The sequence below is a fragment of the Eggerthella guodeyinii genome, from assembly GCF_009834925.2.
Classification (GTDB): Bacteria; Actinomycetota; Coriobacteriia; order Coriobacteriales; family Eggerthellaceae; genus Eggerthella; species Eggerthella guodeyinii.
In genome coordinates this window covers 2691984-2807326 of the sequence record NZ_CP063310.1, presented here as the reverse complement: position 1 = coordinate 2807326, position 115343 = coordinate 2691984, and the positions used below count along the sequence as shown (strand labels likewise).

At 63.7% G+C, this 115343-nt stretch carries 97 protein-coding genes, 2 tRNA genes, 3 rRNA genes, 1 other RNA gene and 1 riboswitch (2 of these 104 cut by a window edge); of the genes, 79 read left to right on the top strand and 24 right to left on the bottom strand.

The features are described from left to right. The 22 genes from GS424_RS11890 to GS424_RS11785 form a co-directional block, all read left to right on the top strand. Positions 1-679 carry the final stretch of a UDP-N-acetylmuramoyl-L-alanyl-D-glutamate--2,6-diaminopimelate ligase gene (locus tag GS424_RS11890; protein WP_160942804.1) on the top strand. The gene continues 818 nt to the left of window position 1, outside the view, so 679 of the gene's 1497 nt are visible here — the last part of the coding sequence; its start codon lies off the left edge, out of view; the stop codon is at positions 677-679. A 9-nt stretch (positions 680-688) separates the two neighbouring features. Then, complete coding sequence (locus GS424_RS11885) at positions 689-2167, top strand: UDP-N-acetylmuramoyl-tripeptide--D-alanyl-D-alanine ligase (RefSeq protein ID WP_160942805.1); 1479 nt, start codon at positions 689-691, stop codon at positions 2165-2167. A gap of 2 nt (positions 2168-2169) precedes the next feature. Further along, positions 2170-3216, top strand: a complete 1047-nt coding sequence (mraY, locus tag GS424_RS11880) for a phospho-N-acetylmuramoyl-pentapeptide-transferase (RefSeq protein ID WP_154333860.1) — start codon at positions 2170-2172, stop codon at positions 3214-3216. A 3-nt stretch (positions 3217-3219) separates the two neighbouring features. Beyond that, positions 3220-4737, top strand: a complete 1518-nt coding sequence (gene murD, locus GS424_RS11875; protein ID WP_160942806.1) for a UDP-N-acetylmuramoyl-L-alanine--D-glutamate ligase — start codon at positions 3220-3222, stop codon at positions 4735-4737. A gap of 9 nt (positions 4738-4746) precedes the next feature. Further along, positions 4747-6012 (top strand): FtsW/RodA/SpoVE family cell cycle protein, encoded by a 1266-nt coding sequence (locus GS424_RS11870; RefSeq protein ID WP_160942807.1) that lies wholly within the window; start codon positions 4747-4749, stop codon positions 6010-6012. Positions 6013-6016: 4 nt separating this feature from the next. Continuing rightward, positions 6017-7120 carry an undecaprenyldiphospho-muramoylpentapeptide beta-N-acetylglucosaminyltransferase gene (gene murG / locus GS424_RS11865; protein ID WP_160942808.1) on the top strand — a complete coding sequence of 368 codons (1104 nt, stop codon included), beginning with the start codon at positions 6017-6019 and terminating at the stop codon, positions 7118-7120. A 61-nt stretch (positions 7121-7181) separates the two neighbouring features. Continuing rightward, positions 7182-8630 carry a UDP-N-acetylmuramate--L-alanine ligase gene (gene murC, locus GS424_RS11860; RefSeq protein WP_160942809.1) on the top strand — a complete coding sequence of 483 codons (1449 nt, stop codon included), beginning with the start codon at positions 7182-7184 and terminating at the stop codon, positions 8628-8630. A 7-nt stretch (positions 8631-8637) separates the two neighbouring features. Next, positions 8638-9564, top strand: a complete 927-nt coding sequence (murB, locus tag GS424_RS11855) for a UDP-N-acetylmuramate dehydrogenase (RefSeq protein ID WP_160942810.1) — start codon at positions 8638-8640, stop codon at positions 9562-9564. Next, entirely contained in the window at positions 9518-10591 is a 1074-nt protein-coding gene (locus GS424_RS11850; RefSeq protein ID WP_160942811.1) for a cell division protein FtsQ/DivIB, read from the top strand. The genes murB and GS424_RS11850 overlap by 47 nt, the downstream gene beginning before the upstream one ends. Positions 10592-10722: 131 nt before the next feature. After that, positions 10723-12006 (top strand): AAA family ATPase, encoded by a 1284-nt coding sequence (locus tag GS424_RS11845; RefSeq protein ID WP_160942812.1) that lies wholly within the window; start codon positions 10723-10725, stop codon positions 12004-12006. 5 nt (positions 12007-12011) lie between these two features. Then, complete coding sequence (locus GS424_RS11840) at positions 12012-12668, top strand: DUF4276 family protein (RefSeq protein ID WP_160942813.1); 657 nt, start codon at positions 12012-12014, stop codon at positions 12666-12668. A gap of 152 nt (positions 12669-12820) precedes the next feature. Continuing rightward, on the top strand, positions 12821-13942 hold the full coding sequence (ftsZ, locus tag GS424_RS11835) for a cell division protein FtsZ (protein ID WP_160942814.1): 1122 nt from the start codon (positions 12821-12823) through the stop codon (positions 13940-13942). 14 nt (positions 13943-13956) lie between these two features. Continuing rightward, positions 13957-14805, top strand: a complete 849-nt coding sequence (locus GS424_RS11830; RefSeq protein WP_160942851.1) for a purine nucleoside phosphorylase YfiH/LACC1 family protein — start codon at positions 13957-13959, stop codon at positions 14803-14805. 5 nt (positions 14806-14810) lie between these two features. After that, on the top strand, positions 14811-15515 hold the full coding sequence (locus GS424_RS11825) for a YggS family pyridoxal phosphate-dependent enzyme (protein WP_160942815.1): 705 nt from the start codon (positions 14811-14813) through the stop codon (positions 15513-15515). 74 nt (positions 15516-15589) lie between these two features. Then, complete coding sequence (locus GS424_RS11820; protein WP_160942816.1) at positions 15590-16534, top strand: cell division protein SepF; 945 nt, start codon at positions 15590-15592, stop codon at positions 16532-16534. 61 nt (positions 16535-16595) lie between these two features. Then, complete coding sequence (locus tag GS424_RS11815) at positions 16596-16856, top strand: YggT family protein (protein WP_154333874.1); 261 nt, start codon at positions 16596-16598, stop codon at positions 16854-16856. Positions 16857-16901: 45 nt separating this feature from the next. Further along, complete coding sequence (locus GS424_RS11810) at positions 16902-17708, top strand: DivIVA domain-containing protein (protein ID WP_160942817.1); 807 nt, start codon at positions 16902-16904, stop codon at positions 17706-17708. 277 nt (positions 17709-17985) lie between these two features. After that, positions 17986-18756 carry a MerR family transcriptional regulator gene (locus GS424_RS11805; RefSeq protein ID WP_160942818.1) on the top strand — a complete coding sequence of 257 codons (771 nt, stop codon included), beginning with the start codon at positions 17986-17988 and terminating at the stop codon, positions 18754-18756. Between the two features lie 152 nt (positions 18757-18908). Next, a complete protein-coding gene (nirJ2, locus tag GS424_RS11800; RefSeq protein WP_160942819.1) occupies positions 18909-19907 on the top strand; it encodes a putative heme d1 biosynthesis radical SAM protein NirJ2 in 999 nt (332 codons plus the stop codon). Between the two features lie 36 nt (positions 19908-19943). After that, positions 19944-20951 (top strand): ABC transporter substrate-binding protein, encoded by a 1008-nt coding sequence (locus tag GS424_RS11795; protein ID WP_160942820.1) that lies wholly within the window; start codon positions 19944-19946, stop codon positions 20949-20951. A 15-nt stretch (positions 20952-20966) separates the two neighbouring features. Next, entirely contained in the window at positions 20967-21974 is a 1008-nt protein-coding gene (locus tag GS424_RS11790) for a FecCD family ABC transporter permease (protein WP_160942821.1), read from the top strand. Next, entirely contained in the window at positions 21967-22836 is an 870-nt protein-coding gene (locus tag GS424_RS11785) for an ABC transporter ATP-binding protein (RefSeq protein WP_244977532.1), read from the top strand. The genes GS424_RS11790 and GS424_RS11785 overlap by 8 nt, the downstream gene beginning before the upstream one ends. Positions 22837-22955: 119 nt before the next feature. Here GS424_RS11785 and GS424_RS11780 read toward each other — a convergent pair whose 3' ends face one another. The 3 genes from GS424_RS11780 to rnpB all read right to left on the bottom strand — a co-directional run bounded on the left by GS424_RS11780 (position 22956) and on the right by rnpB (position 24951). Next, entirely contained in the window at positions 22956-23642 is a 687-nt protein-coding gene (locus tag GS424_RS11780) for a DUF2461 domain-containing protein (RefSeq protein ID WP_244977531.1), read from the bottom strand. Next, positions 23635-24507 carry an RNA polymerase sigma factor gene (locus tag GS424_RS11775; RefSeq protein WP_160942822.1) on the bottom strand — a complete coding sequence of 291 codons (873 nt, stop codon included), beginning with the start codon at positions 24505-24507 and terminating at the stop codon, positions 23635-23637. The genes GS424_RS11780 and GS424_RS11775 overlap by 8 nt, the downstream gene beginning before the upstream one ends. A gap of 98 nt (positions 24508-24605) precedes the next feature. Beyond that, positions 24606-24951, bottom strand: an RNA gene (gene rnpB, locus GS424_RS11770) — RNase P RNA component class A. Positions 24952-25007: 56 nt separating this feature from the next. On the opposite strand from rnpB, the gene GS424_RS11765 reads away from it, so the two are divergent. The 9 genes from GS424_RS11765 (at position 25008) to GS424_RS11725 (ending at position 34633) form a co-directional block, all read left to right on the top strand. Continuing rightward, positions 25008-25502 (top strand): GNAT family N-acetyltransferase, encoded by a 495-nt coding sequence (locus GS424_RS11765; RefSeq protein WP_160942823.1) that lies wholly within the window; start codon positions 25008-25010, stop codon positions 25500-25502. Further along, positions 25499-26128: a thiamine diphosphokinase gene (locus GS424_RS11760; protein ID WP_160942824.1), complete on the top strand. Its 630-nt coding sequence runs from the start codon at positions 25499-25501 to the stop codon at positions 26126-26128. Before GS424_RS11765 ends, GS424_RS11760 begins: the two co-directional genes overlap by 4 nt. A gap of 381 nt (positions 26129-26509) precedes the next feature. After that, positions 26510-26636, top strand: a riboswitch (TPP riboswitch). Then, positions 26625-27923: a phosphomethylpyrimidine synthase ThiC gene (thiC, locus tag GS424_RS11755; protein WP_244977530.1), complete on the top strand. Its 1299-nt coding sequence runs from the start codon at positions 26625-26627 to the stop codon at positions 27921-27923. (Overlaps the previous riboswitch by 12 nt.) Before the next feature lie 3 nt (positions 27924-27926). After that, on the top strand, positions 27927-28763 hold the full coding sequence (thiM, locus tag GS424_RS11750; RefSeq protein ID WP_160942826.1) for a hydroxyethylthiazole kinase: 837 nt from the start codon (positions 27927-27929) through the stop codon (positions 28761-28763). 24 nt (positions 28764-28787) lie between these two features. Further along, the gene (gene thiE / locus GS424_RS11745; protein ID WP_160942827.1) at positions 28788-29438 is read left to right on the top strand and encodes a thiamine phosphate synthase; all 651 of its coding nucleotides are present in this window, start codon (positions 28788-28790) and stop codon (positions 29436-29438) included. A gap of 31 nt (positions 29439-29469) precedes the next feature. Continuing rightward, on the top strand, positions 29470-30261 hold the full coding sequence (gene thiD, locus GS424_RS11740; RefSeq protein WP_160942828.1) for a bifunctional hydroxymethylpyrimidine kinase/phosphomethylpyrimidine kinase: 792 nt from the start codon (positions 29470-29472) through the stop codon (positions 30259-30261). A gap of 46 nt (positions 30262-30307) precedes the next feature. Further along, the gene (locus GS424_RS11735; protein ID WP_160942829.1) at positions 30308-32104 is read left to right on the top strand and encodes a sensor histidine kinase; all 1797 of its coding nucleotides are present in this window, start codon (positions 30308-30310) and stop codon (positions 32102-32104) included. Continuing rightward, entirely contained in the window at positions 32101-32892 is a 792-nt protein-coding gene (locus GS424_RS11730) for a response regulator (protein WP_160942830.1), read from the top strand. The genes GS424_RS11735 and GS424_RS11730 overlap by 4 nt, the downstream gene beginning before the upstream one ends. Positions 32893-32938: 46 nt before the next feature. Then, on the top strand, positions 32939-34633 hold the full coding sequence (locus GS424_RS11725) for a sensor domain-containing diguanylate cyclase (protein WP_160942831.1): 1695 nt from the start codon (positions 32939-32941) through the stop codon (positions 34631-34633). A gap of 27 nt (positions 34634-34660) precedes the next feature. On the opposite strand, the gene GS424_RS11720 is transcribed toward GS424_RS11725, so the two are convergent. The 6 genes from GS424_RS11720 to GS424_RS11695 all read right to left on the bottom strand — a co-directional run bounded on the left by GS424_RS11720 (position 34661) and on the right by GS424_RS11695 (position 40121). Then, positions 34661-36304, bottom strand: a complete 1644-nt coding sequence (locus tag GS424_RS11720) for an amidohydrolase (protein ID WP_160942832.1) — start codon at positions 36302-36304, stop codon at positions 34661-34663. Positions 36305-36332: 28 nt separating this feature from the next. Then, entirely contained in the window at positions 36333-37385 is a 1053-nt protein-coding gene (locus GS424_RS11715; RefSeq protein WP_160942833.1) for an MBL fold metallo-hydrolase, read from the bottom strand. A gap of 131 nt (positions 37386-37516) precedes the next feature. After that, a tRNA-Glu gene (locus GS424_RS11710) sits at positions 37517-37593 on the bottom strand. A gap of 31 nt (positions 37594-37624) precedes the next feature. Continuing rightward, positions 37625-37698, bottom strand: a tRNA-Gln gene (locus GS424_RS11705). Positions 37699-37860: 162 nt separating this feature from the next. Further along, a complete protein-coding gene (locus GS424_RS11700; protein ID WP_154333889.1) occupies positions 37861-38613 on the bottom strand; it encodes a CDGSH iron-sulfur domain-containing protein in 753 nt (250 codons plus the stop codon). Positions 38614-38723: 110 nt separating this feature from the next. Then, entirely contained in the window at positions 38724-40121 is a 1398-nt protein-coding gene (locus GS424_RS11695) for a CCA tRNA nucleotidyltransferase (RefSeq protein WP_160942834.1), read from the bottom strand. Positions 40122-40527: 406 nt separating this feature from the next. Here GS424_RS11695 and GS424_RS11690 point away from each other — a divergent pair. The 6 genes from GS424_RS11690 to GS424_RS11665 all read left to right on the top strand — a co-directional run bounded on the left by GS424_RS11690 (position 40528) and on the right by GS424_RS11665 (position 49159). Next, positions 40528-42036 (top strand): 16S ribosomal RNA (locus GS424_RS11690). A gap of 305 nt (positions 42037-42341) precedes the next feature. Continuing rightward, positions 42342-45311: ribosomal RNA gene (locus tag GS424_RS11685) — 23S ribosomal RNA — on the top strand. Between the two features lie 120 nt (positions 45312-45431). After that, positions 45432-45546 (top strand): 5S ribosomal RNA (gene rrf, locus GS424_RS11680). The 16S, 23S and 5S rRNA genes sit together here, the layout of an rRNA operon. Before the next feature lie 386 nt (positions 45547-45932). Next, entirely contained in the window at positions 45933-46127 is a 195-nt protein-coding gene (locus tag GS424_RS11675; RefSeq protein ID WP_160943683.1) for a hypothetical protein, read from the top strand. A gap of 210 nt (positions 46128-46337) precedes the next feature. Beyond that, positions 46338-47378, top strand: a complete 1041-nt coding sequence (locus tag GS424_RS11670) for a glycosyltransferase family 2 protein (RefSeq protein ID WP_160943684.1) — start codon at positions 46338-46340, stop codon at positions 47376-47378. A gap of 71 nt (positions 47379-47449) precedes the next feature. Further along, a complete protein-coding gene (locus GS424_RS11665) occupies positions 47450-49159 on the top strand; it encodes a DUF6020 family protein (RefSeq protein WP_160943685.1) in 1710 nt (569 codons plus the stop codon). Positions 49160-49178: 19 nt separating this feature from the next. On the opposite strand, the gene GS424_RS11660 is transcribed toward GS424_RS11665, so the two are convergent. The 5 genes from GS424_RS11660 to GS424_RS11640 form a co-directional block, all read right to left on the bottom strand. Continuing rightward, positions 49179-49919 carry an ABC transporter ATP-binding protein gene (locus GS424_RS11660; RefSeq protein WP_160943686.1) on the bottom strand — a complete coding sequence of 247 codons (741 nt, stop codon included), beginning with the start codon at positions 49917-49919 and terminating at the stop codon, positions 49179-49181. A gap of 11 nt (positions 49920-49930) precedes the next feature. Beyond that, positions 49931-50716 (bottom strand): ABC transporter permease, encoded by a 786-nt coding sequence (locus GS424_RS11655; protein ID WP_160943687.1) that lies wholly within the window; start codon positions 50714-50716, stop codon positions 49931-49933. A gap of 12 nt (positions 50717-50728) precedes the next feature. Continuing rightward, positions 50729-53344 carry a glycosyltransferase gene (locus GS424_RS11650; protein ID WP_160943688.1) on the bottom strand — a complete coding sequence of 872 codons (2616 nt, stop codon included), beginning with the start codon at positions 53342-53344 and terminating at the stop codon, positions 50729-50731. 39 nt (positions 53345-53383) lie between these two features. After that, entirely contained in the window at positions 53384-54484 is a 1101-nt protein-coding gene (gene glf / locus GS424_RS11645) for a UDP-galactopyranose mutase (RefSeq protein ID WP_160943689.1), read from the bottom strand. Between the two features lie 113 nt (positions 54485-54597). Further along, the gene (locus GS424_RS11640) at positions 54598-55836 is read right to left on the bottom strand and encodes a glycosyltransferase family 2 protein (protein ID WP_160943690.1); all 1239 of its coding nucleotides are present in this window, start codon (positions 55834-55836) and stop codon (positions 54598-54600) included. A gap of 217 nt (positions 55837-56053) precedes the next feature. Here GS424_RS11640 and GS424_RS11635 point away from each other — a divergent pair, with 217 nt between their 5' ends. The 5 genes from GS424_RS11635 to GS424_RS11615 all read left to right on the top strand — a co-directional run bounded on the left by GS424_RS11635 (position 56054) and on the right by GS424_RS11615 (position 65451). Further along, complete coding sequence (locus GS424_RS11635; protein ID WP_193666519.1) at positions 56054-57784, top strand: cell wall-binding repeat-containing protein; 1731 nt, start codon at positions 56054-56056, stop codon at positions 57782-57784. Positions 57785-57834: 50 nt separating this feature from the next. Next, positions 57835-59982: a cell wall-binding repeat-containing protein gene (locus GS424_RS11630; RefSeq protein ID WP_160943297.1), complete on the top strand. Its 2148-nt coding sequence runs from the start codon at positions 57835-57837 to the stop codon at positions 59980-59982. Between the two features lie 179 nt (positions 59983-60161). Continuing rightward, entirely contained in the window at positions 60162-61262 is a 1101-nt protein-coding gene (locus tag GS424_RS11625; protein ID WP_160943298.1) for a glycosyltransferase family 2 protein, read from the top strand. Between the two features lie 159 nt (positions 61263-61421). Further along, positions 61422-63338, top strand: coding sequence for a membrane protein insertase YidC (gene yidC, locus GS424_RS11620; RefSeq protein WP_160943299.1), 1917 nt, complete (start codon positions 61422-61424; stop codon positions 63336-63338). Continuing rightward, positions 63331-65451 (top strand): alkaline phosphatase family protein, encoded by a 2121-nt coding sequence (locus tag GS424_RS11615; RefSeq protein WP_160943300.1) that lies wholly within the window; start codon positions 63331-63333, stop codon positions 65449-65451. The genes yidC and GS424_RS11615 overlap by 8 nt, the downstream gene beginning before the upstream one ends. Here the strand turns inward: GS424_RS11615 and GS424_RS11610 are convergent. Next, positions 65423-65812, bottom strand: a complete 390-nt coding sequence (locus GS424_RS11610) for a hypothetical protein (RefSeq protein WP_160943301.1) — start codon at positions 65810-65812, stop codon at positions 65423-65425. The two genes, GS424_RS11615 and GS424_RS11610, sit on opposite strands and share 29 nt — an antisense overlap. Positions 65813-65925: 113 nt before the next feature. Here GS424_RS11610 and GS424_RS18125 point away from each other — a divergent pair, with 113 nt between their 5' ends. The 4 genes from GS424_RS18125 to GS424_RS11590 all read left to right on the top strand — a co-directional run bounded on the left by GS424_RS18125 (position 65926) and on the right by GS424_RS11590 (position 68529). Beyond that, positions 65926-66168, top strand: coding sequence for a hypothetical protein (locus GS424_RS18125; RefSeq protein ID WP_342354568.1), 243 nt, complete (start codon positions 65926-65928; stop codon positions 66166-66168). Continuing rightward, the gene (locus GS424_RS11600; RefSeq protein ID WP_244977529.1) at positions 66117-66587 is read left to right on the top strand and encodes an LCP family protein; all 471 of its coding nucleotides are present in this window, start codon (positions 66117-66119) and stop codon (positions 66585-66587) included. The genes GS424_RS18125 and GS424_RS11600 overlap by 52 nt, the downstream gene beginning before the upstream one ends. Next, the gene (locus GS424_RS11595) at positions 66541-66822 is read left to right on the top strand and encodes a GDP-mannose 4,6-dehydratase (RefSeq protein ID WP_244977528.1); all 282 of its coding nucleotides are present in this window, start codon (positions 66541-66543) and stop codon (positions 66820-66822) included. Before GS424_RS11600 ends, GS424_RS11595 begins: the two co-directional genes overlap by 47 nt. 687 nt (positions 66823-67509) lie before the next feature. After that, positions 67510-68529: a glycosyltransferase family 2 protein gene (locus GS424_RS11590; RefSeq protein WP_160943302.1), complete on the top strand. Its 1020-nt coding sequence runs from the start codon at positions 67510-67512 to the stop codon at positions 68527-68529. Positions 68530-68925: 396 nt separating this feature from the next. Here the strand turns inward: GS424_RS11590 and GS424_RS11585 are convergent, their stop codons facing one another. After that, positions 68926-70035, bottom strand: a complete 1110-nt coding sequence (locus GS424_RS11585) for a glycosyltransferase family 2 protein (protein ID WP_160943303.1) — start codon at positions 70033-70035, stop codon at positions 68926-68928. Between the two features lie 132 nt (positions 70036-70167). On the opposite strand from GS424_RS11585, the gene GS424_RS11580 reads away from it, so the two are divergent. After that, positions 70168-72261 carry a DUF6541 family protein gene (locus GS424_RS11580; protein WP_160943304.1) on the top strand — a complete coding sequence of 698 codons (2094 nt, stop codon included), beginning with the start codon at positions 70168-70170 and terminating at the stop codon, positions 72259-72261. Positions 72262-72267: 6 nt separating this feature from the next. Here the strand turns inward: GS424_RS11580 and GS424_RS11575 are convergent, their stop codons facing one another. Continuing rightward, on the bottom strand, positions 72268-73371 hold the full coding sequence (locus GS424_RS11575; RefSeq protein WP_160943305.1) for a glycosyltransferase family 4 protein: 1104 nt from the start codon (positions 73369-73371) through the stop codon (positions 72268-72270). 215 nt (positions 73372-73586) lie between these two features. On the opposite strand from GS424_RS11575, the gene GS424_RS11570 reads away from it, so the two are divergent. From GS424_RS11570 to GS424_RS11510, 13 genes are all read left to right on the top strand, one after another. Continuing rightward, positions 73587-74288, top strand: coding sequence for a glycosyltransferase family 2 protein (locus tag GS424_RS11570; RefSeq protein WP_160943306.1), 702 nt, complete (start codon positions 73587-73589; stop codon positions 74286-74288). Further along, on the top strand, positions 74285-74665 hold the full coding sequence (locus GS424_RS11565; protein WP_160943307.1) for a DUF2304 domain-containing protein: 381 nt from the start codon (positions 74285-74287) through the stop codon (positions 74663-74665). The genes GS424_RS11570 and GS424_RS11565 overlap by 4 nt, the downstream gene beginning before the upstream one ends. Further along, positions 74643-75434 carry a LicD family protein gene (locus tag GS424_RS11560; RefSeq protein ID WP_160943308.1) on the top strand — a complete coding sequence of 264 codons (792 nt, stop codon included), beginning with the start codon at positions 74643-74645 and terminating at the stop codon, positions 75432-75434. The genes GS424_RS11565 and GS424_RS11560 overlap by 23 nt, the downstream gene beginning before the upstream one ends. 110 nt (positions 75435-75544) lie before the next feature. Beyond that, positions 75545-76723: an oligosaccharide flippase family protein gene (locus GS424_RS11555; RefSeq protein WP_244977527.1), complete on the top strand. Its 1179-nt coding sequence runs from the start codon at positions 75545-75547 to the stop codon at positions 76721-76723. After that, the gene (locus GS424_RS11550) at positions 76720-77850 is read left to right on the top strand and encodes a glycosyltransferase (protein WP_160943310.1); all 1131 of its coding nucleotides are present in this window, start codon (positions 76720-76722) and stop codon (positions 77848-77850) included. The genes GS424_RS11555 and GS424_RS11550 overlap by 4 nt, the downstream gene beginning before the upstream one ends. A gap of 4 nt (positions 77851-77854) precedes the next feature. Then, on the top strand, positions 77855-78703 hold the full coding sequence (locus tag GS424_RS11545) for a LicD family protein (protein WP_160943311.1): 849 nt from the start codon (positions 77855-77857) through the stop codon (positions 78701-78703). 102 nt (positions 78704-78805) lie between these two features. Then, the gene (locus GS424_RS11540) at positions 78806-79801 is read left to right on the top strand and encodes an extracellular solute-binding protein (RefSeq protein ID WP_015760903.1); all 996 of its coding nucleotides are present in this window, start codon (positions 78806-78808) and stop codon (positions 79799-79801) included. Next, positions 79801-80619, top strand: coding sequence for an ABC transporter ATP-binding protein (locus tag GS424_RS11535; RefSeq protein WP_244977526.1), 819 nt, complete (start codon positions 79801-79803; stop codon positions 80617-80619). Before GS424_RS11540 ends, GS424_RS11535 begins: the two co-directional genes overlap by 1 nt. 7 nt (positions 80620-80626) lie before the next feature. Then, the gene (locus tag GS424_RS11530) at positions 80627-82228 is read left to right on the top strand and encodes an ABC transporter permease subunit (RefSeq protein ID WP_015760901.1); all 1602 of its coding nucleotides are present in this window, start codon (positions 80627-80629) and stop codon (positions 82226-82228) included. Positions 82229-82265: 37 nt separating this feature from the next. Next, entirely contained in the window at positions 82266-83168 is a 903-nt protein-coding gene (locus GS424_RS11525; protein WP_160943312.1) for a sugar phosphate nucleotidyltransferase, read from the top strand. Positions 83169-83344: 176 nt separating this feature from the next. Then, positions 83345-85114, top strand: a complete 1770-nt coding sequence (locus GS424_RS11520) for a phosphotransferase (protein WP_160943313.1) — start codon at positions 83345-83347, stop codon at positions 85112-85114. 5 nt (positions 85115-85119) lie between these two features. After that, complete coding sequence (gene eutH, locus GS424_RS11515; RefSeq protein ID WP_160943314.1) at positions 85120-86331, top strand: ethanolamine utilization protein EutH; 1212 nt, start codon at positions 85120-85122, stop codon at positions 86329-86331. Between the two features lie 312 nt (positions 86332-86643). Beyond that, positions 86644-87609 carry an extracellular solute-binding protein gene (locus GS424_RS11510; protein ID WP_244977525.1) on the top strand — a complete coding sequence of 322 codons (966 nt, stop codon included), beginning with the start codon at positions 86644-86646 and terminating at the stop codon, positions 87607-87609. A 27-nt stretch (positions 87610-87636) separates the two neighbouring features. On the opposite strand, the gene GS424_RS11505 is transcribed toward GS424_RS11510, so the two are convergent. The 5 genes from GS424_RS11505 to GS424_RS11485 all read right to left on the bottom strand — a co-directional run bounded on the left by GS424_RS11505 (position 87637) and on the right by GS424_RS11485 (position 91940). Next, positions 87637-88098 (bottom strand): Hpt domain-containing protein, encoded by a 462-nt coding sequence (locus tag GS424_RS11505; RefSeq protein ID WP_244977524.1) that lies wholly within the window; start codon positions 88096-88098, stop codon positions 87637-87639. 12 nt (positions 88099-88110) lie between these two features. Next, positions 88111-88716, bottom strand: coding sequence for a sugar transferase (locus tag GS424_RS11500; RefSeq protein ID WP_160943316.1), 606 nt, complete (start codon positions 88714-88716; stop codon positions 88111-88113). Then, positions 88716-89942, bottom strand: coding sequence for a DegT/DnrJ/EryC1/StrS family aminotransferase (locus GS424_RS11495; protein WP_160943317.1), 1227 nt, complete (start codon positions 89940-89942; stop codon positions 88716-88718). The genes GS424_RS11500 and GS424_RS11495 overlap by 1 nt, the downstream gene beginning before the upstream one ends. Positions 89943-90059: 117 nt before the next feature. Beyond that, entirely contained in the window at positions 90060-91349 is a 1290-nt protein-coding gene (locus GS424_RS11490; protein ID WP_160943318.1) for a glycosyltransferase, read from the bottom strand. A gap of 93 nt (positions 91350-91442) precedes the next feature. After that, positions 91443-91940 (bottom strand): universal stress protein, encoded by a 498-nt coding sequence (locus GS424_RS11485; RefSeq protein WP_160943319.1) that lies wholly within the window; start codon positions 91938-91940, stop codon positions 91443-91445. Between the two features lie 211 nt (positions 91941-92151). On the opposite strand from GS424_RS11485, the gene GS424_RS11480 reads away from it, so the two are divergent. From GS424_RS11480 to GS424_RS11410, 15 genes are all read left to right on the top strand, one after another. Beyond that, positions 92152-93783 carry a cell wall-binding repeat-containing protein gene (locus GS424_RS11480; RefSeq protein WP_342354559.1) on the top strand — a complete coding sequence of 544 codons (1632 nt, stop codon included), beginning with the start codon at positions 92152-92154 and terminating at the stop codon, positions 93781-93783. A gap of 22 nt (positions 93784-93805) precedes the next feature. Then, positions 93806-95377, top strand: coding sequence for a cell wall-binding repeat-containing protein (locus GS424_RS11475; RefSeq protein ID WP_160943321.1), 1572 nt, complete (start codon positions 93806-93808; stop codon positions 95375-95377). 5 nt (positions 95378-95382) lie between these two features. Continuing rightward, positions 95383-96927: a cell wall-binding repeat-containing protein gene (locus GS424_RS11470; protein ID WP_160943322.1), complete on the top strand. Its 1545-nt coding sequence runs from the start codon at positions 95383-95385 to the stop codon at positions 96925-96927. 82 nt (positions 96928-97009) lie between these two features. Then, the gene (locus GS424_RS11465) at positions 97010-98353 is read left to right on the top strand and encodes a glutamine synthetase family protein (RefSeq protein WP_015760888.1); all 1344 of its coding nucleotides are present in this window, start codon (positions 97010-97012) and stop codon (positions 98351-98353) included. An 18-nt stretch (positions 98354-98371) separates the two neighbouring features. Then, complete coding sequence (locus tag GS424_RS11460) at positions 98372-99046, top strand: winged helix-turn-helix transcriptional regulator (protein WP_015760887.1); 675 nt, start codon at positions 98372-98374, stop codon at positions 99044-99046. A gap of 128 nt (positions 99047-99174) precedes the next feature. Further along, positions 99175-101802 carry a DNA polymerase I gene (gene polA, locus GS424_RS11455; protein WP_160943323.1) on the top strand — a complete coding sequence of 876 codons (2628 nt, stop codon included), beginning with the start codon at positions 99175-99177 and terminating at the stop codon, positions 101800-101802. Positions 101803-102071: 269 nt separating this feature from the next. Continuing rightward, complete coding sequence (gene rplU, locus GS424_RS11450; protein WP_154334440.1) at positions 102072-102488, top strand: 50S ribosomal protein L21; 417 nt, start codon at positions 102072-102074, stop codon at positions 102486-102488. A 19-nt stretch (positions 102489-102507) separates the two neighbouring features. Next, entirely contained in the window at positions 102508-102759 is a 252-nt protein-coding gene (gene rpmA / locus GS424_RS11445; RefSeq protein ID WP_154334439.1) for a 50S ribosomal protein L27, read from the top strand. A gap of 151 nt (positions 102760-102910) precedes the next feature. After that, on the top strand, positions 102911-104305 hold the full coding sequence (obgE, locus tag GS424_RS11440; protein ID WP_160943324.1) for a GTPase ObgE: 1395 nt from the start codon (positions 102911-102913) through the stop codon (positions 104303-104305). Further along, the gene (gene proB / locus GS424_RS11435; RefSeq protein ID WP_154334438.1) at positions 104305-105459 is read left to right on the top strand and encodes a glutamate 5-kinase; all 1155 of its coding nucleotides are present in this window, start codon (positions 104305-104307) and stop codon (positions 105457-105459) included. The genes obgE and proB overlap by 1 nt, the downstream gene beginning before the upstream one ends. Positions 105460-105468: 9 nt before the next feature. Continuing rightward, positions 105469-106746, top strand: a complete 1278-nt coding sequence (locus GS424_RS11430; protein ID WP_160943325.1) for a glutamate-5-semialdehyde dehydrogenase — start codon at positions 105469-105471, stop codon at positions 106744-106746. Beyond that, the gene (gene nadD / locus GS424_RS11425; protein WP_160943326.1) at positions 106746-107426 is read left to right on the top strand and encodes a nicotinate-nucleotide adenylyltransferase; all 681 of its coding nucleotides are present in this window, start codon (positions 106746-106748) and stop codon (positions 107424-107426) included. The genes GS424_RS11430 and nadD overlap by 1 nt, the downstream gene beginning before the upstream one ends. Next, a complete protein-coding gene (yqeK, locus tag GS424_RS11420; RefSeq protein WP_160943327.1) occupies positions 107423-108046 on the top strand; it encodes a bis(5'-nucleosyl)-tetraphosphatase (symmetrical) YqeK in 624 nt (207 codons plus the stop codon). Before nadD ends, yqeK begins: the two co-directional genes overlap by 4 nt. Beyond that, positions 108043-108471, top strand: a complete 429-nt coding sequence (rsfS, locus tag GS424_RS11415; RefSeq protein WP_160943328.1) for a ribosome silencing factor — start codon at positions 108043-108045, stop codon at positions 108469-108471. Before yqeK ends, rsfS begins: the two co-directional genes overlap by 4 nt. Before the next feature lie 404 nt (positions 108472-108875). Next, positions 108876-109181: an addiction module antidote protein gene (locus tag GS424_RS11410; protein ID WP_160943329.1), complete on the top strand. Its 306-nt coding sequence runs from the start codon at positions 108876-108878 to the stop codon at positions 109179-109181. Here GS424_RS11410 and GS424_RS11405 read toward each other — a convergent pair. Then, complete coding sequence (locus GS424_RS11405; RefSeq protein ID WP_160943330.1) at positions 109165-110433, bottom strand: chloride channel protein; 1269 nt, start codon at positions 110431-110433, stop codon at positions 109165-109167. The genes GS424_RS11410 and GS424_RS11405 overlap by 17 nt on opposite strands. A 9-nt stretch (positions 110434-110442) precedes the next feature. Beyond that, a complete protein-coding gene (locus GS424_RS11400; protein WP_160943331.1) occupies positions 110443-111450 on the bottom strand; it encodes a P1 family peptidase in 1008 nt (335 codons plus the stop codon). Between the two features lie 161 nt (positions 111451-111611). Here GS424_RS11400 and GS424_RS11395 point away from each other — a divergent pair, with 161 nt between their 5' ends. The 4 genes from GS424_RS11395 to secA all read left to right on the top strand — a co-directional run. Next, positions 111612-114215 (top strand): AfsR/SARP family transcriptional regulator, encoded by a 2604-nt coding sequence (locus GS424_RS11395; RefSeq protein WP_160943332.1) that lies wholly within the window; start codon positions 111612-111614, stop codon positions 114213-114215. Positions 114216-114305: 90 nt separating this feature from the next. Then, the gene (locus GS424_RS11390; RefSeq protein ID WP_244977523.1) at positions 114306-114578 is read left to right on the top strand and encodes a BrnT family toxin; all 273 of its coding nucleotides are present in this window, start codon (positions 114306-114308) and stop codon (positions 114576-114578) included. Further along, a complete protein-coding gene (gene brnA, locus GS424_RS11385) occupies positions 114553-114810 on the top strand; it encodes a type II toxin-antitoxin system BrnA family antitoxin (protein WP_160943334.1) in 258 nt (85 codons plus the stop codon). Before GS424_RS11390 ends, brnA begins: the two co-directional genes overlap by 26 nt. Positions 114811-114996: 186 nt before the next feature. After that, positions 114997-115343 carry the 5' portion of a preprotein translocase subunit SecA gene (secA, locus tag GS424_RS11380; protein WP_160943335.1) on the top strand. Its footprint extends 2467 nt past the window's final position, so the window shows 347 of its 2814 coding nt (coding positions 1-347); it begins with the start codon at positions 114997-114999; its stop codon lies beyond the right edge, outside the window.

The window sequence follows — 115343 nt, the reverse complement described above, 5'->3', positions numbered from 1 at the left end:
GCAGTACGCGCCCACGCACACCACCGTCACGCTCGACGTGCGCGGAAGCCTCCACACGTTCGACTACCCGCTCGTGGGCAGGTTCAACGTCGAGAACATCATGTGCGCGTTCGGCATCGGCCTGCAGCTGGGCTTCCCGGCCGGCGTCATCGTCGAGGCGCTCGAGGAAGCGCCGCAGATCCCCGGCCGCCTGGAGCGCGTGAGCGCACCGAACACGGGCGGCGTGTCGGTGTTCGTGGACTACGCCCACACCCCCGACGCGCTGGAGAAGGCGCTCGCGTCCATCATGGCGCTCACCCCCGGCCGCACCATCTGCGTGTTCGGCTGCGGCGGCGATCGCGACGCCAGCAAGCGCCCCATCATGGGCCGCGCCGCGCTGGCGGCCGACCATGCCGTGGTGACGTCGGACAACCCGCGCACCGAGGACCCGCAGGCCATCATCGAGGACATCGTGAGCGGCATGGGCTCGGGCGCCGACCGCTTCGAGGTGGAGGCCGACCGCCGCGCCGCCATCGCGCGGGCCATCGCGCAGGCGAAGGCGGGCGACTCGATCCTCATCGCGGGCAAGGGCCACGAGGACTACCAGCTGGTGGGCGATCAGGTGCTCAGCTTCGACGACCGCATCGTGGCCGCCGAGGAACTCGAGCGCTCGTTCGGCTCCGAGCCGGCCGCAGAGTAAGGACGGCCCATGCGTTTGAACGCGAAGCAGATAGCCGCATGCACGGGGGGCTCGTTCGTGGTCGAGCCGCTCGATGCGCGGGCGCTCGTCACCGGCCTCACCTGGGATTCGCGCGACGCGCGCGCGGGCGACGTGTACGTCGCGCTGCCGGGCGAGCGCGTGGACGGCCACGACTTCATCGGCGCGGCCCTGCGCGGCGGTGCCGTCTGCGCGCTCGTCATGCAGCCGCTCGACGAGGCTGTGCGCGTGCTGGCGACCGAGCTGGGCGCGTGCATCATCGAGGTGCCCGACACGGCCCATGCCGTGGCCGATATCGCGGCCGAGTGGCGCGGGCACCTGCACGGGCGCGTGATCGCGCTGACGGGCTCGACGGGCAAGACCACCACGAAGAACCTCGTGCGCGACGTGCTGGCCAGCACGCTAACGGTTGTGGCCACGGCCGGCAACCAGAACAACGAGCTGGGTGTTCCCAAGACGCTGCTCGCCGCCGAGCAGGACACGCAGGCGGTGGTGGTGGAGATGGGCATGCGCGGCGCGGGGCAGCTGGCCGACCTGTGCGACTACGTGCGCCCCGACTGGGGCCTCGTGGTGAACGTGGGCGAGAGCCACATCGAGCTGCTGGGCAGCCGCGAGAACATCGCGCACGCCAAGGCCGAGCTTCTGTGCGCGCTGCCGGAGGGCACGGGACGGGCGTTCGTGAACGCCGACGACGACTACGCCGATTTCGTGCGCGAGCACGCGCGCCTCGACGCGCGCCGCGTGGAAACCGTGCTGTTCGACGGTTCCGCCGCCGCGGCCGAGCGCCGCGCGGGCGCCGACGCGGCGCGCCCCGCCGTGTGGGCCGAGCAGGTGGAGCTCGACGAGCAGGGCCGTCCGCGCTTCGAGCTGCACGCCGTCGGTTTCGACGGCGCCGACGGCGCGGAGGAGGGGGCTCCGTGCGCGCTCACGCTGCGCGGCCTGCACAACGTGTCGAACGCATGCGCCGCGGCCGCCGTCGGGCGCGCCTGCGGCATCCCGCTCGCCGTCTGCGCCGACGCGCTCGCGCACGCCGAGCCCGAGGCCGGCCGCCAGGAAGTGGTGCGCGCGCGCGGCGGGTTCACCGTGGTGAACGACGCCTACAACGCGAACCCCGACTCGATGCGCGCGTCGCTTGCGACGTTCTGCGCGCTCGACGTGCCGGGCAAGCACGTGGCCGTGCTCGGCGACATGGGGGAGCTGGGCAGCTACGCGCCGGCCTGCCATGCGGGCATCGGCACGTTCGCCGCCACGCTGCCGCTCGATCGGCTCGTGTGCGTGGGCGAGCTGTCCCTGCACATCGCCGACGCGGCAGAGCGCGCCGGCATGGAGCCCGACCGCATCGTGCGCGCGGGCTCGCTTTCTGAAGTGTTCGGCGATTTGGACACCTGCGTCGAGCCCGGCGATGCCGTGCTGGTGAAGGCATCGCATTTCATGGGTCTCGAACGCGTGGTCGAAGGACTGGTCAATTAACTATGTTTACGGTATTCAACCAATATCCGACGTTTCTCGTATTCCTCGCCATCGTGTTCGCCATGGTGGTGACCATGGTGCTCACGCCGCTGTGGATCAAGTTCCTCAAGTCGAGCCACATCGGCCAGCAGGTGCGCGCCGACGGCCCCGAGAGCCACCTCGTGAAGCAGGGCACGCCCACCATGGGCGGCGTCATCATGCTGATCGCGGTCATCGCGGCGGCGCTGTTCATCGGCATGCCCACGCCCGAGACGTTCGTGCTGCTGGCGGCCACCGTGCTCACGGGCCTGCTCGGCCTCATCGACGACGCGTCGAAGGTGGTGAAGGAGCGCTCGCTCGGCCTCACCCCGAAGGCGAAGATCGTGGGGCAGGTGGCCATCGCCACCGCGTTCGTGCTCGTGGCCGTGAACTGGCTGGGCATCGAGCCCACCGTGGAGATCCCCTTCGTCGTCACGCTCGACTTCGGCATCCTGACGACGGTGGTTCCCCTCGGCGACGGCATCGCCATCCCCTGGCTGTATCTGCTGTTCATGAACATCCTGCTCGTCGGCATGTGCAACGCCGTGAACCTCACCGACGGCCTCGACGGCCTGGCGGCGGGCACGGTGATGATCGTCATGATCGTCATGGCGGCCATCGCGTACCGCTCCGATTTGCTGGAGCCCGCCATCTTCGCCGCGGCGCTCGCGGGCGCGTGCATCGGCTTTCTGTGGTTCAACTCGTTCCCGGCCGACATCTTCATGGGCGACACCGGGTCGCTCGCGCTCGGCATGGCGCTGGGCTGCCTGGCCGTGCTCACGAAGACCGAGTTCGTGTCGCTCATCATCGGCGGCCTGTTCGTGGCCGAGGCCCTGTCCGTCATGATCCAGGTGTTCTACTACAAGAAGACGAAGAAGCGCATCTTCCTCATGGCGCCTCTGCACCACCACTTCGAGAAGAAGGGCTGGAGCGAGACGAAGGTGGTCGTGCGCTTCTGGATCATCTCCGGCGTGCTGGCCGCGACGGGCTTCTCGCTGTACTTCGCCGAGACCCTCATGGCGGTGGCGTAAGCCATGGCGTCGCGGGAGCTCATAGCGAATCGCAAGCACGCGCCGCACCATCTGGGGCGCGTGCTCGTTTTGGGTCTGGGCAAGAGCGGGCGCGCCGCGACGGCGTACCTGCTGCCGCTCGTGGGCGATCGCGTGGACGCGCTGGCCATCGCGGCCGGCGCGCACACCGCGGCCTCCGAGGGGTTCGTGGCCGAGGCGCGCGCGGCCGGCGCGCTCGTGGCGTTCGAGGACGACGCCGTGGGCGTTCTGGCGGACGCGGCGGGCGGGTCGTTCGACCTGTGCATCGCGAGCCCCGGCATCTCGCAGTTCTCGGCGTTCTACGAGGCGGCCGCGGCCGTGTCGGCCGAGGTGATCAGCGAGGTGGAGTTCGCCTGGCGCGAGAGCGCCGCGGACAGCCGCTGGGTGGCCGTGACGGGCACGAACGGCAAGACGACGGCCTGCGCGCTCGCCGCGCACGTGCTGGCGGGGGCGGGGCTCGCCGCCGCTGCCGTGGGCAACATCGGCGACCCGTGCATCGAGGCCGTGGCCGCGGGGCGCACGGACGTCTACGTGGCCGAGGTGTCGTCCTACCAGCTGGCCTCCACGGCGCGCTTCGCGCCGAACGTGGCCGTGCTGCTGAACATCACGCCCGACCACCTGCATTGGCATCGCAGCTTCGAGGCGTACCGCGACGCGAAGCTCAAGCTGCTGGCGAACCTGGACGGCGTGCCGGGAGCCGTGGCGGTGCTCGACGCGACGAACGACGTCGTGCGCGCCGAGGTGCGCCGCCTGCGCGCCCTGGACGCCGACGAGCGCGGCTTCGCGTACGTGCCGATGGGCACGGCGGCGGGCCTCGGCGGCGACATGCGCGCCGCGTGCGGCAGCGACAACGCCGCGTTTCTCGACGCCGACGGCACGCTGCGCGTGGCGCTGGGCGGGACGGAATATACCGCGGGGCGCGCCGCCGAATTGCAGATCAAGGGCGAGCACAACGCCTCGAACGCGCTGGCCGTGGCGGCCGCCGCGCTCGCGCTGGGCGTGGACGCCCGCGACGTGGCCGCGCACCTGCGCTCGTTCAAGCCGCTCGAGCACCGCATCGAGCCCTGCGGCACCGTCGGCGGCGTCCGCTGCTACAATGATTCCAAGGCCACGAACGTCGATGCGACGCTCAAGGCCCTCGCCGCGTTTCCCGAGACGCGCCCCGTCGTGCTGCTGGGCGGCGACGACAAGGGCACCGACCTCGCGCCGCTCGTCGCGGCCGCGCACGCGCATGCGCGCGCCGTCGTGTGCTTCGGCGCGGCGGGCCCGCGCTTCGCCGCGGCGTTCGAAGCGGCGCGCGAGCAGGCTCCGGCGGGGTTCGCCGTGGCCCGCGCGGAGCATCTCGCCGACGCGCTCGACGCGGGCCTCGCGCAGGCCTCGGCGGGCGACGTCGTGCTGCTGTCCCCGGCCTGCGCCTCCTTCGACGAGTTCGGCTCGTTCGAGGAGCGCGGCAGCGCCTTCAAGACGCTCGTGGCCGACGCGGCCGCCGCGCTCGGCGCGTAGCGGGCTGCCATGGCTACCCAACGCGACAGGCAGGGCGCACCCGCCCACATCATGGGACCGCGGATCATCCTTCTGCTGTCGGTGCTCGCCCTCATGCTCATCGGCTTCGTGATGATCTACTCCACCTCGGCGGTCATCACCCTGGCGAAGGCCGGCAGCGAGGCGGTCGATCCGATGGGCGAAACCCTCAACCAGATCAAGTTCGCCGTGGCGGGCGTCGTCATCGCGGCGATCATCTGGAAGCTCGTGCCGGTGTCGCTGTGGCGCAGCAACGCGGTGTGGGCCATCTGGGCCGTGGCGTTCGCGCTGCTCGTGGTCACGGCCGTGGCGGGCGTGGGCGACGAGGAATGGGGCGCGCGCCGCTGGCTCATGATCGGCTCGGCCAGCCTCCAGGCCTCGGAGTTCGCGAAGATCGCGCTCGTGCTGGTGGCGGCGCGGCTGTTCTCGGACTTCCGCGAGGGGCAGTACTCCGTGTGGGTGTTCTTCGCGCTCGTGGGCCTGCTCGTGCTGGCCCCGGTACTCATCATCTTGGGTCCGCAGTCCGACCTGGGCACGGCCATGATCTGCGTCGTGGGCATCCTCGCGGTCATGTGGCTGGGCGAGGTGCCGCTGCGCACGATGCTCATCGTGATCGCCGTGGTGGTGGCGCTCGGCCTCGTGGGCATCTTCGGCTCGTCGTACCGCCGCGACCGCCTCATGGTGTTCATGAACCCGTGGAACGACGGCGAGGGCGGCTTCGGCACGGGCTACCAGCTCATCCACTCGCTGTACGCGCTGTCCGGCGGCGGCCTGTTCGGGGTCGGCCTCGGCAACTCGCACGAGAAGTACCTGTACCTCACCCAGGCGGACACCGACTTCATCTTCGCCATCATCGGCGAGGAGCTGGGGCTCGTGGGCGCCGCGGTGGTCATCGCGCTGTTCCTGCTGTTCCTGTACGCGGGCACCCGCATCGCGCAGTCGTCGCCCGACAACTTCGGCACCATGGTGGCGGGCGGCTGCACCATCATGATCGCGTTCCAAGCGTTCCTCAACATCGCCATGGTCATCGGCTGGTTCCCCGTGGTGGGCAAGCCGCTGCCGTTCATCTCGTCGGGCGGCTCGTCGCTCGTGGCCATGCTCATCATGGTGGGCATCATCCTGTCGGTATCGCGCGGCGCCGAGGCGCCGAGCATCTACGATCGCCGACGCGCCGACCTGCGCGTCGTGCGCGCGACGAACGACGCCCCGCCGCCGAGGCGCGGCGAGCGCTCGTCGTCGAGCAGGGGTAGGAGGTAGCACTATGCTGGTCGTTCTTTCCGGCGGCGGGACCGCCGGCCACATCAACCCGGCGCTCGCCTTGGCGGACGTGCTCGAGGAGCGCGGCTGCGAGGTGCGCTTCGCCGGCACGCCCACGGGCGTGGAGGCGCGGCTCGTGGGCGAGGCGGGCATCCCGTTCACGCCGTTCGAGGCCCAGGGCTTCAACCGCAACCATCCGCTGACGCTGCCGAAGGCCGTGCTCACCATCCAGAAGAGCACGGGCCTCGCGCGCCGATGGTTCGACGAGATCGAGCCCGACGTGGTGGTGGGCTTCGGCGGCTACGTGTGCATTCCCGTGGCGCGCGCCGCCGAGCAGCGCGGCATCCCCGTGGTGGTGCACGAGCAGAACTCGGTCATGGGCATGGCGAACAAGTACCTCGCGAAGCGGGCCGCCGCCGTGTGCCTCACCTACGAGCACGCCGCCGAGGCGCTGCCCGACAAGAGCCGCGTCCGGGTGACCGGCAACCCCGTGCGCGCGAGCGTGTTCTCCGCCACGCGCGAGCAGGGCCGCGCGCGCTTCGGCGTGCCCGCGGACGCGCGCATGCTGCTGGTGACGGGCGGCAGCCTGGGCGCGCGGCACCTCAACCGGGCCGTCGCGGCGCTCAAGGACGAGCTTCTGGCCTACGACGACCTGCACATCGTGCAGGTGACGGGCCCCAAGGAGCTCGACGCCGTGCGCGCGCAGCTGGCGCTCGCGCCCGAGCAGGAGGCGCGCTGGCAGCTGCTGGGCTACACCGACCACATGGGCGACGCCATGGCCGCGGCCGACGTCGTCGTGTCGCGCGCCGGCGCCACGTCGCTCGCCGAGATATCGGCCCGCGCGTTGCCCGCGCTGCTCGTGCCGTTCCCCTTCGCCACGGAGGACCACCAGACCACGAACGCGCAGGCGTGCGTGGAGGCGGGGGCTGCCTACCTCGTGGCCGACGCCGACGTGGAGGGGCCCGCGTTCGCGCAGAAGCTGCGCGAGCTCATCGAGGACGAAGGCCTCCGCGCGCGCATGGCCGCCGCGGCGCGCGCGCAGAAGACGCGCGATGCGGCGGGGCTTCTGGCCGACGCGGTCATGGAAGCGGCCCGCGCGCAGCGCTGAGCGCGGGCGCGATAGGGTACAATAGCGGTTCGCAGTACAGGAGAGAGACCGAGGACGCACTATGGACACCATGCACATCGATCAGGTACATTTCATCGGCGTCGGCGGCGTCGGCATGAGCGGCATCGCGCGCGTCGCGTTCGACCAGGGCATGCGCGTGAGCGGCACCGACCTCAAGGAGAGCCGCTACACCAAGCAGCTGCGCGAGGCGGGCATCGACGTGCACATCGGCCACGACCCGGCGAACATCCCCGCCGGCGACCCCGTGATCGTCGTGTCCACCGCCATCCTCGACAACAACCCCGAGCTCGCCGCCGCCAAGGCGCGCGGCCTGACCATCTGGCATCGCGCGCAGATGCTCGCGCATTTGGGCGTGGGCCTCGAGACGCTCGCGGTGGCCGGCACGCACGGCAAGACCACCACGTCGTCCATGCTGGCCAGCGTGCTCGACGGCATGGGGGAGGACCCGACGTTCCTCATCGGCGGCATCGTGCGGGCCTACGGCACGAACGCGCACTCGGGCACGGGCGCGCACTACGTGGTGGAGGCCGACGAGAGCGACAAGTCGTTCATGCACCTGGCGCCGCGCGCCGTGCTCGTGACGAACATCGAGGCGGACCACCTCGACCACTACCGCGACCTCGACGAGATCTACGAGAAGTTCGCCTCGTTCATCGGCTCGGTTCCCGACGACGGGGGCGTCGTCGTGGCCTGCGGCGAGGACGAGGAGCTCGTGCGCGTGGCCCGCGCCTCGGGCAAGCGCCTGTTCACCTACGGCTTCAACGACGCGTGCGACCTGCGCATCAGCGCGTACGCGCCGAACGGCGTGGGCAGCGACTTCGCGCTCGCGCTGCCCGACGGGAGCGTCGTGCAGGCGCGCATCAAGCAGAACCCGGGCCGCCACAACGTGCTGAACGCCGCCGGCGTCATCGGCCTTCTGTGGGCGCTCGGCTACGACCCGGCCCAGGCCGCGGCCGCGCTGGCCGACTTCGCCGGCGTGAAGCGCCGCTTCGACCTCGTGGGCGAGGCCGCCGGCGTCACCGTGGTCGACGACTACGCGCACCATCCCACCGAGATCGCCGCCACCATCGAGGCCGCGTCGCATCTGGGCTTCGCGCACGTGCACGTGCTGTTCCAGCCGCATCGCTACTCCCGTGCGCCGCTGTTCACCGAGGTGCTCAAGGACGACTTCGGCCGGGCGTTCGACGCGGCCGACGCGGTCACGTTCATGGACGTGTACCCGGCGGGCGAGGCGCCCGTTCCCGGCGTGTCGGGCAAGACGTTCCTCAACGTGGTGCTCGACCATGCGGGCCATCCCGAGGCGGCCTACGTGCCGCGCCGCATCGAGGTGGTGCCGTACCTCGCCGGCAAGCTGGGCGAAGGCGACCTGCTGATCACCATGGGAGCCGGCGACGTGACCGCCATCGGACCGCAGCTCATCGACGCGCTTTCGCAGACGGGCGCCGCCGTGCCCGCCGCCGCATCGGCTGCGACGCGACAGCAGGCGTGATGCGGCGATGACCGCGCGCCATACCTCGCCGCTCGAGGCGCTGCTCGTCGACGACGCGTTCGAGGGCGACGTGTACCCGTCCGAGCCCATGGCCCGGCACACCATGTACCGCATCGGCGGGCCCGCGCGCTTCTACGTGCAGGTGGCCTCCGTCGGCGCGCTCAAACGGCTCGTCACGGTGTGCGAGACGGGCGGCGTGCCGTGGGTGGCCATCGGCCGGGGCAGCAACCTGCTCGTCGCCGACGAGGGATTCCCCGGCGTCGTCATCACGCTCGGGCGCGATTTCCGCACGTGCCGCTACGACGAGGACACGCACAGCTTCTGCGTGGGAGCGGGCGTGCCGTTGTCGTCGGTGGTGCAGGAGGCGTTCCGCCGCTCGCTGGCGGGCTTCGAGTTCGCCGTGGGCACGCCGGGCACCGTGGGCGGCGCGCTGCGCATGAACGCGGGCTCGCGCGACGAGTGGATCGGCTCGCGCGTGGTGTCGGTGACCACGCTGTCGCCCGAAGCGGGGCTCGTGCGCCGCGACGGCGACCAGATCGCGTGGGGCTACCGTTCCAGCTCGTTCGCCGAGGACGAAGTGATCGTCGAATGCGAACTTTCCGTAGAGCCTGCCGACCCGTTCTTCATCCGCGGTAAGATGGAGGCCTCGCACGCGCGGCGCAAGAAGACGCAACCGCTGTCGCTGCCGTCGTGCGGAAGCGTGTTCCGCAACCCCGAGGGCGCCCAGGTGGGCGCGCTCATAGAAGAAGCCGGGCTCAAGGGCCTGGCCATCGGCGGCGCAAGCGTGTCGGACGTGCATGCGAACTTCATCGTGAACACGGGCAACGCCACCGCGCGCGACGTGATAGAACTGATCAACCTGGTCAAGGCAAAGGTGTACGAGACGTATGGCATCGAATTACAACCGGAAGTCCGCTTCCTCGGGTTCGCGTAAAGCGACCTCCCGCAGCAGCCGCGCTTCCGGCTCGGCCGGCAGGAGCGCACGGCCCGCGAGCGCCGCGCCGCGCTCGTCCGCGCGCGGCGGCATGCCGCGCAGCTCCACGCCGCGCTCGTCGACGCCTGGCACCTACCGCGCCATGCCCGGCGGCCAGCTGCCGCAGCGCCGCGCGAGCCAGGGCCGCCCGTCGCTGTCGTCGGTGCGCGTGGGCGACCTCGACCGCGCCGAGCGCTCGTCGCGGGCGCAGAAAACCTACCGGCGCTACCTCGTGCGCATCGGCATCATCGCGGCGTGCGTGCTCGCGGTGGTCGTCGGCGGCTTCGCCGTGTACTATTCCAGCCTGTTCACCATCGAGAACGTCTCGGTCACCGGCGTGGAGCACCTCACGGCCACCGACATGTCGGAGCTGGCCAGCGTGCCCGCCGGCACCACGCTGCTGCGCGTGGACGCCGCCGGCATCCGCGACCGGCTGCTCCAGGACGCCTGGGTGGAGGACGTGTCGGTGAACCGCGTGTTCCCGAACACGCTCGAGCTGGCCGTCACCGAGCGCACCATCGCGGCGGTGGTGGACGTGCCCACCGAGAACGCCGAGTCGACGCAGGCGTGGGCCATCGCGTCGGACGGCATGTGGCTCATGCCCATCCCCGACCAGAACTCCGAGGCCGGCAAGCGGACGAGCCCGAAGGTGTACGAGGACGCCGCCACCGTGCTGCATATCACCGACGTGCCCTACGGCACGCGGCCCGAGGTGGGCGCGTACTGCTCGGACGCCAGCGTGAGCAACGCGCTGGACATCGTGGCCGGCATGACCACCGAGCTGGCGGGACAGGTGAAGAAGGTCGCGGCCACCGAGACCGAGTCCACCACGCTCACGCTGGAAAGCGGCGTGGAGATCGTGTTCGGCACGGCGGAGAACATCCGCGACAAAGAGCGCGTCTGCCTCGAGATCATGGAAGAGCATCCCGACGGCCTCGCCTACATCAACGTGCGCGTGGTGGACCGTCCCACCTGGAGGGCGCTCTAAGGTTTGCTCGCTGGGGTGCGATCAGGTGGCATCTTGGTGGTATTGCCGATGAAGACGGCGCTTCGTATTGGCCCGTATAAAGCGAATGACGTATTATATTTCGAGCTACGACGTTATCAGAGAGGCAAATCATGGCGAAGATCGAGGGTTTTCGAGTCAAAAACTTTCAAACATTGAAAGACGTTACGCTCGGCCGTTTATGGAATCAGCGCGAGTCGGCCCCTCTTACGCCGATGACTGCGGTCATCGGCAAAAATGGGGTTGGCAAAAGCACCCTGTTTGATGCCTTTGGGTTTTTGGCTGACTGTCTCAAGTCTGGCGTCGAAGAGGCATGTGACACACGTGGGCGGGGCGGGTTCTCGAGGATCCTCTCTCAAGGGGAAAGCGGTCCGATCGAGTTCGAAGTCTACTATAAGGAAGACGGCAATGCTCGTCCAATTACATATGAGCTTGCAATCGATGTTGATTCGACGGGAAGACCATACGTTCAAAAAGAGCGCCTCAGGCAGCGAAGAAAGGGTCAAAAATTCGGTCATCCGTTTTCGTTTCTGATCTTAGACGAGGGCAAAGGGGTCGTTTGGAAAGGAGAGCAAGAGGGCTATCAGATCGACGAATCCGAGGGCAAATTCGATCTTAAGAGCCTTATGGATTCAATCGGAGACGAAGAAGAATCGAAAGAGACCGAAGTCGTTGAATTGGAGGATCGGCGCAAGCTTGGAATAGCAACGCTCGGCTCTTTGAAGCAACATCCTCGCATTTCTAGATTTCGGATATTCATCGAAGGTTGGTATCTCAGCTACTTTACCCCCGACGCAGCGCGCAGTCTTCCTCTTGCGGGGCCCCAGAAGCACCTGAACACGCATGGAGACAATCTCGGTAACGTTGTTCAGTACATGGAACGCGAGCATCCGAAAAACTTCCGTAACATTTTGAAGGCAATTGCCAGCAAGATCCCCGGTGTGGACGGAATCGACACCGAGCTGACAAACGATGGACGTCTGCTGCTTCGATTCAACGACAGGGGATTTAGGGATCCCTTTTACGCACAGCAGATGTCAGATGGCACGCTCAAGGTGTTCGCCTATCTTCTGCTTCTGGAAGATCCCACGCCGCCGCCTTTTTTGTGTATCGAGGAGCCGGAAAACGGCTTATACCACAAACTGCTCGAGTCTTTGGCGGTGGAGTTTCGAGAGCATGCAACGGGCCGGAAGGGCGGCTCGCAGGTGTTCGTCACGACCCATCAACCGTATTTCGTCGACGCTATGGAGCCAGGCGAGGTTTGGATACTTGAGAAGGGCTGCGATGGATTCTCCACGGTTCGCAGGGCGAGCGACGATCCGCTGGTTATGAGCTTAGTGGCCGAAGGTCTGCCACTGGGCGGTCTCTGGTACAGCGACTACCTCGATGCGAGGTGAGCAGATTGCATTTTGAAATCTTGGTGGAAGACCAATCTGGTAAAAGAGCCCTAGACATTCTCGTTCCGAAGATCATCGGTGAAAAGCATACTTTCAGGGTGATCTCTTATAAAAGCGTTGGCCAGATTCCTGCTAATCTGAAAGGAAAAACCGATCCTCAGAAACGAATTCTACTCGACAGGGTGCCTCGTCTGCTTCGTGGATATGCGGAAGCATATGCTGATCGGCAAGAGTTTTACCCCATTGCGATTATCGTGATTTGCGATCTCGACAAAAGGTGCCTGAGTTCATTCAAGCGGGAGCTTCTGGCGATTGAATGCGATTCGCGGCTAAGAAGAGAGTTTTGCATCGCAATCGAAGAAGGTGAAGCGTGGTTTCTTGGGGATATTCCTGCTATTAAAAAGGCATTTCCGCATGCAAAAGACCCCGTTTTGAACGCCTATGCGAATGATTCGATTTGCGGAACATGGGAAAAGCTCGCCGACGCCGTTTACGCTGGAGGATCGGGCGCGCTTTCGAAGAAAGGAGGGCGGGCTATCGGATTCGAGAAGTCTGTTTGGGCCGAGCAGATAAGCCCGTATATGGACAAATCAAACAACTGTTCGCCGAGTTTTTGCTATTTTAGGGATACAATTTCCGGTATTGCCGAGCAAACTGCATGATGACTCCTGTCGCTGGTATATTGTGAACGTACGGTTTTCATTACCGCAGCGTAATTTGCAAATGGTTACGCATCGTGTACAATAACCGCACGTGAACTGTGCCCACGAAGGGAAACGCAGCATTTGAAAACGCAGCAGGTGTGGAGGATACAATGCCAAACAAGATAGGTTCCGAGCATTTGGCGGTCATCAAGGTCGTCGGCGTCGGTGGCGGCGGCACGAATGCCGTGAACCGCATGGTCGAAGCGGGCGTGCGAGGAGTCGAGTTCATAGCCGTCAACACGGACCGGCAGGCTCTGCTCATGTCGGATGCCGACAAGACGATCCACATCGGCGAAGAGCTGACGCGCGGCCTCGGCGCCGGCGCGAACCCCGAAGTGGGCTGCCAGGCGGCCGAAGAGAGCCGCGCGGAGATCCGCGAGGCGCTCGCCGAGGCGGACATGGTGTTCGTCACGGCCGGCGAGGGCGGCGGAACCGGCACGGGCGCGGCGCCCATCATCGCGGAGATCGCCCGCGAGGAAATCGGCGCGCTGACGGTGGGTATCGTCACCAAGCCGTTCTCCTTCGAGGGGCGCACCCGCCGCAACCAGGCCGATCAGGGCATCGACCTGCTGTCTCAGAAGGTCGACACGCTCATCGTCATCCCGAACGACCGCCTGCTCGAGATCGTCGACAAGAAGACGAGCATGCTCGACGCGTTCCGCATCGCCGACGACACGCTGCGCCAGGGAATCCAGGGCGTGACGGACCTCATCACCATCCCGGGCCTCATCAACCTCGACTTCGCCGACATCCGCACCGTCATGAAGGACGCCGGTACCGCCATGATGGGCATCGGCCTGTCCTCCGGCGAGAACCGCGCCCTCGACGCGGCGCAGCAAGCCACGAACTCCAACCTGCTCGAGGCGTCCATCGCGGGCGCGTCGCGCGTGCTGTTCTCCATCGCCGGCGGCCCCGACCTCACGCTCACCGAGGTGGACGCGGCCGCGCGCACGGTGGAAGCCTGCGCCGACGAGAGCGCCAACATCATCTACGGCCAGATCATCGACGAGTCGATGCAGGACCAGGTGCGCATCACGGTGATCGCCACGGGTTTTAAGATGGGTTCTTCGCAACAGTCCTCCATGGACTTCTCGCGCAAGGACCTGTTCGCCTCCACGACGGCGCCCGAGCCGATGCCCTCCGCTCCTCCCGTGACGTTCTCCACGACTTCGCGCGACGGCCGCTTCGCCGACGAGGACTACATCCCCGACTTCCTGAAGCGCCAGCGGTAAGGAGCGGTCGCTTGATGGTCGCGACCCGACAACTGCCCATCCCGAAGATGACCGCGCGCCGATTCGGCGCGCGTTGTCTTCCTGCGCTCACCGACGACGCCCTGTACGAGCGCACGGGCGTGCGCATCGCGTTCACCGGGCGCGAAGGCGGGGTGAGCGAGGGCCCGTACGCCGCGCTCAACCTGGGAAACCATGTGGGCGACGACGCCGAAGCCGTCGAGCGCAACCGCGCGCTCGTGCTGGAGGCGCTCGACGCGGCCGACGTGCCGCTCGTGGTGCCGAGCCAGGTGCACGGCGACGAGGTGGTGGAGCTCGACGACGCGTCGCCGGAGGCGCTGGCCGCCGCGCGCGATGCGGCGCGCGCCGGGGCGGACGCCCTCGTCGCGCACGTGGCGAACGTGGCGGCGCTGCTGTGCTTCGCCGACTGCGTGCCCGTGATCGTCGTGTCGCCCACGGGCCGCTTCGCGGTGGCGCACGCCGGATGGCGCGGCGTGGAGAGCGGCGTGGCCGCGAAGGCCGTCCGCGCGCTCGCGCGTGTCGACGCCGCCGAGCTGGGGCCGGATGCCGCAGGCGGCTACAACGTGTACGTGGGCCCGCATATCCACGCATCCTGCTTCGAGACGGGCGCCGACGTGCGCAAGCGCTTCGAGGACCGCTTCGGGTCCTCCTGCATCCCCGACGAGCGCCATGTCGACCTGCTCGAGGCGCTGACGATCGGCCTCGAGGAGGCCGGCGTCGACCGCGCGCGCGTGGCCGACGCGGGGGCGTGCACGGTGTGTTCGAGCGACGAGTACTTCTCGTACCGCGCCTCGGGCGGCACGTGCGGTCGCCATGGCGCGGTGGCGTTTCGGAAGGTGAGGTGATCGACATGGGATTCAAGGAGCGCTACGAGCGCACGATCGCCGAGGCGGCCGCCTGCTGCGAGGCGTGCGGGCGCGATCCGCGCGACGTGGTCGTGGTGGCGGTGTCGAAGACGGTGGGACCCGACGAGGTGGCCGAGGCCATCGACGCCGGCGCGCACGACTTCGGCGAGAACCGCCCGGACTCCCTCGAGGAGAAGCGTGCGCGCTTCCCTCAGCAGACCTGGCATTTCATCGGCAACATCCAATCGCGCCGCATCCCCGACATCGTGCGCGACGCGACGCTCGTGCATTCGCTGCACCAGCAGCGCCACGTGCCGAAGTTCGACGCCGCGGCCGCGGCTGCGGGCAAGGTCCAGGACGTGCTGCTCGAGGTGAACGTGTCGGGCGAAGAGAGCAAGAGCGGCCTTGCGCCGAGCGAGGTCGCCGACATGCTGGCATACTGCGCGGGCTTTCCGCACGTGCGCGTGCGCGGCCTCATGACGATGGCGCCGCAGGGCGACGCGCAGCGCGCCCGCGCGTGCTTCGCGGACCTGGCCCGTTTGCGGGACGACCTGCGGCGCGGCCTCGACGCCGACCGAGCCGCGGTATTCGATGAGCTTTCTATGGGTATGAGCGAAGACTGGCATGAGGCGATAGCCGAGGGCGCTACCATAGTGCGCATCGGGCGAGCCCTGTTCGACGACGCTTTCGAGGGCATCGCGCGCGCGTGAGAGCGCGGCGCGGCCATGACGCTGAACGCAGCGGCGGCTGGACCGCCGGATAAGAAACGAAGCAGGTGAACGGTATGGAGCTGCCAAAGATCAAGAAATCGGAGCACGGAATGCTCGAGGGAATCAAATCGAAACTCGGTTTCGCCGACGCCAACCAGCAGTACGACGACGGCTACTACGACGAGGGATTCGACGACTACAACGAGGAGTACGGCGAGTACGGCCCCGACTACAACGAGGACGATTTCCCCGCCGACGACGCGCCCGGCTCGCGCTACGAGCCCTACGCACCCGTGACGTCGCGCCCCGCACGCGCCTCGCACGGGCGCTCTTCGGCGCGCGGCTCGTCCGTGACGCCGCCGAAGCTCGTGTCCATCGACGACGTGCGCGCGCACACCCAGGTGCCCGAGAGCCTCAACCGCGATCCGCTGCCGCCGCGCCGCGTGACCGCGGCTTCGAGCGGCTCCTACCGCGGCGACCGCACCATGGTGGACGCGGCGCAGCCCGCGCCGGCGAACACGCCCATCGCGCGCGCGACCGCCGCGGCGAACCGCGAGCGCTCGGAGAGCCTGAACTCGCTGTTCACCTCCACGTCTGACGACACGCTGGGCTCGATGCCCCCCATCTCGGGCGGCTCCGTGCAAACGACCACCACCGCCTCCGGCGCCACCGTGGCCACCGCCACGGCCACGACCACCGCGTTCGACCCGTTCGACGCCTACGCGGGCACGGGCGCCGCGAAGCACAACCCCTCCCGCTCGGTCACCGTGCTCAAGCCGGCCAGCTACAGCGAGGTGGAACGCATCGCGAAGGCGCTCAAGGCGGGCGACGTCGTGGTGCTCGCGCTGCGCAACACGCCCGACAACCTGTCGAAGCGCATCCTCGACTTCTCGTTCGGCGTGTCGAGCGCCCTCGACGCCAGCGTGGACTGCGTGGCCGACAAGGTGTTCGCCATCTCGCGCGGAGCGGCGCTCACCGACGCCGAGCGCATGAGCCTGCGCGGGCAGGGCGTGCTGTGATTCCTCATTCGATTGTCGCCGGCGCGGCCGCGGCCGTCCGACGTTCTAAGGAGCAAAACGCATGTTGAGCATCAAATACCTTATCGTGTCGCTTGCCGACGCGTACAGTATGGTGCTGTTCGTCTACGTGCTCATGTCGTGGTTTCCCACGGATCGGGGCATCTTGGCGGACATCAACCGGGTACTGGGCAAAGTGTGCGACCCGTACCTCAACCTATTCAGGAAGCTGATACCCCCGCTTGGAGGTATGGTGGACGTTACGCCCATCATTGCGCTGCTTGTATTACAATTAGGAGTACGTTTACTGATAAACTTGTTTTAATGCGTAGAATCATGTTCGCACGCGAACAAGACGAAGGGACTACAGATGGCTATCACCTCGGCTGAGATACACAACCAGAGCTTCTCGATCGACCGGAAGGGCTACGACGTCGACGAAGTCGACGTGTTCCTCGAGCATGTCGCCGACGAGATCGACGGCATGAACGCCCAGATCTCCCAGCTCGAGAACCAGCTGGACGACCGCAAGTTCGACGGCTTCGATACGCCGGCTCGCGTCGAGGCTCCCGCCGTCGTGGTGGACGACGCCGCGCTGGCCGAGAAGGACGAGCGCATCGCCGACCTTGAGCGCCAGCTCGAGGCGAAGAAGGCCGACGACAACGCCATCGCCCAGGCCCTCATCATCGCGCAGCGCTCTGCCGACGAGATCATCGCGAACGCGAACGCCCAGGCCGCGGCCACCATCAAGGACGCCGAGGACGAAGGCACGCGCATTGTCGACAAGGCCGAGGCCGAGCGCCAGAAGGTGCTCGACGCCATCAAGAAGCTCGAGGACGACCGCGAGGACGTGCGCGAGGACTACAAGGACCTGCTCACCGACTTCATCGGCGATGCCACGCGCAAGCTGGCCGAGATCGGCGGCTCGGTATCCGCCCCCGCGCCGGTCAGCGCCCATGCGCGCACGATCGACGTGGTGGAGGCCAGCGCCACGGGCCGCGTGACGGCTCCGGCCCAGGCTCCCATCAACCGCGACGGCGCCGGCGCGTACTCCGTGCCCCAGGCGACGGGCGCCGTGGTGGCCGCCCCGGCCACGCCGATGCCCTCGGGCGTCGAGAAGGACCTGTCCGGCTTCGGCGATGCCGACGATGCCTTCGAGTTCGAGGAAATCGACTAACGCAGCCGCAGGCTCGAGCGTCGCGTGCTCGGCAACGACGAACGCGCCCCCTCCCGGGGGCGCGTTTTTTTGCGCGTAGGAAGGGGTGCCGGCGCGCGCGATTGCCCTCCCGCGCGTAGGGATTTCCCCGATTTTTGTCGCTATCTTCTGTAGACCGTTGACGGTGACGTAGCGTCATCGCGTATGCTCGGTTGCAGTTCGAGCGCGCGGGGGCGCGCGGCAAGACGAGAGACGAGCGTGCGGCGGCCGTGTTCGCGGAGGTCGCAGAGGAGCATCCATGACCGATCGGAACTACCTGACTATCGGCGAGTTGGCGCGGCGCGTCGGCGTGACGGTGCGCACCATCCAGTACTACGACCAGCAGGGCCTGCTGTCGCCGTCGGCGAAGGGCCCGCAGAACCAGCGTCTGTACACCGACGACAACGTGAAAGACCTGTATCGCATTCTGACCTTGAAGTACCTCGGGCTGTCGCTGGCCCAGATCAAATCCGATGCAGCTCTTTACCGGGAATCGGCCGCGTTGCAGGAGCTGGCCGGCGAGCAGATGGACGCCATCGAGGAGCAGTTCCAATCGCTGTTCAAGCGTATGACCACGCTGCGCTCCCTGCACGACGAATCGCTTGCCGAGTCGTCCGTGAACTGGGAAGCCATGGCAGACACCATCGAGCGCTGCCAGGGCGAGAGCCAGTTCTTCTGGCGCCTCACCTGCATCCGCGACGACGCGCCGGCCGCCGAGGAGGCCGTCGAGGAGCAGGTGGCGCGCGGCGAGTCCGTGTCGAAGTGGCACGAGCTGATCGCCGACACCATCCGCCTCATGCCCGCCGGCGAGCCCGTGGACAGCGAGCGCAACCGCGAGCTGGCCAAACGCTACCTCGACCTGGACATGGAGCAGGACACGGCGCGCACCGAGCAGAACTTCATCCTCATGGAGAACATCGCCCCGCACGCGGGCGGCGACGGATCGTTCGACGAGCTGCGCCAAGCGGTGTTCGACCACCTGGAGGCCATCGTCGCCTCGTACCGTTCCCACCCCGATCCGGCCGACTAAGCCGCGATCTCGGCGCCGTGCGGGCGCCGCAAACCTCATCTCTCCTCCCTCCCTTTGCGGCTCCCGCACGGCACGTCATACCCTCGTTCGGCTTCAGCAACCACGGCAGCGCCGCCGACCAAGGCCTGCCGCACCGAAGAAAGGATACGCCCATGCTCGTGTCGTGGATGACGACGAACAAGTGCAACCTCAAATGCGTTCACTGCTACCAGGACGCCGAGGAGGCCACCGACCGGGAGCTCTCGACCGACGAGGGCAAGAAGATGATCGACGAGATCGCCCGCGCCGGCTTCAAGGTGGTGATCTTCTCGGGGGGCGAGCCGCTCATGCGCCCCGACATCTACGAGCTCGTGGCGCATGCGGCGCACGCCGGGCTGCGTCCCGTGTTCGGCTCGAACGGCACGCTCATCACGCCCGAGGTCGCGCTGCGGCTGAAAGAGGCCGGGGCCTGCGCCATGGGCATCTCGGTGGACAGCCTCGACGCGGCCAAGCACGACCGCTTCCGCGGGCTCGAGCACGCCTACGATCTCACGATGGCGGGCATCGAGGCCTGCAAGCAGGCCGGCCTGCCGTTCCAGCTGCACACCACCGTGGTGGATTGGAACCGCGACGAGGTGTGCGCCATCACCGACTTCGCCGTCGAGATCGGCGCGATGGCCCACTACGTGTTCTTCCTCATCCCCGTGGGCCGCGGCAAGTTCATCCAGGAGACGTCGCTCGAAGTGCTGGAGAACGAGAAGTTGCTGAACGACATCATGCGCAAGGCGGCCGAGGTGCCGATCGACGTGAAGCCCACGTGCGCGCCCCAGTTCACGCGCGTGGCGAAGCAGCTCGGCGTGGACACGCGCTTCGAGCGCGGCTGCCTGGCGGGCCTCACGTACTGCGTCATCGGCAGCGAGGGCATCGTGCGTCCCTGCGCCTACATGACCGAGGAGGCGGGCGACGTGCGCGCACAGCCCTTCGACGAGATCTGGAAGACGAGCCCCGTGTTCGAGAAGCTGCGCACCCAGGCGTATTCCGGTTCGTGCGGCACGTGCGACTACGCGCAAGGCTGCGGCGGCTGCCGCGCCCGCGCCGCCTACTACCACGAAGGCGACATCCTCGCCCAGGACGACTACTGCGCGCACGGCAACGCATTGGTACGCGCGTAAGCGCCGTCTGACCACCGCTATCGAAAGGACCCTCCCATGACCATCATCTCCCAACGCATCGTGCCCACCGCCGTCGCCGCTTCCCTCGCCGCGACGATGATCCTCGCCGGCTGCTCGACCTCCCAGCCCGAAACGGGCGGCGCTGCGAGCGCCCCGCAGGCGGAGGCCGGGCAGTCCCCGCAGGCCGGCGCGGTCACGTTCACCGACGACACGGGCGCCGAGGTGACCGTGGAGAACCCGCAGCGCGTGGTGGCGTGCATGGGCAGCTTCGCCAGCATGTGGGAGCTTGCGGGCGGCACGCTCGTGGGCGCCTCCGACGACGCGTTCACGCTGTCCGGCTACGACCTCGTATCCCCGAACGTGCAGAAGGTGGGCGACTTCGCCAGCCCGAACCTCGAGTCCATCATCGCGCTCGAACCCGACTTCGTCATCATGACGAGCGGGTCGGGCGGCCGCGGCGGCGACTCGAACCAAGCCGACCTCAAGGCGGCGCTCGCCGCGTCGGACATCCCGGTGGCGTGCTTCCAGGTGACGACGTTCGAGGACTACGAGCGCATGCTGCGCACCTGCTGCGACATCACGGGCCGCGACGACCTGTACGAGCAGAACGCGCAGGCCACGGCGGACCGCATCGACGCGATCACGGCCCAGGTGCCCGCGGGCGAGGCGCCGACGGCCCTCGTGCTGACCACGTACTCGGGCGGCACCCGCGTGCAGGCGTCCTCCACGATGACGGGCGCCATGCTGGCCGACCTCGGCGTGAAGAACCTGGCCGACGAGAACCCCAGCCTGCTCAAGGACTTCAGCCTGGAATCGATCATCGAGATGAACCCCGACTTCATCTTCGTGGTGCCCATGGGCAACGACGACGCGGCTGCCATGAAGGCGCTCGAAGACCAGACGGCGGCGAACCCCGCCTGGGCGACCCTCGATGCGGTGCAGAACGGGCGCTACGTCGCGCTCGACCCGCACCTGTTCCAGTACAAGCCGAACGAGCGTTGGGACGAGAGCTACCAGGTGCTGTTCGACGCCCTGTACGCGTAGGCGGAAGGCCGTCCGGTGACTTCGTTCAACCGTGAGAAAGCCGCGCCGCTCGCCATCGTCGTCTCCGCCGCCGTCCTCGTGGGCGTGACGGCGGCGGCGTTCCTCGTGGGCTCGTCGTCGGTGAGCCTGGGCGATCTCGTCGCCTGGGCGACCGGCGGCGACGTGAGCTCTTCGGCGAAGAGCATCCTCGTGAACGTGCGCCTGCCGCGCGTGCTGGCGGCGCTGCTGGCGGGAGGGGCGCTGGCCGTGGCGGGCGCCATTATCCAGGCCGTTCTGGACAACCCGCTGGCCAGCCCCAACATCATCGGCATCAACTCGGGCGCCGGGCTGTTCGTGCTGATCGCGGCCAGCGTGTTCCCCAGCGCGCTGTGGCTGCCGCCGCTCGCGGCGTTCCTCGGGGCGCTTGTCACAGCACTCATCATCTTCGGCATCTCGCTGGGCGTCAGCACGTCGAGGCTCACCGTGGTGCTGGCCGGCATCGCCATCACGTCGGTGTTCGGCGCGGGCATGAACACCATCCTCATCGTGAACCCCGACGCCTACGTCGGCTCGTCGGCGTTCCTCGTGGGAGGCCTGGCCGGCGTGCTCATGGACGACCTGCTGTGGCCGGCGGCCTACATCGTGGCAGGCCTGGCCGCAGCGCTGCTCTGCGCGGGCAAGCTCAACATCATGGCGCTCGGCGACGACACGGCGCACGCGCTCGGCATGAACGTGGGCGCGTGCCGCCTCGCCATGCTCGGCCTCGCCGCCGTGCTGGCGGGCGCCGCCGTGAGCTTCGCGGGGCTGCTCGGGTTCGTGGGGCTCATCATCCCTCATCTCGTGCGGTTCTTCGTCGGACACGACAACCGCTTGGTGATGCCGCTGTCGGCCGTGGCGGGCGCGGCGTTCGTCGTCGTGTGCGACCTGCTGTCGCGCGTGCTGTTCGCGCCGTACGAGGTGCCGGTGGGCATCCTCATGGCGTTCCTCGGCGGCCCCTTCTTCATCTACCTCATCATGAAGAACAGGAGGGGTTCCCTTGACTAGCGCCGACATCGCAGGCGAGCGGAGCGCGTGCCCTGTCATCCTGAGCGGAACGCGATGCGCGGAGTCGAAGGATCCCGTGCGGTGCCAGTCCGTTCCCGCCATCGAGGTGTGCAACGTGTCGTTCTCCTACGGCAAGGAGCCGTTCATCGAAGGGCTGAGCGCCGCGTTCCCCCACGGCGCGGTGACGAGCGTCGTGGGGCCGAACGGCTGCGGGAAGTCCACGATGATCAAGCTCGTCGACGGGCTCTTGCGCCCGCAGGCGGGGGAGGTGCGCATCGGCGGCGCGGCCACCCTCTCGCTGAAAGCCAAGGAGCGCGCGCGGCGCGTGGCCGTGCTGGCCCAGGCCAGCCGCCCGCCGGCGATGACGGTGGAGGCGCTCGTGGCGTGCGGGCGCTACCCGTACCAGGCGCGCCAGGGGAGGCTCTCGCGCGAGGATCGCGAGCAGGTGGAGCGCGCGCTCGAGCTGGCCGGCATCGCGCGGTTCCGCGGCTGCGAGCTGCGCCGGCTGTCGGGCGGCGAGCGCCAGCGCGCGTTCATCGCCATGACGCTGGCGCAGGACACCGACCTCATCGTGCTCGACGAGCCCACCACCTACCTCGATATCCGCGCCTGCCACGAGACGATGGAGCTCGTGCGCCGCTTGAACAAGGAGGCGGAGAAGACCATCGTCATGGTCATCCACGACCTCGACCTGGCGCTGCGCTACTCCGACCGCCTGCTCGTCATGGAGCGCGGTCGCGCCACCGCGGCCGGGACGGTGGCGGACGTGCTCGGGACCGGCGCCATCGAGCGCGCCTTCGGCGTGAGCATCCGCCCGCACGTCGCTCCCGAGGGCACGGCGTACACGCTGTTCCCCGCGTGAGCGCAGGGCCTCCCGTTGCGTCTTCTTTGGCGAGCCCCGGCATCCTTCGACTCCGGCGGCTTCGCCGCCTGCGCTTAGGATGACCGGGGCCTCGCTTGCATGCGGCGCGGTGGGGCGTCCTACCGCGCCGGCATCTCGAAGCCGGCCAGCGCCTCGTTCACGTAGCCGTTGAACGCCCGCATGGCCTCGAAGCTTTCCCGCAGGGCGCGCCGGCAGGCCTCGTCGTCGGCTGCCGTGGCATCGTCGAGGTGCTGCTCGATCGACCAGCACTTGCACTTCAGGTATGCCGCGGCCGGGCTTTCCGGGTCGTAGCCCTTCGGCACGTTCTTGAGCGGCATGCCGAGGAACTGGAAGCGCTCGGCGAACGCGGGCGCTTCCACGAGGGCGAGAAACGCCCGCGGGTCGGCCGCGATCCGGTCGCGCACCAGGCGCGTGGCGTCCTTGAAGTGCGGCGCGAATAGGCCGCCGCCGGCGAACGACCCGCCCGGCGCGAGGTGGAGGTAGTACCCCACGGGGACGGGCGCGCGCCCGGCGGGGGAGATGTGCGCGCGAAACGAGGGGTTGTACGGCGACTTGTCGTCGCTGAACCGCGTGTCGCGGTTGATGCGGAACACGAGGCTCTTGGGGTCGAGCGCCGCCAGCTCCGGCTCCGTTTCGGCGAGGTCGTCGATGCAGCCCTGCACGAGTGCCAGGAAGGCCGTCTGAGCCTGCTTCTTCCGCTTCTCGTTGGCGTGCATCCAGTCGAGGGAGTTGTTTTCGCGCAGGTCGGCCAAGAACTCCAGCATGCACGCGTTCGCGCTAGACATGGGCGGCCCCCTCGCCCGCGTTCGTCACCGCGGCGAAGCTCGCCGTGCCCATGCAGGCCTCCAGCAGCTGCTTCGCGCGCGGGGTGGGGCGGTAGGCCGGCAGCTGGTCGAACAGGCTGGCGTAGCCGTCCAGCTCGTCCATCGCGTCGACGAAGGCGTCCTGCGCGCGCTCCTCCTCGGAGAGCTCGAGGTATTCCAGGTTGCTCGGCGCCAGCCGGTGCGTCGCGATGGCGAAGTCCACGCGGCGCGCGCACGAGCACGTCTCCGACCCGCCGTGCTGGCAGTACGCGCCCAGGAACTCGGCCACGGTCTTGCGGGCGCGCGACAGGCGCTGGCGGTACGCCTCGGGCGTGATGCCCAGCACGTCGGCCGCCGTGCGGCTGTCCACCTTGAACATGGTGCCCAGCACGTAGGCGCAGCGGCTGTCGGCGTCGAGGCACTGCAGCATCACGTTCGTACACGACAGCTTCAACTCGCGGGCCAGCATGCCGCGATCCACGCCCTCGGACAGGTCGGGCACGTCGTGCGCGCGCTCGTCGACGATGTCGGCCCCGTACATCTCGAAGCTGAAGGGGGCGTGCGCGAACTGGTGCGTGCGGCAGTCCTTGAGGTGGTTCACGGCGATGCGGTACACCCAGGTGGAAAACGCGCTTTCCTTACGGAACGTCGAGAGGCGGGTCATGATCTTGACCGCGATCTCCTGGGTGGCGTCCTCGGCGTCGTGGACGGTGCCCAAGAACCTCAGCGCGAGGTTGAACACGAGGCCGCTCGTGGAGGCAAGCAGCTCTTCGAGCGCCTGGCTATCGCCTGCGATAGCCTTGTCCACCAGGTCGAACGTGGGTTGGTCGGGAGTTCCAGATTGCATGTATCCGCCTTTCGTCGGGGAAGGAGCGCCTGCGCGTTCCTCGTACACCTTGTTAGACGGCCGTATGCCGGAAGTGTGACGGAAGACGTGGGAAAAACAAGGCGAGCGGGCCGGTAAGCCGGGTTCTGTCGTTGGACGACCATTTATCTCGAACGCCTGTCGCCAGACGCCTCAAGCACGCAACCCGAACGTACGGCGGGCAACCGTGTCGCGTTCCTATTTGCGCTTGCTCCAGATGGGGTTTTCCAAGCCGCGCCGTTGCCGACGCGCTGGTGCGCTCTTACCGCACCGTTTCAGCTTTTCTCCCGCCGCCGAAGCGCCGGGGGAGTCTTCTTTTCTGTGGCACTGTCCGTCGGGTCGCCCCGCCCAGCCGTTAGCTGGCATCTTGCCCTGTGGAGCCCGGACTTTCCTCACACCGAAGTGCGCGATCGTCTGGCCCGCTCGCGTATGGTATTCTAGCAAACCGAACACCTTGCAGGCACGAGAAAGCACAGGATCGCATGGATACCATCATCACCTTCCGCATGGCCTCGCGCGACGACGCGCCGGACATCCTGCGGCTCACGCGCGGGCTCGCCGCGTTCATGGGCCGCGAAGCCGACGTGACCGCCACGGCCGAGGACCTCGCGCGCACCATGTTCGACGAGGGGGCGGGCGAGGCGCTGCTGGCGGTGCACGCCGACGACGGGGTGGTGGGGTGCGCGGTCTTCTTCACCACGTTCTCCACGTGGAACGGGCTGCGCAACCTCTACCTCGAGGACCTGTTCGTCGACGAGGCGCACCGCGCGGGCGGCGTCGGCCGCGCGCTCATGCGCCGTCTGGCCGCGCTCGCCGAGGAGCGGGGCTGCGGGAAGCTGTCGTGGCATTGCCGCGACACGAACCCGTCGGGCCTCGCGTTCTACGAGCGCCTCGGCGCCGCGCGCATCGACGCGCTTATCGTTCACCGGCTAGAAGGCGAGGCCCTTGCGGCCTGCGCGAAGGAGGTTCGTTCATGACGACGTGCGCGCTCGTGGGAGCGGTCGATTTCAACGCGGAGGATTTCCAGGCCCGTCAGGCGGCCGGGGAGTTCGACTTCGTCATCGCGGTGGACGCGGGCTTCGCCCACCTCGAGGCCATCGGCGCGGTGCCCGACATGGCCGTGGGCGACTTCGACTCGCTCGGCTACGTGCCGAAGTGCCGCCGCGTGTCGCGTCACCCCGTCAAGAAGGACAAGAGCGACATGGAGCTGGCCATCGAGAAGGCGCTGGCCTGGGATCACGACGAGCTGATCGTCTACGGCGCGTTGGGAGGGCGGCTCGACCACACGTTGGCGAACCTGCAGCTGTTCGCGAAGTTCTCGGAGCGCGACGCGTACGTGACGGCCATCGCCGACACCTACGCCGTGCGCCTGCTCACCGGCCCCGACGTGTTCGAGCTGCCGCCGCTGCCCGAGGGCACCGTGTCGGTGTTCTCGGCCAACGACACGGCGCGCGGCGTCATCGAGCGCGGCCTGGCGTACTCGATCGACGACGAGCCGCTGTCGAACCGCACCTCGCGCGGCCTGTCGAACGAGCTGACCGGCGAGGAGGCGACGGTAGCCGTCGAGGAGGGCACGCTGTACGTGTTCTACCCGCTGGCGTAACGCGCGGTCGCTGCGGGTGCGTCTGCAAGGCGCCGGCAGCAGGATGCCGGGCTGCGTTCCCGAGTTATGCACCCCTCTGGCACGGAAGGGCCCCGAAAAACGCCCGGTTCCCGAGTTATGCACCTTTTCGCGAACGTCTTCGGCGAAAGGGTGAGATGTTGCACGCTTCCCACCTGCTCTTTTGGAAACATGCGCGGAGGAGGCCATGCCCGAAGCCTCCCAAAAGCCTGCCGTGAGGGTGCATAACTCGGGAACTCGGCCTCGCGCCCCCTCGCGCCCCCTTGCACGCGCTCCACGCGCCCCTCCATCGCGCACGCCCTCGCGGCCCCTCGCCGATTGCGCTCCGCATCCGCACGCGCGTCGGGTATACTGCCCTCGTACCTTTTCATACCGGGGAGCTTGCAGCCGCATCGCGGCCGGGCAGGCTGAGAGGAAGCGCCGAATCACGCTTCGACCCGAGGAACCTGACATGGGTAATGCCAACGAAGGGAGTTCTATGACGCAGATCGATGCGGCGCGCGCGGGCACGGTCACCCGCGAAATGGCCATCGTGGCCGAGAAGGAAGGCCGCGACCCTGAGTTCATCCGCGAGGGCGTGGCGGCGGGACGCATCGCCATCCCCGCGAACGTCCACCATGCGAGCCTGTCGCCCGAGGGCGTGGGCGGCGGCCTGCGCACGAAGGTGAACGTGAACCTGGGCATCTCGGGCGACGTCGCCGACGAGGCCGAGGAGTGGAAGAAGGTGGACGTGGCGCTGGAGCTGGGCGCCGAGGCCATCATGGATCTGTCGAACACCGGCAAGACGCACGCGTTCCGCAGCGCGCTCATCGAGAAGTCGCCGGCGATGATCGGCACCGTGCCCCTGTACGACGCGATCGGCTACCTGGAGAAGCCGCTCGTAACCATCACGGTGGAGGACTTCCTCGACGTGGTGCGCGCGCACGCCGAGGACGGCGTGGACTTCGTCACCATCCACGCCGGCATGAACCGGCGCACCATCGAGTCGTTCCGCGAGACGGGCCGCCTCACGAACATCGTGAGCCGCGGCGGGTCGCTCATCTTCGCGTGGATGGAGGCCACCGGCAACGAGAACCCCTTCTACGAGTTCTACGACGAGGTGCTGGCCATCCTGCACGAGCACGACGTGACCATCAGCCTGGGCGACGCCATGCGGCCCGGCTCCACCTACGACGCGTCGGACGCGGGGCAGATCGCCGAGCTCATCGAGATCGGCAAGCTCACGAAGCGTGCATGGGATGCGGGCGTGCAGGTGATGGTGGAAGGGCCGGGGCACATGGCCCTCGACGAGATCGCCGCCAACATGAAGCTGGAGAAGCGCCTGTGCCACGACGCCCCCTTCTACGTGCTGGGGCCGCTCGTCACCGACATCGCGCCGGGCTACGACCACATCACGGCCGCCATCGGCGGCGCGGTGGCCGCGGCTTCGGGTGCCGACTTCCTGTGCTACGTCACGCCGGCCGAGCACCTGCGCCTGCCCGACGCCGCCGACGTGCGCGAGGGCCTCGTGGCCACGAAGATCGCCGCGCACGCGGCCGACATCGCGCGCGGGCTGCCCGGCGCGCGCGACCGAGACAACCGCATGAGCGACGCGCGCCGCCGCGTGGACTGGGAGGGCATGTTCGCTGAGGCGCTCGACCCCGTCAAGGCGCGCCGCTACTTCGAGAGTGCCCCGCCCTCGACCGACGGCACCTGCACCATGTGCGGCGAGATGTGCGCCATGCGCACGGTGAACAACATCATGGACGGCATCACGGTCGACCTCGGGAAGGAGTAACCTATGGAACCGTTCGCTTTGCAGCGCGCGCTCGACAACGTGCGCGCGACGGCGCCGCTCGTGCACAACATCACGAACTACGTGACGGTGAACGACTGCGCGAACGCGCTGTTGGCCATCGGCGCGAGCCCCATCATGAGCGACGAGCCTGCCGACGTGGAGGACATCGCGTCCATCTGCGGCGGCCTCACGCTCAACATCGGCACGCTGAACGAACGTTCCATCCAGGGCATGTTCGCGGCCGGCGAGCGCGCGAGCGAGCTGGGCCACCCCATCGTGCTCGACCCGGTGGGCGCGGGCGCATCGGCCTTGCGCACGCGCACGGCGGGCGACCTGCTGGACAAGCTGGCCGTGTCCGTCATCCGCGGCAACATGTCGGAGGTGAAGGCGCTCGCCGGCGGGTCGGCGGCCACGCGCGGCGTGGACGTGTGCCCCGACGATGCGGTGTGCGAGGACAACCTGGCGGCCGGCGCGGCGTTCGCGCGCGCCTTCGCGGCGAAGACGGGCGCGGTGGTGGCCATCACGGGCGCCATCGACATCGTGGCCGACGCCGAGCGCGCCTACGCCGTCCGCAACGGCAGCCCCCTCATGGGCCGCATCACGGGCGCCGGCTGCATGCTGTCGTGCGTGTGCACGGCGTTCGCGGTGGCGAACCCGGGCGCGACGCTCGACGCCATGGCCGCCGCCGTCGCCGGCATGGGGCTGGCGGGCCAGGTCGCCCAGAATCGCATGAGCGGCTACGACGGCAACGGGTCGTTCCGCACCTACCTGCTCGACGCGCTGTACAACCTCGACGGCGCCGCGCTCGAAGCGGGCGCGAAGGTGGAGCAGCTGGCGTAGCCGGCGGAAGCGAAGGGAGAGCCGATGTATCCACGGGAGAACCTGCGCCGCGCGATGGCGCTGTACGCGGTCACCGACCGCACGTGGCTGGGGGAGCGCACGCTGTCCGCCTGCGTCGAGGAGGCGCTGGCGGGCGGCGCGACGTTCCTGCAGCTGCGCGAGAAGGACGCGCCCCAGGCCGAGGTGGTGCTGCGGGCCCGCGCGCTGGCCCCGCTCGCCCGCGCGGCGGGCGTGCCGTTCGTCGTGAACGACGACGTGGAGGCCGCGGCGCGAGCGGGCGCCGATGGCGTGCACGTGGGCCAGGACGACGCCGCGTGCGCCGACGCGCGCGCGAAGCTCGGGCCGGACGCCATCGTGGGCGTGTCGGTGCAGACCGTGGAGCAGGCGCTGGCCGCCCAGGCCGCCGGGGCCGACTATCTGGGCGTGGGGGCCGTGTTCGGCACGCCGACGAAGCCGGACGCCGCCGACGTGGGAACGGACGGCTTGCGGGCCATCTGCGCGGCGGTCGACGTTCCCGTGGTGGCCATCGGCGGCCTGAACGAGCAGACTGTCCCCGCGCTCGCGGGCACGGGCGCCGACGGGGCGGCCGTGGTGTCGGCCATCTTCGCGGCCGACGATATCGAAGCCCGAACGCGCCGATTGCGCGCGGCGGTGCAGGCGGCGCTCGGCGCGTAGCCGCGCCGCCGCCCGAGGAAAGGACAACGACATGGAAGCAGTGCTCAGCATCGCCGGATCGGATTCCAGCGGCGGCGCGGGAATCCAGGCCGACATCAAGACCATCGCCGCGCATCGCCTGTTCGCCGAAACGGCCCTCACGGCCCTCACGGCTCAGAACACCCTCGGCGTGACCGGCGTGCTCGACGTCGACCCTGCGTTCGTGACGGCCCAGATCGATGCCGTGTTCGAGGACATCCGCCCCGCCGCCGTGAAGGTGGGCATGGTGTCGTCGGCCGCCATCATCGAGGCCATCGCCGACGCGCTCGAGCGCCACGGGGCGACCAACATCGTGGTCGACCCCGTCATGGTGGCCACGAGCGGCGCGCGCCTCATCAGCGAGGACGCCGTCGAGGCCCTGAAGGCGCGCCTGCTGCCGCTCGCGGACGTGGTCACGCCGAACATGCCCGAGGCGGAGGTGCTGTGCGGGTTCGCCGTGAACGACGACGCGTCCATGGAGCGCGCCGCCGACGAGCTGGCCGAGCGGGTGCGGGGCGCCGCGCTCGTGAAGGGCGGCCACGGCGTCGAGCGCGCCGACGACGTGCTGGTGTCCGCCGCGGACGCCCCGGCCTTCTGGCTGCGCGCCCCGCGCATCGACACCGAGAACACCCACGGCACGGGCTGCACGCTCTCGTCCGCCATCGCCTGCGGGCTCGCGCGGGGTCTGCCGATGGAGGCGGCGGTGCGCGCCGCGAAGGACTACGTCCACGGCGCCCTCGCTTCGGGCCTCGACCTGGGACGGGGCAACGGCCCCCTGGACCATATGTGGGAGCGCCGCGACTGAGCGTCGTTCGCCGGTGCGAGCGGGAGGGCAGGGGGTGGCATGCCGCATGGGACGCGATAAGGCTGTTCGCGCATACGGGGGAAGGGTGGCGGCGGGCGTGCTCGTCGCCTGCTTCGCGCTGGTCGCGGCTGTGGTGCTCGCGCAGGTTCTCCCGTTCGGCAACGCGCAGGAGACGCAGGTCGAGCCGGTCCGGTTCTCGATCGCGTCGGGCGACGAGGGCGCCTTGGACGCGAACCCGAACACGGTGGGCTCCATCGCGGTCGAGGGGCGTTTCGACTCCCCGTTGCGTGCCGGCGACCAGCTGTTCTTCTTCGTGGAGAACCTCGAGGTCCGGTTTCTTCTCAACGGATCCGAGGTCTACGCGTTCGGCGCGCCCGAAGACCACCCCGCGACGTTCTTCTCGTCGGGGTCGGGTTGGGGCCGCTTCGTCGTGCCGCGCGACGTGTCGGGCGACGACGTGTGGACCGTCGAGCTGTCGAATGCGTATTCGAACAACTACCTGCAGGCCTACCGGGACTTCTTCGACAGCGTGGTGGTGGGCGACAGCGGCGCCCTGGCCCGATCGGTGTTCTTCGAGCACTGGCTCCCCATCGTGGCGAGCCTGTTCATGCTCTTCGCCAGCATGCTGCTGCTGGCGGCGTCCCTCATGCTGACGATGCGCAGCATCGGGGTTCATGCGTCGGTGTTCTTTCTGGCGGGCTTCACCGTCAGCGTCGGCGTCATGTTCCTGCTGACCCCTCGGTTCAGCACGCTGCTCGTCGGCAACAGCGTGCTGGTCATGTTCCTGGAGATCGTCACGGCGATCGCCTCGCTCGTGTTCGCCGTGCTCTACCTCGGCTCCTTCATGGAGGGCAGGCCGCGATGCGTGAACGATGCGCTGCTGGCGGTCGTGGCCCTGTTCTCGCTCGCCTACGCGATCGCCCAGGCGGCGGGGCTCACGGACGCCTACGCGTTCCGAACGCCGCTGATGGTCCTCGTGGGCGCCTCGTCGGTGGTCGCGGCCCTGAACGTGGGGTACGCGATACGGACGTCGCACGGAGGCCCGATGGGCTTTCTCGTGGTGCCCGGCCTGCTCTTCCTCGGGTTTCTGGGCGCGGAGATAGCGAATTACCAGTTCGAGTTCTTCGAGGAGAAGGCCCTGCTGCTCTGCGGGCTCGCGCTGATACTGGTTTCCCAGTTCGTCCACGCCATCCGCTACATCGAGGCCGCGCTCCTGCAGGCGCGCCGGGTGATCGAGCTCGAGCAGGAGCTCACCCAGGGCAGGATATCCCTCATGCTGTCCCAGATCCAGCCGCACTTCCTCTTCAACTCGCTCGCCGTCATCAAGAGCCTGTGCCAGACGGATGCGAAACGGGCGGAGCGCGCGGTCGATTGCTTCTCCGAGTTCTTGCGCGGCGATCTGAACTCGTTGACGAACGCGGGGACCATCCCGTTCGAGCAGGAGCTTTCGCACGTGCGCAGCTACGTCGAGCTCGAGCGCATGCGATTCGGCGACAGGCTTCGCATCGTGTGGGATACGCCCGTCGTCGATTTCCGCGTGCCGCCGCTCACCGTCCAGCCTATCGTGGAGAACGCGGTTCGCCACGGCGTGATGGGGCAGCGGGAGGGCGGAACCGTGCGCATCGGCACGCGGGAGGAGGGTGCGGCGTATGTGATCACGGTGGAGGACGACGGGCTCGGGTTCGATCCCGACGCGGTGCCCCATGATGGACGTGCGCATGTGGGCATCGGCAACGTTCGCCTACGGCTTGAAGGCCAGTGCGGCGGACGCGTGGCGGTGACGAGCGTCGTCGGCAGCGGGACGGCGGTGGCGATGACGATTCCGAAACGGGGCGATGGATGAAATGCTTTGCAGTCGATGACGAGCCGATCGTGCTCGCGCTGCTCGAGAGGACCATTCGGGAAGCGGCACCCGGCTGCGAGGTGCGCTCGTTCGGAAGCGCTCGCGACGCGCTCGACGCCGCTGCGGCCGGCGAGCGTCCCGACGTGGCGTTCCTCGACATCGCGATGTTCGACATGACGGGGCTCGAGCTGGCGAAGGCGCTGCGAGAGCACGCTCCCGAAACGAAGGTCGTGTTCGTGACGGGCTACTCCGACTACGCTCTGGAAGCCTTCAACGTGCACGCGCGGGGCTACGTCCTCAAGCCGGTGACCGTGGAGAAGGTGCGGGTCGAGCTGGAGGGCATCGGGGAGCGGGAATTGCCGCGCGATCCGGTGCTGCGCGTGCAGACGTTCGGCCATTTCGACGTGTTCGCGAACGGGGAGCCGGTGCGCTTCTCGCACGCGAAAACCAAGGAGCTGTTCGCGTTCCTCGTGGACCGTCGGGGCTCGTCGGTGAACACGGGCGAGCTTTGCGCGACGCTGTGGGAGGATCGTCCGGACGGCCCGTCGGTGCGCAGCTACGCGCGCACGGTGGTCTCCGACCTGGCCCGCGCGCTGCGCGACGCGGGCGCCGAAGACGTGCTGGTCAAGCGGCGCAACAGCTTCTCGATCGACTGCGCGCTCGTCGACTGCGACCTGTACCGGTTCCTCGAGGGGGAGCGGGCGGCCGTGCGCTCCTACCGGGGCCAGTACATGGCCCAGTACAGCTGGGCGGAGCTGACCTTGGGGGAGCTGGAACGGCTTTCGTAGGTTTGCGGTTCCTTTGCGCTCGCTCCGCTACGATGTGCCTTCCCGATTGCGGGAGGACGCATCGTGCGGAAGGAAGCTTACGAAATCAATTCAGACGAAGTTCATCGCGCTCATACTGGGCTGCACGCTCCTGTGCGCCGCGGTGATCGGCGGTGCCGGCATCCTCAACGCGAACGGCGTGGTGGATGCCGATTCCTCCCGCATCATGAATCTGATGTGCGAGGAGAAGGCCGAGAGCATCGACGCGATCCTCTCGCGCATCGAGCAATCGGTCGAAACGCTGGCCCTGTACGCGACGGACGAGCTGGACGACGTCACGCGCTTGCGGACCGATCCCGCATACGTGGAGGACCTCACCGCGCGCATCCAGGCGGTGGCCGTGAACGCCGGGCGCAGCACCGACGGCTCCCTGGCGGTGTACGTGCGCTTCAACCCGGATCTCGCAGGGCCGACGGCGGGCCTGTTCTGGAGCAGGGCGACCCAGGACGGGAGCTTCCAGCCGCAGGCGCCCACCGACCTGTCTCGGTACGGCTCCGACGATCTCGAGCACGTCGGCTGGTACTACCTGCCGGTGCAGAGCGGCAAGCCGATCTGGCTCGCCCCGTACTTCAACAAAAACCTCGGCGTCGAGATGCTGTCGTACGTCATCCCCCTCTACGCGGACGGCGAGACGGTGGGCGTCGTGGGGATGGACGTGGATTTCAGCGTCATCGAGGACATGGTGACGAGCACCCACGTGTACGAGAGCGGCTACGCGTTCCTCACCGACGGGGAGGCGAACGTCATCTTCCATCGGGAGCTCCAGGAGGGCACGCCCATGGGCGATCTGGAGGAAAGCCTCGTTCCGGTTGCCGAGGAGCTGCAGCGTGGCGGGAACGGGTCGTACCTGTTCCCCTATACCTGGCGCGGCGTCGAGAAGCGCATGGCGCTGTGCAGCCTGAGCAACGGGATGAGGCTCGCCATCACGGCTCCGACGGCGGAGATCGATGCGGCCAAGAACAACCTGATCGCGCAAATCGTCTTCTTCACGACGGCGAACGCGGCGCTCTCGGTCGTCCTCGCCGTGGCGCTGTCGCGCAGGATCGTCAGGCCGTTGAAGGAGCTCAACGTGGCCGCCCGGCAGGTGGCGGAGGGCGATTTGTCCGTCGAGCTGTCCAGCAGGACGAACGACGAGGTGGGCACGCTGGCGCTGAGCTTCCAGCAGACGGTGAACCATCTGCGCACGTACATCGACTACATCAACGGGCTCGCCTACCGCGACGGTCTCACCGGGGTGAAGAACAAGACCGCCTACCAGGACGCCGTGAAGCGCCTCGAGGAGGCCATCAAGGCCGGGAAGCCGGAATTCGGGGTCATCGTGTTCGACATCAACGGGTTGAAGCAGGTGAACGACACGTTCGGGCACGATTTCGGCGATATGCTGATCATCGACGCCTGCAGGGTCATCTGCAAGGTGTTCAAGCGAAGCCCCGTGTACCGCATCGGGGGAGACGAGTTCACGGTGATCCTCGAGCATGCGGACTTGGAGCATTGCATCGATCTCCTCGAGGGGTTCGAGCGCGAGCTGGAGGAGAGCAACCGGTACGCTCATCCCGAGCGCAGGGTTTCGATCGCGCGGGGCATAGCCGTGTACGAAGAGCAGGTGGACCTCGCCTTCGTCGGCGTGTTCAAGCGCGCCGACGAGGCGATGTACCGCAACAAGGCCGCGATGAAGCGACGCGAGGACGGGGAAGGCGCCTGATGCGCGCCGCATCGGGCGGTTGCGCGCCTAGCGCTCGAACACGCACGTCCCGCCCATGAACGTGGCCAGCACCTTCGTCTTCTGGATGTCGTCGGCGTCGCACGCCAGCAGGTTGCGGTCGAGCACGGCGAGGTCGGCCAGCTTGCCCACCTCGAGCGTGCCCAGCTCGCGCCGGCGGCCCGCCGCCGCGGCGCTGCCCTGCGTGTAGGCGCGCAGGGCCTCCGCCATACGCACGCGCTCGTCGGGCAGCCACCCGCCCGCGGGCTCGTGGGTGTCGGGATCCCGGCGGCTCACGGCGCTGTACAGCACGTCCATCGAGTTCACGTCCACCACGGGCGAGTCCGTCCCGAACGCGAGCACCGTGGAGCGGTCGAGCAACGTGCGGAACGGCCACATGAAGCGGACGCGCTCGGGGCCGAGGTCGCGCTCGGGGCCGCCCGGGTCGAGCGTCATGTGCGGCGGCTGCACGGCGGCCACCACCTGCAGCTCGGCGAGGCGGTCGAGGTCTTCGGGCAGGAAGTTCTCAAGGTGTTCGAGGCAGTTGCGGCGCCCCTCGGGCAACGGACCGAACTTCGCGCGCGCCTCCTCGAAGATGTCGAGCGCGGCGTGGATGGCCGCGTCGCCGATGGTGTGGATGCGCACGGGATAGCCTTGCTCGGCGGCGGCCAGCACGTAGGAGCGCATGACGGCGGCGTCCACCGTGGGGCGGCCGCAGTCGCCTTCGACGCGCGCGTTCGCGTAGGGCTCGGTCACCCAGGCCGTGTGCTGGCTCGACACGCCGTCGAAGAACTGCTTGAAGCCGGGCGCTTGCAGGTACGGCCCCGTGTACCGCGCGCGCATCGTCTCGAAGCGGCACATGTCGTCGAGCAGCGTGGGGAAGAGGTGCACGCGCGCGGTCAGCTCGCCGCGCTCGAGCAGGGCGGCATGCACGTCGTCGCGGATGAAGTCGAGCCCCGGATGCGCCATGAGCGACATGTCGCACACGCTCGTCACGCCGTTCTCGGCCAGGCGGGCGAAGAACCCGCGGTACGCGGACGCCACCTCGTCGTCGGTGAACGATCCCATGATCTGCGGCATCAGCTCCATGGCGGCCGCTTCGCGCACGATGCCGGTCAGCTCGCCCGCTTCGTCGCGGTCGTACGTTCCGCCCGCGGGCGGGACGCTGTCGCGCGTGAGCCCCAGCTCGGCCAGCGCCGCGGAGTTGAGCCACAGCGTGTGGGCGTCGCCTGAGTACAGCGCCACGGGGCGGGTGGGGAAGGCCTTGTCGAGCGAGTGCTTCGAGGGCGGCACGGGCGGGTCCCAGCGGTACTCGCGCCATCCCTGCGCCAGCAGCCAGCCGCTCGGGCGCCGCTCGGCGAACGCCTGCATGCGCGCGACGCAGTCGGCCTCGTTCTCGCCGAGGAACATGGTGGCCAGCGGCGAGGCGTACACGGCCGAGTGGAAGAAGTGCAGGTGGGAATCGTGGAAGCCGGGAACCACGAGCGCGTCGCCGAAGTCGCGCACCTCAGGCGCGGGGCCGCCGGCGTTCGTCTCCCGCGCGAAGGCGCGCACGTCCTCGCGCGGCCCGACGGCCGCGATGCGGTCGTCGGCGATGGCGACGGCGGCGGGACGGGCCGTGCCGTCGGTGCCGGTGAACACGTTCCGGCTTTCGATGATCAGGTCGATGCGCATGATGCTCCCTTCCGATGCGGATGCAGGCTTACGGCAGTTCGAAGCGGTACTCGTCGCCGCAGATGGTTTGCTTGATCTTGCCCTCGCACACGAGGTGCACGAGGTGGGCCATCGTCTCGCCCATCGAGAAGAACTTCTGGTCGAGCGGCCATTCGTTCCAGTTCTCGTAGCGCCACTTCGCGTGCGACGATATGGACACGATGTCGTCGTGCCCGGCGGCCACGAGGTCGTAGAGCTCCTGCAGGCGCTCGCCGTGGTGCGCGATGAGGAACATGACGCGGTCGCGCAGCTCGGCGTAGGGGGTCCCGTGCGCGGGGAGCACGAGGTCGACGTCGTAGGAGTACATCTTCCCGAGGCTTTCCAGGAACTCCTCCAGGGCGTTGTAGGCGGGGAACCACGACGACACCGACGGCGTGATGCGCTCCAGCACGTGGTCGCCGATGATCATGAGCTTGCGGTCGGGCTCGTACAAGCAGATGTGCCACGGGTCGTGCCCCGGCGTCTCGATCACCTCGAACGTGAAGTTCCCGGCGCGCAGCACGTCGCCTTCGTGCAGGTAGATGAGGTCGGGCTTGCACGTCAACGGGAGCAGCTCGGCGGACACGTGCAACCGGTGCTTGCCCTTGCGGAACACGAGCCCGCTTTGCTGGGGCGTCGCCGCCTTCCGCAGCAGCGGGCCGAACACGTTCGCCTGCATCTCCATGAGGTTCTCCACTTCCTTGAACGAGTGGAGGTTCGCGTACACGCGCATGCCGTCGCGGTAGATGCGGTCGAGGTTGCCCGTGTGGTCGGGGTGCGAGTGCGTCAGCACGATCTCGACGCTGTCCCAGGTGCGCCCGAGGGCTTCGAGTGCCTTGTCGAGGGCCTCCTCGCACGCGGGGTGGTTGAAGCCCACGTCGATGATCGTGGTCGTCTCGTCGCCCAGGACGATGTAGGAGTTGAGCGCCTGCAGCGGGTTGTGGGGAAGCGGCACGCGCACGCGGTACAGGCCGGGGCAGATGAGGAGCGGCTCGCCGAACGGCAGCTCGACGGATGCGGCGGCTGTCGGGATGCGGGAGGTGCGGTCTTGTTCGTTCTCCATGGGGTTCCTTTTCTCTTCGTTCGCCGTCATTGTACGACAGCGTGCTGGGCGAAGGGGAGAAAGGCGTTGGCGGAGAGGGAGGAAACACAAAGAAAAAGGCCAGCGGATACATCCGCTGGCCTGTCATTTCTTGGTAGCTCCGACCGGATTCGAACCGGCGACCTCCGCCTTGAGAGGGCGGCGTCCTAAACCGCTAGACGACGGAGCCACATAGTGCGCTGTGCAGTATACCGCAAAAATGGCTGGGGTGGAAGGAGTCGAACCCTCACATACGGTACCAGAAACCGCTGTCCTGCCATTAGACGACACCCCATCGGCTAACCGATGTGCTCCTGCTGCTTTCGCAACAGTCGCAAGCGCGAGTTGGTATATTACGGGGTACGCGCCGCTTCGTCAAGCCTTATCGCCAAATTTTTCTGGAAAAATTGACGGATTCGATGGGAGGGCGGCGGATCGTCGTGCCGGTTTCTATAGTTTACCAGGTGCTATCGTCATCCAAACCGTCTTCGAAGCCCACGGTTACGTGCATGGCGTCGCAGAAAGGCTTGTTGCGCGACGCGCCGCAGCGGCAGAGCGCATAGCGGTTGCGCAGCTCGTACTCGACGCCGTCGACGCCGACGAGCGGGATGCCGCCGCGCACGTACAACGGCCCGCTCACGCCTTCCTCCGGGTCTTCGAGCAGGGCGATGGAGGGCTCGAACTCCGGCTCGTATATCGCGCCGGTCTCTGAGTCGACGTGCACGAGCCTTCCGGCGGGGCAGTCGGTGGATTCCTTGACGGCCTCTTGCTTCAGGCGCTCGTCGCCCGACAGCTCGGTGAGCGTCCATACGTCGCCGTCCTCGCGGTGGCAGAACCGGGCGAACGCGCAGCGGTTGTCGTCGTACAGCGTCACGCCGGGGCCGGGGAAGATGTCGGCGCGCTCCTCGAACGACGCGCGCGAGGCGGTTTCCGTGCCGTGGAAGTTCGCAGCCACGTGCGAGCCGTCGCAGAACGGCGGCGTGCTCGTCTGCCCGCAGCGGCACAGCGCGTACGTTTCCTGCAGCGGGAAGGTGAGCGCCGTGCGGTACTCGCGATGGCCGCCGACGGGCGTGATGACCTCCTGGGTCAGGGGGATGCCGCCGTGCACGAGATACGGCCCGTTGTGGGAGATCGTGATGCTCATGCGCTCGTCGGGGGCTTCGACGGCGGCTTCCGGCTGCGCCTGGGCGGTTGCGGAGGGTGGGGTCATGAAGTGCCTCGCTTTCCTGAGGTGGTCGTGGTGCGCGCATCTCAGTATAGGAAGCGAGCCCGCGCAGCGCAGCGCGGGCGGGAAGCCGTCACCGTGCGGTGGCGCGGCCGTCACCCAGCGGCGCGGTCGAGGTGCTCGTCGCGCCATCCTTCGACGAAGGCGCGCAGCGCGTCGGGCTCGTTCTCGATGCGCTCGTCGATGACGGCATCGAGCGTTTCTGCCAGCACCTGTCCGACGAGGGGGCCTTGCGGCACGCCGAGCGCGATGACGTCGCGCCCGTCGAGCGCCAGCTTCCCGAGCGAGAACGCCTCGTCGGCCGCCAGCACGTCGGCCAGGATGCGTTCGAGCTCGTCGGCGTCGGCCACGCGGCCGATGCACTGCGGCGCCTGCCCGCGCGCGTCCCCGCGCTTGAGGTCGCACAGCGCGGCGAACAGGTCGGTGTCGCCTCCGAGGCGCGTGCACGCGCGCTTCACGGCCTTCGGCGTGAGGTCGATCACGTCGTCGTGGCGTTCGACCAGCACGAGCACGCGCGTCATGAAGGCCGACGACAGCGCGAGGCGCTCCATGACGCCGCGCGCCAGCATGACGCTGATGGCGGCGTGCCCGTAGAAGTGCCCCGTGCCGTCCTCGTCGGTGAAGAACGCCGCCGGCTTGCCCATGTCGTGGAACAGCGCGGCCCAGCGGGCGAGCGGGTAGGGCGGGACGCCGTCCACCACGTGCGCCGTGTGCTCGAGCACGTCGTATATATGGTACGGCGTGCGCTGCTCGAATCCCTTCATGGCCACGAGCTCGGGCAGCACGGCCGCCAGCACGTCGACGGTGGCGACGAGCGCGCTTCCCGCGTGCGCCCCCAGCAGCAGGCGCTGCAGCTCGTGGGTGATGCGCTCGGTGGAGATGCGGGGGAGCAGCCCCTTGTTCGCCAGCATGCCTTCGAAGGTGGCCGGGTCGATGGCGAACCCCAGCTCCGCGGCGAACCGGCAGGCGCGCAGCATGCGCAGGGCGTCTTCCGAGAAGCGGCGCTCGGGGTCGCCCACGGCGCGGATCACGCGCGCTTCGAGGTCGGCGTGGCCGCCGTAGGGGTCGAACAGGCCGCGCGCGGGGTGGTAGGCCAGGGCGTTCATGGTGAAGTCGCGCCGTGCGAGATCCTCGGCGATGGTGCGCACGAAGGACACCTGCTTCGGGTGGCGCGCGTCGGCGTAGGCACCGTCGCTGCGAAACGTCGTGATCTCGAGCGCCTGCTCGTCCACGATCACCGTGAGCGTGCCGTGCGCCGTCCCCGTCTCGTGCGTGCGATGGCCCCGCGCCTCGAACACCCGCTGCACGTCCTGCCATGGCGCCAGCGTGGCGATGTCGATGTCGGCCGAGGGGCGGTCGAGCAGCGCGTCGCGCACGTAGCCGCCCACCACCCACGATTCGAAGCCGGCCGCCTCGAGCGCGTCGAGGGCCTCGAGGGCGTACGGCGGCAGGGGGATGGTGACGGTCGGGTCGAGGTCGGGCTCGTTCGGCATGGCGCATGCTCCTTTCGTTCGCTCCCTATACTAATATATGCACGCGTTCGCCGCCCCCGCGAAAACAGGACGGTCACGACATCGTCGGCTCAGCGGCACCTGCCGCCTTTCTTGCAGTGCGAAACGCCCGCAGAAAAAATTCTCGAGAAACTGGAAAATAGTTCTTGACGGCGGGGTGACGGGCGCGTAATATATCTCCTTGCGCTTCGGGTGGAACCGAAAGCGACGGGGCCCCGGGAGGGGCGCCGCAGAACCTTGAAAACCGGATACTGAGTAGCGAAAGAAGAACAAGCCAAGCAAACGATTCTTGCGAACGGAAACCCGGCCCGAGCGCGCATCCCCGAGAAGGGGGGCGGGCGAGGGCCGAAACCAAGATCGGACTTAGCGGGAAGCGATTCCCGCCTCTTAAACGGAGAGTTTGATCCTGGCTCAGGATGAACGCTGGCGGCGTGCCTAACACATGCAAGTCGAACGACGAAACCGCCCTCGGGCGGACATGAAGTGGCGAACGGGTGAGTAACACGTGACCAACCTGCCCCTTGCTCCGGGACAACCTTGGGAAACCGAGGCTAATACCGGATACTCCTCGCCCCCCTCCTGGGGGGCCCGGGAAAGCCCAGACGGCAAGGGATGGGGTCGCGGCCCATTAGGTAGACGGCGGGGTAACGGCCCACCGTGCCTGCGATGGGTAGCCGGGTTGAGAGACCGACCGGCCACATTGGGACTGAGATACGGCCCAGACTCCTACGGGAGGCAGCAGTGGGGAATTTTGCGCAATGGGGGAAACCCTGACGCAGCAACGCCGCGTGCGGGACGACGGCCTTCGGGTTGTAAACCGCTTTCAGCAGGGAAGAACAACGACGGTACCTGCAGAAGAAGCTCCGGCTAACTACGTGCCAGCAGCCGCGGTAATACGTAGGGAGCGAGCGTTATCCGGATTCATTGGGCGTAAAGAGCGCGTAGGCGGCCTTTCAAGCGGGATCTCTAATCCGAGGGCTCAACCCCCGGCCGGATCCCGAACTGGGAGGCTCGAGTTCGGTAGAGGCAGGCGGAATTCCCGGTGTAGCGGTGGAATGCGCAGATATCGGGAAGAACACCGATGGCGAAGGCAGCCTGCTGGGCCGAAACTGACGCTGAGGCGCGAAAGCTAGGGGAGCGAACAGGATTAGATACCCTGGTAGTCCTAGCCGTAAACGATGGATACTAGGTGTGGGGGGCAACGCCCTCCGTGCCGCAGCCAACGCATTAAGTATCCCGCCTGGGGAGTACGGCCGCAAGGCTAAAACTCAAAGGAATTGACGGGGGCCCGCACAAGCAGCGGAGCATGTGGCTTAATTCGAAGCAACGCGAAGAACCTTACCAGGGCTTGACATGCTGGTGAAGCCGGGGAAACCCGGTGGCCGAGAGGAGCCAGCGCAGGTGGTGCATGGCTGTCGTCAGCTCGTGTCGTGAGATGTTGGGTTAAGTCCCGCAACGAGCGCAACCCCTATCGCATGTTGCCAGCATTCAGTTGGGGACTCATGCGAGACTGCCGGCGTCAAGCCGGAGGAAGGTGGGGACGACGTCAAGTCATCATGCCCTTTATGCCCTGGGCTGCACACGTGCTACAATGGCCGGTACAACGGGCTGCGAACTCGCGAGAGTGAGCGAATCCCTCAAAGCCGGCCCCAGTTCGGATCGGAGGCTGCAACCCGCCTCCGTGAAGTCGGAGTTGCTAGTAATCGCGGATCAGCATGCCGCGGTGAATACGTTCCCGGGCCTTGTACACACCGCCCGTCACACCACCCGAGTCGTCTGCACCCGAAGCCGCCGGCCGAACCCGCAAGGGGCGGAGGCGTCGAAGGTGTGGAGGGTAAGGGGGGTGAAGTCGTAACAAGGTAGCCGTACCGGAAGGTGCGGCTGGATCACCTCCTTTCTAGGGAGACACTCATCGTGTCCGACGGGGTCGAGCGCAAGCGCTCCCCCGCCTGGAAGACAAAACAATTCTTATTTGGGTCCCGAACGCGAGGATCCGCCTGGCTCTTCGCCCGCTCGCTCAGCATCCGGCTTCCGGGGCTCTGCCCCCGAGGGGGCCTCTTCGGGCCTCCGCGCACCTTGACAGTTGCATAGCGTTTAGTGACAAATGATCTTTTTCCCCGGCGGCCCTCGGGCGGCCGGGACGAAGCATCATTCACGATCGCAAGAGTATCGAGTATTCGATACCCGAAACCTGAGTTAAGAGAAGAAGATATTAAGGGCGCACGGCGGATGCCTTGGCACAGGAAGTCGATGAAGGACGCGGCAAGCTGCGATAAGCTTCGGGGAGGCGCAAACGGCCATCGATCCGAAGATCTCCGAATGGGGGAACCCGGCCAGGGTCATGCCTGGCCATCCCCGCCTGAATCAAATAGGGCGGGAGAAGGCAACCCGGGGAACTGAAACATCTAAGTACCCGGAGGAAGAGAAATCAACCGAGATTCCGGTAGTAGCGGCGAGCGAAACCGGACCAGCCCAAACCCATGCACGTGTAAGCGTAAGGGCGTTGCTGCATGAGGGGTTGTGGGACCACACACTCCATGGGCCTTATACCATGGACGGAGTTACAAAGCTGCGCGGAAGCGGAACGGCCTGGGAAGGCCGGCCGGAGCGGGTGAGAGCCCCGTACGCGAATCCCCGCAGCCTCCGAGTGAGGCACCCGAGTAGCGCCGGGCACGTGAAACCCGGTGCGAAGCAGGGGGGACCACCCTCCAAGGCTGAACACTCTCCTGTGACCGATAGCGAACCAGTACCGTGAGGGAAAGGTGAAAAGCACCCCGAGAGGGGAGTGAAACAGTACCTGAAACCGTGCGCCTACAAGCAGTCGGAGCCCCCGAGCGGGGTGACGGCGTGCCTTTTGTAGAATGAGCCAGCGAGTTGCGGTATGCGGCGAGGTTAAGCTTTTAAGCGAGCCGCAGTGAAAGCGAGCCTTTAAGATGGCGTTTTAGTCGCATGCTGCAGACGCGAAGCCGGGTGAGCTATCCATGGGCAGGCTGAAGCGGGGGTAAGACCCCGTGGAGGGCCGAACCCACTTCGGTTGAAAACGGAGGGGATGACCCGTGGATAGGGGTGAAAGGCCAATCAAACCCGGAGATATCTCGTTCTCCCCGAAATAGCTTTAGGGCTAGCCTCGGCCGTTCTCCGACGGCGGTAGAGCACTGGATCGTCGAGGGGGCTTCACCGCCTACCGACACGAACCAAACTCCGAATGCCGTCGGATCAGAGGCCGGGAGTCAGAACATGTGGGCTAAGCTGTGTGTTCGAAAGGGAAACAGCCCAGACCGCCTGCTAAGGTCCCCAAGTTTATGCTGAGTGGCAAAGGATGTGCGTTTGCCTAGACAACCAGGATGTTGGCTTAGAAGCAGCCATGCATTTAAAGAGTGCGTAACAGCTCACTGGTCAAGTGGACATGCGCCGACAATTCACGGGGCTAAGCATAACACCGAAGCAGCGGACTAATTCATATTAGTGGTAGGGGAGCTTTCCCCGCAGCGGAGAAGCCGAGAGGGCGACCCTCGGTGGAGCGCGGGGAAGTGAGAATGCTGGCATGAGTAACGAGAGCGGCGCGAGAAACGCCGCCGCCGTAAGCCTAAGGGTTCCTGGGCAAGGCTAATCCTCCCAGGGTCAGTCGGGAGCTAAGGCGAGGCCGAGAGGCGTAGCCGATGCACAACAGGCGGACATTCCTGTACCGCCGATGGACCGTTGTACCGACGGGGTGACGGAGAAGGGTAGCCGAGCGGGGTTCTGGACGTCCCCGTGAAAGCGCGTAGGGCGATGCGCATGGAAATCAGCGCATCATGCAGCCTGAGACGCGAGACGAAAGCTTATGCTGAAGTCGGCGAGCCCATGCTTCCGAGAAAAACCTCTAGGAAGGGACATCGGCGCCCGTACCAAAACCGACACAGGTGGGCAGGTAGAGCATACCGAGGCGATCGGGAGAACCATGGTTAAGGAACTCGGCATACTGACTCCGTAACTTCGGGAGAAGGAGTGCCCCTGGCGGTGACGGGACTTGCTCCCCGAGCGGCCGGGGGTCGCAGCGAAACGGCCCAAGCGACTGTTTATCAAAAACACAGGACTCTGCTAAGTGGCAACACGACGTATAGGGTCTGACGCCTGCCCGGTGCTGGAAGGTTACGCGGATGGGTCAGCCTCACGGCGAAGCTCTGAAGCCAAGCCCCAGTAAACGGCGGCCGTAACTATAACGGTCCTAAGGTAGCGAAATTCCTTGTCGGGTAAGTTCCGACCTGCACGAATGGCGTAACGATTTGGGCGCTGTCTCAACCATGGACCCGGTGAAATTGTATTATTCGTGAAGATGCGAATTACCTGCGGAAGGACGGAAAGACCCCGTGAACCTTTACTGCAGCTTGACATTGATCGTTGGCTCGGCGCGTAGAGGATAGGCAGGAGGCTTCGAAGCCCGGGCGCCAGCTCGGGTGGAGCCGGCCTTGGAATACTGCCCTCGTCGCGTTGGCGATCTAACCCCCGGCCGTGATCCGGCGGGGGGACCGTGTCAGGCGGGTAGTTTGACTGGGGCGGTCGCCTCCTAAAATGTAACGGAGGCGCGCAAAGGTCCGCTCAGAACGGTTGGCAATCGTTCGCAGAGCGCAAGAGTACAAGCGGGCTTGACTGCGAGGCCCACAAGCCGAGCAGAGACGAAAGTCGGTTCTAGTGATCCGGCGGCACAGAGTGGAATGGCCGTCGCTCAACGGATAAAAGGTACTCCGGGGATAACAGGCTGATCTTGCCCAAGAGTCCACATCGACGGCAAGGTTTGGCACCTCGATGTCGGCTCATCGCATCCTGGGGCTGAAGTCGGTCCCAAGGGTATGGCTGTTCGCCATTTAAAGCGGTACGCGAGCTGGGTTCAGAACGTCGTGAGACAGTTCGGTCCCTATCCTCCGCAGGCGCAAGAGGATTGAGGAGGTCTGCCCCTAGTACGAGAGGACCGGGGTGGACGGACCTCTGGTGCAGCAGTTGTCGACCAACGGCACGGCTGCCTAGCTACGTCCGGCACGGATAACCGCTGAAAGCATCTAAGTGGGAAGCCGTCTCCAAGATGAGTCCTCTTTCCGGTAAGGGCCCTCGCAGACCACGAGGTCGATAGGCCGCAGCTGCAAGGCGCGCGAGCGCTTCAGGCGAGCGGTACTAATAGCCCGAGCTCTTCTTCGCAAACACATTCTCGGTTTCGCGACCGTGAAGTCACGAGCGCTGTGCAACCGCCAGGGTGGCGCGGAGGGTCCGCGGCCGCCGGGCGGGGCCATATGAGGCCCGCGCGGGAACGCCCTGCGCGAGCGCGACCATGGAGGCAGGGATCACCCGGTCCCATTCCGAACCCGGCAGTTAAGCCTGCCATCGCCGAAAGTACTGCGGGGTCAGCCCGTGGGAGGACAGGACGTCGCGCTCGCCCAGGGCGTTTCCGTTTCCGCCGAGAGGCCCGAGGGGCCCCCGATCCGGCCAGGATCGGGGGCCCTTTTCCTTTGCGCCGGGCCCCTCAGCGGGCGCGCCGCGCCCGGAGGGCGCGGGCGGCGACCGACCGATGCGGTTCCGCCTTCGGCACGATTCTTGCCTGATATATGTTGACAACATACATGCTAGAGGAGTATAGATGTTGTTAGCATATAGAGGTACTGAAGACTTACAGCTCGGCAAATTCGAACCAGCGATTCCGTTTGTCGGAAATCGCCATCAAGCCATTGACGATGTCCGATCGTATTGCTCACGGGGGCTGGATTGTCGTACGGGCTCGATGAAAAGTATTACTACGCGAGCACGATCAAGGGACAGTACGTCGTGGCGATTAACAAGCACTACCCCTGGCTGCTTGATTCCTGGTCCGGAAAGATGTACGACACGATCAGCGTTTCGAGCAACGAAGCCTATGCCTATTTGCGGCACTCGGTTGGCGATCGTCCGCTCGAGAATCTGAACGACGAGACACAGCAGTCCTTATCTTATGGTGGTGATGTCCACTCAATCGCATTATGAACCCTAGTACATGTCGACGCTAATGAGTGCACTCGATAAAACCCATGAAGATCTGTGTGATGCAGTTCTAAATGACTTCGTACCGAAGCGCACGCCTTGTGGTGTGCGCTTCGGTTTCCGGCGAGTGTCGCTCATGCGTTCTTTGCAAGGGTGAATAAGCCATTCGGGTATAATAGGCGATGGAAAAACGACACGTGCGATAGGGGAGCTATGCTTGTTTCCATTGTTGTGCCCGTATACAACGTTGAGCGGTATTTGCGCGAATGTCTCGATAGCTTACGCGCCCAGACGCTCGAAGATATCGAGATTGTTTGCGTAGATGACGGCTCGACCGATGGCTCCCTGGCTATCTTGCGAGAATACGAGGCGGAAGACCCACGGTTCAAAGTGATTACGAAGCCCAATGCCGGCTACGGGCATACCATGAATTGCGGATTTGCCGTTGCGAGAGCCCCTTACATCGGCATCCTTGAGTCGGATGATTTTTGCAAACCGGATATGTGCGAGAAGCTTTATCTTCTGGCAGCTGGAAACGATCTTGACTTAGTGCGCTGCGACATTGATCTTTACTGGTCAGAGCCAGATGAACGCCGCAAGCGTGCTCGCTATTGCCTTTCCGATGGTCTGCGCGAGGTGTTCGACCCTCGCGACCGACCCGAATGTTTCCGGCTTCCTCCGGCATTGTGCTGCATGCTTGTTCGAAAAGCGCTTGTGCACGACAACGGGCTCTTCTTTTCTGAAACGCCCGGTGCGTCCTATCAGGATACCGCGTTCAGTTTCAAGCTTTGGGCATGTGCTCGACGAGCTATGGCCGTCGACGATGCCTACATCTCTTATCGGCAGGACAACGAGTCCAGTTCTATTAACCAAAGAGGCAAGATTCAATGCGTGCCAAGCGAATACCGCGAAATCGAGCGCTTTATTGCAAGTGACGAGAAGCGATTCTCTTCACTTCGGCCTGTTGTTGCGGCTCGTAAGTTCAGCGCGTATATCTGGAACTACCGACGGATTGATGAAGCTTGCCATGAAGAATTTGCTAGGCAGATGGCTGACGAACTCTCTCAAGCGCAAGAAGATCACCTTCTCAACCCTGATTTCTACAGCTCTGAAGAGTGGAGCGACTTGCAGCTTTTGTTGCGAGATGATAAGCGTTTTATCGAACGTATGGATAATTGGAATGATGGGGCAGTTCGCCGATTTCATTTGCGCTCGCGGATTTTTCGCAAAATCGGAATGGCTTCGCTCTCATGAGCCGTTCGTCATATCAGGATAGAAATGCAAATCGCATAGCGTAAGGGCGGACAAACGCGCTAGGGGGATTCTTGACCGCGTCGTATCGGCTGCCAAGAGCCCTTGCGTATCTGGTTGCATCGTTGCTTATGGGGTTGTCTGTCGGGCTTGCCAATGGTTTTATCGTCGCGCTTGATCACGAATCCTCTGAGCCGTTTCCCGAATTGAGCTTGGGAGGGTTTGATGGGAACTCGCTTGGGTTCTCCTTGGCGATAGCCGCGCTCCTGTACCTGCTGCTCTGCTGCGCCGATCGAGGCTTTGCAAGCAAATCGACCCCCTCTTCGTTTTCTGCCTGGATCGATAAAAATCTGCTGCACAGCATTTTGAGAATCATGCTTGTGATAGGGATTGCCTGGTTGCCTATCATCATCATTCTGTATCCAGGCATTGTGTACCATGATACGGAATTTCAGCTGATTCAATTCTTTGGGAACGAAAATTTGAATGTGTACAGCGGGGCTCCGGATCCTGAGGTGCCGAAGATCACCGACCACCATCCGATCATGACTACACTGCTCTTCAGCTTCTTCGCTTGGCTAGGTGGTTTCTTGGGAGGAGCATACAACGGCCTGTTTTTGTACGCGCTTTTTCAGGCGACCCTTTTGGCGGCTTCTCTTGCCTGGATGATCAAATTCTTGAGATCGGAGATTCGGGTTAAGCCGGCTTTCTGCGGAGCATGTCTTATGTTCTGCGGTCTGATGCCCTTGTTTCCAATCTATGCCGTTTCAATATCGAAAGACGCTATCTTTGCGCCCTTTTTCGTTCTCTTCTCTGTGCTTTACTGTTGGCTAATGCTGACGCGGGGTCAGATTCTTTCCGATAAGCGCACGCTTGCGCTGTTTTGCACAACGTGTTTGGGCTTTGTTGCGACGAAGAAGCTCGGGATTTATCTTCTGCTCATTTGCCTCATTATTGCGTTGGCGTACTGTCGGAAGGGTCGTTTGGCGGTGGCTGCAAGCGGCGCTCTCTCGGCGTTTGCGGTGCTCGTCTTTATCCCGGTTGTTGTTTTTCCCCTAGTGGGTGGTGGTTCTGGTAGCTCGCGGGAAATGTTTTCTGTTCCGTTTGCCCAAACAGCCTGGTATGTTTCGGAGTACCCTGAAGACGTAACGGATTCGGAAAAGGATGTAATCGACGAAGTCCTGGGCTATGACAGCCTTCCCGACAGATATGCGCCTGAAACGGCTGATTTCGTGAAAGGTTCAGCAAAGATCGAAGGCAAGGTCGCCGAATATGCCCGTGTGTACATCGCTGAGGGGTTGCGACATCCTCTCACTTACCTACGCGCTTTTTTGGCTTTAGAGGCGGGATTTGTGAGTACGAAGGATGGTTTCTCGCCGCTTTCGCTATCGGTTGCAATTGCGGGTCTCGATACTCAGGCTTTGCCGGACATATATTATAAACCCGAGGCCTTGGAATGGCCGGCATACTATATCGGCGAGTTTGCTTCTTCTGCCCACGAGATTCCGTTGTTGGGGATTCTGTTCTCCAAAGGACTGTACGCTTTTCTGGCCCCTCTGTGCGCCGTGTTGATTCTCGTAGTGCGCGACCGGAGAAAACTCATAACCTTGCTTCCGTATATTGGATTTGCAGCATTGCTTTACCTGAGCCCCATATCGACTGAGTACAATTCCGGTCGATACGTGTTTCCTTTGCTGTGCGCGTTTCCCTTGTTACTCGGCGTGATCGTGCGGGCTGTCGATAATGGAAAACCGACGAAAGGCGACTGCGAGCTGCTCGCTTAGCAAGAAGCTCGCAGTCGGATTAGTCACCCATACTTTTGTATGCGGCGCACACGTCTTTCGCGCTGCCCTGCATGCGCATGTGCCCCTTTTCAATCCATACGGCTTTTTCGCAAAGGCTTTCGACTTGGTTGATGCTATGGGAGACGAACAGCAACGTTGTCCCGTGCTCCTTTACGAGGTTGTTGATCCGATCTTCGCATTTCTTCTGGAACAAGAAGTCACCCACTGAAAGCGCCTCGTCGACGATCAGAATGTCAGGGGTCGTTGCGGTTGCAATGGCGAAAGCGATGCGGGCGACCATGCCGCTTGAGTAATTCTTCAGCGGCATGTCGATGAAGTCGCCAATTTCTGCAAAGGCGACGATATCGTCGAAGCTCTCCTCGATGAATGCTTTGCTATAGCCGAGAAGGGAGCCGTTCAGATAGATGTTTTCGCGTGCCGTCAGCTCGGGATCGAAACCGGCACCGAGCTCGATGAGGGGTGCAATGGTTCCATTGATCTCGCATGATCCTTTCGAAGGCTCCAAAACGCCCGCTATGATCTTGAGCAAGGTGCTTTTTCCGGAGCCATTTGTTCCGACGATGCCATACACATCGCCTTTGTTGATGGTGATGGTGATGTCTTCGAGCGCAGTGAATTCTTTGAAGAACAGCTCTCGTCGCATGATTTTGATGAAGTATTCCTTCAAACTGTTCAGCTGCTCGTTCGCGATATTGAATACCATGCTGACATGGTCGACTTTGATAACAGGCTGGTTCATAGCGGTCCGCCTTACACGTACAAGATGAATTTATGCTCGAGCTTGCGAAAAACGAACAAGCCGACAATGAGAGTTGCCACGGCCATGCCAAGGCATATCAGATTCTCTATGACGCCGGGGTTGGTGTTCCACATCATTATGTCGCGGAAGTACGTAACATAATGATACATGGGATTGAAAGCCATGGCCTGCTGCATCCAGTCGGGAAGCATATCGAAGGGGTAAAACAGGGGAGTGGCATACGTCCATGCTGTTACGATGACGCCCCAGAGATGAATCGTGTCCCGAAAAAACACTGCGAGCGCAGCCAGAAGAAGCCCAACTCCTGAACAGAAGATCACCATGTACATTAGAAGAAGCGGCAGGAAGAAAAGATTCGTCGTGGGCGCTACCTGATAGTACAACATTACGGCCGCCACGGCCACGAGCGATATGGCGAAGTTCAAAAGCTCGAACAAAATCTTCTCGACGGGGAAGATCGATTTTTCGACCCGGATCTTCTTGATGAGCGGTGCTGCTTCTATGATGGAGGTCATTGAAGCCGAGGTGGAGCGGGACATCATGTCGAAGAGGATAGTTCCTAGAATGAGGTACAGGGGGTAGTTCACGATGGTGAAGCGAAACATGAAGCTGAAAACGGCAGTGAGCACGAGCATCATGAGCAGCGGATTGAGCACGCTCCAGAGGACGCCGAGCACGGAGCGGCGATATTTTAATTTGAAATCCTTCGTGACGAGGGATTCGAGTATGAACAAGTTGTGCTTCCAGGACTTCGTTTGAACTGCTTCGGTGGCCATGATCGACTTCTCCTAGCCTTCTAGAACTTGCTTCTGCCATTCGTTAAATCGCAGAAGGATGGGATTAAGACCCAAGAGTTTGCCGTTTGTCTTGCGATGGAACTTTACAAACCTTGTTGCGACCTCGGAATGATGGTAGATTTCGGGCCATTGCGAGAGCGCTCGATCAAATTCAGTGAAGTCGTCCGCATCGCTGCACCATTCCCCGACGATCATGTAATGCGTTTTGGTGATGGGTATGATCAGGTTGTTGATGACGTAGCTTCGCTTTGCGGGCGAGAGCTCCGGATGGGCTTTCAGATACGAGAGAACGTTGCCGATGATCTTTTGGTGATCCTTCTGGTTTTTGATAAAGGATGACTTGCTGATTGATTGCCCATCGCGCCCGATGAAGTATCGGTATACGTTGAGCGGGCGGTACGTGATAGTAGTGGCGTTGACGATGGAGTACAAGTCGAACTCGACATCGACGTAGAAGCAATGTTCGGAGAGGGAGAATCCGGTTTTTTGCAGCATGCTCGTCTTGAAGCAACCTGTTGCGATGATTGGGCCGAATTCGCTGAAGCCGTAAGCGCCCGTGCAGACATCGTCGAAGCGATACTGGAGCCCTGGAACCATGAAATCGTAGAGATGCTGGGGGATGAGCTCGCTCGGGATCGCCTTGTCTTCTGAGTAGTCCATAACGACGATATCGGACGTTTCTTCCTTCAAGACATCGAGAAGTCGTTCGAGCTCCTTCGTGTCGAACCAGTCGTCCGCATCCATGACCTTGAAATAGGTGCCGACGGCCTGCTCAAGGCCGGCGTTGATGGTCGAGCCGTGGCCGCCGTTTTCCTTGTCGATAAGCTTGATAATCGGCGCTTTGGGGTCGTTGTACGTCTCCATGAGCTGCCGGGCGATCTGCGCGGTGTCGTCTTTCGACCCGTCGTTCACGATGACGATGTCTAGGAGGTCGGCATGTTCCTGATTCATGAGCGTAGATACGCCATGAGAAAGGTAGTCGGATACGTTATAGGAAGGTATGACGATCGAGAGGACGGGCTGCGATGCTTGCGGTCTGGGGCGAATTTGCTGACGACGTGTCTGGGGACGTCGTATGAGCTCGAGTTCGAGTGCCGTCGTTTTGTCGGTGCCGCACATCGCGACGGTTTTGTCATGGCACGCTTGGCAGCACTCAATGAAGTAATCAGGATCGTTGTACATGCGCTCGATGATGTCGGCATGCTCGAGATAATTGTCGGGTTCGGCGAGTAAGCCCTTGTCGTTTGGCAAGAAGTGCTCGGTGGCATCGATGCTCGAGCTCACGACCGCCATGCCCGACATAGCCGCCTCTCCTGCGGACACTCCCTGGGAATCGTAGCGCGTCGGAAACAGGGCGATGCCGTTCTCTTGGTGCGCCCGCGCGATTTCAGAATGCGTGAGAAAGTAGGGGTTGAGGTGCACGTTGTCAAACGCTCGAAGCGGCTCTACCAGCTGTTGGTAGAAGTCTCCCGTTCCGTATACGTTGAATTCCATGTCATCGAAGCAGGGGCGTCTGCTCAACTCGATGATGGTCCTCACGCACGTGTCGATCGCGTAGGAGGAGAGGTTGTCGAACCTGCGGAGTATGAGGATCTTTTTCCGCAGATCGGGATCTTTTTCATGGTAGGGGAACATCGTTTCGTCCACGACGTTCGGTATGACATGAGCTCGATTGAATGTGATGCCTATGTCCTCTTCGCTGTGCAATTTTTGTATCTCGGATATAAATACCCAGTTCACAAGAGGATTATCGTTGTACCGTTTGATTACTTCGTCCTTGAGCCGATACTGGTCGATTTGCTCTTGCGAGAGCTTTGGCTGCCGCTCGAAGTACGGTGCGGCGTATTTCGGGGATTCCCAGTAGCGGGTTTCCGGATTATGGCACCAGAGATAGAGCTCTGCCCCATGGAGGTCGCAGGAGTCGAAGACGAGTGCGATCTTCGGGTCGAAGAAGTGAACCAGAATCTTGGAGTACTGCTTTCTGCGCAAGATCGTGCGAAGGTTGACATGCGAGGTTCTGAGCACTTCTATCCCCTCGTGCTCGTACCTGCATGCCCCCGCTCCGCTTTGGCAGCAAATCGTTTCAAACGAAAGACCATGCTCTCGATACGAGCGAAGGCGCGAATGGACAAAGCCGCACAGATACTTGTTCTCCGGCGCAGGGTAATCGGGCGTGACCACAAGGATGTCGCTCGAGGGACTTGAGAGAAGGAATTCGTCCTTAGCCTGCTCCTCATCGAAGAAATCGACGCAGAGCTTTTCGATGCGCGCTTCGGAGTGGGGAGCGAGCTTGAGGGTGGAGACGGGATCGACGTCGCCGCTGTATTGAAATACCGAGCGCGAATTGAGCGACGCTCGACCCGATGTCGTGAACACATCGGACTCGTCGTCGCCTCCTTGGAGAAATGCAGGGGCATTTCCCTTCGTTACTTCACCGGAAAACGAAACGAAGCCGAATTTCCCTTGAGGCGTGAACCTGTCCTTCAGGGTGATTTTCTGGGTCTCATCGCTTTCGTTGCGCACGATGAGGGCGTTGTCTGCGACGGCTGCATGTGCGGCTGCGCAGGACGTAACCCATTCCTTGGTGAGGAGGTTGTAAGTGTCCATATATTCCTTTGCTGTTTCGTGTGGTTTGCGGCCAGGTGACTAGTCGCCGAACAGTTCGCGGCACGTTGCGAGGGCGGATTTGACCGTATCCTGCATGTCGTAGTAACGGTATTCTCCGAGTCGCCCTCCGAAGAGCACTTTTGATTCCTTGCGGGAAAGCGAGAAGTATCTCTCGTACTTCTCGCGATTCAGGGAGTCTTCCATAGGATAGTAGGGCTCCGTACCCGGCTCCCAGTGCTGGGGGAATTCTCGGGAGATGATCGAGGGGCCTTGCGTGCCGAATTCGAAATGCTTGTGCTCGATTATCCGCGTGTACGGGGTTGCGACGTCGGTGAAGTTCATAACGGCGATGCCTTGGTAGTTACTTGAGTCAACGCGCTCGTGTTCGAAGCGGAGGCTGCGGTACTCGAGCGGGCCGAAGCGGTAGTCGAAGTATGAATCGATCGTACCCGTGTAGACGATCGATTCGGCGAGGGAGTCGTAAGCCGCTTTGTCGAGTAGGTAATCGGAGCCCAGCTCGATGTCGCATCCCTCGAGCATCTTCTCGAAGATAGCCGTGTATCCTCCGACAGGTATTCCCTGATATCGATCGTTGAAGTAGTTGTTGTCGTAGGTGAAGCGAAGGGGGATTCTCCTCATGATGGACGCCGGCAGTTCAGAGCAGGGTCTTCCCCATTGCTTTTCCGTATAGCCCTTCACCAGCTTCTCATAGATGTCGCGCCCTGCAAGATTCAGAATGTGTTCCTCGAGGTTCTGCGGCTCTTCGCGCCGCACGCGCTGCGACTCGATCTTCGCCTTTGCTTGATCGGGGGTGACGACGCCCCAAAGCGCATGGAACGTGTTCATGTTAAACGGCAGATTGTAAAGCTCACCGTGAAAATTGGCGACGGGCGAGTTGACGAAGTTGTTGAATTCGCAGAACTGCTCCATGTAGCGCCAAACGTTGAGCGAACTTGTGCGGAATATGTGCGCGCCATAGGAGTGGACATTGATGCCCTCAATGCGTTTTGTATAGCAGTTTCCGCCGATATGGTCTCGTTTTTCGAGGACGAGGACCCTCTTTCCGCGAGCGCGCGCCTCGTGCGCGATGATGGCTCCGAACAGGCCGCTTCCAACAACTAGAAGGTCGTACTTTTTCACAATACCCTCGCTATCAAAGCTGAGAACAGATAGCGGTTATTATACTCCAGATGCGTGCAGTCCTCTTTTGCTCACAATTTCGCTGGGGGAATTACATAAACGATCAAGCAAGGTCATTCTTGTTCGGTGGTCTGCTCGCTCCGATGGCGTGCGAGTTTCGACATGAGAGCGCTCGGGATGTACAGCAGCGTGGTGCCGAGCCTAAAGGAGTGTGACTGCAGGAGCTCGTCGAGCTCGTGCCGAGCGACGGCGATTTCGGCCTCGAGCAGCTTTTCGTACGTTTCATGCTCCCTTGTTTCTGCAGTAAGCTGCTCGATTCGGCCATCCCGGTACGCGATCGCCTCGTCGCGATCCGAGAGAGAATCAAGCAGGAAGGAGGTCGGAGATCCTGAGCAGATGTTGCGGTGCGTCATTTCGTAATGGGGATAAAGGAAAAGGAGGTCGTCGCTTTCTTGAAGTTGGTTTTTCCATCCCGTGCACGCTTCGAACGCGTTTTCCAGAGAGACGGCGTCCGGCATAAGGCTCAGAACGCTCCAGCAGTGGTAGAGGAATAGGTTGGAGAGCGCCTTGCGATACGTTTCGTACATTCCGCGCGAGACGATCCTGTCTCGCAGCTCGTCCATAGCTCTTACGAGCTCGCTCATCATTTCGGCACCCAGATTTGCTCCGGTGTCTGGTTTGTCCTGGTTGTATCGGTAGAAGCGTCCTTCGAGAATCGCGATGCGATCGGTTTGGACGAAGGCGGAATAGGTGAACAGAAGGTCCTCGGCAATGCGATGGCCGGTGAAGCGGGCATCGATCTTCTCTAGGAAGGTCCGTTTGAACATTTTGGTGCAAACGCTCGGATTCGTGAAAAGAAAGGCTGCAATTCCGGCCTCCTTGCACGAAAAGGGCTCGGTGATGCCAGGGGGCAAGAGGGATGGGTTGAGCGAGAACGGGAGATCCTCCTCGGTGCCGTTCGAAGGATGCCAGAGCGTGATCGGGCAGCAGCAGATGTCAGCATCCGTTTCGAGGCAGTGCGCATGGATCTTGCCAAGGGCGTCTGGGCTTATGGTGTCGTCCGAATCGAGAAACGAGACGTAGTCGCCCCGTGCAGCTTCGATCCCCTTGTTGCGCGTCGGGCCCGCCCCTAGGTTTTGATCGTTGATGAGGAGTTTGAACCGACCGTCTCGTTGCACAAACGACTCGACTACGCGTGCGGATCCGTCGATCGAGGCATCGTCGATGCAGATCACCTCGATGTCCTCCAAGTCTTGCCGCGCAACGCTTTCCAGGCATTGATCCAGATAGGCCTCTGCGTTGTGCACGGGAATGACGACGCTCACGCTCGGTCTGCTGTTCAAAAGGCTCATGCGATCCCCTGACTCTCTGTCGGCCTTCGTTTGACGATGTCCATTATAGATGAGGATGCTCGTGGCGGCGCTTGTATTTGCTCTCAGCGAGCAGGCGGCTGGGGTGACCGCTCGCTTGCGGCTCGTCTGGATACTTTCGTCTTTTCTCAGGGCACGCGAGATTGCTATGGGATAATACGGTGCATTCCAAGGATCGATTGTTCCAAAAGGGGGCAACATGGCTCTTTTCCGAAAAGTCAGCGCACGTCGTCTCGCCGCGCTGTTCGCGCTTGCGACGCTCGCATCGCTTGCGAGCGCTTCCTCGGCTTGGGCGACGGCTGACGACCAGAAAAGCATGGCTACCGAAGAGGAGGTGGCCGCAGCGCTCGTTTCAGGGGAGATCAAAACGGAGCTTCCTGCGGACGGGGCGAGCGAGGGCGGCCAGGATGGGCTCTCGGCACGTTCCGTGACGAACAAGCGGATCAAGTCGATCTACGGCACCACCCAGTACGACACCGCCGCCAAGGAGGCGCTGCACGCCTACTCGAAGGCCTCCACCGTCATCGTCGCGAGCGGCGAGAGCTACGTGGACGCCCTGTCGGCCACCTCCCTCGCCGGGGCGCTGGGATGCCCCATCCTCCTGACCTCGCGCACCTCGCTGCCCGACTCGACCGCCGCGGCGATCCGCTCGCTGTCCCCCTCGGAGATCATCGTCGTCGGCGGCCCGGGCGTGGTCTCCGAGGGCGTGTGCGCCGATCTCGGGGACCTCGCCCCCCAGGTCTCGCCGCTCTACGGCACCACGGGCTGCGACACGCAGATCGAGATATACGAATACGGCCTCTCCCGCTCGCTGTGGGACCCCGAGGGCCGCGTCATCGTCGCGTCGGGATCGGTCGCCCCGGGCTGCTTCGCCGACGCGCTTTCGGCCTCCCCGGTCGCCTTCAAGCTCAAGATCCCCGTGTTCATCACGGCCGAGTCGGGAAAGCTGCCCGAGAAGTCCCTCGAGACCCTGCTCGATGGCCGGGCGAAGCAAGCCATCATTGCCGGAGGAACGGGCGTCGTTTCTGCCGAGACCGAAGGTGAGCTCGAAGCTATAACGGTCGATGCAGGAGGGTCCGCCAACGTCGTGCGCAGATGGGGCGAAACGCTCTACGACACTTCGGCGGACTTAGCAACGTGGGCTGTCGAGAATGGCATTCTCAAATGGGACGATGCCGCATTCGCGACAGGAAAACTGCCCTACGACGCCCTCGCTGGCAGCGTCGTGCAGGGAAAAGAGGGTTCGGTTTTGCTGATAGCCGATCCGGGGCGCACCGCGACCGCCGATGTTCTGGCCAGGCAGTCGATTTCGACCTACAAGTATTTCGGGGGAAGCGCGTTGTTCGACAACGCCTTCAAAGTCCAAGTCGCCTACAAGACGAACATGCCCTTGTACGAGATCGATGGGCTCGTGGTGTACGTCGATGCGGGGCACGGATGGGACAGCTCCAACAACAACGTGTTCGACTGGGGTGCGTCGGGCAACGGCTTGGTCGAGTTCAATTTGACGAAAGAGCTTGCGGGCAAGGTGGCAACAACGTTGAGGAGCGTGTACGGGGTGACCGCGTATGTGAACGACGACGGCGGCTATTATGCATACCGTCAGGCTGAGGCCCATGCGATGAACGCGGGGGTCCTCGTCTCGATCCACTTCAACGCCAGCGGGGGTCGAGGAACCGAAAGCTATATCCACTCCTACAATGCAGCTCCCGGGGCTTCGACGCTGCAACGTAAGACGCATTCAGCCTTGGTCTCGGGTCTCGGCATTCCTGACCGCGGGATGAAGCAGGAGGAATTCGCTGTGTGCGGAGGCGGGGTCCCCGGGGTTCTGCTCGAGGTAGCCTTCATCGACAACAAGGCGGACATGGATGCTTATGGCGCGAAGAAAGACGTTGTGGCCCGCAGCATTGCCAAAGGCATAGCCGCATGATAATAGGAAGGAACGCGCTAATGAAGAAGAGGCAAAAGATCCTGGCGTGCTTGTGCGCTGTTTCCCTAGTTGCGGCTTTGTCCCCGTGCGCCTATGCGGACGAGGTCGGATCTGTCGCGGGGGACCAGTCTGCGAATCGATCCGAGTCCCGCGAGGACGCCGAAGCGGGTGGGGACGCTTCTGGCAAAGCTTCCGATAAGGTTGAAAAAGCCGAAAGCGACGGCGCGCCGGATGAGGACGCGGAGTCCGCATCCGCATCTGCTGGAACCGATGCAGCGAAACGCGAAGGGGAAGAGCCGGCGGACTCCGTGCAGCCTGCAACAGCTGCGTCGAACGAAGGTGAGGGCGACAATGAGTCGGAGGGGGCTGTTGCCGAGGGCTCCGGGGAAGATGAGGCCGCTTCTTTCGAGGGTGCCGAGGTGTCTTCGAACGTTTCGGACAACGAGATCGCCGAGGTCCTCTCTGCTTTTGATGGCGATAGCATCGCGCTGCTGTCCGAGAACGATGCGTCCGCGCTCGCGTCCCTGAGGGTCACGAACCTCTACGGCACCACCCAGTACGACACCGCCGCCAAGGAGGCGCTGCACGCCTACTCGAAGGCCTCCACCGTCATCGTCGCGAGCGGCGAGAGCTACGTGGACGCCCTGTCGGCCACCTCCCTCGCCGGGGCGCTGGGATGCCCCATCCTCCTGACCTCGCGCACCTCGCTGCCCGACTCGACCGCCGCGGCGATCCGCTCGCTGTCCCCCTCGGAGATCATCGTCGTCGGCGGCCCGGGCGTGGTCTCCGAGGGCGTGTGCGCCGATCTCGGGGACCTCGCCCCCCAGGTCTCGCCGCTCTACGGCACCACGGGCTGCGACACGCAGATCGAGATATACGAATACGGCCTCTCCCGCTCGCTGTGGGACCCCGAGGGCCGCGTCATCGTCGCGTCGGGATCGGTCGCCCCGGGCTGCTTCGCCGACGCGCTTTCGGCCTCCCCGGTCGCCTTCAAGCTCAAGATCCCCGTGTTCATCACGGCCGAGTCGGGAAAGCTGCCCGAGAAGTCCCAGAAAGCGCTCATGCGCGGCGGGTTCAAACAAGCTGTCATCGCAGGCGGCACGGGTGTCGTTCCGCAAATAACCGAAGGCGTGCTCAACGCTGTCACGAAGAAGGGCGGCGGCAAGGTGAACGTTATACGCAAGTGGGGCACCACGCTCTACGACACCTCGGCTGCTTTGGCAAAATGGGCCGTAGAAAGCGGCATCCTCAAGTGGGATGGCGCGGCTTTCGCGACGAGCTATTCGCCCTACGACGCCCTCGCTGGCAGCGTCGTACAGGGAAAAGAGGGTTCGGTGCTCCTGATTGCCGCCGATGGAGAGACCGCTGCCGTAGGCGCTCTGAGCGCTTCGGGTGCTACGGTCTCGAGTATCAAGTTCTTCGGCGGTCCGGGCGTTATCTCTACGAGCCTTCGTACGTATATTACCGATTGCTTCTCCGGCAATGTCTCATATGAATCGGCCGGCTTGAGCTCGTCGAAGATGGCCAAGCTCGAAGGCGTTTCGGCTTCGAGCTTCGATCCTGATCGCTGGAGTTACGGTGATGACGAGTTCTACCAGTTTGCCGTGCTGAACGAGGGCTATTCCGGCGTGACCGCTGCGCAGATCGACGCGTTCATTGCGAAGAACTGCGTGTGGCAGGAGTCGGATTACGGCGTGAAGAGCAAGCTTCGGGGAACGGGCGAATATTTCGTTGCCGCTGCGAAAAAGTACAAAGTGAACGAGGTGTACCTTGTGTCTCATGCCATCCTAGAGAGCGCTTGGGGCTGCTCGACGCTCGCTCAGGGCAAAGTGAAGGGCTATGCAGGGTATCTGAACTTCTACGGCATTGGAGCCTACGATATCGATCCGTACAATGGCGGTGCCGCTTTGGCGAAGAGCGAGGGCTGGAAAACGCCGCAGGCCGCCATCGATGGGGCTGCTCGTTGGATTGCTCAGGGATCGAGCAGGTATTTGAACAATGCGTACGATCAGAACACGCTATACAAGATGCGCTGGAACTACGAGCAAGCGGCGCGCGAGGGCGCCGTCTGGAAGCAATACGCAACCGCCCAGGACTGGTCGACCGGCATCGCTTGCGTCATGGCAAACCTCTACTCCTCTGCGGGCATCAGCAAGGCGAAGACGGGGTTGAGGTTTCTCGTGCCCCTGTATTCGTAGCGAGGCGTGTTCGTGACGGAGGATAAGCAAGCTCTGCAGCCGGGTCGCGCGATGGGACGATTGGGTAAAGAGTTCTATGGGCCTAAGACGTATCGCGTGGGCAATGCTCTGCTGTGCGCTCCGCGTTATGCAAAGGATCGCGTTTCGGGGTTCTCCCGATTTGGGAAGGAGCGGTAATCATGGCTCAGAGTCCATGTGTTTCGGTCGTGGTTCCCATGTACAATGCTGAGGGCGTCGTCGAGGATTGCCTGAACAGCGTGTTGTCTCAGACGCTTTCCGATTTCGAGCTGATCTGCGTAGACGATGAGTCGACGGACGGTACCTGTTCTCTTGTGGAAACGCTCGCCGCGCGCGACGACCGCATAAGGTTTCTGAAGCAGAAAAGCTCCGGGCCCGGAGTTGCTCGCAACGCGGGTCTGGCTGCTGCTCGAGGAACGTTCGTATACTGCCTCGACGCGGACGACTTCATCGAGCGAAACATGCTCGCCTTGTGCGTGAGGGCTCTCGAAGAAACAGAATCCGATGTTGCGCTTGTAGCGTTTTGCACGTACAACGATCAATGTCGGCGTGCGTTTCCTGCGGAATGGAGCATGCGCAATGAGGACGTGTACCCCTCGTATCCATCGGGAACGTTTTCCTGGTCGACAGCGCCCGATCTTTTTTTTGAAACGGTGCAGAACGTGCCTTGGAACAAAGTGGTTCGACGCAGTCTTTTGGCGAAGCATAACATACGATTTCAAGAACTGCGATTGACCGAGGACCTCATGTACTCCCTCCCTGCTGCCGTTGCAGCCCAGCGCATCGTGCGTGTGTCGAAGCCGCTCGTCGTTCATCGGGAGTATTCAGGAACCAACGCTATGTCCGACAAAGGACGCCATCCGCTTGACTTCCTCAAGGCGTTCGATGCTTTGAAAGTCTGGCTGCATGCGGAAGGAAAGTACGATTCGCTGCGCTCGGCCTATCAGACGTGGCTTTTGGATGCGGTCTACTACAATCTTCCGACGTACAGAACCTTCGAGGGCTTCTCTTCGGCTTTCGATTTGCTGGTGTCGGACGATCTGCGTGCATTCGACTTGGCCGATATGGAGATCGAGGCTGTACGCGACCATCGACACCGCGCCGTTTTGGAGGCGCTGCGCTTAGGGTCTCGTGAGCGATTTCTTTTGGCATGCGCCAATGTCGAAGCGGCTGAGGTGGAGGAACAGAGGTGCGGGTTTCAGGATAGGCAAACATCGCTACGATGGCTCGCTAGATGCTTGCGCGATCGGATGCGGGGTTAATCGCTCTCTTGCCCCGCTGGTGGTTTCTCGCCGATCCCGTGAAACGCGTTGCGTTGCCGTGCGAAATTGCATACTATAGTCAGTCGGTTTGTTATGCAATCGTCATGAACCGTGCTCGTCGAGCGCCGTTCCGACCGCTATCGAAGGAGCCCTGCTCTCATGTTAGACGCCTTCGCCAGCTTGCTCTGGCTCATCGTTCAGCCCTGTTACGACCTGACGGGGAACTGGTGGATTGCCATCCTCCTGTTCACGGTCATCATCAAGCTGCTCATGTTGCCGTTGTCGTTGTGGGTGCAGAAGAGCGCCATCCTCATGGTACAGCTCATGCCCGCGCTCAACCGCATCAACGTCAAGTTCTTCGGTGATCGCGAGGCCATCGGGGAGGCGCAAAGCGCGCTGTACAAGGAGAAGCATTACCATCCCATGGTCAGCCTTGTGCCGCTGGTTATCCAGATCCTCATCCTGTTCGGACTCGTGGAGGTCGTGCATTGGATCACCGACGGCGGCGCGCCCGGCACCGAGTTCATGGGCATGGTCCCCATCGAGGACGGCGGCGCTTCGTGGACCATGCCGCTTCTGGCCGGCCTGTCGGCCGTCGTCATGGGCTTCGCGCAGAACCGCATCAACCCGCTGCAGAAAGAGCAGCCGCGTGCCGAGAAGAACATGACGAACGGCCTGTCCATCGGCTTGTCGTTCATCCTCGGCGTGTTCGTGGCCACCGGCATGGGCTTCTACTGGGTCGTCTCGAACCTCATGTCCATCATCATCCAGGCACTGTGCAACGTCATCATCAAGCCGGCGAAGTACATCGACTACGCCGAGCTTGAGGCGAGCCGCGATGACATCGAGGCGTTGCATGCGCTCGAAGCCGGGCGCAAGAAGCGTCGCTGGTTTGATCCGCTTTCGAAGCGCGAGAAGGCCGACTACAAGCGGTTCTTCAACACGGTGAACAAGCATATCGTCTTCTATTCCGAGAGCAGCGGCTTCTACAAGTACTTCAAGGGGGCGGTCGAGTGGCTGCTCAAGAACTCCGACGCTCCCGTCCATTACGTGACGAACGATCCCGACGACCAGATCTTCGAGCTGGCGAAGCGCGAGGAGCGCATCAAGCCGTACTTTATCGGCCAGAAGAAGACCATCACGCTCATGATGAAGATGGACGCCGATGTCGTGGTGACCACGCAGGAGGACCTGGACAACTACTACAACAAACGTTCGTACGTGCGCAAGGACGTGGAGTACGTGTTCATGTTCCATCACATGACGAGCACGCACATGACGGCGACCCGGGAGTCTTACGACAATTACGACGCCATCATGTGCGTCGGGCCGCATCAGGTGCGCGAGCTGCGCCGCGCCGAGGAGCTGCGCGACCTGCCGAAGAAAGAGCTTGTGGAGTGCGGGTACGGCTTGATGGACGAGATCGTCGCGGATTACGAGCGCGGCGCTGCGACGCGGGAGGCAAACGAACGCCCCGTGGTGATGATCGCGCCTTCGTGGCAGGAGGATTGCATCCTCGATTCGTGCATCGACGAGATGCTGGAATCGCTCTTGGGGCACGGCTACCGTATCGTCGTGCGCCCGCATCCTGAGTACACGAAGCGCTACGGTGCTCGTTGGGAGGCGCTTGTGGCGCGCTACGGGCACGTGTCGGAAGACGAGCTGTGCTTTGAGGAAGACTTCAGCCGCAACGATTCGGTGCTGTCGTCCGACATCCTCATCACGGACTGGTCGTCCATACCCTGCGAGTTCTGCTTCGCCACCAAGAAGCCCGCGGTGTTCGTGGACACCACCATGAAGGTCGCCAATCCCGACTATCTGGAACTCGGCATCGAGCCGACGGACATTTCCCTGCGCAACCAGATCGGTCGTTCGGTCCCGGTCGAGGAGGTGCCTGCCATCGGTAAGGTGGTCGAGCGCATGCTCGCGACGCAGGACGAATGGAAGGACGCTATCGAACGGGTTTTAGACGGGTTCGTCTTCAACCTCGGACATGGGGGCGAGGTGGCCGGCGAGTACCTGCTGGGCCGCATGCTCGCGAAACAAGAAGAGAAGAAGCAGGTGGATCATGCTTAAGAAGCGCCTTGCCATCACGCTGTTCGACGCGTTCGCCGTCGCCGCGCTCGCGATGTACGTCGTGCTCGCATTCGCGCCGCCCGCGTACGCCTACGTCGATCCCTCCGTCATGACCTACGCCATCCAGGCGTTCGCAGGCGTGGCGGTCGCCCTCGGCGCCGTGGCAGGCGTCGCTCTGCGCCGCACGCGCAAGATGCTGTTCAAGGTGTTGAACATCGACGAGAACGCGCGCAAGGACGTGGAGCCCGAAGTGCATCGTCTCGATGCGAGCGGGCGGCCTATCGGCGGCGCGAAGGTTCCGGCGCACGTTGCCGAGGAGCCTGCCAGGAAGCGCGCGGCCGGCCGTGGCGCCTCGTCCGCGCCGAAGTGGGGCGGCCGGTTGGCGTACGCGCTCATCGTGTCGGTTTTCACGGTTTTCACGGTTTTCGTGGTGGCGCCGTTCGAGATCGTGGCAGCGAACGCGTCTTCTCTCGTTTTCGGCTTGTCCGATACGTGGTTGACGATTGCCGTGCCGGCTGTCATAGGCGCTGCATGTTTGGCACTGGCGCTTTCCGCGCTGAGAGGCAAGGCTTTTCAGGTAGCGCTGCTCCTTGTTTTCTCGATAGGCTTGGCCGCTTACGTTCAAGCGCTGTTCTTGAACGGCGGGCTTCCGACCGCTGACGGCCGTGCCGTTCCATGGGACGACTACACTACCGCCATGGTGGTGAGCGGATTGGTCTGGATTCTTATCATCGTCATCCCTCTCGTTCTCAGCCGCTGGTTCGGTCCGACGTGTCGTGGCACTGCAGCCATGGTCAGCGTGTGCCTGGTGATCGTGCAGGCCGTCGGCGTAGTGAGCCTTTTCAACAACGCGACAAGCATCGCCGAAGCGTCGCCCGTTTCGTCCGAAGGGGGCGTCCGAAGCGCCGCCCAAGGCGAGCGGCAGGTTACCGAGGAGGGCCTCTTCGAGGTTGCTCCAAGCGACAACGTCATCGTGCTCATGCTCGACATGGTCGACCTGCGCAACTTCGACGATCTGCTGGCGAGCGATCCGAGCGTGAAAGACCGATTGGACGGCTTCACGTATTTCGAAAACACGACCGGCTCATTGATCCCTACCCGATACGCCGTTCCGTACCTTTTGAGCGGTCAACTGCCGAGTCACGATGAGTCGTTCGCGGATTATATTGCGAACCGCTACGACCTCGGCTCGTTCCTTCCTGCGATCAGCGATGCCGGGTACTCCATCGGCCTGTACTCCGATTCGCTCATGCTCGAGCCGGAGGAGTCTCCGAAGCAGCAGAAGATCGTCGATTCGACGCTGAACATACATCCTTTAGGGGACGTGCATCGCAGCGCCAGCCTTGATGCACAAGGCGCGCTGCTCTCCCTTTGGAAGTGTGCTCTCTACCGCGATATGCCGTGGGTATTGAAGCCTCCGTTTTGGTTCTACACCGACGAGGTCAACAGCAGCATGGTCAACTGGGACGTCGATGCGACGGGCGGAGACGTGCCTTACACCATGAACGATTTCCAGTACTTCGACAAGTTGAAGAACATCGGCCTGTCCGTCGATAACGAGGGGTACAATGGTGCGTTCAGGTTCATCCATCTGCAAGGTTCCCACTATCCGTACGCGATGGACGAGAATGGAAACGATATCGGCGTCGACAACTCGACGATCGAAAAGCAAACTGCCGGCGTGTTCAAGATCGTGGACGAGTACCTCAACCAGCTTCGCGATTTGGGAGTGTATGACGATTCCACCGTCATCATCATGTCCGACCATGGCAGCTGGCATATCACAGAAGAGATCGACGACGTCTCGTGCCCTATCATGATCGTCAAACCTGCCGCCTCGTCGCCGTACGCGTTCAGCGGTCCGATGCGCACCTCCGACGTGCCGGCAAGCCATCTTGACTTCGAGGCGACGGTCATCGAGGCTATGGGCATGGACGCGGCGAACTACGGCACGTCGTTGTTCGCGCTCACCGACGAGTCCCGCACGCGTCCCTACTACGCCATGCTCTGCGAGGGTGTGAACGAGGTTGCCATTCAGGAGTTCGAGATCGAAGGCAACGCGCTCGATTTCTCTGGTTGGCATCCTACGGGCAAGCAATGGGCGAGCGGATAGCGGCTGCCTGCTTCTCGATGCGCCCGTACGGCCCGTCTGCGACAGATCGCTCGATGTCGCAGGCGGGCTGTTTCCTTTGCGGATGGCGAAACAGGATGCTCGGGCCGAAGGTCATCGCATCCGGCATCGGACCGCTTGTAAGACTAAGTGCAGCATAGGCGGCGAAACCCGCGCGAAGGATTTCAAGTTGCTCGTTTTGCGTTCGTGGGTCGAGAATACCTTCGCTACGGCCGCGGGCGGCTCGGTACTGCAATAATGCTTTGGTTGAAGATGCGCTCGCATGGGGATCGACGAGGAACATTATGGAATGGTATTGGGCGGTGATCGTGTTTGCCGTGGCCTTTGCGGTCGCGTTCTGCATGGTGCCTGTTTCCAAGATCGCGTTTCGCATCGGGGTGATCGTGCGCCGATACCCGGGATAGTCCGATCGCCGTCTGCTTGGCGTTTCTGCGCTACAACTTCTTCCCTGCCTCCGTGTTCATGGACGATTCGGGGTCGCTCTTGCTCGGGCTCGTCGTGGGGATCGTTTCGGTGGGAGGCGTCGTGCGCACGCAAAGCTTCGTGGTCATGCTCGTGCCCCCGTCGTTATCGCCTGGTGTCCATCCCTCGCGACAGGGTCGTCTTCGCGGATCAACGATGCGCTCCTTGACAACGATCCTCAAAAGGTGGTCGATGAAGCCGAGAAGCTTACCGGTGTCGAGATACCTTGCTATATGATGATAACCTTCGCGTCCTTTGAGGCTTTAATCGATGCTATGGGCGGCATTGTGGTGGACGTGCCGAAGGATATCAAGGTCCCCGACCCTATGACTGCAGAGGACGTGACCGTAAAAGCGGGGGACGATCAGTATCTCGATGGGTCGGAGGCTCTCGTGTTGGCTCGAGCCCGCAAGGAATACGACGACAATCAGGAAGCGCTGCGTCAGATCAACGTGCGCAATCTGGAAATCGCCATGCTGCAAAAAGTACTCGATCTTGACAGCGAGAAAGCTGCAAACGTCGTGTTGGTGGATCTCGAGGAGAACACGAGCACCATCTGGACATGGCCGGCTCTACGTCGAAGATCACTGCAAGGCGATCTATCTGGTTTTGGAGTCTGGGACGCTGGGAGAGGTGTACAACGTTGGCGGCCATAACGAGCGTCCAAATATCTTCATTGTGAAGAAAATCATTGAAGAGATGTCGAATGCTGTTTGCGACTCTGAGATCACTGAGGCTTTGATCACGTTCGTGGAGGATCGGAAGGGGCACGATAGGCGTTACGGCATAGCACCCGATAAGATCAAAACGGATCTCGGCTGGCATCCTAAAACCAAGTTCGAAGACGGCATTGTGCTCACTATCAAATGGTATCTGGCTCATAAAGATTAGATGGAGCATGTTACCAGCGGTGCGTATCAGAATTACTACGAGAGAATGTACGCTTCGAGGGGTTAGCGCTTTCGCGCTTCCCCTGTATGGGATGATCTGTTCTGTTTTTAGGGAGAGTCCGGCTCTGTGCTATTATGATCTGCATTCGTTTCTGATTACTAGGGAGGTGCATTGTTGACGGGGCCTGACCGTTCTCGTAAGGGGATACCCAGGGGCAGGTTTCAGGGCGGAAAGCTCGTGAATGGAAACGCTTGCCCGACTGGGCATCACGCGCAGAGACCTTCCCTTTCGCCGAGTGGCTTTAACTCGCATTCGGGCCGAGAAGCCCCCCATCCGCATGTCCAGCAATCTCGCACGCAGCGAGGTTATCTTTCTGGAGGCGCTTCGTATGCGCCCCGAGCGGTTAGCCGCCATACCGCTCAAGAGCTTTATCCCGACTGCGTTAGAAAGCGCAAACGATCGCGTTTGTCGAAGCTTGTTGGTGTGTCTGCGCTCGCGGCTCTTCTTGTGATCTTGCCCGCGGTCGGCGGCTATGCGCTGTGGTATTCCGGCGTGCTCAACAGTGCACTATTCATGGGCTCCGAACAGGATGCCGACGGCTGTCGTACCGCAGGCGCTCGACGCGGCGGCATAGTGTTCGCGAAGTGCTAGCGCGGCTCTTCGCGTCGATGGAAAGGTGAGCCTTGCATGCCTGCTATATCGGTCATTGTTCCAATGTACAACGTTCGTTCCTATGTCGGACAATGCATAGAGTCGCTTCGGCGGCAGACGTTTCGGGACTTTCAAGTCATCTGCATTGACGATGGATCGACCGACGATACGCTGTATTTCGCGCAGGATGCAGCGAAAGGGGACGAGAGGTTCTCGTTCGTCTCTCAGGCGAATGCCGGTCAGTCGGCTGCGAGAAACGTCGGCATCGAAAGAGCGACGGGGAAGTATCTGCTGTTCTTGGATTCCGATGATTACTATGAAGAGCGCGCGCTGCAAACGTTGTACGATCGAGCAGAACGCGACGGGCTGGATGATTTGTTTTTCACGGCCCGCTCCGAATACGAGAACTCTCGTACGCGAAAGCGATATCGCGATGACTACGATAACCGCGAGGACATATGCGGCAACATGACGGGGCGGGAGTTGCTCGTGCGTTTTGCCGAAACGGATTCGTTTTGCGTATCTCCCGCCATGCAGCTCATACGGCGCGATTTCCTTGAGTCTTCAGGCATTCGCTTTTACGAAGGCATCGTTCATGAGGACAATCTGTTCACCTGCATGATGCTCGCCCATGCACGACGCGCGGCTTTCATGAATGAGCCTTTGTACGTTCGCAGGGTGCGACCGGGTTCCACCATGACCGAGGAGCGGGGAATCAAGCATGTGTACGGGCATTTCAAGAGCGCTTACGAGCTTGAGGCATGGCTGCGCACGGATATTCGGGGCACTCGCGCGTTCGATGAGGCGTTGCTGCGCCATATTGCTTTTTGCTACGACTTGGCGGCTTTCGATGCTCTTTCGATTGATGAGGAGGCGCTCGACGAGCGCGCTTGCCAACTGTTGCGCGACGAGGAGCTGTCCTTTCGTCTTCACGTCATCGAACATGCTCGCGAAATGAGAGGAGTTCGTAAAGAGTACATTGAGTCGATGACGTACCGCATGGGTCGTGCTATCCTGGCTCTGCCTTGTTGGCTGAAGGAGCGCATCGGTCGCTAGCCATTGGCCGATGCTCTAAAGGAATGGTATTCGTAAAACTTAGGAAAATCGCATGCTCCGCCGTCGTTGCGTGCGGCGTTTTCTCGAGATTGCTTTTGGCCGGTTGCCAACAGCAGCAAGCCGAAGAGAGTACTTCGGGCACCCAGCTTATGAAAGAAGCGCAAAACGATCCCTTTTACGTGTTGGTCGTTGGCAACGATTCCCGAACCAGTACGCCATGGAAGAGCGCGATGACATGTGGTTGTGCCGCGCGACGAGGTAACGTGGAAGAAGGTCATAGAGGTCGCCGATCAGGGCGGCGTACCGAAGACGGTAATGCCGCTTTCCGAGGTTGCGGCCGCGTAGCAAACGCCCGCTTGCAAGAAAGGCTCCGAACGCGTAGTTCGGAGCCTTTCTTTATTCCTTGCCTTCGCGTCTGCTCTTTTTCTTAACATAGCAGGACAGTGTGTACCAGGTGAACGAGGGGCCCACGTTCTTTAGGTTGTACAGCCCCTGTTTGACAAGCCCCCACACGTACGGCGTCGACCGGACGTGTGGTTCGGGCATGCTGCGCAGGTCGGCAAACATCCGCTTGCAGCCGGGCGGGATCTCGGCATCCGACAACACGAGATCGGCATCCATGCGCTCGAACATGCGGGTTGCCGCCGTGCGCACCTCTTCGTGCGACAGGTCGACTTCTTCGAGCACGCCGCTCAAATAGGTGAACCCGCGGCTGTTGTGGGCACGCAACACGGTTTCGTCGTCCATCCCAATGCGTTCGAGCACGTCCATCATGTCGTTCCAGCGCTCGAAGGGCAACAACGTGTTGTTGAGCGCGAACGACTTCGACTTCTCGGGCGTTTCTTCCCGGTAGCAGTAATACGGTTTGTCGAGGTAGGCGATGCGCTCGGCTTGGCAGAGCGTTTCAATCAGGAACGGATTGTCAGCCCATCCAGCGCCGGGATATTCGCGAAACCGAATGCCGTGTACGTCGAGGAACGGCTTCCGGTAGACGGCCGACCAGATTGACGGATGGTGGGTTAACAGATGCGCCGCGTCGCGGATGACGAACGGCTGACGGGGCGGTTTGATGCGGTTGCGATAGCTGCAGTTCAGCTTGCGCTGCTCGGGCGTGTCGGGCATCCAGATGCGCCAGTACGGGGTTTTCACGATGTCGACCGGGCCGTCAAGCGTTGCTGCGAAGGCGAGCATGTCGGCGTACATGCCGGGCTCGATCCAGTCGTCGGGCTCGACGATGGATATCCATGCGCCGCGTGCCTCCTCAAGACCACGGTTGCAAGTTGCGCCGTAGCCCTGGTTCTGCTTGTCGATGACGCGGATGCGCTCATCGCGATCGGCGTATGCCTGCATGATGGCAAGCGAACCGTCGGTGCTGCCGTCGTTGAGGCAGATGATATCGAGCTCGCGGTACGTTTGCGCCAAAACGCTGTCGAGGCATTGTTCGAGATACGGCTCGGCGTTGAATATGGGAACGATGATGCTGATCAGGGGCTGCGATGTGCTCATGGGGTCCGTTCCTTCGATACAGCCGTCCTTCCGCGCGATTGCGAAGGGCGGATCTGAGTAAGTTTCCTACTTTCGTTCATGATAGCGTAAAATACCGAGAATACTGGTAAAAGGCGAGGGGAGACCGCTTTTATGTGGAGCATGTTTGTCGTGTCGGTTCTTGCGGGGATCGTCTTTTTGTACGTCCCGGGGTTCTTGTTGCTTCGGGCATGCCGACTGCCTCGCCTTACCGCGCTCGTTTCCGCCCCTTTGCTTTCCATCGTGGGGTACCTGCTGCTTTGCTTGCTGTATGCGAAGCTCGGGGTCTTCAGCTCTTGGATGACCCTTGTCATCCCGCTGTTTCTCGTGGGGACGGTTGCGCTCGTCGCAGGTTCCATCTTGGGGCGGGGGATTGAGGTGGCGTGCGGTGCTCGCTTCTCGCCAGATGGCGATCCTCGCGTCGCTGGGGGGCGCGAAGGGGGATGGACGTCCGACTGGGTGCTGCTCGGATTGTACGTGCTGGTGGGGCTCGTCGTCTCCGCTGCCTGCTTCGCGCTGTTCCTGGACGGCCCCGATTCCTTCCCTCAAGAGTACGATAACGTGCACCATCTGGGCGTAACGCTCGGTTTCGTCCAGTCGGGCAACTGGTCGCCCTTTGCCGCCACCCTGTATGCGTCCGCAGCTGATTCCGCCATCAATCCTCTACCCGGCGTCGGGTACTATCCAACCGCCTGGAACTGCTTGTGCGCGCTTGTGGTGAGCGTGCTGGGGGTTTCCACCGCGCTTGCGGCGAACGCGGTGAATTTTGCATTTATTGCCGTGGTGTTTCCGTCGGGCATGTTCTTGCTCATGCGAATCATGTTTCCGAAGAAGCCCGGCATTGTTGCATGGGGCTCTCTCTGCGCGCTGGCGTTCTCCGCTTTTCCCTGGATGTTGCTGTTGTTCGGGCCCTTGTACCCGAACATGATCGCGTTCTGCCTGCTACCGCTCGTCCTGTTTTCCTTCATGAGCTTGTTCTCGAAGGGGGTGGGCATTGCGGGTCGCGCGGCCGCGGCGCTGCTGTTTTTCATGGGGATGCTGTGCTGCGCGTTCGCTCAGCCGAACGCGGCTTTCACGGCGGCGGTGTTCCTGGCACCGTTTTGCGCTCGGCAGGCGTACCGGGCGGCGAGTCGTATCCCGGTACCGGCTGGGCGCCAGCGGCTCGTGCAGGTTGCATGTTGCGCTGGGGCGTGCGCGGCAATGGCTGTTGTGTGGTACGTTTTGTACAAAGCGCCTTTTCTCCAGAGCGTCGTGTCTCATTCGTGGCCGGCGATTTCTTCGAAGCCCGAAGCGTTTGTCGATACCCTTTTGCTGGGTTTTCGTGCGGGCGGCGTCCAGGTTGTTCTCGCCGCACTCGTGATCGTAGGCGCACTTTACACGCTGCGTAGGAGAGAATATCTCTGGCTCTCGGTTTCGTATGCGATCATGGCGCTGCTCTATATCGTCGATGCATCGTCCGACGGTCCCCTGCAGCATTTACTCACGGGTTTTTGGTATACCGATTCGTGCCGCGTCGCGGCATCGGCGGCCTTGTTCGCCATCCCTTTGGCGAGTATGGGCTTATGGGCGGCGGCACAGGGTCTCCGCCGGTTGGCGGAGCGGATGTTTCCGAAGGCTTCTCCTCGAAAGATCGGAATCGGTGGAACCTGCGTTGTGGCGGTCGCTTTCGTCCTTGCGAATTACTATCCTGGCATCGCTCTGCCCGTCGACGGTGTCAAGGTGACGGCTCTCGAATGGACGATGTCGTACATGCATCGGCAAAACGACGCAGACGAGTTGCGCGTGTACGGTGCGGACGAGCGTGCGTTCGTTCAAGAGGCGCTGTCCGTCCTTCCCGAGGATGCATTGTTGATCAACGTACCCGACGACGGATCTGCATTCGCTTATGCGGTCGATGGGGCGCGGGTGTATTATCGCTACCTGAGAACGTACGGCGAAGACGACGAAACAGAGGAAAGCGAACTCATCAGGAGCAAATTGTCTGAGATTTCCGCCAACCAAGACGTCCGCGATGCGGTCGATAAGATCGGGGCCGAGTACCTCATCGTGCTCGATCAGGGAAAGTCCGAACAGGAAAGTCCTCGCTTGTTCACGTATGAGAACGGGAAAAACTGGAAAGGCATCGATTCCGTCGATGACGATACTCCCGGATTCGAAATCGTGCTGAGCAGGGACGATATGCGCTTGTATCGAATCACCGCAGCGTAGCCTTGGCTACAGGCCTCGGCGCTCCTGGGCGCGTCGGCATGCTTCAACAGCGTGCTCGGCAGTTTTCTCCCAGGAGCATTCGGAACGAACGCGCCGCCCAACGTTCTGCCCCTGCGATCGCAGTTGCTGACGGTTTTCGACGGCTCGCTCAAGCGCTCGACGTATGGTTTCGGGCGTCTTGTCGAGAATGACGGTCCCAAAATTCTCATCGGGGATGAGCTCGTCCACGCCGCCGACGTCGGTGACGATGATCGGGGTGCTGCAGGCAGCTGCTTCAAGTAGCGTCGTGGCGAACCCTTCGGACCGCGAGGGGAGACACAAGGCATCGACCTGCATAAGCAGTGCGGCGATGTCTTCGCTGGAAAGCTTGCCAAGGAGGTGCAACTGGCTGCTTGCTTGCGTCCGCAACGTTTCGAGGAGCGGTCCGTCGCCAGCCACGAACAGGGCAATACTTTGCGCGGATGACCACTCTGCAACGGCTTGTGCGAGCTCGAGAACCCCCTTTTCTCCAACGAGTCGACCAACGAAAGCCACAGCGAAGGTATCGTTCGGTAAACCGAACTCGCTTCGGAAATCGCGTTTGCTCGCATTGGATACGTAGCCATCGGCCGAGATGGCGTTGGGGAGCTCGCCTTGCGAGGCGATGCCGAAGTGGGAGAGCCATGCGCTCGACTTACGGGATACGGCGTAGTACGAGGCGGCGTATCGTCGCCCGGCACGCGTCACGGCGTGCTCGACCAGCTTGACGCCCGCATCGACGAGGGGACTACCCGTCGTCAAATGTGCGGATCCGTGCTCGATGAGTATCGGTGCGATGCCTTTTGCCCGAGCGAACGCAAGACCTTCGAGGGAATGCAGATAGAACCTTGTGTTGACGATAACGTAATCGATGCGCTCGTTTTGCAGATGAGACCAAAGCGCTCGGTATCGGCTGTTTTTCTGTGCGACGGGATACCGGTTGTTCAGGCATCCTCTGCAAGGGAGCCTCACTACTTCAATGCCGTTTTCGACGGCGGTTCCTCTCGAGCCGTGGGTTGCCAGCGTCACCACGATGATCCGATAGCCTGCTTCAGCCAATGTCTGCGCGAGGTTCTCGGTGTACGCTTCCACGCCGCCCATGCTGGGAGGATAGAGCGCGGAGAATATGCAAATGCACGGTGATGACATGAGTATCTTCCATGCTTCCTTGAATTGAACTGGCCGAATCCATCCATTATACGATTTGATTCGCTTTTATGTCACTCCAACGTTAGAATGGAACATCGACGTTTTCGGTGGTGCTCTGCGCCTATCGGAAAACCTGCTTGGGCGGAAAACGAAGGGCTATGGACAGCAAAACGAGGGTAATCGCCGTTATTCCGGCATACAATGAAGAAGCGAATATCGTCTCGACGATCGAGGATTTGAAGCGGCATGCTCCCGAAGTCGATTACGTGGTCATCAACGACGGGTCAAAGGACGCGACGGCCTCCATTTGCGAAGAGCGTGGCTATCATTTCATTTCTCTTCCCGTCAACCTTGGTCTTGCCGGCGCATTTCAAACAGGGATGAAGTATGCGTGCGCGCACGCATACGACTACGCGATACAGTTCGACGCCGACGGGCAGCATTCCGCGGCCTATATAGCGGAAATGGTGGCCACTGCCGATCGCACCGGCGCCAACATCGTCGTGGGCTCGCGCTTCTCCGCGAGAAAGAAACCGCTTTCCGCTCGCATGGCGGGGTCTGCCCTCATCACGGCGATGATCTTCCTGACGACCGGCAAGCGCATTCAGGATCCGACGTCGGGTATGCGGCTGTTCGACGCTTCGATGATCCCCCTGTTCGCCCATGAGCTCGATTTCGGGCCCGAGCCCGACACGCTCTCTTTCTTGATGCGGCGAGGTTGCACGGTTGAAGAGGTCCAGGTGGAGATGCGCGAGCGTACGGCTGGCGAGAGCTACCTGAGCTTCACGAAGTCGGTTTCGTACATGCTGCGCATCAGCATCTCCATCCTGCTTGTGCAGTGGTTCAGGAGGAAGCGATGACCATCCTGTTCAAAGTTGCCCTCATCGGCGGCGCGATATGCGCGCTCGCTTTCGTCTTGCGCAGGATTCGCAAGTCCGAGGTCAAGATAGCCGATTCGACCTTCTGGTTCCTCTTTGCCGTCAGCCTGGTGCTTCTGGCCCTGTTTCCCCAGATCGCATTTTTCTTTTCCGATCTGCTCGCCATCGAGTCGCCCGCCAATTTCGTCTTCTTGTACGTGATAGCGGCCTTGGTCATCCGAGAGTTCAACTCTACGGTGGAGCTGTCGCAACTGCGCAGCAAGCTTGCTGCGCTTGCGCAGGAGCAAGCGTTGCGCGAGGCGCGAGCGAGGGAGTGCGAAGGCGGTGAGCTTCGCTATGGAGCGTCTGACGATCGATGACATGAAAGCCATCCAGCTCGAATTGATGGACGAGCTGGATAGGGTATGTCGCGAGCAGGATATTCGCTACTTCCTCGGGTACGGGAGCCTGCTCGGGGCCGTGCGGCACGGTGGGTTCATTCCTTGGGATGACGATATGGACGTCGTCATGCTGCGTTCGGAGTACGAACGTCTGCTCTCGGGATTCGACGGGTGGAAATCGAGCGATCGGTTCGCGCTTGCTTCGTACCGCGATGGCGAATCGATATACCCGTTCGTGAAGCTGGTCGACACGACGACGCGCGTTCTGGAGAACTTCGTCGACAAGGGCACGGCTACGGGCGTGTGGGTGGATTTGTTCCCGCTCGACGACGTGGATCCCGAGAACCGAGCGCCGTTCAGGAGGAACGCTCGGCTGTCCCTGACGCGCAGTTTCATCGTGACCGATCCGTCGGTGGGAACGAACGGCTTCGTGAAGCTCGTGAAACGGGTGGTGTGTCCGTTCGCCCATCGGCTCGATGCGTTGAAGTACGCGTGCGCCATCGACGAGAACGCTCGCGGCGCCTGCCCCGAAGGGTCCGACACCGTTGCCGACGTCGTCGGCGAGGGGAAGACGAGCTTGCTGTTCCCGAAGAGCCTCTTCGAGCCGATCGAGATGCAGTTCGAGGATAGGACGTATTCCGCACCGGCGGGTTACGAGCGGTTCCTGGAGATCCAGTACGGGGACTGGCGCACGCCGCCGTCCGAGGGCGACCGTGCAATCCACACCTTCGAGGCATACCGCCTATGAGGCCGTCGTCTCGTTCGGGCCATGACGTGCAGCCCCTGTCCACGAAACAGAACATGCTGTGGAACTCTGCGGGCTCGATGACGTATTTGGCGTGCCAATGGCTGACGACGGTGTTCGTCGTGCGTTTGTCTGCAGGCTACGACGATGCGGGCCTGCTCTCGCTGGCGATGTCGGTCGTGGGGATCTTCGGCACGTTCGCGAACTACAAGATGGGGACCTATCAGATTTCCGATATCAAGCACGAGAACGAGCTGAGCGAATACCTGGGCTTCCGCTGCTTGACGTTGGGGCTGGCGTTCGTGGCATGCATGGTGTACGCGTATCTGACGTGCGCGCCGTATACGTTGCTTACCATCGCGCTGTTCTTCTTGTTCAAAGCCGTGGGCTTGCTCATCGATATCCTGCATGGCGCAGATCAGCAGCATCGTCGTATGGACTATATCGGAAAATCCTTCATTGCCCAGGGCGTCAGCACGCTCGTTGCCTTCGTGGCGGCGTTCTGGGCGACTCAGAATCTGAACGTCGCCATCGTGTCCATGACCCTTGCCGCGCTTTTCGTGCTCGCTTTGTTCGACATTCCGAGGACGCGGCGGTTCGAGCGCATCTCCGTTCGCCTGTCGCGCAGCAAGGCGTGGTACTTCTTGAAGGTCTCACTGCCGGCGGTTCTCGCTTCTTTGGCTGCGAGCGCGATCTTCACCATCCCTAAGCAGTATTTGGCGGCGGTTTCGGGAGATGCGGCTCTCGGCATCTACGCTTCGGTAGCCGCTCCGGCGCTGATCATCCAAATGGGCGCGACGTATCTGTACGGTCCGCTCCTCGATGTGTTTCCCCGCTACTTCTTCAACGGCGATCGAGCCGGGTTCCTCAAGCTGCTTGGAAAAACGGTCGGCGGCATCGTGCTGGTGAGCGTCGCATGCTCCATCGTCTTGGAATTCATCGGGTCGTGGGCGCTGCAGCTGCTGTTCGGTGCGAGCATCGAACCGTACGTGTACCTGCTGCAGCCGATCATCTTGTCTACGGTCGCGACGGCGTTCCTGTGGTTCTTCGGGGACCTGCTGATCACGCTGAGGAACTTCAAGGCGAATTTTATCGGGAACGCCGTCGCGTTCGTCGCGGTGGTGCCTTTGACGTTTCCTTTCGTCACCATGTGGGATATGAATGGGGTGAGCTTCGCCGGAACGGCCGCGTGTCTGGCGGGCGTGCTCACGTTGTTGGCTTTCCTCGTGTCGACGATTCGCCGAGGTCCCGATCGCGCGCGTCCTGAGGTCGAGAAGGGGGAGGCGGCATGATGCGCATCCTGCACGTCATCGGAGCTATGGACCGAGGCGGTGCCGAGACCATGATCATGAACCTGTACCGGGCGATCGATCGATCGCGCGTGCAGTTCGATTTTCTCGTCCACGAGCAGAGGGTATGCGATTACGATGAGGAGATCCAGGACCTCGGCGGCAAGGTGTACCGGGCCCTCCCTCGTTTCACGCTGTTGAACTATCCGGTCTATCGCAAACGCTGCCGGGAATTCTTCTCCGGTCATTCCGAACATCCTATCGTGCACGGTCATATCGCGAGCAGCGCTGCGGTGTATCTTCGCGAGGCGAAACGGCAGGGCCGCGTGACGATTGCTCACAGCCATGCCCAAAACTACCCGTTATCCGTTCCCGAGCTGGGATTCAGGGCGCTTGCGTACCCCATCCGATTCGTCGCGGACGAGTTCCTCGCCTGCTCGATCGAGGCCGGTCGCGATCGGTTCGGCAAGGCGATCGTCGAGGGCGATCGGTTTCAGGTGGTGAAGAACGCGATCGACGTCGATCGGTACGCCAACGATCCGATCGCGCATGAGCAGGCTAAGCGGTTGCTCGGGTACGAAGGCGTGCCTCTGATCGGCCACGTGGGAAGATTCGACCCGATCAAAAACCATACGTATCTTATCGAGGTGTTCTCCGAGGCGAGGCGCCGCATTCCGGGCGCCAAGCTTCTGCTGGTGGGCAGGGGGCCGTCCGAGGAGGAAGTCCGACGAGCTGTGCGCGAAGCTCATCTTGAGGACGACGTCGTGTTCTGCGGAGTAACCGATCGCGTAGCCGACGTGCTGAAAGCCCTCGATGCGTTCGTGTTCCCCTCGTTTTCGGAAGGTCTGTCGATGGCCGCGGTGGAGGCTCAAGCTGCCGGCGTGCCGTGCGTGCTGTCGACGGGGGTTCCCGAGTTGGCGGTGATCGCGCCGCAATTCACCGTCCGCTTGCCGCTCGACGCGGGAAGCGGCGTCTGGGCCGACGCGGTGGAGCGGGCTGTTCGCGCCGGTGCCGGCCGATCCGAAGGCGCGGACGCCGCGCGACGCAGCGGATACGATATCTCCGATACGTCGCGATGGCTCGACGCGTACTATGCGGAGGTGCTGGAGAAGACGGCGGGGGGAGTGTAGGGGCGTGCAATACGAACAGGATGAATTGCGCAGACTGCAGTTGGTCGAGCTCGATATCCTGCGCGATATCGACAAGGTGTGCCGCGAGCACGGGATCCGGTACTTCCTGGATTCGGGCACGCTTCTGGGAGCGGTGCGTCACGGCGGCTTCATACCCTGGGACGACGACGTCGATCTGGGCATGCCGCGACACGATTACGAGCGTTTCCTGGAAATCGCCCCGCGGGCGCTTGGCGATGCTTACGTTGTCGCCGATCCTCATAGATGCAATGAGCAGGCTGGCATGTTCGCAAAAGTGTGGAAGCGCGGTACAAAATTCTTTACTGAGGAGACGGTCGAAGCGGGGATTCCGCAAGGTATTTTCGTAGATGTTTTTCCTTACGATCGGTTGCACGCCGACGAGAAGATCGCTTGGAGGCAGCGGTTTATGTGCCGGGTTTGGCAGAGCGCGTTGTACCTCTACCATTCGAAATGCATCACCGTGCCTCATGCGGGATTGCTTGGCGCGCTGGAGAGGGGCGCGTGTCGAGTGGCTCATATGATTGTCAAGAGGTGTTTCAGCAGAGAACGCATCGTCGAGGGATTCGAAACGTGGGCATCGCAAGGTGGTAGCGATCCGGGTTCGGCTTACGCTGCTCTGTCGTGCGCTACGGCGCACTTTCCCGAAAGCGTTCTCTTCCCGGTTGAGCGTATAACGTTCGAAGGGGCTGCGTTTTCAGCTCCTGCGTGCGTTGAGGCGTATCTTGACGACATGTATGGCATCGATTGGCGCGAGCTTCCATCGCCGAAGCATCGTCGCAACCACGCTCCGGTTGAACTTGATTTTGGGGATGCTGAGTACGCGGTGGTTTAATCTATGCGCGGTGTTCATTTTTTATACAACCTTTACAAATATGAACAACATAGATATGCTTTAGCTCGATAATCTGATTCTATTGCGAAGCGAGGAATGTGCATGCCCCTTGTGATGACCCGGCGATCGTTTTTGGCGGTTGCGGCGGGTGCGGCTGCGTCGCTTGCCTTGTCGGGATGCAGCTCCGCGAGCGATAACACCGTGGTGATCTACTCGTGCGGCGAGGGCGAGGCGAACGAGGTGCTGCTCGAGGCCATGCATCGCGATCTGCCGCAGTACGATATCCGCTTGCACTACGTGTCGACCGGCACGTGCGCGGCGAAGCTCCAGAACGAGGGTACGTCGAGCGAGGCCGATATCGTTCTCATGCTCGAGGGCGGTTACCTCAGGCAGATTCAGCCGAGCCTGGCGAAGCTGACCTCGTACGATTTCGAAGTGTTCGAAGACGATCTGCTCGACGGCTCGAGTACCTACCTTCCCTTCAGGCGCGAGAGCGCATGCGTTGCCATGAACGTCGGGGAGCTGACTGCTCGCGGCATCGCCATCCCCGAGACGTACGACGATCTGCTCGATCCAACGTACCGTGGGCTCATCACGATGGCGAATCCGAAATCTTCCGGTACGGGCTACAACTTCGTTAAGAGCCTCGTGAACACGCGGGGCGAGGATGCGGCCTTCGAGTATTTCGACAAGCTGGCCGAGAACGTGTACCAGTTCTCGTCGTCGGGATCGGGGCCGGTCAACGCGCTTGTGCAAGGAGAGGCGTTGATCGGGTTCGGCCTCACCTACCAAGCGGTGTCCGAGATCAACAAGGGCGTGCCCATCGAGGTGCGGTTCTTCGAGGAGGGCTCGCCTTGGACGATGAACGGCGTGGCGGTGGTCGACGGCAAGCAGGATAAGCCGGCGGTGCGAGCCGTTATGGATTGGATGTTCAGCACGGGCATCCTGCTGGACAAGCAGGAGTTCGTCCCGGACAAGGTGTTCGTCGATCAACATACCGAGATCCCGAACTACCCGCAGGATACGCACTACGCGGACATGGAAGGCGTGTTCGACATCGACGAGAAAAAGCGGTTGCTAGGGAAGTGGAAGTACTGATGACGAGCGAACAGGAACACACGATGGTCGACACGACGTCAAATCGCGAGACGCTTGCGGACGAGCCGAAACTTCGCATCAGCGGCTTAGTTAAGCGTTTCGAGGGATCCGAGGTCCTGCACGGTCTCGATTTCGATGTGCGGGATGGCGAATTCCTTTCCATCCTGGGACCTTCGGGATGCGGTAAGACGACCACGTTGCGCATTCTCATCGGTCTGCTGGCACCCGACGAGGGCTCGATCGCCCTCGACGGGCGCGACATCACGACAGCGTCGCCCGACGCGCGCGGCATGGGCATCGTGTTCCAGAATTACGCCCTGTTCGAGAACATGACGGTGCGCGGCAACGTCGAGTACGCCTTGAAGTTCAAGCCCGATCTGAAGGCCCGTCGGCGCGAGATCGCCCAACGCGTGCTCGAGCAGCTCGGCCTTGCGGAGCATCTCGACAAGAGCGTGCGGCAGCTGTCGGGCGGCCAGCAGCAGCGCGTGTCCATCGCCCGCACGCTGGCGCTCAATCCCGAGGTCATCCTGTTCGATGAGCCCATGAGCGCGCTCGACGTGGAAACGCGCCTGTCGCTGCGCCTCGAGCTCAAGCGCATCCAGCGGGAGTTCGGCACGACGATGGTGTACATCACGCACGACCAGGAGGAGGCGTTCGCGCTGTCCGACCGCGTGATGGTGATGGGGGAGGGCAGCATCCACCAGCTGGCCGCGCCCGAGGAGATCATCGCCAACCCGGCCGACGACTACGTTGCCGACTTCGTGGTGAAGAACCTCAACATCAAAATGGACTCGCTTGCGCGATTCATGGATCGGTAGGCGGCTCGTGAAGCGAAAGGGTACGTTCAATCTCACTCGGGTGGTTCTTGCTGCCTTCTTCCTCTTTGCTGCCGTGCTGCCTTTGCTGGGGATGTTCTCGCAACTGGCGAGTCCGGGGGCGTCCGAGGTGTTCGGCACGGAGCAGTTCAAGGCTGCCTGTCTCAACTCCATCGGCGTGTCGCTTACTTCGACGGTCATCTCGCTGGCGCTCGCGCTGGCGATGTCGTGGGTGCTCTGCCGCACGAACATACGCGCCAAGGGCGTCATCGCCGTCGTCATGACGCTCCCTATGCTCATCCCTTCGCTCGCGCTCGGCATGGGGCTGGTGTTCTTGCTCGGGTCGAACGGGGTCATCACGAACGCGCTCGGGCTCGATTTTTCGCTGTATGGGTTCTGGGGCATCGTGATGGGTTCGGTGCTGTACTCGTTCCCCTCGGCGTTCTTGTTGCTGTACGACGTGCTCAAGTACGAAGATGCATCGCCGTACGAGGCCGCCGATGTCCTGGGAATCCCGAAGGTCAACCAGTTCCTCAGCATCACGCTGCCGTATCTGCGCAAGCCGCTCATCTCGGCCGTGTTCGCCACCTTCACGCTCGTGGTGACCGACTACGGCGTACCGCTCATGGTGGGCGGCAAGACCACGACGCTGCCGGTGCTCATGTACCAGGAGGTTATCGGCCTGCTGAATTACAACACGGGCGTGGCTATCGGCTTCGTGCTGCTCATACCGGCCGTGGTGGCGTTCCTCGTCGACGTGCTCAATGCCGACAAGGGGAAGTCGTCGTTCGTGTCCAAAGCGTTCGATATCAAGCGCAATGTGGCGCGCGACGCGATCGGCTACGTCGCCGGCATCGTGGCATCGGTGGCCATCCTCCTCCCGCTCGGATCGTTCGTGCTCGTATCGTTCGTGCGGAAGTATCCGGTGGATTTGACGGCGACGTTCGACAACGTGGGCCGTGCGCTCAACATGAATGTGGGCGATTACTGGATCAATTCGATCATCATCGCCTGCGCTGTTGCGCTCATCGGCACAACGCTTGCGTATTTTGCGGCATATGTGACGGCTCGCTTGGGCGGCCGTTTCGCGAAGATGCTGCACCTCGTCTGTATCACGACGCTCGCCATCCCCGGTATCGTGCTGGGTTTGTCGTACGTGCTCTTCTTCAAGGGTTCCCTTCTGTACGGCACGTTCGCCATCCTGATCTTGGTCAACCTCGTCCACTTCTTCGCCTCGCCGTACCTCATGGCTTACAATTCGCTGGGCAAGGTGAACGAGAACCTGGAAGCGGTCGGCTCCACGATGGGGATCGGGCGGGGGAGCATCTTGAAGGACGTTCTCATCCCGCAGACGACGGGCACTATCATCGAGATGGTGGGCTACTTCTTCGTAAACTGCATGGTTACCATTTCCGCCGTGGCGTTCTTGTCCACGACGCTCGACATGCCGCTCGCGTTGCTTATCACCGACCTCGATGCGCAACGTCTGACGGAGTGCGCTGCGTTCGTGTCGTTGATCATTCTGCTCACCAACATTGCCTTCAAGCTGGTGCTTGCGGGCGTGAAGAAAGCTATCAACCGTGCCGGTTCGCCCTCCGCTTCGGCGGCTTAGCGAACAAGGTGCTTGCCAAATGAGGAAAGGTTCGCTCATGTCCCGTTCGCTCGATGTGAAGGATTTCAAAATACTGACCGCGCTTGAGGCGCGTGTGAGCGAGTCGCTGACGCAGCGCGAGATCGCCGCGGCTGCCGATCTGTCCGTAGGCACGGTCAACCGCGCGATGGCCGACCTGCACGAGCGGGGCTTCGTGCGCGAGGGCATGCTGTCGGCGGCGGGCCTGGAAGCGCTCGAGCCGTATCGCGTCAAGCGCGCGGTGCTCATCGCAGCCGGGTTCGGCTCCCGCTTGGTTCCCATCACGCTGAACACGCCCAAGCCGCTCATTCGCGTGCGGGGCCAGCGCATCATCGACTCGCTGCTCGATGCGGTGTCCGCCGCGGGCATCGAGGAGGTGTACGTGGTGCGCGGGTACCTTGCCGAGCAGTTCGATCAGTTGCTGTACAAGTACCCCCACGTGAAGTTCATCGAGAACCCCTTCTACAACGAGGCGAACAACATCTCTTCGGCCGTGGCGGCGAAGGATCTGCTGCAGAACGCCTACGTGTTCGAGTCCGACCTGCTGCTGTACAACCCGAAACTCATCACGAAGTACCAGTATTCGTCGAACTACCTGGGTGTGCCGGTGCCGGTTACCGACGACTGGTGCTTTCAGACGCGCCGCGGCGTGATCACGGGGCTCACGGTGGGCGGAACGGACTGCCACCACATGTTCGGTATCTCCTATTGGACCGAAGAGGACGGCAGAAAGCTCGCCGACGACGTGCCGGCCACGTTCGCCATGCCGGGCGGCAAGGAGCGGTACTGGGACGAGGTGGCGCTGCGCTACTTCGCGCGCAACTACGAGGTGTCGGTGCGCGAGTGCACGTTCGACGATGTGATCGAGATCGACACGTACCGCGAACTGCAGCAGCTCGATAGGTCCTATGTAGTCGAATAGGTGCATCATGTTTCAAATTTGGTTTTCAATTTGAAAAATTGATCAAATATGAGGTACAAATTAGCGTAATAACAGAATAGTTGTTCATTATTTACTTTTTCTTTACAAAAATGAACATTGCGGTTAGAATTCCTCCCGGACTATAAGACAGTATGCGGATCAACGGGAGGATCGTCGTGTCGCTGGAGAAGAACGAGTTCAAAACCCTGGTCGCGTCGATGGACGAAGGCGTGTACACGCAGCGCGCCTTGGCCGATGCGTCAGGGCTTTCGCTCGGCACGGTCAACCGATTGTGCCAGACGCTGCGCGATCGCGGGCTCATGGACGGGTTCTACGTCACGGCGGAGGGTTATCGCGCCTTGCAGCCGTACAAAGTAGAGAACGCTATCATCATGGCTGCGGGACTGTCCTCGCGCTTTGCGCCGCTCTCTTACGAGAAGCCCAAGGGCGTGCTCAACGTGCGGGGCGAAGTGCTGATCGAGCGGCAGATCCGCCAGCTTAAAGACGCCGGCATCGACGACATCACGGTAGTGGTCGGCTATATGAAGGAGGCGTTCTTCTACCTTGAGGATCTATACGGGGTGACCATCCGCGTGAACGAGGAGTACGTCGCTCGCAACAACAACTCCACCCTCATGCTCGTTCGGGAGCAGCTGGGCAACACCTACATCTGCTCGTCCGACGATTACTTCACCGAGAACGTTTTCGAGCCGTACGTGTACGAAGCGTACTATGCGGGCATGTATTTCGAGGGTCCCACCGACGAGTACTGCATGAAGACGGCACGCGATGGGCGAATCATCGGCGTTACCGTCGGCGGCGCCGATGCGTTCGGCATGCTCGGGCACGCGTACTTTGATCGCGCGTTCTCCAGCGCGTTCTCGGCCATTCTCGAGAACGAATACGATTGGCCCGAGACGGCGCCCAAGCTTTGGGAGGACCTGTTTCGCGACCATGTGAAAGATCTGCGCATGGTGTTGCGCCGCTACGGACCGGGCGTCATCTACGAATTCGATTCCCTTTCCGATCTTAAGCAGTTTGACCAGGATTTCCTGACGAACGTCGACTCGGAGATCCTCGACAACATCTGCGACGTGCTCGGTTGCACGCGCGACCGAGTCGAGGGCATCGTGCCGATCAAGGAAGGCCTCACCAACCTTTCCTTCAGATTCTCGGTCGACGGTGCTTCGTACGTATATCGGCACCCTGGTCCCGGCACGGACGAGATCATCAACCGACGAAGCGAGGCATACTCCCAGGCTGTCGCCAAAAAGCTCGGCATCGATGACACGTTCATCTTTCAAGATACCCGGAAAGGCTGGAAGGTGTCGCGCTTCGTGAAGGATTGCAAGCCGTTCGATTACCACGACGAGAGCCATGTCGAGCAGGCCATGGACCTGATCCGCCGTTTGCACCAGAGCGGCGAGACGTCGCAGTGGACGTACGACCTGTTCGAGAAAGCCCAGTCCATGATGGCGCTGCTCGGTGCGCGTTCCTATCCGTCGTTCCCGGATTACGAGCCCCTGCGCGATCGCGCGGCGCGCCTCGACGCCTTGGTGAAGAGGGATGGCGTTGCACCGTGCCTCTGCCACAACGATTTCTACAACCCGAACTTCCTCGTCTCCGAAGAGGCGATGTACCTTATCGACTGGGAGTATTCGGCGATGTCGGATTACGGTTCCGATCTCGGCGTGTTCATCTGCTGCTCCGACTACGACGAGGACGAGGCGGATCGCGTGCTCGAGACGTACTTCCAGCGCGCATTGACCGCCGAGGAATACCGCCATTGCATCGCTTTCGTGGCGCTTGCCGCCTACCACTGGTTCATCTGGGCCTTGTATAAAGAGGCTGCAGGCGATTCGGTGGGAGAGTGGTTGTACCTGTGGTACCGCTACGCCAAGACGTATTCGGCCAAAGCGCTTGCGCTCTACGAGGACGAAAGGTAGTCGAGATGGAGATGATCGGAACAGCCGTGGTGTACATCATCATGGCGTGTGCGTTGGCGGGCGCCGTCGCATCGGCCATCAAGCCGGAGAGCGAGCTCGGCCGGCAATTCGTGGCCGGCATCGACTCCATCGGCCCCATCTTCCTTCCCGTAGCGGGCATCATGGCATCGGCTCCTTATCTGACGGCGTTCGTGAGCACGGTCTTCGGGCCGGCGTACGGGGCGCTCGGCGCCGACCCAGCCATGGCGGCGACGACGTTCATCGCCATCGACATGGGCGGATACCAGCTGGCGGACGCGCTTGCGCAGACGCGTGAGAGCTGGATCATGGCGATGATGACCGGGTATATGGCGGGCGCAACCATCGTTTTCACGATACCGGTGGCGCTGAAGATGCTCGAGAAACGCGATCGGAAGTACTTGGCGCTCGGAGTGATGAGCGGCCTTCTCGCGATTCCTATCGGCGTGCTCGTTGCGAGCGTCATCATCGCGCTTTCGCACCCGGTTATCCGGGAGGTCGTATCGACGAACGCCGAAGCGACCTATCAGCTTGCGTTGAGCTTCGCCCAGATCGGCGTCAACCTCGTGCCGCTGATCATCATATGCGTTGCGCTGGCATTGGGGCTCAAGTTCAAGCCCGACGCCATGATCAAGGGGTTCATCGTATTCGGTCGCGTGATGGAAGCGACGCTCAAAATCGTGTTCGTGCTGGCGGTTGTCGAATACTTCACGGGCATCTTCACCACGGTCTTCGGCTCCTTCGGGTTCGATCCTATCATCGCCGACGAGGAGGATATCTTCCGAGCGCTCGAGGTGTCGGGTGCTATCGGCATGATGTTGTGCGGCGCGTTTCCCATGGTGTACCTCATCAAGCGCTATCTTGCGAAGCCACTCGCCAAAATCGGCGGCGCGGTGGGGCTGAGCTCGGATGCAACCGCTGGCTTGCTGGCCGCCTCGGCGAACGTGCTTGCGGCGCTGTCGATGGTGAAAGACCTCAAGGCGCGCGACAAGGTGCTGGTCATGTCGTTTGCCGTGTGCTGCGCGTTTCTGTTCGGCGATCATCTGTCGTTCACGGCGAACTTCCAACCGACGCTGATCGTGCCGGTGCTTGTAGGGAAGCTGTCAGCGGGTGTGTGTGCCGTCGTGTTCGCAAGCTTGCTTGCCGTGAAGAAGGCTGAGGAACTCGAGCGGATCGATAGGGCAGAAGCCGAGAACTAGAAAAACAATCCGGATCGTCGAAGCACCCCTTCCCCCATCGTGGCCAACGGGAGAAGGGGTGTTTTGTTTTATGTTCAATTACCATATTCAATTTACATTATTGAACACACTTGATATGATCTTTACATTCCGAAAAGGGATGATGATCGTAAATAGGTATATTTTGCGTTCATAAATATAAGTAAACACTAAGAATTGTACAAACGATTCTCTTGTTTCATGTGGTCAAAATCGAGAAGAGCAAAGGTGGTGAGAGGGGGTCGGAGTGCGTGCGACCTTGACGCGATGCTTCAGCTGACGCGAAAAGAATTCTTGCTCGGCGCGCTGGGTGCGACATGCGCCTTGGCTCTGCCGGGGTGTTCGGGACGATCCGAGAACACGGTCGTCATGTACTCGTGTGCCGAGGGCGTGCGCAACGAGTCGCTGCTTGCGGCGATGCATGATCGGTTTCCTGCCTACGACATTCGTTTGCGCTACATTCCCACGGGCAACTGCGCGGCGAAGCTCAAGATGGAAGGAGCGCAATCCGAAGCCGATATCGTTTTGGGCCTTGAAGGCGGTTACCTTAAGCAGGTGTCGGATCAATTCGAGGAGCTTCCGGCATCGGATGCGTCCCGCTATTGCGCCGACCTGGTGGATGCCGATAACCGCTTCTTTCCGTTTTCGCGTGAAAGCGCTTGCATCGCGATCAGCGAGGCGGCGTTTTCCGAGCGCGGCCTCACCGCGCCCCGTTGCTACGAGGATCTGACCGATCCTGCGTTTCGCGGCCTGGTGACCATGCCGAACCCCAAGTCATCGGGCACGGGGTACAATTTCGTCAAGAGCCTGGTGAACGCCTGGGGTGAGGATGAAGCGTTTGCGTACTTCGATCGCCTGGCTGAGAACGTGTACCAGTTCACCTCCTCAGGGTCGGGCCCGGTGAATGCGCTCGTGCAAGGCGAAGCCGCCATCGGTCTGGGAATGACCTTCCAGACCGTTTCCGAGATCAACCAAGGCGTGCCGCTGCGGGTGCTGTTCTTCGAGGAGGGTGCCCCCTGGGCCGTGTACGGCTTGGGCATCGTCCAAGGTCGGGAGGATAACGCCGTCGTCCACGAAGTGTTCGAGTGGCTCGCCACCGAAGGCGTGAAGATCGACAACGAAACGTACGTGCCCGATCGGGTTCTCATCGACTTCAAAGCCGAGATTCCGAACTATCCGACCGATATCGTGTATGCCGACATGAGGGGCATCACCGATCCGGACGAGAAACAACGCCTGCTGGCGAAGTGGAAGTACTAGAAGGAGCGGCAGGAACGCTTGTCGCTCCTACCCCTGCAGGATCGCCAGGGCTTCGACCACGGCTTCGTGGCTCTCGCGGAGTTCGGGCATGAGTGCGCGTGCGCTGTCCAAATCGTCGGCGCGCAGCGCATCGGTGATGCGCGCGGCCAGGTCGTAGAGGCGCACGAACGACAAGTTGCCCGCGACGCCCTTGAGGGAATGGGCCTCGCGCTCGGCCGCGGCGGTATCGCCGGAGGCCATCGCGGCTTCCAACCGGTCGAAATGCGGATCGTTCGCGTACTTCGAGGCGAGACGAACGAACAGGGCCTCGTTGCCGCCGAAGCGCTCCATCGCCTCCGCATAGTCGATGCCGTACTGTGCAAGCTTTGCGTTCAATTCGTTCGTCATGATCTCACTCTCCTGCATGCTCTCCCGTCGTACGCCTGCGTTGCGCGGCGCACGTTCATGATAGAGGGTGGGAGCCGTGCGCGGCGGGTCGGAAGGGGTCACGTTAGCCGACCGTTACTTCGCCGACGCATCGTCCTCCACGAACACGCCTTCCTGGTTGAATACGGCGGAAAACGTCTTGAAGAACACCTTCACGTCGAGCGGGAAGGAAACGTTGCGCACGTAGAACACGTCGAGCGCCAAACGGTCGTGCCAGGGCAGCGAGTTGCGCCCGTACACGGCGGCGTACCCGGTGATACCGGGCTTCACGGTGAGCTTGAGGTGCTCGTCGCCTTCGTAGAGCTCCGTCTCGCGGCGCAGGTCGGGGCGGGGCCCCACGACGCTCATGTCGCCTTTTAGCACGTTGAGGAACTGCGGCATCTCGTCGAGCGACGTCTTGCGCATGAAGGCGCCCACGCGCGTCATGCGGGGGTCGTCCGCGCCGTTGTAGGTGGAGCCGTCCTCCATGACGAGGTCGGGCGCGTTCACCCGCATCGAGCGCAGCTTGTACATCTTGAAGTCGCGCCCGCCGAGCCCCACGCGCGGCGCGTTGTAGAACACGGGTCCCTTGTCCTCGAAGTGGATGAACGGCGCCAGCACCGCGATGATGATCAGCACGAAGGGCAGTGCCACGAGCCCTACGACCAGGTCGCACGCCCTTTTTCCGAACCGTGCGTACATCAGCGGACGCCCTCCGCCTCGAGCTTGTCGTAGGCGCGCCCGAACGACGCCGCCACGTAGTCCACGTCGTCGTCGGAGAGCAGCGTGTGCAGCGGCAGCGTCACCTCGTTCTCGAACTGCGCGAGCGCGTTCGGGAAATCGGCGATGTCGAAGCCGAGATCGCGATACGCGGTGAGCAGCGGCAGCGGCTTGTAGTGCACGTTCGTGGCCACGCCGTCGTCCGCCATGCGCTCGATCAGCGCGTTGCGGAACGCCTGCGACTTGGCCCTCAGGCGCACGAACATGAGGTGCCCGCTCGATTCGCCGCCCTCGCCGTAGTGCTGCAGCAGCTCGACGTCACGGTCGCGCAGGTTGCGCTCGTAGCGTTCGACGATTGCGCGCCGGCGGGCGAGCGAGGCGGGGTAGCGGCGCAGCTGCGCAAGCCCGAGCGCCGCCTGGATGTCGGTCATGTTGCACTTCCAGCCGGGGAAGGCGATGTCGTACTCCCAGGCGCCCGCGCGGTTCTTCGCCAGCGCGTCCTTCGTCTGGCCGTGCAGGGATTGCAGCATGAACTGGCGGTACAGCTCGTCGGAGTCGAACGCGCCCGCGCGCCACGCGAGCGCGCCGCCCTCGGCCGTGGTCAGGTTCTTCACGGCGTGGAACGAGAAGGCGGTGAAGTCGGCCACCGACCCGGAGGGACGTCCCCGATACGTCGCGCCGAACGAGTGGGCGGCGTCGGCCAGGACGATGACGCGGTCGAAGGCGCGCTGCAGCTCGGTCGCGGGCTTCCAGCGGTCGCGCACGGCGTCGAGCGCGGCGAACAGGCGCTCGTAGTCCGCCATGCGCCCGGCGATGTCGACGGGGATGATGGCGCGCGTGCGCTCGGTGACGAGGCCGGGCAGGGCGTCGTAGTCCATCTCGTAGGAGCCGGGCGCCACGTCGCACAGCACGGGGGTCGCGCCCACGTGGCAGATGACCGAGCAGGAGGCGGTGTAGGTGTACGCGCTCGTGATCACTTCGTCCCCGGGTCCCACGCCGATGGCGCGCAGGGCGCATTCGAGCGCCGCGGTGGCCGAGGCGAACGTGGCGGCGCGGTCGGCCTGCGCGAAGCGGGCGATCTCACGCTCGAATTCCTTCGTCTTCGGGCCGGTGGTGATCCAGCCGCTCCTCAGCGCGTCGGCGACCTCGTCGAGCTCGGCCTGGGTGATGTCCGGCGGGGAGAACGAAATGCGTTTCTGCTCAGTCAAGATTGCTCCTTGGTACCCTATAAACGACGTGCGACCTGCATGATCGCACGCAATCAGCGTATGCAAGCTCCCTATTTTGACGCGCCGCGCCCGGTTTGGCGAGGCGCTCAACCAAAATCACAGCAACGTGCGCAGCAAATCCACGATCTCGCGATACGCGCGAGGCTGATCGAACTCGCTCTCGGCGACGGCGCGCGCCTTCGAGCCCATGATCTTGCGCAGCGACGCGTGCCCCGCGAGCTTGGCGATAGCGTCGGCGAGCGCTTCGGCATCTTCCGCCTCGACGTTCACGCCGAAGCCGTCGGCGGTCACCTTCGCGCGGAACTCGGGGCTCGAGCCCGTGTTGATCATGGGGTTGCCGCTGGCCAGGTAGTCGCCGATCTTCGTCACGATGCTCTGAACCGCCGACGTGACGAGCGAGTTCACCACGATGTCCGACGCGCACAGGTAGGCGGCCATCAGCTCGTAGGCCGTGTAACCCAGGAAGTCCGCCGGGGCGTCGAGCTGCGCCGCGAGCGCCTCGAGCTTCTCGCGGTCGGGGCCGTCGCCGAGCACCTTCACGCGCACGGGGGGCAAGGCCGGCGCCTGGTCGTCGTCCTTCGACGCCGCCCGTGCGAGGCGTCGGCGCTCGAGCAGCGCGGCGGCCTCGACGAGCGTGGCCACGTCGTAGCTGGCGCCGAGCGTTCCGGCGTAGGCGACCCACAGCTCGCCTTCCGGCTTGTCCACCTCGGGCGCGTGCACGCGGGCTCCTTCGTCGAAGGCGGCCAGGTCGTTGCCCACGTACACCGTGGCCTGGGGGTAGGGCTTCGCGCGGTCCTTCGCCGGGCGCGCCGCGTACTCGTCGGAGGTGCCGACGGCGCCCGCCAGCAGCTGGTAGACGCGCTTCGCGTCGCGCGAGAACGGGTAGAAGGCGACGTCGCTGACCACGGGCACGTCGACGACCATGCGCATGGCCTCGGGCCACAGGTCGTTGATGTCCGCCACGAACGGGATGCCCTGCGCGTCGGCCGCTTCGGCGCACACGCGCGCGACGTCGTTCGGCGGGATCTCCGCGTAGATGAGGTCGTACGCGCCGGCCGTTCGCTCGAAGTGCGCGCGCAGGTTCTTCGCCGCGACGCGATGGCTGCGGATGCGCGCGAGGTCGAGGTTCTTCGTGTAGCCGGGCTCGTCGATGAACACGACGCGGTAGGGAAGGCCCTGGTAGCAGGCTTTCGACGTGTCGCGATGCGCCTTGTCCCAATGCTGGAACGACGACGTGATGAGGTCGACTTCGAAGCCCTCGCGCGCGAGCAGCTCCGACAGGAAGCGGAAGCGCGTGTAACCGCGCGTCTCGTCGCCCAGCTTCACCCCCATCGTGACGACAGCCAGATGTTTGCGCGGGCGGGTATGATGTCGATTGGTTTCCATAGCCAGGTAGTATACCAACTTATCGGGTCGGCATGCGCGACGGCCCGCGCGAAAACGGACGCGGGCCGTCGGGATGCGGTTCGTAAGCCTTCGCTACTTCCCGTTCTCGTCCTTCTTCGCCACGAGGACGGGGATCTCCGCGGAGCGCAGGACGCCGTAGCTGACGCTGCCCAGCATGCCGCGCAGCACGCCGAGGCCGCGCGAGCCCATGACGATGAGGTCGCAGCCGTGCTCCTTCGCGAAGTCGTTGATGCCGTCGACGGGCGACGGCGCGTTGGCGGCCACGATGTCCACGTCGTTGGGCAGGCCGTCGAGCAGTCCGCCGATGGCCTGCTTCATGTCGTTCTCCTCGCGGTCGAGCGCCGCTTCGACGAGCTTCTTGTACAGGTCGGGCTGGATGACCAGCGGGGGAGCGCTCTCGTAGGGGTTGGCGTCGAGCCCGAGCGCGGGCGGGATGTCCGAGACGAATACGACGCTGACGACATGCAGCTTGATGGCGGGGTCCTCTTCCGCCAAGCCCTTGGCCAGCGTGAGCGCGTGCAGTGCGTGGTCGGACTTGTCGAACGGCACGAGGATGTTGGTGAACTTCATGGGATTCCTCCTGATCGTCGCTGATCAAACAGCTAAAGTATAGCACGCATCACGCGGCGCGGCAGAGGGTCGGGGTTCTGGCGACGGACTGTCACCGTGACTCGTTGTGCCGTTGATTCCGGTGGCGAATCACCCTGCTTTTCTTCGCTCGGAATGTACCGAATACTATCAAGGCTATGCTACTATTGTACGAATACGTTTAAGGGGCGCAATGAGTGGGGGTACTGTTGCCATGCGCGTTAATCCAAGACGCAGGGGATATGCGGCGCACAAGGGGTTCAGAAATCACATTGCGGTGTTTGTGCAGGTTTCAGCGTTTTTGTGCAGTGCTTGGATCGCATTTGGTCTGGCAACTGTAATAGCTCTCGTTTGGGTTGCGGCGTTTTTGCCCGCCACGGCCCTCGCCCTCGGCACGTCCGAGTACGCAGGCGCCGACATGTTCGAGACTGCGGCAGTCGAGGCGCGAGCCGCCTACCCGAACGGCTCAGCAAGCGCCATTCTTGTGGGGCCCGGAGAATCCTGGGTGGATGCACTGTCGGCCGCGGGCCTCGCGGCCTCGAAGGGCCCCATCCTGTTCACTGACCGCAAAAGCCTCTCTCCGGCGACCGCCGGGGCGCTCGCTGACCTCAGGGTGAAAAGCGTTGTGGTGGTGGGCGGCACCGTGGCTGTGTCCGAATCAGTGGTTTCCCAGCTCTCGGCCAAGGGGATCGCCCTCGAGGTGCGCTTGGGCGGCGCTGATTGCTACGACACCCAGATGGAGGTGTACCGCTACGGGCTAGAGCGCGGGTTTTGGGACACCTCGATGGTCGTCGTCGCCACTGGCGCCAATTTTGCCGACGCCCTGTCCGTCTCACCCGTAGCCTACGCGAAGAAGGCCCCCATCTTCCTCGCGGAATCGAGCGGCGACCTGCGTGATCCGCAGAGGCGAGCGTTGCTGGAAGGGGCTGAGCAGGGCCGGTTCTCCCGCGTGCTCGCCGTGGGTGGCTCTGCGGTCGTGTCCGATTTTGCCTACGGGTTTCTTGAGCTTGTCGCTGCCGTGTCGTCTCCGGGCGGTGCCTGCGAGCGCGTTGCGGGCGCCGATCAGTACGACACTTCGGCGGCTGTGGCGCGCTGGGCGGTCGACAACGGGGTGCTCTCGTGGGACGGTGTGGCGTTCGCCTCGGGCGCGCTGCCTTACGACGCGCTCGCAGGGTCGGTGCTGCAGGGGGCGACGAAGTCGGTGATGCTGCTGGTGGGCAACGCTCCGTCGGTCACGGTTGATATCGTCGCACGGCATGTTGGTTCCATTTCGACCATCCGGTACTTCGGGGGAACGAGCGTTATACCGAGTAGCATGCGCTCTTATGTGGATTATTCAATGCGATTCGGACACGGTTTGCCCCTTGGTGGTTCGAAGCTGTCGAACGGTTCTTATGTGTGGTGTAATGCTTCAGGCGTTGACAGGCAAGATGCCATCAGTCGCGTGATGGGAACCGCACGCTCGTGTTTGGGTATACCGTATGTGTGGGACGGGATGTGGCCTGAAGACGGCGGGATGGACTGTTCGTCGTTTACTTGGTATGTGTACAAACAGCAGGGTATCGTTTTGGGCGAAGACACGTATCATCAAATTAGCGATGGGTATCGCGTTGCCTCGGTTTCCCAAGCGAAGCCGGGCGATCTCATCTTAATGTATTTCAATTCCCATCCCAACTTTAGCCCGCTTCTTCCCGAGCACGTGGTGCTCTACGCGGGCAACGGCATGATCTACGAGGAGCCGGACTTCGGCATGAGCTGCCAGTACGTTCCTCTGTCGTCGAAGCATGCGAGCAAAATTGAGATTCGTAGAATAATCAGCGATTAGAGAGCGCTATAGGGAGGATTTGATGGGCAAGATGTTGAAAAGAAAACGATATGTACATACGCTTGCCTTCAGGCTGTTTGCCGTGGGTGTCGCGGTCGCTTTGGTCGGGTGCTTAATGCCGTTCCCTTGTGTGTACGCCGACGATCAAATCGAGTCATCCAAAGATTCGACGGGTGCTGTTGAGCTATCGAAGGATACTGATAGCGCAGTGCTTCCAGACGATGGAGTCGATGGGGTTGAGGACCCCTCCGGCAATCTTGACGACAAGAAGGAATCCGGGGAAAAGGGTGAAGAGACGCCTGATGTTGTCCTAGGTGACGACATCGATTCTGGTGATGAAGGACAGGAAGATACCGATACGACTGTTGACGAAGATGCTCCCTTCAAAGACGCGTTAGCGCTTGTTGAGGAGCCGGAGACGGAAGCTGCCGAGCCAGTTGAGGCTAGTGCCGATCCCGTGCAAAGCTATGCTGGTACTACCTTATTTGAAACGGCTGCAGCTGAGGCGGTGGCAGCGTATCCGCATGGCTGCTCTTCGGCTATTATTGCAGGGTCTGGTCCAGCGTGGATTGATGCGCTGTCTGCAACAGGCCTTGCCGCTTCGAAGGGCCCCATCCTTTTTACAGATAAGAATTCTCTCAATTCGGCTACCGAAAACGTACTCAAAGATCTCGGTGTGAAAAGCGTCGTCATTGTTGGCGGTGAAGCTGTCGTATCAGCGAAGGCTGCGAACGACATCAAGAGTGCGGGCATCGCGGTGGAAACCCGCCTTGCGGGTACTGATTGCTTTGACACGCAGATGGAGATATACGAATATGGCCGATCACGGGATTTCTGGGATTCTTCGATGGCTATTGTGGCCATCGCCAGTCACTTTGCCGATGCTTTATCAGTTTCACCAGTGGCATTTGCCAAGAAAGCGCCTATTTTCTTGACGGCGCCTGGTGAGGGTTTGCGTCATGATCAACAACAGGCGCTTGTGAAGGGCGCACGGGATGGAGGCTTCACTTCGATTGCCATTGTGGGCGGAACGAACGCCGTGTCAAGGCAAGTCGAAGGGTTTATTTCAGGAATTTGTACTTGGAACGATGGTTCGTATACGCGTCTTGCTGGAGTTACTCAATATGAAACGAGCGCAAAGGTAGCAACGTGGGCGACATCGAGTCAGGGTCTTTCTTGGGACAACCTTGCATTCGCTACGGGCTTAGTGCCTTACGATGCCCTTGCGGGTTCGGTTTTGCAGGGCAGAAGCGGGTCGGTTCTGCTTTTGATTGATGGGTCGAATACGGCAGCGTTGAGCGCAGCGGCGCAGCAAAAGGATTCTATTGACCATGTGAGGTTCCTAGGTGGAACGGCTGTCGTGCCTCAAAGCATGAGGGATACGATCGTGTCGACGCTGGGCATCTCCAATGCTCCTAGTCCGAATGCGGCTTCTGAGATTGAAGCCGGTGCGGGCGATGCCGTTGCGTCGGAAAGCGGGGCGCAGGCTAATACCAAAGAACTCCCAAAGGATGAAACCCAGACTGACGCTAAAGAGTTGAATGGTAAAGCGCCTTATCAAGAAGTCGGCACACCGAGTGCCGAAAGGGGCTAGACACAATGAAGCGCGTAAATCGTCGCAGTCTCAATGCGCTATTTGCTGTGGTGTCGTTTGCCGTGGCCTTGTTTTTGCTCTGCTTTGCGATGCCCTCCAAGGCGTTCGCGGTTGACGTGTCTCGGTATGCAGGCGTCGACATGTTCGAGACCGCGGCAGCCGAGGCGCGCGCCGCCTACCAGAACGGCTCTCCCAGCGCAATCCTCGTGGGGCCTGGGGGTTCCTGGGTCGACGCACTCTCGGCAGCCGGCCTTGCCGCTTCAAAAGGCCCCATCCTGTTCACGGACCGCGAGGACCTCTCCTCGCCAACCGCCAAGGTGCTCTCCGACCTGAGGGTGAAGAGCGTCATTGTGGTAGGCGGGACCGTTGCGGTATCGGATACGGTGGTGGCCCAGCTCTCGGCCAAGGGCATCGCCCTCGAGGCGCGCTTGGGCGGCACCGACTGCTACGACACCCAGATGGAGGTGTATAACTACGGGTTGGAGCGCGGGTTTTGGGATGCCTCGATGGCGATTGTTGCCACTGGCGACCAGTTCGCCGACGCGCTGTCCGTCTCTCCGGTGGCCTATGCGAAGAAAGCCCCCATCTTTCTCGTGGAGCAGGGCTCCGACTTGCGCGAGCCTCAGAAGCGGGCTCTGCTGAAGGGGGCTGAGCAGGGGCGCTTCTCCCGGGTGCTGGCCGTGGGCGGCACGGCTGTCGTCTCCGACTTCGCCTACGGGTTTCTCGAGCTGGTCGCCGCCATCTCCTCGCCGGACGGCGTGTGCGAGCGCGAGGCGGGAGTGGATCGGTACGACACCTCGGCAGCCATCGCCGGTTGGGCGGTGGACAACGGCATCCTCTCCTGGGACGGCGTCGCATTCGCCTCGGGCTCGCTGCCCTACGACGCGCTAGCAGGATCGGTGCTGCAGGGGGCCACGAAGTCGGTGATGCTGCTCGTGGGCGACGCTTCCTCCTCGACTATCAAATCTGTAGTTACCAAGAGAGGTTCCATTTCAACCATCCGCTATTTCGGGGGAACGAGCGCGATCTCGAACGGTTTGTGCTCATATATCGAGCGCTCTATGGAATTCGGTCGCGTGCTCCCTATGGGAGCAACAAGTTTGTCTGACGGCAGCTATCTTTGGTGCAACTCGAGTGGCGTCGATCGGCAGGATGCGATCAACCGTGCGATGCGCATAGCTCGGTCGTGCCTTGGCATCCCCTATGTCTGGTTGGGCAAGTATCCCGAAGACGGCGGCATGGATTGCGCTTCGTTCACCTGGCATATCTATACGCGTAATCTTGGCATGGATATCGGGTTCGAGACGTACGATCAGATCAACGCAGGTTATCGGGTGGCATCGATCAACGATGCGAAACCAGGTGATCTTATACTGATGTATTTTGGCGGTTGGCCCAACTACAACCCGCTTCTTCCCGAGCACGTGGTGCTCTACGCGGGCAACGGCATGATATACGAGGAGCCGGACTTCGGCATGAGCTGCCAGTACGTTCCTCTGTCTTCGAAGGGCTTTGGGAGGATGGAGGTTCGGCGCATTGTGAGCGACTAGATGCATGCGGTCGCGCCCCTCGCGAAACGCAACCGAAACACCGGCGAGTATAATGGTGGTTCGAGAGAGAAAGGACTGCCCGATGACCGTGACCCCCGAGCAAGACTTCGTGCTGAAAACCATCAAGAGCCGCGACGTTCATTTCGTCCGCTTCTGGTTCACCGACGTGCTGGGACGCATGAAGTCGTTCGCGGTCATCCCGAGCGAGCTCGAGGACGCGTTCGCCGACGGCATGGGCTTCGACGGCAGCTGCATCGAGGGGTTCTGCCGCACGCAGGAATCCGACATGCTGGCGTATCCGGACGCGTCCACGTTCCAGGTGCTGCCGTGGCGGCCCGAGTCCAACGCGGTCGCCCGCATGTTCTGCAACCTGCGCACGCCCGACGGGTCGCCCTTCGAGGGCGACCCGCGCCAGGTGCTCGCGCGCACGGCGGCGAAGGCCCAGGCGATGGGCTACGTGTTCAACATCGGCCCGGAGCTGGAGTTCTACTACTTCAAGGACGCCGAGGGCACCGAGGTGCTCGACCGCGGCGGCTACTTCGACCTCACGAGCCTCGACTACGCCTCCGACCTGCGCCGCGACACCGTGCTCACGCTGGAGAAGATGGGCATCCCCGTGGAGTACTCGCATCACGAGAACGGCCCGTCCCAGCACGAGATCGACCTGCGCTTCACCGACGCGCTGTCCATGGCCGACGCGGTGATGACGTACAAGCTGGTCGTCAAGGAGATCGCGATGAAGCACGGCGTGCACGCGTCGTTCATGCCCAAGCCCATGGCGGGCGAGCCGGGCAGCGGCATGCACGTGCACCAGAGCCTCTACGACCTCGACGGCAACAACGCCTTCTACGACCCGAACGACCCCCAGGGCTACCACCTGTCGAAGGTGGCCAAGCACTACCTGGCGGGCCTGCTCAAGTACGCGCCCGAGTTCTGCGCCATCACGAACCAGCACGTGAACTCGTACAAGCGCCTCATCGCCGGCGGCGAAGCGCCCATCTACCTGTCGTGGGCGCGCTCGAACCGCTCCACGCTCGTGCGCGTGCCGGGCTACCGCCCCACGAGCGAGGGTGCGTGTCGCCTCGAGCTGCGCAGCCCCGACCCCAGCGCGAACCCCTACCTCGCCTTCGCCGCCATGCTGGCCGCCGGCTTGGCGGGTATCGAGGAGGAGCTGGAGCTGCAGGAGCCCAACGAGGACCAGGACCTGTTCATGCTGTCGCGCCAGGACCTGCGCCAGCAGGGCATCGCCACGCTGCCCGAAAGCCTCGGCGAGGCGGTGGAGCTGTTCGCGGAGTCCGAGCTGATGCGCGCGACGCTCGGCGACCACATCCACTCCTACCTCGTGGCCGCGAAGCGCGCCGAATGGAACGACTACCAGGGGTACGTGTCGCAGTGGGAGCGCGACCGCTACCTCGCGGTGCTGTGACGTGCGAGAGGAGGGGCCATGCAGCGCAAGCAGGTGATATTCGTCGCGGACAGCCTCGACAACGCGCATAAGTTCCAGCAGGTGCTGTCGGGTTTGGACGTGGACGTGGCGGCGGGGTCGTCCGCCCAGTTCAAGAAGCTGCTCGGGCAGCATCCCGCCTGCGACCTCGTCGTGTACGAGGCGCGCGGCGGCGCGTCGGAGGACGTGGCCGGCATCGAGGCGCTGCTGCTCGAGGACAACGCGGCGTCGCTGCTCGTCATCGTGGGGGAGGACCAGCTCGTCCGCTTCCGGCTGCCCGTGCAGGTGAAGAGCGACTTCGTGATGCGCGGCGCATCGCCTGAGGAGTGCGCGGCCCGCATCCGCCAGCTGCTGTGGCCCGGCAACGAGGCCGCCACCTCGGACTGCCTCGCCGTGGAGAACATGACCGTGAACCTGGCCACCTACCAGGTGACGGTGGGCGGCGAGCCGCTCGACCTCACGTACCTCGAGTACGCGCTGCTGGCCTTCCTCGTCACGCACCCCTCGCGCACCTACTCGCGCGACGCGCTGCTGCGCCGGGTGTGGGGCTTCGACTACTACGGCGGCTCGCGCACGGTGGACGTGCACGTGCGGCGCATCCGGGCGAAGCTGGGCCCCGAGCTCGCCCAGCACCTGGAAACGGTGCGCGGCGTCGGCTACCTGTGGAGCGCGTAGCCGCGCGCGACGCGAAACCCTGGCGGGGCGGTAGGTGATTCTTTGTTTCTCCGACGGCGTCCGGCAGGGGCGCGACGGGTTGCTCTATACTGGTCGCTCGACACCCAAACCGACGGAGGACTCGCCCTATGCCGAAGAAGATCGCCGTCATCGACGGCAACTCGCTTATGCACCGCGCCTACCATGCGGTGCCCCAGACGATGAACGCTCCCGACGGGCGGCCCACCAACGCCGTGTTCGGCTTCGTGGCCATGCTGCTCAAGTTCATCGACATCGCGAATCCCGACGCGCTCATCTGCGCGTTCGATGCGGGTCGTCCGGCGTTTCGCATGGAGGCGCTCGAGCAGTACAAGGCGCAGCGCCCTCCCATGGACGACGACCTCAAGGTGCAGTTCCCCATCGTCGAGGAGCTGCTGGAGGCCATGAACGTGCCCGTGGTGCGCATCAAGGGCTGGGAGGGCGACGACGTGCTGGGCACCATCGCCGCGCGCGACGAGGAGCTGGGCTACGAGACGCTGCTCGTGACGGGCGATAAGGACGCCTACCAGCTGGCAACCGACAAGACGCGCATCGTCACCACGAAGAAGGGCATCACCGACGTGGCCATCTACGGCCCGGCCGAGGTGCTCGAGCGCTACGGCGTGCGTCCCGACCAGTTCATCGACTTCCTCGGCCTCAAGGGCGACTCGTCCGACAACATCCCCGGCGTGCCCGGCATCGGCGACAAGACCGCCGCGAAGCTGCTGCAGACCTACGGCAACCTCGAGGGCATCTACGAGCACGTGGACGATCTCAAGGGCAAGCAGAAAGAGAAGATCGTCGACAACAAGGACATGGCGTATCTGAGCCGCGAGGTGGCCACCATCGTGCGCGACCTCGACTTCCCGCTCGACCTCGAAGCGTGCTCGTTCCCGTCGTTCGATTCCGACAAGGTGACCGAGGCGTTCAAGAACGTGCAGTTCAACGCGCACCTCAGCCGCGTGCTCAAGCTCGTGGGCAAGGAGCTTGAGAAGAAGGCGGCCCCGCTCGTGGTGGAGCCGGTGGTCTCGGGGCCCGAGGCGCAGGCGCTCGTCGACGCGGCCATCGCGCGCGGCGAGACGGTGGGCGTGGCGTTCATCGAGCCCGAGCAGGTGTCGCTGTTCAACGCCGGCCTGCACGGCGCGGTGAACACGAGCGAAGGCACGGCGGTGTTCGAGGACGACGAGGGCCGCGAGGCGTTCGCGCGCATCGTGCGCGCCGGCTCGTTCGCCGCGCTCGACGTCAAGCGCGAGGTGCATCGCATCTATCCCGCCGATACGGCCGAGGCCGCGCTCGTGGAGGACGCCGAGCTCATGGGCATGCGCGCGTTCGACCTGGGGCTGGCCGGCTACGTGCTGAACTCGTCGGTGTCCGAGTACTCCTTCGACGCGCTGCTCGACGCCTACTACGGCGGCGTGCTGCCCGAGACGAAGGACGAGGCCGGCGCCGTGGCGGCCCAAGCCGCGGCGGCGCGCATGCTGGTGGGCCCGCTCACCGACGCGCTCGGGCGCGACGAGAGCAAGCGCGCCTACTTCGACATCGACCTGCCGCTCGTGGCGGTGCTCGCCATCGTCGAGCGCACGGGCGCCGCGGTGGATTGCGACCGCCTGGCCGAGCTGGGGGCCACGACGCAGGCCGAGCTCGACGAGCTGCGCGCGCGCATCATCGAGATCGCGGGGGAGGAGTTCAACCTCGACAGCCCCAAGCAGCTCGCGCACATCCTGTTCGAGGTGCTGGGCCTGCGCACGCTCAGGAAGAACCAGCGCGGCTACTCCACCGACGCCGCCGTGCTCAAGGAGCTGTCGAACGACCACGAGCTGCCGGCGCTCGTCCTGCGCTACCGCGAGCTGGCGAAGATCAAGTCCACCTACATCGACGCGCTGCCCCGCATGCGCGCCGACGACGGGCGCGTGCACACGAGCTTCAACGAGACGGTGACCACCACGGGGCGCCTGTCGTCGTCCGAGCCGAACCTGCAGAACATCCCCGTGCGCACCGAGTTCGGCCGCCAGATCCGCGAATGCTTCGTGCCGCTCGAGGAGGGCCACGCGTTCCTCTCGGCCGACTACTCGCAGATCGAGCTGCGCCTGCTCGCGCACCTGTCGAACGACGAGCACCTCGTGGCCGCGTTCTGCTCCGGCGCCGACTTCCACGCCGCCACGGCCAGCCGCGTGTTCGGCCTGCCGGTGGAAGAGGTGGGGCCCGGGCTGCGCAGCCGCGCGAAGGCCGTGAACTTCGGCATCGTGTACGGACAGCAGGCGTTCGGCCTGTCGCAGAGCCTCGGCATCCCGTTCAGCGAGGCCAAGGAGATGATCGAGCGCTACTTCGAGGCGTATCCCGGCGTGCGATCCTACCTCGACGACGCGGTCGCGCAGGCGAAGGAGCAGGGCTTCGCCGAGACGATGTTCGGCCGCAAGCGCCACATTCCCGAGCTCAAGGCCGCGAACGCCACGCAGCGCGGCTTCGGCGAGCGCACGGCCATGAACCACCCCATGCAGGGCAGCGCCGCCGACATCATCAAGCTGGCCATGACCGAGGTGCAGCGCCGCATCATGGAGCGCGGCTTCGAGGCGAAGCTGCTGCTGCAGGTGCACGACGAGCTGGACTTCAGCGTGCCGGAAGGCGAGATCGAGGAGCTGTCGGCCATCGTGAAGGACGTCATGGAGCACATCGTGGAGCTCCGCGTCCCCCTCGACGTCGACGTCTCCTACGCCGCCAACTGGGCGGAGGCGCACTAAGGGCCCCGTCGGCCCCGTCCCCCTCGGGGGGGGGGGTCGGCGTCGCAGCCGCCGCGCCGATTTTGTCGGACCTGTGATGTTCGAAAAAATCATACCACGCCGCCGCGTGTGGCTAAAGTATCTGCTATCATATAAACGTTGTGCTCTGTGGAGGCACAGCGTAGGAAGAGTGCGATGATACGCGTGGATCGTGCATAAGATCACATTGACTTGCTACGGTCACGCTGGTAAGCTATCGCCTTGCGTTTATTCATATCAAGGAGACACTCATGTACGCAATCGTAAAAACGGGCGGCAAGCAGTACAAGGTCGCACCCGGCGACAAGCTGAACATCGAAAAGCTTGACGCCGCCGTGGGCGACAAGGTCGAGCTCGAAGCCATCTGCGTCGTCGACGGCGCCAAGGTGGAGGCCGACCCCGCGAAGGCAGCCGCGACGAAGGTCACCGCCATCATCCTCGAGCAGTTCAAGGGTGAGAAGCAGCTGGTCTTCAAGTTCAAGAAGCGCAAGAACTACAAGAAGCTGCGCGGCCATCGCCAGCAGCTCACGCGCGTCCAGATCGAGTCCGTCGGCTCGGCCAAGGCTGACAAGCCGGCCGCCAAGAAGGCTGCGAAGAAGGACGAAGCTGAGAAGAAGCCGGCCGCCAAGAAGGCTGCCGAAAAGCCCGCGTCTGAAGACGCCGAGTAAAGCGTAAGGAGGGAACACCATGGCTCACAAGAAAGGTCTCGGTTCCAGCCGTAACGGCCGCGACTCCCACGCACAGCGTCTCGGCGTGAAGATGTTCGGCGGTCAGGCGGTCAAGACGGGCAACGTCATCGTCCGCCAGCGCGGTACGCACATCCATCCGGGCGAGAACGTCGGCCGCGGCAAGGACGACACGCTGTTCGCTCTGTGCGACGGCACGCTCGAGTTCACGAAGGGCGCCAAGCACAAGGTGCACGTGCGTCCCGAGGCGTAGGTTCCGCCTACCCACGACTGCGTAACGTTATCTGTTTTCGCATGCCCCCTGCTCGTCAGGGGGCATTTTTCATATACAATCCGGGTTGTCGTGTTTAAGCGAGCAACCCGTGCGCCCTCTCCGGGCGCGGATCGAAATAGAGGTACCACCCGTGTTCATCGACAAAGTACGCATCCATGTCAAAGGCGGCAACGGCGGAGCCGGCTGCATGTCGTTTCGCCGCGAGGCCCACGTGCCGAAGGGCGGTCCCGACGGCGGCGACGGCGGCCATGGCGGCAACGTCGTGGTCGAGGCCGACGCCAGCCTGTCGTCGCTCATCGAGTACCGCTTCAAGCACCATTTCAAGGCCGATCGCGGCACGCACGGCAAGGGCTCGCGCATGCACGGCGCCACCGGCGAGGACCTCGTGCTCAAGGTGCCGGTGGGCACCGTCGTCCACGAGTACTTCGAGGACGACAAAGAAGTGGGCGAGCTCATCGCCGATCTCACGCACGACGGCGAGCGCGTCACCGTGGCCGAGGGCGGCATGGGCGGCCGCGGCAACATCCACTTCGTGACACCGACCCGGCGCGCGCCCGCGTTCGCCGAGCTGGGCGAGCCGTCGCAGGAGCGCTGGATCGAGCTGGAGATGAAGCTCATGGCCGACGCGGCCCTCGTGGGCATGCCGTCGGCGGGCAAGTCGTCGCTCATCGCGAAGATGAGCGCCGCGCGCCCGAAGATCGCCGACTACCCGTTCACCACGCTCGTGCCGAACCTCGGCGTGGCGCGCTCGGGCGACTACAGCTTCGTCGTGGCCGACATCCCCGGCCTCATCGAAGGCGCGCACGAGGGGCGCGGCCTGGGCCACGAGTTCCTGCGCCATATCGAGCGCACCGCGCTCATCGTGCACGTGGTCGACCTGACGGGCGACTACGAGGGCCGCGACCCGCTCGAGGACTACGACATCATCAACCGCGAGCTGGCGCTGTACGCCGACGACCTGGCGGCGCGCCCGCGCATCGTGGTGGCGAACAAGATGGACGTGCCGGGCGTGGAAGAGGTGGCCGACCGGCTGGCGGAGCGCGTGCGCGCGGACTCCGTCGCGGCTGCGGGCGGCGACGAGTTCGCCCCGAGCCCCGTCGACCCGAAGCTCTACCGCATCAGCGCGCTCACGGGCGAGGGCGTCGACGGCCTCAAGGCCGCCATCGCCGCGAAGGTGCACGAGCTGCGCGAGGCGCTGCGCGAGCAGGCGCAGGCCGACGTGCAGTACGAGCACGTGTGGGAGCACAAGCGCGAGGAGCGCGACAAGAAGTTCAAGGTCGTGCCGCTCGGCGGCGGGGTGTTCCGCGTGGAGGGCCCGCAGGTGGAGCGCATGGTGGTGCAAACCGACTGGGAGAACGAGGAGGCCATCGCGTTTTTGCAGCACCGCCTCAAGCGCCTCGGCGTGGAGAAGGCGCTCGAGAAGGCGGGCGCGGTGGACGGCGACGAGATCCGCATCGTCGGGCGCGCGTTCGAGTTCGAGTCGGCCCGCACGGCCGAGGACCTGTTCAAGGAGCTCGATCTGTAATGAAGCCGGCCGGTTGCGCGCACGTCGCCCCGCAGACGCTGGGCAAGCGCCTCGTCATCAAAATCGGGTCGTCCACGCTCACCACGTCGGAGAGCAAGATCGACTACGCCTACCTCGCGGAGGTGACCGACCAGATCGCGCGCGTGCGCGCCGCGGGGTGGCGCCCCGTCGTCGTCACCTCGGCCGCCATCGCCTGCGGCCTCGAGCAGCTGGGCATCGAGAAGCGCCCGCACGACATGCCCAGCTTGCAGGCGGCCGCCTCGGTGGGGCAGAGCGCGCTCTCGACGGCGTACGCCGAGGCGTTCGCGCGCCACGGCATCGTGACGTCCACGGTGCTGCTGACGCGCCGCGACACGGCCGACCGTCGCGCGTACCTGCACGCGCGCGACACGTTCGACCGCCTGCTCGAGCTGGGCGTGGTGCCCATCGTGAACGAGAACGACACCATCTCGGTCGAGCAGATCCGCTTCGGCGACAACGACACGCTGGCGGCGCTCGTGGCGTGCCTCGTGGAGGCCGACCTCATGGTGATCCTGTCGGACATCGACGGGCTCTACGACGCCAACCCCCATCATCATCCGGATGCCAAGCTCATCGGCCGCGTCGAGGCCATCGGCCCCGAGATCATGGCTGTGGCGGGCGAGGCGGGCACCACGGTGGGCTCGGGCGGCATGATCACGAAGATCAAGGCCGCGCGCGTGCTCATGGTGGCGGGCATCCCGCTCGTGGTGTGCGACGGCCATCGCGCTGAGGCCATCGTGGACGCGGCAGCGGGCGAGGACGTGGGCACGCTGTTCGTGGCCGCGAAGAAGCCCCACGAGATCACGCCGAAGAAGCTGTGGATCGCGCTGGGCGACGCGGCGCGCGGCGCGCTCGTGGTGGACGACGGCGCGAAGGCCGCCCTCATCGAGCGCGGCAGCTCGCTTCTGTCGGTGGGCGTGCGCGCGGTGGAAGGGCGCTTCGAGGCGAACGACATCGTCGACATCAAGGATGCGACGGGGCATCTGTTCGCGCGCGGGAAGGTGGCCTTCGCCAGTGACGAGGCCGCGCTGGCGATCGGGCGCACGCGCGCGGAGCTGCAGGCGAACCGCCTGCTGGCAAGCTTGGCCGACAAACCGCTCGTCCATCGCGACGAGCTCGTGGTATTCGAGTAAGGGGGAGCCATGGTTGAGGAAACGGTGCGGGAGCACGTGCGGCGCGTCGCCGAGGAGGCGCGCGCGGCGAGCGGGGCGCTCGCGCAGACGAGCGCCGAGGAGCGCAACGGCGCGCTGGCCGCCATGGCCTCGGCGCTGCGCGCACATGCGCGCGCCATCGTCGAGGCGAACGGCCGCGACATGGACGCGGCGCGCGCGGCGGGCACCAAGGAGAGCTTGCTCGACCGCCTCATGCTCGACGAGGGCCGCGTCGAGGGCATCGCGGCGGCGCTCGAGGACCTCGTCGCGCTGCCCGACCCGCTGGGCGCGGTGCAGCAGCGGCGCACGCTGTACAACGGCATCGAGCTCACGCGCGTGAGCGTGCCGCTCGGCGTGGTGGCCGTCGTGTACGAGGCGCGCCCGAACGTGACGGCCGACGCGGCCGGCATCTGCCTGAAGTCGGGCAACGCGGCGGTGCTGCGCGGAGGCAGCATGGCGGCGGCCTCGAACGAGATCATGGCGAAGGTGCTGCACGACGCGGCGGTGGAGGCGGGCATGCCCCGCGGCTGCATCGGCGCCGTCACGGTGCCCGATCGCGCGGCGGCCGACGAGCTCATGCAGCTGCATGGGGTGGTGGACGTGCTCATCCCGCGCGGCGGCGCGGGGCTCATCCGCCACTGCGTGGAGGCGTCGAAGGTGCCGGTCATCGAGACGGGCACGGGCAACTGCCACGTGTACGTGCACGCGTCGGCCGACTTCGAGAAGGCGCGCGCCATCATCGTGAACGCGAAGTGCCGTCGTCTGGGCGTGTGCAACGCGGCCGAGACGCTGCTCGTGGACGAGGCGGCGGCCGAAGCCTTCCTGCCCGCGGCGCTCGCCGAGCTGGCGGAGCGCGGCGTGACGCTGCATGCCGACGAGCGCGCGGCGGCCGTCGCCGCGAAGCACGGCACGCCCACGGTGCCCGCCGACGAATCCGATTGGGAGACCGAGTACCTCGCGGCCGACCTGGCCGTGCGCGTGGTCGACGGCGTGGACGAGGCCATCGACCACGTGAACCGTTACTCCACGAAGCACTCCGAGGCCATCGTGGCCGAGGACGAGGGCGCCGTCGAGGCGTTCCTCGCGCGCGTCGACGCGGCCGCCGTGTACGCGAACGCGTCGACGGCGTTCACCGACGGGGCAGAGTTCGGCCTGGGTGCCGAGATCGGCATCTCCACCCAGAAGCTGCACGCGCGCGGCCCGTTCGCGCTCGACGCGCTCACGTCGTACAAGTACGTGCTGCGCGGCTCCGGGCAGGTGCGCGCGTAGTGGGACGGATCTGCGATCACTTCGACGACCTGGGGCGGGACGGGAGGCCGGCGCGTCTCGGCATCATGGGCGGCACGTTCGACCCCATCCATATCGGGCACCTCGCGTGCGCCGAGCAGGCGCGCGAGGCCTACGACCTCGACGGCGTGGTGTTCGTCCCCGCGGGCAACCCCGTGTTCAAGAAGGACCGCGTCGTCACGCCGGCGGCCGAGCGCCTGGAGATGTGCCGCATCGCCACGCGCAGCAATCCGGCGTTCGACGTGAGCGCCATCGAGATCGAGCGCGGCGGCGACACCTACACGGTGGACACGCTGCGCCAGCTGCGCGCGCACTACCCCGACAACGTGGAGCTGCGCTTCATCACGGGCGCCGACGCGGTGTACCACATCGTGCAGTGGCGCGAGAGCGCGGCCATCGCCGACCTCGCGCGCCTCATCGCGGTCACGCGCCCCGGCTACGTGCTGTCGGAGGAGCGGCGGGCGTTCATCGCCGAGCACGGCAACTTCGCCATCGATTACCTCGAGGTGACGGCCCTCGCCATATCGTCGAGCGACCTGCGCGAGCGGTTGGCGAGGGGGAAGTCGATCCGTTATTTGACGATGCAGGGCGTGCTCGACTATATTCAGGAGCGGGGCCTGTACGAGACGGGCCCGAGCGACGACGAAGGAGGCGTGCGATGAGCGAGGACGTGCTGTCGGAGGCGTTCTTCGACGCGCGCGAGCGCGATTTGGAGCAACGGCTCAAGCGCAAGCGCTTCGAGCACGCGCGCAGCGTGTCGGAGATGGCCGCGCTGCTGGCCGAGACGTACGGCGCCGACGTGCGCAAGGCGCGCTTGGCGGGCCTGCTGCACGATTGGGACAAGGAATACGACGACGACGCGATCCGGGCGCACGCCCGCGCGCTCGACGTGGACGTGGACCCGTACGTGCTGGAAACCATGCCGCGCCTGCTGCACGGGCCCACCGCGGCGGCCGAGCTCAAGCGCGCGCATCCCGACCTGCCCGACGACGTGATACAGTCCATCGCGCGGCACACCGCGGCGGCGGTGGGCATGAGCGACCTCGACATGATCATCTACATCGCCGACGCCATCGAGCCGGGCCGCGATTTCGACGGGCTCGACGAGCTGCGCTCCGCCATCGGCGAGGTGCCGCTCGAAGAGCTTTTCATGATGACGTTCAACCACATCCTGCTGACGCTCGTGGAGCGCCGGCGACGCCTGCACCCGGCAACGGTCGAGGTGTGGAACCATTACGTGGCCCGATCGCGCGAAGCGAAGGCCGAGAAAGGAACAGCGTGAGCACAACGACGAACGAGAAGACTTCCAGGGAATGCGCCCTCATCGCGGCCCGCGCGGCCGACGACAAGAAGGCCACCGACATCATGGTGCAGGAGGTGGGCGAGCTCATCGGCGTGACGGATTACTTCGTCATCGCCACGGCCTCCAACAACCGTCAGGTCGAGGCCATCATCGACGAGATCGAGGATGCGGTGCGCGTCCAGGCTCAGATGAAGCCGTTGCATCGCGAAGGCACGCAGGACGGCACGTGGTCGCTGCTCGACTACGGCAGCTTCGTCGTGCACGTCTTCCAGCCCGAGACCCGCGAGTACTACCGCCTCGAGGCGCTGTGGAACGACGCGCCCGTCATCGACCTGGCCGCCGAAGCCGGCCTCACCGACATCGAGTACTCCGACCGCATCGCCAAGCTCCTCGGCAAGGAGTAGCGCGTCGAGCATCCGGTTCAGCCTGCTCGCACGTCCTGCCATGCGCCGCCACCTACGTGGCGGCGTTTTTTTTGGTCGCCGTCCCGCGTCGGGCCGACGCGAGATTCACGTGAGAAGGGCGTCGGATCCACGTGGAATCGGCGCGAGAACGACGTTCGCTGCACGTGGAAACGACGTTGGAACCGCGCAAGACCCGCGTGGAATCCGCGTCAGACTCCCATGTTCTGCTATGCTTCGCCCTGCAGGACCCGCCGTGATGGCGGGGCCGGGTTACCGTCTGTACGGGACGCGGATAGGGCGCACGATCGTGATGCTGCTTTGCGGCGGCGACAAAGGCTCTCAAAAACGAGACATCGAAAAAGCGAAATGCCTTGCCGGGAGGGTTCGAAAGGAAAGGTCGGGATATGAAGAATCCCTTTAAGAGGCCGATGGAAGTATCGGAATTCCGCGTTGCCGATTACCTTGATTCCGAGGAGGCCATCGCGGAGTTCCTGACGGCCGCCCTCGAGGAAAACGATCCGGAGTTCTTCCAAAAGGCCCTCGGCGAGGTGGCGAAGGCTCGCGGCATGGCGCAGGTTGCCGAGCGTGCGGGGGTGGGGCGCGAGAGCCTGTACAAGTCGCTCTCGGCCGAAGGCAACCCCCGGTTCAGCACCATCGTCGACGTCCTCGACGCGCTCGGGTTCAAGCTCGTCGTCACGCCGGGGTCGTAGGAGCCGGGCCCTTCTCGGCGCGCAGGGCCTTCGGCAGCGGGATGGCGGCGCCGAGGGCCGCGGCCGCCAACATGACCACGATGCCCTTCACGGGGAAGCACAGGAACAGCAGCAGCACGGTCATGAGCGGCTGGCGCATGACGCCGCCCACGAGCGCGGCCGTGCAGGCGCACAGGCAGAACACGGGGTCGGCTCCGGTGAGCAGGGCCATGCCGTAGCCGATGGAGATGCCGGCGAAGATGACGGGGAAGAAGTGGCCGCCCCGCCAGCCGAAGCGGATGCACAAAGGCGTGATGAGCACCTTGCCGAAACCCGTGGCCAACAGCGCGAACGCGGTCATCGTGGTCCAGACCTCGCCGAGTTGCTCGGCCTGCGTCTCGCCGGCGAACATCGTGAACGGCAGCGCGATGCCCAGCAGCGCCAACGCGAGCCCGGCGATGAGCGCCTTGGTCACGGGGCGCTCGCCCATGCGGTCGGACAGGCGCCCGAACAGGCCGTCGAACGCGCAGAACAGCCAGCCGCCCGCCGCGCCCACGAGCGCGAGCGGCACGAGCCACAGCAGCTCGGTCGTCCCCACGTGGATGTCGGTGAAGCGGGGCAGCGACAGGCCGCCGCCGAACAGCGCGCCCAAGCCGAGGAACGCGCCGAGCGCGCCCGCGATGGCGCACAGGTACACGACGATCTTCGACGACTTCGGCAGCGTGATGGTGGTTTGCGCGCCCTCGCCCTCGTCGCCGTCGTCGTACAGCGGCGCGGCGAACCCGAACAGGGGAGCGGTGAAGATGGCCGACAGCGCCGCCATCGTGCCGACCGACGTGAGCTGCTGGAAGTCCGACCCGAAGCGCTTCATGCGGTCGCCCACCCACGTGCAGATGCCCGCGACCGCGCCGGTGAGCCCCGCCTCGGGGCCGACGGATCCGCCGAAGAACAGGGGCAGCAGCGCGGCGACGGACATGACCCCCAGCTTGTCGTAGTCGTAGCGGCCGTCGCGCTTCACCTTCGCCATCACCTGGTTCAAATCCTCGGGATAGGAGCCGAACCGCTTGGCGAACAGCCCGATCACCAGGCCGCCTGCCAGACAGGCGATCAGCGGGAAGAAGGGGCCGAAGTGCGCGGGCAGCCTCTCCCAGATGAACGTGATGCCGAGGTTCATGGCGAACAGCAGCAGCCACACGAACGCGCCGGCGATGGCGCCCGTGACGATCACCGACACGACGAACAGCGCGCGGTTCGCGAGCTTCGCTCCCTCCATGCGGCGCCCCTAGCGCGCGACGACGTCGCGGGCGGCGGGCAGCCCGTAGGCGCCCTCGGCCTGCTCGACCGCGCGAACGATGGCGCCCTGCATCGCCTCGGTGGCCAGGATGGCGAACACGTCGTAGTCGGCGTCGACCTCGCCCGACGCGAACGTGAACACGGTGTCGCCGTCGCCCGAGGTGTGCACGGGCTTGATGGCGCGCGCGTAGGCGTCGTGGACGGTCGAGGAGGCTTTCGTGGCCTGGGCCTTCGTCAGGCGCGCGTTCGTCAGCACGACGCCGATGGTCGTGTTGGCGCACGGGCCGGCGGCCGGATCGACCTCCCGGGCCGCAGCTGCGGCGGCCGCCTGCTGCGCGAGGACGCCGAACGCCTCGAGGGGGTCCATGACGCGCCCTTCGTCGTCGCGGCAGCCGGCGATCCAGGCGCCGTCCGCGTCGCGCACGTTGCCGAGAGCGTTCACCGCCACGATGGCGCAGGCCGCGAGCTCGCCCAGGCGCAGCCCGCAGACCCCGAGCCCCGCCTTCATGGCGCGCTCGCCGCCCAGCAGCTTGCCCACCGAGGCGCCGCAGCCGGCTCCCACGTTGCCTTCGGCAAGCGGCTCCGCCGCATCGCGCTCGAAGGCCGCCTGCGCCGCCGCGCGTCCCATGGCGGCGTCGGGATGCGCGTTCTGCCCCACGAGCAGGTCGAACAGGCACGCGCCCACCACGATGGGCACGCGGGCGCTCTCCACGGGGAAGCCGATGCCGCGGGCGGCCAGCTCCTCCATCGCGCCGGTTGCGGCGGCCAGCCCGAAGGCGCTGCCGCCCGACAGCACCACGCCGTGCACGGCTTCGATCATGTTCTCGGGCTTGAGCAGGTCGGTCTCGCGCGTCGCGGGGCCGCCGCCGCGCACATCGACGCCGCAGACGGCCCCTTCGGGCGCGATGACGACGGTGCAGCCGGTGCCCGTGCGGGCGTCCTCGGCGTGCGCGCAGCGAAACGCCGGCAGGTCGGCGAGCGAGGCGGGTTGCAGCATGATGGTCTCCCTTGCGTCGGATGGGGTCGTTCGTCCGGCCTATTGTACACCGCGCATCGCGCTGTGGGCGAACCGATGTCGGCTTGCAGGAGGAGGGTTACGGTGGTAGGGTGACTATCCCGCTCTCGCTACGCGCTCCCTCGAAGAAGGGAGTGAATCGCATGCCGGAATTCCTCAAGAAAGCGTCGTGCCGCGGACGTCGCCCGCTCCATCTCGCCTCGCGCCGCCAGATCCCCCGCCCCGACCTCATCGCGAAGCTGCTGCGCGAGCGGCACGTCGCGCGGTTCATCGTCGCGCCCGACGGGTTCGGCAAGACGGGCCTGGCGATGGAGTACGCCGACACCGTGTTCTCGTTCGAGCACGTGGTCTGGCTCGACGGCCGCAGCCCGTGCTTCCTGCGCGACCTCGACCGCGGCGTCATCGCCCGCACGCTGCTGGACGACGCCGCGCAGCCGTTCCTCGTCGTCATCGACGACGTGCCCCCGCTCGACCCGGAGCGCGCGCAGCTGCTGTCGGACGAGCTCGACCTGCTGCTCGACCGCGACTGCGAGGTGATGGTCACCTGCATGCCGTCGCGCGACGCCTTCGCGCGCCATCGCGACCGCATCAAGCTCGCAGCTGCCGACCTGCTGCTCGCCGATGCCGAGCTCGACCTGCTCCGCACGCCGGGGGAGCGCTCGGCCGATCCGGCGCAGGCGATTCCGCGCGCCTGCCGCGTCGCGGGCCTCGTGTGGGGCTCGGAGGAGGAGCGCGCGGGGTTCCTGGTCAGCGCGCTGCGCGAGGAGCTTCCCGCCGACCTGCTGCTGCCGCTGTTCGTGATGGCGGCGCTCGAGCGGGGGACGCTTGAGGACGTCGCGGCGTTCGGCCCGTTCGGCGCCGATCAGGAGGGGCTGCTCGCCGAGCAGTACCCCTACCTCGGCATCGAATCCCGGCGCGGGCGGTTCGAGGCCGCGCCGTTCGAGGCGGATGCGCTCGCGGACGCCTTCGCGCGCAAGCTGGGCGCGCTGGCCGACCGGTCGCTGTTCCCCGATGCGAGCACGCTCGTCGTGCGCCTGGGCGATGCGCTCGTGGCGCGCGGCGCGCACGAGCGCGCCTGCGACCTCGTGCGGCTGCTGGCGGCGCGCGGCCCGCGCGCGACCTGGCTTGCGACGCACGGCCGCGCGCTGTTCGACGCCGCGTGCCTCGTGCCGGCGTGCGAGGTTCATCGGTCCCTGTCGGGGGAGACGGCGGGGAAGGGCGCGGTGCTCAACGCCCACGAGGCGGTTCGCCGCGCGTTCTTGGGGGATCGCGCGGCGGCCTGCGCGGCCGCGCGCAAGGCGGTGCGCGACAAGGGGGCCGCCCCCGCCGCGCGGATGGCGGGCGCGCTCGTGCTCGCGCAGTGCGCGGAATCCGACGAGCGGCGGCGGGCCGACAAGCTCGCGACGGCGCTGCTGGCGGCGGCGGGCGTCACGCACGTCGCCGACGCGCATCGCGCGGCCGGATGCGCGAAGGCGGTGGAAGAGCAGGGGTGGCTGGCCTCGGGGTGCGTGCACGCGCAGCTCAGGCGGGCGAGCTGTCCCGAAGCCGCGCACGTGTGGCTCGACTGGTACGACCGCGGTGCGCGCGGGGGCTTCCTCAAGCAGTCAGCCGCCGAGGTGCTGCGCCAGGCGACGGTCGCGGGGCCCGAGGACGCCCGGTCGTCCGAGCTCGACCGCCTCGGCGCCCTCGTGCGCAAGCGGGTGTCTCAGGCGAGCCGCGGCGCGCTCGGCCTCGGCGACGCCCTGGCCGGCATCGCCTACGAACGCGCCTGCGAGCAGGGCGTGCTCACCATCCCGGCCCTCGACGCCCAGGCGTCGCTCGCCGTCCGGCGGATGGAGATGACCCTGTTCTCCCAGCGCGCCGCCTGCGAGCGTCTCGAGCGGGAGCGTCTCGAGCGCGAGCGCGTCTTCGTCGCCACCCATCCCGACGCGTACCGCGACGAGGGCCGCGGGAAGCGCCTGTCGAAGCTGCCGAGCGCCGCGCCCGTGCTCACCGTCAACCTGTTCGGCGGCCTCGACGTGCTCATGGGCGACGAGCGCGTGGACCCCTCGCGCTTCAGCCGCCAGAAAGTGAAGACGCTGCTCGCCCTGCTCGTGCTTCACAACGGCCGCGAGTTCTCGCGCGACAAGCTGGTGGGACTCTTGTGGCCCGACGGCGAGCTCATGCCCGGGCGCAAGAACTTCTACGGCATCTGGGCCATGCTGCGCCGCGCCCTGTCCACGCCCTCGGGCGACTGCCCCTACCTCATCCGCCAGCAGCAGGGGCTGCGCCTCGACGCGAGCCTGCTGGCCAGCGACGTGGCCCAGCTTGAGGACGTGTGCCGCACGCTGTTGTTCGAGCGCCCGGGCTACGGCGGTTGGGCTCAAGTGTACTCGCAGGTGAACGACCGGTTCTCCGACGATCTGCTGCCCAGCGAGAACGGCAACGACGCCATCACCTCCCTGCGCGTGGACTACCGCAACCGCCTCGTGGACGCGCTCGTGGCGGCCTCGACGCGCCTCGTGGCGGCGGGCGAGGTGCAGGAGGGGCTCTGGTTCGCCCGCGCCGCGCTCCAGCGCGACCGCTCGCGCGAGGATGCCTACACCTGCCTCATGCACGCCCAGCTGGCGTCGGGCCAGCGCACGGCCGCCCTCGACACCTACTTCTCCTGCCGCCGCTTCCTGGCCGACGAGCTCGGCATCGACCCCTCGGTCGAAACGGTGCGCCTCTACCGCGGCATCATCGAAACCGAAACGGACTTCGAGTAAACGAACGATGGACGGAATCGAGATGGTAGGGCGATAACGTTGCGGAAAAGGTATAGTATGGATATAATAACTATATCATTAGGTACCATATTGACGTTCGGGTATGATCCAGTGAAAAGCGCGGCGAACCTGGAAAAGCACGGCATCGACTTCGATGAGGCGCAGCTGCTTTGGGAGGGTGTCTATCTCAAAGCTCCCGCTCGCAAGAAAGACGAGCGACGGTACGCGGTGGTCGGCGTGCTGCGCGGCGTGCATTGGACGGCGATCGCGACCGATCGGGACGGCCGCATCCGCATCATCTCGGTCAGGCGCGCGACGGAGCAGGAGAGGATTCGCTATGAACAACGAAAAAATAACCTCTGAGAATCTCGAGGAGCTGTTCGACGAGGGTCGGGACGTTACCGAGTTCTTCGATTTCGACTCCGGTGCCGTCGTCGAAGGGAGAACGGAGACGAAGCGCGTCAACGTCGACATGCCGCTGTGGATGGTGGAGGCGCTCGACAAGGAGGCGAAGCGGGTGGGCATCGGGCGGCAGGCGGTCATCAAGATGTGGCTCGCCGAGCGCCTCGACGAGGAGGCGCGCCGCACCGCCTGAGCGCGCCGCGCGACGGGCCGGCGGCGCGCGGGCGCGTTTCCGGCCCGTCGCCTCGTGCACAAACCCCTTGCGTGCCCTGTGAATTTCCTTTGAGGTCAGGCACGATATGCTAGAGTAGCAAGTGCTGTATTCGAGTGAATAAGCGCGCATCGCCGCGCTGCAAGCCACGAAAAGGATGGCGCATACATGGCAGGATTTCTTTCCAAGCTCCTCACGCTTGGCGAGGGCAAGCAGCTCAAGACCTACGAAGCCACCGCAAGCAAGATCAACAGCCTCGAACCCGAGATGCAGGCACGCTCCGACGAGGAGCTGCGCGCCCTCACCGCCGCGTTCCGCGAGCGCGCCGCGGGCGGCGAGGACCTCAAGAGCCTCTTGCCCGAAGCCTTCGCCGCCGTGCGCGAGGCCTCGGTGCGCACGCTGGGCTTGCGTCACTTCGACGTCCAGCTCATCGGCGGCATGGCCTTGAACGACGGGCAGATCGCCGAGATGAAGACCGGCGAGGGCAAGACGCTCGTCTCCACGCTGGCCGGCTA

Excerpts from the sequence above, each read along its gene's own strand:
- GS424_RS11625 (WP_160943298.1), top strand. The coding sequence starts at position 60,162 with ATGGCTCAGAGTCCATGTGTTTCGGTCGTGGTTCCCATGTACAATGCT.
- GS424_RS11615 (WP_160943300.1), top strand. The coding sequence starts at position 63,331 with ATGCTTAAGAAGCGCCTTGCCATCACGCTGTTCGACGCGTTCGCCGTC.
- GS424_RS11850 (WP_160942811.1), top strand. The coding sequence starts at position 9,518 with ATGGCATCGAATTACAACCGGAAGTCCGCTTCCTCGGGTTCGCGTAAA.
- GS424_RS11700 (WP_154333889.1), bottom strand. The coding sequence starts at position 38,613 with ATGACCCCACCCTCCGCAACCGCCCAGGCGCAGCCGGAAGCCGCCGTC.
- thiC (WP_244977530.1), top strand. The coding sequence starts at position 26,625 with ATGACGCAGATCGATGCGGCGCGCGCGGGCACGGTCACCCGCGAAATG.
- GS424_RS11500 (WP_160943316.1), bottom strand. The coding sequence starts at position 88,716 with ATGTACGCACGGTTCGGAAAAAGGGCGTGCGACCTGGTCGTAGGGCTC.
- GS424_RS11775 (WP_160942822.1), bottom strand. The coding sequence starts at position 24,507 with ATGCAATCTGGAACTCCCGACCAACCCACGTTCGACCTGGTGGACAAG.
- GS424_RS11475 (WP_160943321.1), top strand. The coding sequence starts at position 93,806 with ATGGGCAAGATGTTGAAAAGAAAACGATATGTACATACGCTTGCCTTC.
- yqeK (WP_160943327.1), top strand. The coding sequence starts at position 107,423 with ATGAGCGAGGACGTGCTGTCGGAGGCGTTCTTCGACGCGCGCGAGCGC.
- GS424_RS11485 (WP_160943319.1), bottom strand. The coding sequence starts at position 91,940 with ATGAAGTTCACCAACATCCTCGTGCCGTTCGACAAGTCCGACCACGCA.
- GS424_RS11650 (WP_160943688.1), bottom strand. The coding sequence starts at position 53,344 with ATGGACACTTACAACCTCCTCACCAAGGAATGGGTTACGTCCTGCGCA.
- GS424_RS11400 (WP_160943331.1), bottom strand. The coding sequence starts at position 111,450 with ATGCTGCAACCCGCCTCGCTCGCCGACCTGCCGGCGTTTCGCTGCGCG.
- GS424_RS11795 (WP_160942820.1), top strand. The coding sequence starts at position 19,944 with ATGACCATCATCTCCCAACGCATCGTGCCCACCGCCGTCGCCGCTTCC.
- GS424_RS11660 (WP_160943686.1), bottom strand. The coding sequence starts at position 49,919 with ATGAACCAGCCTGTTATCAAAGTCGACCATGTCAGCATGGTATTCAAT.
- murB (WP_160942810.1), top strand. The coding sequence starts at position 8,638 with ATGACCGCGCGCCATACCTCGCCGCTCGAGGCGCTGCTCGTCGACGAC.
- GS424_RS11565 (WP_160943307.1), top strand. The coding sequence starts at position 74,285 with ATGACCATCCTGTTCAAAGTTGCCCTCATCGGCGGCGCGATATGCGCG.
- GS424_RS11490 (WP_160943318.1), bottom strand. The coding sequence starts at position 91,349 with ATGGAAACCAATCGACATCATACCCGCCCGCGCAAACATCTGGCTGTC.
- GS424_RS11825 (WP_160942815.1), top strand. The coding sequence starts at position 14,811 with ATGGGATTCAAGGAGCGCTACGAGCGCACGATCGCCGAGGCGGCCGCC.
- thiM (WP_160942826.1), top strand. The coding sequence starts at position 27,927 with ATGGAACCGTTCGCTTTGCAGCGCGCGCTCGACAACGTGCGCGCGACG.
- GS424_RS11760 (WP_160942824.1), top strand. The coding sequence starts at position 25,499 with ATGACGACGTGCGCGCTCGTGGGAGCGGTCGATTTCAACGCGGAGGAT.
- polA (WP_160943323.1), top strand. The coding sequence starts at position 99,175 with ATGCCGAAGAAGATCGCCGTCATCGACGGCAACTCGCTTATGCACCGC.
- GS424_RS11810 (WP_160942817.1), top strand. The coding sequence starts at position 16,902 with ATGGCTATCACCTCGGCTGAGATACACAACCAGAGCTTCTCGATCGAC.
- GS424_RS11845 (WP_160942812.1), top strand. The coding sequence starts at position 10,723 with ATGGCGAAGATCGAGGGTTTTCGAGTCAAAAACTTTCAAACATTGAAA.
- murG (WP_160942808.1), top strand. The coding sequence starts at position 6,017 with ATGCTGGTCGTTCTTTCCGGCGGCGGGACCGCCGGCCACATCAACCCG.
- brnA (WP_160943334.1), top strand. The coding sequence starts at position 114,553 with ATGAACAACGAAAAAATAACCTCTGAGAATCTCGAGGAGCTGTTCGAC.
- nirJ2 (WP_160942819.1), top strand. The coding sequence starts at position 18,909 with ATGCTCGTGTCGTGGATGACGACGAACAAGTGCAACCTCAAATGCGTT.
- GS424_RS11405 (WP_160943330.1), bottom strand. The coding sequence starts at position 110,433 with ATGGAGGGAGCGAAGCTCGCGAACCGCGCGCTGTTCGTCGTGTCGGTG.
- GS424_RS11550 (WP_160943310.1), top strand. The coding sequence starts at position 76,720 with ATGATGCGCATCCTGCACGTCATCGGAGCTATGGACCGAGGCGGTGCC.
- GS424_RS11720 (WP_160942832.1), bottom strand. The coding sequence starts at position 36,304 with ATGCGCATCGACCTGATCATCGAAAGCCGGAACGTGTTCACCGGCACC.
- GS424_RS11780 (WP_244977531.1), bottom strand. The coding sequence starts at position 23,642 with ATGTCTAGCGCGAACGCGTGCATGCTGGAGTTCTTGGCCGACCTGCGC.
- thiE (WP_160942827.1), top strand. The coding sequence starts at position 28,788 with ATGTATCCACGGGAGAACCTGCGCCGCGCGATGGCGCTGTACGCGGTC.
- GS424_RS11655 (WP_160943687.1), bottom strand. The coding sequence starts at position 50,716 with ATGGCCACCGAAGCAGTTCAAACGAAGTCCTGGAAGCACAACTTGTTC.
- GS424_RS11635 (WP_193666519.1), top strand. The coding sequence starts at position 56,054 with ATGGCTCTTTTCCGAAAAGTCAGCGCACGTCGTCTCGCCGCGCTGTTC.
- GS424_RS11885 (WP_160942805.1), top strand. The coding sequence starts at position 689 with ATGCGTTTGAACGCGAAGCAGATAGCCGCATGCACGGGGGGCTCGTTC.
- GS424_RS11465 (WP_015760888.1), top strand. The coding sequence starts at position 97,010 with ATGACCGTGACCCCCGAGCAAGACTTCGTGCTGAAAACCATCAAGAGC.
- GS424_RS11460 (WP_015760887.1), top strand. The coding sequence starts at position 98,372 with ATGCAGCGCAAGCAGGTGATATTCGTCGCGGACAGCCTCGACAACGCG.
- GS424_RS11805 (WP_160942818.1), top strand. The coding sequence starts at position 17,986 with ATGACCGATCGGAACTACCTGACTATCGGCGAGTTGGCGCGGCGCGTC.
- ftsZ (WP_160942814.1), top strand. The coding sequence starts at position 12,821 with ATGCCAAACAAGATAGGTTCCGAGCATTTGGCGGTCATCAAGGTCGTC.
- GS424_RS11815 (WP_154333874.1), top strand. The coding sequence starts at position 16,596 with ATGTTGAGCATCAAATACCTTATCGTGTCGCTTGCCGACGCGTACAGT.
- GS424_RS11670 (WP_160943684.1), top strand. The coding sequence starts at position 46,338 with ATGCTTGTTTCCATTGTTGTGCCCGTATACAACGTTGAGCGGTATTTG.
- GS424_RS11715 (WP_160942833.1), bottom strand. The coding sequence starts at position 37,385 with ATGGAGAACGAACAAGACCGCACCTCCCGCATCCCGACAGCCGCCGCA.
- GS424_RS11410 (WP_160943329.1), top strand. The coding sequence starts at position 108,876 with ATGAAGAATCCCTTTAAGAGGCCGATGGAAGTATCGGAATTCCGCGTT.
- GS424_RS11430 (WP_160943325.1), top strand. The coding sequence starts at position 105,469 with ATGGTTGAGGAAACGGTGCGGGAGCACGTGCGGCGCGTCGCCGAGGAG.
- GS424_RS11560 (WP_160943308.1), top strand. The coding sequence starts at position 74,643 with ATGGAGCGTCTGACGATCGATGACATGAAAGCCATCCAGCTCGAATTG.
- thiD (WP_160942828.1), top strand. The coding sequence starts at position 29,470 with ATGGAAGCAGTGCTCAGCATCGCCGGATCGGATTCCAGCGGCGGCGCG.
- yidC (WP_160943299.1), top strand. The coding sequence starts at position 61,422 with ATGTTAGACGCCTTCGCCAGCTTGCTCTGGCTCATCGTTCAGCCCTGT.
- GS424_RS11480 (WP_342354559.1), top strand. The coding sequence starts at position 92,152 with ATGAGTGGGGGTACTGTTGCCATGCGCGTTAATCCAAGACGCAGGGGA.
- GS424_RS11580 (WP_160943304.1), top strand. The coding sequence starts at position 70,168 with ATGTGGAGCATGTTTGTCGTGTCGGTTCTTGCGGGGATCGTCTTTTTG.
- GS424_RS11640 (WP_160943690.1), bottom strand. The coding sequence starts at position 55,836 with ATGAGCCTTTTGAACAGCAGACCGAGCGTGAGCGTCGTCATTCCCGTG.
- GS424_RS11765 (WP_160942823.1), top strand. The coding sequence starts at position 25,008 with ATGGATACCATCATCACCTTCCGCATGGCCTCGCGCGACGACGCGCCG.
- murC (WP_160942809.1), top strand. The coding sequence starts at position 7,182 with ATGGACACCATGCACATCGATCAGGTACATTTCATCGGCGTCGGCGGC.
- GS424_RS11870 (WP_160942807.1), top strand. The coding sequence starts at position 4,747 with ATGGCTACCCAACGCGACAGGCAGGGCGCACCCGCCCACATCATGGGA.
- GS424_RS11830 (WP_160942851.1), top strand. The coding sequence starts at position 13,957 with ATGGTCGCGACCCGACAACTGCCCATCCCGAAGATGACCGCGCGCCGA.
- eutH (WP_160943314.1), top strand. The coding sequence starts at position 85,120 with ATGGAGATGATCGGAACAGCCGTGGTGTACATCATCATGGCGTGTGCG.
- rplU (WP_154334440.1), top strand. The coding sequence starts at position 102,072 with ATGTACGCAATCGTAAAAACGGGCGGCAAGCAGTACAAGGTCGCACCC.
- GS424_RS11590 (WP_160943302.1), top strand. The coding sequence starts at position 67,510 with ATGCCTGCTATATCGGTCATTGTTCCAATGTACAACGTTCGTTCCTAT.
- GS424_RS11535 (WP_244977526.1), top strand. The coding sequence starts at position 79,801 with ATGACGAGCGAACAGGAACACACGATGGTCGACACGACGTCAAATCGC.
- rpmA (WP_154334439.1), top strand. The coding sequence starts at position 102,508 with ATGGCTCACAAGAAAGGTCTCGGTTCCAGCCGTAACGGCCGCGACTCC.
- GS424_RS11470 (WP_160943322.1), top strand. The coding sequence starts at position 95,383 with ATGAAGCGCGTAAATCGTCGCAGTCTCAATGCGCTATTTGCTGTGGTG.
- GS424_RS11610 (WP_160943301.1), bottom strand. The coding sequence starts at position 65,812 with ATGCAGAACGCGACCGCAAAGGCCACGGCAAACACGATCACCGCCCAA.
- proB (WP_154334438.1), top strand. The coding sequence starts at position 104,305 with ATGAAGCCGGCCGGTTGCGCGCACGTCGCCCCGCAGACGCTGGGCAAG.
- GS424_RS11695 (WP_160942834.1), bottom strand. The coding sequence starts at position 40,121 with ATGCCGAACGAGCCCGACCTCGACCCGACCGTCACCATCCCCCTGCCG.
- GS424_RS11730 (WP_160942830.1), top strand. The coding sequence starts at position 32,101 with ATGAAATGCTTTGCAGTCGATGACGAGCCGATCGTGCTCGCGCTGCTC.
- murD (WP_160942806.1), top strand. The coding sequence starts at position 3,220 with ATGGCGTCGCGGGAGCTCATAGCGAATCGCAAGCACGCGCCGCACCAT.
- GS424_RS11395 (WP_160943332.1), top strand. The coding sequence starts at position 111,612 with ATGCCGGAATTCCTCAAGAAAGCGTCGTGCCGCGGACGTCGCCCGCTC.
- GS424_RS11820 (WP_160942816.1), top strand. The coding sequence starts at position 15,590 with ATGGAGCTGCCAAAGATCAAGAAATCGGAGCACGGAATGCTCGAGGGA.
- GS424_RS11735 (WP_160942829.1), top strand. The coding sequence starts at position 30,308 with ATGGGACGCGATAAGGCTGTTCGCGCATACGGGGGAAGGGTGGCGGCG.
- mraY (WP_154333860.1), top strand. The coding sequence starts at position 2,170 with ATGTTTACGGTATTCAACCAATATCCGACGTTTCTCGTATTCCTCGCC.
- GS424_RS11525 (WP_160943312.1), top strand. The coding sequence starts at position 82,266 with ATGTCCCGTTCGCTCGATGTGAAGGATTTCAAAATACTGACCGCGCTT.
- GS424_RS11585 (WP_160943303.1), bottom strand. The coding sequence starts at position 70,035 with ATGAGCACATCGCAGCCCCTGATCAGCATCATCGTTCCCATATTCAAC.
- GS424_RS11570 (WP_160943306.1), top strand. The coding sequence starts at position 73,587 with ATGGACAGCAAAACGAGGGTAATCGCCGTTATTCCGGCATACAATGAA.
- GS424_RS11540 (WP_015760903.1), top strand. The coding sequence starts at position 78,806 with ATGCCCCTTGTGATGACCCGGCGATCGTTTTTGGCGGTTGCGGCGGGT.